General features: G+C 65.1%; 96 protein-coding genes, 1 tRNA gene and 2 pseudogenes (2 of these 99 only partly in view). 46 read left to right on the plus strand and 53 right to left on the minus strand.

Features of this window, described 5'->3' with window-relative positions; translation table 11 throughout:
* The 3 genes in view from ACIBJI_RS07445 to ACIBJI_RS07455 are tightly spaced (at most 2 nt apart) and all read left to right on the plus strand, a layout consistent with a single transcriptional unit that may run on beyond the window.
* Positions 1 to 521, plus strand: partial view of an MBL fold metallo-hydrolase gene (locus ACIBJI_RS07445; RefSeq protein ID WP_364351845.1) — the 3' portion only. It extends 415 nt beyond the left edge of the window; the window shows 521 of its 936 coding nt (coding positions 416–936); the start codon falls outside the window, past its left edge; it ends in the stop codon at positions 519 to 521.
* On the plus strand, positions 509 to 1,768 hold the full coding sequence (locus ACIBJI_RS07450) for an FAD-dependent oxidoreductase (RefSeq protein WP_364351842.1): 1,260 nt from the start codon (positions 509 to 511) through the stop codon (positions 1,766 to 1,768). Before ACIBJI_RS07445 ends, ACIBJI_RS07450 begins: the two co-directional genes overlap by 13 nt.
* A 2-nt stretch (positions 1,769 to 1,770) precedes the next feature.
* The gene (locus ACIBJI_RS07455; RefSeq protein ID WP_364351839.1) at positions 1,771 to 2,529 is read left to right on the plus strand and encodes an alpha/beta fold hydrolase; all 759 of its coding nucleotides are present in this window, start codon (positions 1,771 to 1,773) and stop codon (positions 2,527 to 2,529) included.
* Here the strand turns inward: ACIBJI_RS07455 and ACIBJI_RS07460 are convergent.
* The gene (locus ACIBJI_RS07460) at positions 2,526 to 3,002 is read right to left on the minus strand and encodes a hypothetical protein (RefSeq protein ID WP_364351836.1); all 477 of its coding nucleotides are present in this window, start codon (positions 3,000 to 3,002) and stop codon (positions 2,526 to 2,528) included. The genes ACIBJI_RS07455 and ACIBJI_RS07460 overlap by 4 nt on opposite strands.
* Positions 3,003 to 3,113: 111 nt before the next feature.
* Positions 3,114 to 3,434, minus strand: coding sequence for a helix-turn-helix domain-containing protein (locus ACIBJI_RS07465; RefSeq protein ID WP_327100202.1), 321 nt, complete (start codon positions 3,432 to 3,434; stop codon positions 3,114 to 3,116).
* A gap of 192 nt (positions 3,435 to 3,626) precedes the next feature.
* Between ACIBJI_RS07465 and ACIBJI_RS07470 the strand changes: the two genes are divergently transcribed.
* Positions 3,627 to 4,121 (plus strand): luciferase family protein, encoded by a 495-nt coding sequence (locus tag ACIBJI_RS07470; RefSeq protein WP_364351832.1) that lies wholly within the window; start codon positions 3,627 to 3,629, stop codon positions 4,119 to 4,121.
* Positions 4,122 to 4,150: 29 nt separating this feature from the next.
* Positions 4,151 to 4,540: a lipocalin-like domain-containing protein gene (locus ACIBJI_RS07475; RefSeq protein ID WP_364351829.1), complete on the plus strand. Its 390-nt coding sequence runs from the start codon at positions 4,151 to 4,153 to the stop codon at positions 4,538 to 4,540.
* Positions 4,541 to 4,549: 9 nt separating this feature from the next.
* Here ACIBJI_RS07475 and ACIBJI_RS07480 read toward each other — a convergent pair whose 3' ends face one another.
* Entirely contained in the window at positions 4,550 to 5,053 is a 504-nt protein-coding gene (locus tag ACIBJI_RS07480; RefSeq protein ID WP_364351826.1) for a biotin/lipoyl-containing protein, read from the minus strand.
* Positions 5,054 to 5,065: 12 nt separating this feature from the next.
* On the minus strand, positions 5,066 to 5,848 hold the full coding sequence (locus ACIBJI_RS07485; protein ID WP_364351823.1) for an SDR family NAD(P)-dependent oxidoreductase: 783 nt from the start codon (positions 5,846 to 5,848) through the stop codon (positions 5,066 to 5,068).
* A 160-nt stretch (positions 5,849 to 6,008) separates the two neighbouring features.
* On the opposite strand from ACIBJI_RS07485, the gene ACIBJI_RS07490 reads away from it, so the two are divergent.
* Together ACIBJI_RS07490 and ACIBJI_RS07495 are read left to right on the plus strand one after the other, a co-directional pair.
* Positions 6,009 to 6,428 (plus strand): nuclear transport factor 2 family protein, encoded by a 420-nt coding sequence (locus ACIBJI_RS07490; RefSeq protein WP_040692670.1) that lies wholly within the window; start codon positions 6,009 to 6,011, stop codon positions 6,426 to 6,428.
* A 36-nt stretch (positions 6,429 to 6,464) separates the two neighbouring features.
* Positions 6,465 to 7,076, plus strand: coding sequence for a malonic semialdehyde reductase (locus ACIBJI_RS07495; RefSeq protein WP_397083395.1), 612 nt, complete (start codon positions 6,465 to 6,467; stop codon positions 7,074 to 7,076).
* Between the two features lie 212 nt (positions 7,077 to 7,288).
* Here ACIBJI_RS07495 and ACIBJI_RS07500 read toward each other — a convergent pair whose 3' ends face one another.
* Together ACIBJI_RS07500 and ACIBJI_RS07505 are read right to left on the minus strand one after the other, a co-directional pair.
* Positions 7,289 to 8,512, minus strand: coding sequence for an aminotransferase class III-fold pyridoxal phosphate-dependent enzyme (locus tag ACIBJI_RS07500; RefSeq protein ID WP_364351816.1), 1,224 nt, complete (start codon positions 8,510 to 8,512; stop codon positions 7,289 to 7,291).
* 1 nt (position 8,513) lies between these two features.
* Positions 8,514 to 9,170 carry a Pr6Pr family membrane protein gene (locus ACIBJI_RS07505; protein ID WP_364351813.1) on the minus strand — a complete coding sequence of 219 codons (657 nt, stop codon included), beginning with the start codon at positions 9,168 to 9,170 and terminating at the stop codon, positions 8,514 to 8,516.
* A gap of 87 nt (positions 9,171 to 9,257) precedes the next feature.
* On the opposite strand from ACIBJI_RS07505, the gene ACIBJI_RS07510 reads away from it, so the two are divergent.
* Positions 9,258 to 10,109, plus strand: a complete 852-nt coding sequence (locus tag ACIBJI_RS07510; protein ID WP_364351810.1) for a patatin-like phospholipase family protein — start codon at positions 9,258 to 9,260, stop codon at positions 10,107 to 10,109.
* A 64-nt stretch (positions 10,110 to 10,173) separates the two neighbouring features.
* Here the strand turns inward: ACIBJI_RS07510 and ACIBJI_RS07515 are convergent, their stop codons facing one another.
* The gene (locus tag ACIBJI_RS07515) at positions 10,174 to 10,524 is read right to left on the minus strand and encodes a hypothetical protein (protein WP_364351807.1); all 351 of its coding nucleotides are present in this window, start codon (positions 10,522 to 10,524) and stop codon (positions 10,174 to 10,176) included.
* A 117-nt stretch (positions 10,525 to 10,641) separates the two neighbouring features.
* On the opposite strand from ACIBJI_RS07515, the gene hrpA reads away from it, so the two are divergent.
* The gene (hrpA, locus tag ACIBJI_RS07520; protein WP_364351804.1) at positions 10,642 to 14,910 is read left to right on the plus strand and encodes an ATP-dependent RNA helicase HrpA; all 4,269 of its coding nucleotides are present in this window, start codon (positions 10,642 to 10,644) and stop codon (positions 14,908 to 14,910) included.
* 241 nt (positions 14,911 to 15,151) lie between these two features.
* Complete coding sequence (locus ACIBJI_RS07525; protein WP_364351801.1) at positions 15,152 to 15,373, plus strand: hypothetical protein; 222 nt, start codon at positions 15,152 to 15,154, stop codon at positions 15,371 to 15,373.
* 8 nt (positions 15,374 to 15,381) lie between these two features.
* Here ACIBJI_RS07525 and nrdR read toward each other — a convergent pair whose 3' ends face one another.
* The 3 genes from nrdR to ACIBJI_RS07540 form a co-directional block, all read right to left on the minus strand.
* Positions 15,382 to 15,858, minus strand: coding sequence for a transcriptional regulator NrdR (gene nrdR, locus ACIBJI_RS07530; RefSeq protein ID WP_063038396.1), 477 nt, complete (start codon positions 15,856 to 15,858; stop codon positions 15,382 to 15,384).
* Between the two features lie 175 nt (positions 15,859 to 16,033).
* On the minus strand, positions 16,034 to 17,287 hold the full coding sequence (locus ACIBJI_RS07535) for a hypothetical protein (protein ID WP_364351797.1): 1,254 nt from the start codon (positions 17,285 to 17,287) through the stop codon (positions 16,034 to 16,036).
* 152 nt (positions 17,288 to 17,439) lie between these two features.
* Positions 17,440 to 17,880 carry a hypothetical protein gene (locus ACIBJI_RS07540; protein WP_364351794.1) on the minus strand — a complete coding sequence of 147 codons (441 nt, stop codon included), beginning with the start codon at positions 17,878 to 17,880 and terminating at the stop codon, positions 17,440 to 17,442.
* A gap of 284 nt (positions 17,881 to 18,164) precedes the next feature.
* Between ACIBJI_RS07540 and lexA the strand changes: the two genes are divergently transcribed.
* On the plus strand, positions 18,165 to 18,818 hold the full coding sequence (gene lexA / locus ACIBJI_RS07545) for a transcriptional repressor LexA (protein ID WP_364352059.1): 654 nt from the start codon (positions 18,165 to 18,167) through the stop codon (positions 18,816 to 18,818).
* A gap of 26 nt (positions 18,819 to 18,844) precedes the next feature.
* Here the strand turns inward: lexA and ACIBJI_RS07550 are convergent, their stop codons facing one another.
* Positions 18,845 to 20,428 (minus strand): carboxylesterase family protein, encoded by a 1,584-nt coding sequence (locus tag ACIBJI_RS07550; protein WP_364351791.1) that lies wholly within the window; start codon positions 20,426 to 20,428, stop codon positions 18,845 to 18,847.
* Between the two features lie 125 nt (positions 20,429 to 20,553).
* Between ACIBJI_RS07550 and ACIBJI_RS07555 the strand changes: the two genes are divergently transcribed.
* Genes ACIBJI_RS07555 through ACIBJI_RS07575 form a run of 5 tightly spaced genes read left to right on the plus strand, consistent with a single transcriptional unit; the run spans position 20,554 to position 25,831 of the window.
* On the plus strand, positions 20,554 to 21,897 hold the full coding sequence (locus ACIBJI_RS07555; RefSeq protein WP_364351788.1) for a cytochrome P450: 1,344 nt from the start codon (positions 20,554 to 20,556) through the stop codon (positions 21,895 to 21,897).
* Complete coding sequence (locus ACIBJI_RS07560) at positions 21,894 to 22,793, plus strand: alpha/beta hydrolase (RefSeq protein ID WP_364351785.1); 900 nt, start codon at positions 21,894 to 21,896, stop codon at positions 22,791 to 22,793. The genes ACIBJI_RS07555 and ACIBJI_RS07560 overlap by 4 nt, the downstream gene beginning before the upstream one ends.
* On the plus strand, positions 22,777 to 23,634 hold the full coding sequence (locus tag ACIBJI_RS07565) for an SDR family NAD(P)-dependent oxidoreductase (RefSeq protein WP_364351782.1): 858 nt from the start codon (positions 22,777 to 22,779) through the stop codon (positions 23,632 to 23,634). Before ACIBJI_RS07560 ends, ACIBJI_RS07565 begins: the two co-directional genes overlap by 17 nt.
* A complete protein-coding gene (locus tag ACIBJI_RS07570) occupies positions 23,631 to 25,166 on the plus strand; it encodes an NAD(P)/FAD-dependent oxidoreductase (RefSeq protein ID WP_364351779.1) in 1,536 nt (511 codons plus the stop codon). Before ACIBJI_RS07565 ends, ACIBJI_RS07570 begins: the two co-directional genes overlap by 4 nt.
* 35 nt (positions 25,167 to 25,201) lie before the next feature.
* Positions 25,202 to 25,831 carry a TetR/AcrR family transcriptional regulator gene (locus tag ACIBJI_RS07575; protein WP_364351776.1) on the plus strand — a complete coding sequence of 210 codons (630 nt, stop codon included), beginning with the start codon at positions 25,202 to 25,204 and terminating at the stop codon, positions 25,829 to 25,831.
* Here ACIBJI_RS07575 and ACIBJI_RS07580 read toward each other — a convergent pair.
* Complete coding sequence (locus ACIBJI_RS07580) at positions 25,828 to 26,493, minus strand: class I SAM-dependent methyltransferase (RefSeq protein ID WP_364351773.1); 666 nt, start codon at positions 26,491 to 26,493, stop codon at positions 25,828 to 25,830. The two genes, ACIBJI_RS07575 and ACIBJI_RS07580, sit on opposite strands and share 4 nt — an antisense overlap.
* A 577-nt stretch (positions 26,494 to 27,070) precedes the next feature.
* Here ACIBJI_RS07580 and ACIBJI_RS07585 point away from each other — a divergent pair.
* From ACIBJI_RS07585 to ACIBJI_RS07595, 3 genes are all read left to right on the plus strand, one after another.
* Positions 27,071 to 44,212, plus strand: a complete 17,142-nt coding sequence (locus ACIBJI_RS07585) for an amino acid adenylation domain-containing protein (RefSeq protein WP_397083398.1) — start codon at positions 27,071 to 27,073, stop codon at positions 44,210 to 44,212.
* Positions 44,209 to 44,886, plus strand: a complete 678-nt coding sequence (locus tag ACIBJI_RS07590) for a DUF6875 domain-containing protein (RefSeq protein WP_364351767.1) — start codon at positions 44,209 to 44,211, stop codon at positions 44,884 to 44,886. Before ACIBJI_RS07585 ends, ACIBJI_RS07590 begins: the two co-directional genes overlap by 4 nt.
* Before the next feature lie 222 nt (positions 44,887 to 45,108).
* The gene (locus ACIBJI_RS07595) at positions 45,109 to 45,753 is read left to right on the plus strand and encodes a formylglycine-generating enzyme family protein (protein WP_396958893.1); all 645 of its coding nucleotides are present in this window, start codon (positions 45,109 to 45,111) and stop codon (positions 45,751 to 45,753) included.
* Between the two features lie 9 nt (positions 45,754 to 45,762).
* Here the strand turns inward: ACIBJI_RS07595 and ACIBJI_RS07600 are convergent, their stop codons facing one another.
* On the minus strand, positions 45,763 to 47,298 hold the full coding sequence (locus ACIBJI_RS07600) for an aldehyde dehydrogenase family protein (protein WP_396958850.1): 1,536 nt from the start codon (positions 47,296 to 47,298) through the stop codon (positions 45,763 to 45,765).
* A gap of 152 nt (positions 47,299 to 47,450) precedes the next feature.
* On the opposite strand from ACIBJI_RS07600, the gene ACIBJI_RS07605 reads away from it, so the two are divergent.
* Positions 47,451 to 48,479 carry an AraC family transcriptional regulator gene (locus ACIBJI_RS07605; RefSeq protein WP_364351761.1) on the plus strand — a complete coding sequence of 343 codons (1,029 nt, stop codon included), beginning with the start codon at positions 47,451 to 47,453 and terminating at the stop codon, positions 48,477 to 48,479.
* A 46-nt stretch (positions 48,480 to 48,525) separates the two neighbouring features.
* Here the strand turns inward: ACIBJI_RS07605 and ACIBJI_RS07610 are convergent, their stop codons facing one another.
* Positions 48,526 to 49,332, minus strand: coding sequence for a MerR family transcriptional regulator (locus ACIBJI_RS07610; RefSeq protein WP_364351758.1), 807 nt, complete (start codon positions 49,330 to 49,332; stop codon positions 48,526 to 48,528).
* Complete coding sequence (locus ACIBJI_RS07615; protein WP_397083400.1) at positions 49,329 to 49,835, minus strand: VOC family protein; 507 nt, start codon at positions 49,833 to 49,835, stop codon at positions 49,329 to 49,331. Before ACIBJI_RS07615 ends, ACIBJI_RS07610 begins: the two co-directional genes overlap by 4 nt.
* A gap of 47 nt (positions 49,836 to 49,882) precedes the next feature.
* Here ACIBJI_RS07615 and ACIBJI_RS07620 point away from each other — a divergent pair.
* Positions 49,883 to 49,999: pseudogene (locus tag ACIBJI_RS07620) on the plus strand (LLM class F420-dependent oxidoreductase); the annotation flags it as partial.
* 394 nt (positions 50,000 to 50,393) lie between these two features.
* Here the strand turns inward: ACIBJI_RS07620 and ACIBJI_RS07625 are convergent.
* The 3 genes from ACIBJI_RS07625 to ACIBJI_RS07635 all read right to left on the minus strand — a co-directional run bounded on the left by ACIBJI_RS07625 (position 50,394) and on the right by ACIBJI_RS07635 (position 52,055).
* Complete coding sequence (locus ACIBJI_RS07625) at positions 50,394 to 51,062, minus strand: helix-turn-helix domain-containing protein (RefSeq protein ID WP_364351752.1); 669 nt, start codon at positions 51,060 to 51,062, stop codon at positions 50,394 to 50,396.
* Positions 51,063 to 51,064: 2 nt separating this feature from the next.
* The gene (locus ACIBJI_RS07630; protein WP_364351749.1) at positions 51,065 to 51,670 is read right to left on the minus strand and encodes a helix-turn-helix domain-containing protein; all 606 of its coding nucleotides are present in this window, start codon (positions 51,668 to 51,670) and stop codon (positions 51,065 to 51,067) included.
* Between the two features lie 115 nt (positions 51,671 to 51,785).
* On the minus strand, positions 51,786 to 52,055 hold the full coding sequence (locus ACIBJI_RS07635) for a hypothetical protein (protein WP_397083402.1): 270 nt from the start codon (positions 52,053 to 52,055) through the stop codon (positions 51,786 to 51,788).
* 376 nt (positions 52,056 to 52,431) lie between these two features.
* Between ACIBJI_RS07635 and ACIBJI_RS07640 the strand changes: the two genes are divergently transcribed.
* Complete coding sequence (locus ACIBJI_RS07640) at positions 52,432 to 53,106, plus strand: histone deacetylase (RefSeq protein WP_397083404.1); 675 nt, start codon at positions 52,432 to 52,434, stop codon at positions 53,104 to 53,106.
* Between the two features lie 115 nt (positions 53,107 to 53,221).
* Positions 53,222 to 53,377, plus strand: coding sequence for a hypothetical protein (locus tag ACIBJI_RS07645; RefSeq protein WP_396958851.1), 156 nt, complete (start codon positions 53,222 to 53,224; stop codon positions 53,375 to 53,377).
* Between the two features lie 37 nt (positions 53,378 to 53,414).
* Here the strand turns inward: ACIBJI_RS07645 and ACIBJI_RS07650 are convergent, their stop codons facing one another.
* The 9 genes from ACIBJI_RS07650 to ACIBJI_RS07690 all read right to left on the minus strand — a co-directional run bounded on the left by ACIBJI_RS07650 (position 53,415) and on the right by ACIBJI_RS07690 (position 63,238).
* A complete protein-coding gene (locus ACIBJI_RS07650) occupies positions 53,415 to 54,287 on the minus strand; it encodes an alpha/beta fold hydrolase (RefSeq protein WP_397083406.1) in 873 nt (290 codons plus the stop codon).
* Between the two features lie 143 nt (positions 54,288 to 54,430).
* Complete coding sequence (locus ACIBJI_RS07655; protein WP_364351737.1) at positions 54,431 to 55,576, minus strand: acyl-CoA dehydrogenase family protein; 1,146 nt, start codon at positions 55,574 to 55,576, stop codon at positions 54,431 to 54,433.
* 206 nt (positions 55,577 to 55,782) lie between these two features.
* Complete coding sequence (locus ACIBJI_RS07660; RefSeq protein WP_397083408.1) at positions 55,783 to 56,850, minus strand: alpha/beta hydrolase; 1,068 nt, start codon at positions 56,848 to 56,850, stop codon at positions 55,783 to 55,785.
* Positions 56,851 to 56,895: 45 nt separating this feature from the next.
* Complete coding sequence (locus ACIBJI_RS07665; protein ID WP_364351731.1) at positions 56,896 to 57,795, minus strand: lysophospholipid acyltransferase family protein; 900 nt, start codon at positions 57,793 to 57,795, stop codon at positions 56,896 to 56,898.
* 294 nt (positions 57,796 to 58,089) lie between these two features.
* The gene (gene hflX / locus ACIBJI_RS07670; RefSeq protein ID WP_364352053.1) at positions 58,090 to 59,556 is read right to left on the minus strand and encodes a GTPase HflX; all 1,467 of its coding nucleotides are present in this window, start codon (positions 59,554 to 59,556) and stop codon (positions 58,090 to 58,092) included.
* Positions 59,557 to 59,778: 222 nt separating this feature from the next.
* Positions 59,779 to 60,666 carry a diaminopimelate epimerase gene (dapF, locus tag ACIBJI_RS07675; protein ID WP_397083733.1) on the minus strand — a complete coding sequence of 296 codons (888 nt, stop codon included), beginning with the start codon at positions 60,664 to 60,666 and terminating at the stop codon, positions 59,779 to 59,781.
* 27 nt (positions 60,667 to 60,693) lie between these two features.
* Positions 60,694 to 61,539, minus strand: coding sequence for a TrmH family RNA methyltransferase (locus ACIBJI_RS07680; protein ID WP_364351728.1), 846 nt, complete (start codon positions 61,537 to 61,539; stop codon positions 60,694 to 60,696).
* Complete coding sequence (gene miaA / locus ACIBJI_RS07685) at positions 61,536 to 62,453, minus strand: tRNA (adenosine(37)-N6)-dimethylallyltransferase MiaA (protein ID WP_364351725.1); 918 nt, start codon at positions 62,451 to 62,453, stop codon at positions 61,536 to 61,538. Before miaA ends, ACIBJI_RS07680 begins: the two co-directional genes overlap by 4 nt.
* Entirely contained in the window at positions 62,450 to 63,238 is a 789-nt protein-coding gene (locus ACIBJI_RS07690) for a hypothetical protein (protein WP_364352047.1), read from the minus strand. Before ACIBJI_RS07690 ends, miaA begins: the two co-directional genes overlap by 4 nt.
* A 264-nt stretch (positions 63,239 to 63,502) precedes the next feature.
* Here ACIBJI_RS07690 and ACIBJI_RS07695 point away from each other — a divergent pair, with 264 nt between their 5' ends.
* Complete coding sequence (locus ACIBJI_RS07695; protein WP_364351722.1) at positions 63,503 to 64,933, plus strand: DUF349 domain-containing protein; 1,431 nt, start codon at positions 63,503 to 63,505, stop codon at positions 64,931 to 64,933.
* A gap of 83 nt (positions 64,934 to 65,016) precedes the next feature.
* On the opposite strand, the gene ACIBJI_RS07700 is transcribed toward ACIBJI_RS07695, so the two are convergent.
* Genes ACIBJI_RS07700 through ACIBJI_RS07710 form a run of 3 tightly spaced genes read right to left on the minus strand, consistent with a single transcriptional unit; the run spans position 65,017 to position 66,983 of the window.
* Positions 65,017 to 66,117, minus strand: a complete 1,101-nt coding sequence (locus tag ACIBJI_RS07700; RefSeq protein WP_364351719.1) for an enolase C-terminal domain-like protein — start codon at positions 66,115 to 66,117, stop codon at positions 65,017 to 65,019.
* Positions 66,114 to 66,473, minus strand: a complete 360-nt coding sequence (locus ACIBJI_RS07705; protein WP_364351716.1) for a hypothetical protein — start codon at positions 66,471 to 66,473, stop codon at positions 66,114 to 66,116. The genes ACIBJI_RS07700 and ACIBJI_RS07705 overlap by 4 nt, the downstream gene beginning before the upstream one ends.
* A gap of 24 nt (positions 66,474 to 66,497) precedes the next feature.
* Complete coding sequence (locus tag ACIBJI_RS07710) at positions 66,498 to 66,983, minus strand: SPW repeat protein (RefSeq protein WP_364351713.1); 486 nt, start codon at positions 66,981 to 66,983, stop codon at positions 66,498 to 66,500.
* A 107-nt stretch (positions 66,984 to 67,090) separates the two neighbouring features.
* On the opposite strand from ACIBJI_RS07710, the gene ACIBJI_RS07715 reads away from it, so the two are divergent.
* Positions 67,091 to 67,558 carry a MarR family transcriptional regulator gene (locus tag ACIBJI_RS07715; RefSeq protein WP_364351710.1) on the plus strand — a complete coding sequence of 156 codons (468 nt, stop codon included), beginning with the start codon at positions 67,091 to 67,093 and terminating at the stop codon, positions 67,556 to 67,558.
* 254 nt (positions 67,559 to 67,812) lie between these two features.
* On the opposite strand, the gene ACIBJI_RS07720 is transcribed toward ACIBJI_RS07715, so the two are convergent.
* Both ACIBJI_RS07720 and miaB read right to left on the minus strand, forming a co-directional pair.
* On the minus strand, positions 67,813 to 68,436 hold the full coding sequence (locus tag ACIBJI_RS07720; protein ID WP_364352044.1) for a hypothetical protein: 624 nt from the start codon (positions 68,434 to 68,436) through the stop codon (positions 67,813 to 67,815).
* Positions 68,437 to 68,711: 275 nt separating this feature from the next.
* Positions 68,712 to 70,268: a tRNA (N6-isopentenyl adenosine(37)-C2)-methylthiotransferase MiaB gene (gene miaB, locus ACIBJI_RS07725; RefSeq protein WP_364351707.1), complete on the minus strand. Its 1,557-nt coding sequence runs from the start codon at positions 70,266 to 70,268 to the stop codon at positions 68,712 to 68,714.
* 264 nt (positions 70,269 to 70,532) lie between these two features.
* Between miaB and gluA the strand changes: the two genes are divergently transcribed.
* From gluA to ACIBJI_RS07745, 4 genes are all read left to right on the plus strand, one after another.
* Complete coding sequence (gene gluA, locus ACIBJI_RS07730) at positions 70,533 to 71,261, plus strand: glutamate ABC transporter ATP-binding protein GluA (RefSeq protein ID WP_364352041.1); 729 nt, start codon at positions 70,533 to 70,535, stop codon at positions 71,259 to 71,261.
* A 64-nt stretch (positions 71,262 to 71,325) separates the two neighbouring features.
* Entirely contained in the window at positions 71,326 to 72,159 is an 834-nt protein-coding gene (locus ACIBJI_RS07735) for a glutamate ABC transporter substrate-binding protein (protein WP_364351704.1), read from the plus strand.
* A gap of 121 nt (positions 72,160 to 72,280) precedes the next feature.
* Entirely contained in the window at positions 72,281 to 72,955 is a 675-nt protein-coding gene (locus ACIBJI_RS07740; RefSeq protein ID WP_364351701.1) for an amino acid ABC transporter permease, read from the plus strand.
* Positions 72,952 to 73,848 carry an amino acid ABC transporter permease gene (locus ACIBJI_RS07745; RefSeq protein ID WP_364351698.1) on the plus strand — a complete coding sequence of 299 codons (897 nt, stop codon included), beginning with the start codon at positions 72,952 to 72,954 and terminating at the stop codon, positions 73,846 to 73,848. Before ACIBJI_RS07740 ends, ACIBJI_RS07745 begins: the two co-directional genes overlap by 4 nt.
* A gap of 366 nt (positions 73,849 to 74,214) precedes the next feature.
* Here the strand turns inward: ACIBJI_RS07745 and ACIBJI_RS07750 are convergent, their stop codons facing one another.
* Complete coding sequence (locus ACIBJI_RS07750; RefSeq protein WP_364351695.1) at positions 74,215 to 75,165, minus strand: LysR family transcriptional regulator; 951 nt, start codon at positions 75,163 to 75,165, stop codon at positions 74,215 to 74,217.
* Positions 75,166 to 75,261: 96 nt separating this feature from the next.
* Between ACIBJI_RS07750 and ACIBJI_RS07755 the strand changes: the two genes are divergently transcribed.
* Entirely contained in the window at positions 75,262 to 76,146 is an 885-nt protein-coding gene (locus ACIBJI_RS07755; RefSeq protein WP_364351692.1) for an NAD(P)H-binding protein, read from the plus strand.
* Positions 76,147 to 76,269: 123 nt separating this feature from the next.
* Here the strand turns inward: ACIBJI_RS07755 and recX are convergent, their stop codons facing one another.
* The 3 genes from recX to ACIBJI_RS07770 all read right to left on the minus strand — a co-directional run bounded on the left by recX (position 76,270) and on the right by ACIBJI_RS07770 (position 80,085).
* Positions 76,270 to 76,860, minus strand: coding sequence for a recombination regulator RecX (recX, locus tag ACIBJI_RS07760; RefSeq protein ID WP_364351689.1), 591 nt, complete (start codon positions 76,858 to 76,860; stop codon positions 76,270 to 76,272).
* A 937-nt stretch (positions 76,861 to 77,797) separates the two neighbouring features.
* The gene (gene recA / locus ACIBJI_RS07765) at positions 77,798 to 78,844 is read right to left on the minus strand and encodes a recombinase RecA (RefSeq protein ID WP_364343058.1); all 1,047 of its coding nucleotides are present in this window, start codon (positions 78,842 to 78,844) and stop codon (positions 77,798 to 77,800) included.
* A 218-nt stretch (positions 78,845 to 79,062) separates the two neighbouring features.
* Positions 79,063 to 80,085, minus strand: a complete 1,023-nt coding sequence (locus tag ACIBJI_RS07770) for an Lrp/AsnC family transcriptional regulator (RefSeq protein WP_364342077.1) — start codon at positions 80,083 to 80,085, stop codon at positions 79,063 to 79,065.
* Positions 80,086 to 80,182: 97 nt separating this feature from the next.
* On the opposite strand from ACIBJI_RS07770, the gene ACIBJI_RS07775 reads away from it, so the two are divergent.
* Positions 80,183 to 81,589 (plus strand): MFS transporter, encoded by a 1,407-nt coding sequence (locus ACIBJI_RS07775; RefSeq protein WP_364342080.1) that lies wholly within the window; start codon positions 80,183 to 80,185, stop codon positions 81,587 to 81,589.
* A gap of 86 nt (positions 81,590 to 81,675) precedes the next feature.
* On the opposite strand, the gene ACIBJI_RS07780 is transcribed toward ACIBJI_RS07775, so the two are convergent.
* The 3 genes from ACIBJI_RS07780 to ACIBJI_RS07790 are packed head-to-tail and all read right to left on the minus strand — an operon-like array spanning position 81,676 to position 83,536.
* A complete protein-coding gene (locus ACIBJI_RS07780; RefSeq protein WP_364342083.1) occupies positions 81,676 to 82,125 on the minus strand; it encodes a nuclear transport factor 2 family protein in 450 nt (149 codons plus the stop codon).
* Between the two features lie 26 nt (positions 82,126 to 82,151).
* Positions 82,152 to 83,039: a pyridoxamine 5'-phosphate oxidase family protein gene (locus tag ACIBJI_RS07785; protein WP_364342086.1), complete on the minus strand. Its 888-nt coding sequence runs from the start codon at positions 83,037 to 83,039 to the stop codon at positions 82,152 to 82,154.
* A 35-nt stretch (positions 83,040 to 83,074) separates the two neighbouring features.
* The gene (locus ACIBJI_RS07790; RefSeq protein WP_397083413.1) at positions 83,075 to 83,536 is read right to left on the minus strand and encodes a VOC family protein; all 462 of its coding nucleotides are present in this window, start codon (positions 83,534 to 83,536) and stop codon (positions 83,075 to 83,077) included.
* Between the two features lie 154 nt (positions 83,537 to 83,690).
* Between ACIBJI_RS07790 and ACIBJI_RS07795 the strand changes: the two genes are divergently transcribed.
* Entirely contained in the window at positions 83,691 to 84,206 is a 516-nt protein-coding gene (locus ACIBJI_RS07795; RefSeq protein ID WP_364342092.1) for a CGNR zinc finger domain-containing protein, read from the plus strand.
* A gap of 2 nt (positions 84,207 to 84,208) precedes the next feature.
* Here the strand turns inward: ACIBJI_RS07795 and ACIBJI_RS07800 are convergent, their stop codons facing one another.
* The 3 genes from ACIBJI_RS07800 to ACIBJI_RS07810 all read right to left on the minus strand — a co-directional run bounded on the left by ACIBJI_RS07800 (position 84,209) and on the right by ACIBJI_RS07810 (position 86,858).
* Positions 84,209 to 85,405 carry a phosphotransferase gene (locus ACIBJI_RS07800; RefSeq protein WP_364342095.1) on the minus strand — a complete coding sequence of 399 codons (1,197 nt, stop codon included), beginning with the start codon at positions 85,403 to 85,405 and terminating at the stop codon, positions 84,209 to 84,211.
* A complete protein-coding gene (locus ACIBJI_RS07805; RefSeq protein WP_364342098.1) occupies positions 85,402 to 85,596 on the minus strand; it encodes a DUF3046 domain-containing protein in 195 nt (64 codons plus the stop codon). Before ACIBJI_RS07805 ends, ACIBJI_RS07800 begins: the two co-directional genes overlap by 4 nt.
* Positions 85,597 to 85,697: 101 nt before the next feature.
* Positions 85,698 to 86,858: a glycosyl transferase gene (locus ACIBJI_RS07810; protein WP_364342101.1), complete on the minus strand. Its 1,161-nt coding sequence runs from the start codon at positions 86,856 to 86,858 to the stop codon at positions 85,698 to 85,700.
* Positions 86,859 to 87,058: 200 nt separating this feature from the next.
* On the opposite strand from ACIBJI_RS07810, the gene ACIBJI_RS07815 reads away from it, so the two are divergent.
* Positions 87,059 to 87,143: transfer RNA gene (locus ACIBJI_RS07815), tRNA-Leu, on the plus strand.
* 1,434 nt (positions 87,144 to 88,577) lie between these two features.
* Here ACIBJI_RS07815 and ACIBJI_RS07820 read toward each other — a convergent pair.
* Positions 88,578 to 89,219, minus strand: coding sequence for a TetR/AcrR family transcriptional regulator (locus ACIBJI_RS07820; RefSeq protein ID WP_397083416.1), 642 nt, complete (start codon positions 89,217 to 89,219; stop codon positions 88,578 to 88,580).
* An 86-nt stretch (positions 89,220 to 89,305) separates the two neighbouring features.
* Between ACIBJI_RS07820 and ACIBJI_RS07825 the strand changes: the two genes are divergently transcribed.
* The 5 genes from ACIBJI_RS07825 to ACIBJI_RS07845 all read left to right on the plus strand — a co-directional run bounded on the left by ACIBJI_RS07825 (position 89,306) and on the right by ACIBJI_RS07845 (position 93,272).
* Positions 89,306 to 89,959, plus strand: a complete 654-nt coding sequence (locus tag ACIBJI_RS07825) for a class I SAM-dependent methyltransferase (protein ID WP_397083418.1) — start codon at positions 89,306 to 89,308, stop codon at positions 89,957 to 89,959.
* Positions 89,956 to 90,150, plus strand: a complete 195-nt coding sequence (locus ACIBJI_RS07830) for a hypothetical protein (protein WP_397083420.1) — start codon at positions 89,956 to 89,958, stop codon at positions 90,148 to 90,150. The genes ACIBJI_RS07825 and ACIBJI_RS07830 overlap by 4 nt, the downstream gene beginning before the upstream one ends.
* Positions 90,151 to 91,004: 854 nt before the next feature.
* The gene (locus tag ACIBJI_RS07835) at positions 91,005 to 92,249 is read left to right on the plus strand and encodes an MFS transporter (protein ID WP_397083735.1); all 1,245 of its coding nucleotides are present in this window, start codon (positions 91,005 to 91,007) and stop codon (positions 92,247 to 92,249) included.
* Positions 92,246 to 92,632, plus strand: coding sequence for an ArsR/SmtB family transcription factor (locus ACIBJI_RS07840; protein ID WP_397083422.1), 387 nt, complete (start codon positions 92,246 to 92,248; stop codon positions 92,630 to 92,632). The genes ACIBJI_RS07835 and ACIBJI_RS07840 overlap by 4 nt, the downstream gene beginning before the upstream one ends.
* A 40-nt stretch (positions 92,633 to 92,672) precedes the next feature.
* Complete coding sequence (locus ACIBJI_RS07845) at positions 92,673 to 93,272, plus strand: copper resistance protein CopC (protein ID WP_397083424.1); 600 nt, start codon at positions 92,673 to 92,675, stop codon at positions 93,270 to 93,272.
* Between the two features lie 182 nt (positions 93,273 to 93,454).
* Here the strand turns inward: ACIBJI_RS07845 and chrA are convergent, their stop codons facing one another.
* Both chrA and ACIBJI_RS07855 read right to left on the minus strand, forming a co-directional pair.
* A complete protein-coding gene (gene chrA, locus ACIBJI_RS07850; protein WP_397083738.1) occupies positions 93,455 to 94,798 on the minus strand; it encodes a chromate efflux transporter in 1,344 nt (447 codons plus the stop codon).
* Positions 94,799 to 95,218: 420 nt separating this feature from the next.
* Positions 95,219 to 96,199 carry a DUF1259 domain-containing protein gene (locus tag ACIBJI_RS07855; RefSeq protein WP_397083426.1) on the minus strand — a complete coding sequence of 327 codons (981 nt, stop codon included), beginning with the start codon at positions 96,197 to 96,199 and terminating at the stop codon, positions 95,219 to 95,221.
* A 226-nt stretch (positions 96,200 to 96,425) separates the two neighbouring features.
* On the opposite strand from ACIBJI_RS07855, the gene ACIBJI_RS07860 reads away from it, so the two are divergent.
* Positions 96,426 to 97,640: an IS110 family transposase gene (locus ACIBJI_RS07860; RefSeq protein WP_397083428.1), complete on the plus strand. Its 1,215-nt coding sequence runs from the start codon at positions 96,426 to 96,428 to the stop codon at positions 97,638 to 97,640.
* 103 nt (positions 97,641 to 97,743) lie between these two features.
* On the opposite strand, the gene ACIBJI_RS07865 is transcribed toward ACIBJI_RS07860, so the two are convergent.
* Positions 97,744 to 98,751, minus strand: coding sequence for a YncE family protein (locus ACIBJI_RS07865; RefSeq protein ID WP_397083430.1), 1,008 nt, complete (start codon positions 98,749 to 98,751; stop codon positions 97,744 to 97,746).
* A gap of 99 nt (positions 98,752 to 98,850) precedes the next feature.
* Here ACIBJI_RS07865 and ACIBJI_RS07870 point away from each other — a divergent pair, with 99 nt between their 5' ends.
* Both ACIBJI_RS07870 and ACIBJI_RS07875 read left to right on the plus strand, forming a co-directional pair.
* Positions 98,851 to 99,348 (plus strand): Chromate resistance protein ChrB, encoded by a 498-nt coding sequence (locus ACIBJI_RS07870; RefSeq protein ID WP_397083432.1) that lies wholly within the window; start codon positions 98,851 to 98,853, stop codon positions 99,346 to 99,348.
* Entirely contained in the window at positions 99,345 to 99,776 is a 432-nt protein-coding gene (locus ACIBJI_RS07875; protein WP_397083434.1) for a chromate resistance protein ChrB domain-containing protein, read from the plus strand. Before ACIBJI_RS07870 ends, ACIBJI_RS07875 begins: the two co-directional genes overlap by 4 nt.
* An 886-nt stretch (positions 99,777 to 100,662) precedes the next feature.
* Here ACIBJI_RS07875 and ACIBJI_RS07880 read toward each other — a convergent pair.
* Complete coding sequence (locus ACIBJI_RS07880; RefSeq protein ID WP_397083436.1) at positions 100,663 to 101,421, minus strand: hypothetical protein; 759 nt, start codon at positions 101,419 to 101,421, stop codon at positions 100,663 to 100,665.
* A gap of 556 nt (positions 101,422 to 101,977) precedes the next feature.
* Between ACIBJI_RS07880 and ACIBJI_RS07885 the strand changes: the two genes are divergently transcribed.
* The 3 genes and pseudogenes from ACIBJI_RS07885 (at position 101,978) to ACIBJI_RS07895 (ending at position 103,183) form a co-directional block, all read left to right on the plus strand.
* Positions 101,978 to 102,274 (plus strand): transposase, encoded by a 297-nt coding sequence (locus ACIBJI_RS07885; protein WP_397083438.1) that lies wholly within the window; start codon positions 101,978 to 101,980, stop codon positions 102,272 to 102,274.
* A gap of 41 nt (positions 102,275 to 102,315) precedes the next feature.
* A pseudogene (locus ACIBJI_RS07890) lies at positions 102,316 to 102,885 on the plus strand (IS3 family transposase); the annotation flags it as partial.
* A gap of 13 nt (positions 102,886 to 102,898) precedes the next feature.
* Entirely contained in the window at positions 102,899 to 103,183 is a 285-nt protein-coding gene (locus tag ACIBJI_RS07895; protein WP_397083440.1) for an integrase core domain-containing protein, read from the plus strand.
* A 481-nt stretch (positions 103,184 to 103,664) separates the two neighbouring features.
* Here ACIBJI_RS07895 and ACIBJI_RS07900 read toward each other — a convergent pair whose 3' ends face one another.
* On the minus strand, positions 103,665 to 104,651 hold the full coding sequence (locus ACIBJI_RS07900; protein WP_397083442.1) for an NAD(P)H-dependent flavin oxidoreductase: 987 nt from the start codon (positions 104,649 to 104,651) through the stop codon (positions 103,665 to 103,667).
* Positions 104,652 to 104,883: 232 nt separating this feature from the next.
* A complete protein-coding gene (locus tag ACIBJI_RS07905) occupies positions 104,884 to 106,377 on the minus strand; it encodes a long-chain fatty acid--CoA ligase (protein ID WP_397083444.1) in 1,494 nt (497 codons plus the stop codon).
* Between the two features lie 668 nt (positions 106,378 to 107,045).
* Here ACIBJI_RS07905 and ACIBJI_RS07910 point away from each other — a divergent pair.
* Positions 107,046 to 110,495 carry a protein kinase gene (locus tag ACIBJI_RS07910; protein WP_397083446.1) on the plus strand — a complete coding sequence of 1,150 codons (3,450 nt, stop codon included), beginning with the start codon at positions 107,046 to 107,048 and terminating at the stop codon, positions 110,493 to 110,495.
* Here the strand turns inward: ACIBJI_RS07910 and ACIBJI_RS07915 are convergent.
* The 4 genes from ACIBJI_RS07915 to ACIBJI_RS07930 form a co-directional block, all read right to left on the minus strand.
* Positions 110,483 to 111,994: an aldehyde dehydrogenase family protein gene (locus tag ACIBJI_RS07915; RefSeq protein ID WP_397083448.1), complete on the minus strand. Its 1,512-nt coding sequence runs from the start codon at positions 111,992 to 111,994 to the stop codon at positions 110,483 to 110,485. The two genes, ACIBJI_RS07910 and ACIBJI_RS07915, sit on opposite strands and share 13 nt — an antisense overlap.
* Positions 111,995 to 112,035: 41 nt before the next feature.
* Positions 112,036 to 112,539, minus strand: coding sequence for a flavin reductase family protein (locus ACIBJI_RS07920; protein ID WP_397083450.1), 504 nt, complete (start codon positions 112,537 to 112,539; stop codon positions 112,036 to 112,038).
* A gap of 193 nt (positions 112,540 to 112,732) precedes the next feature.
* Entirely contained in the window at positions 112,733 to 113,017 is a 285-nt protein-coding gene (locus tag ACIBJI_RS07925; RefSeq protein WP_397083452.1) for a hypothetical protein, read from the minus strand.
* 45 nt (positions 113,018 to 113,062) lie between these two features.
* Positions 113,063 to 114,337, minus strand: a complete 1,275-nt coding sequence (locus ACIBJI_RS07930; RefSeq protein ID WP_397083454.1) for a hypothetical protein — start codon at positions 114,335 to 114,337, stop codon at positions 113,063 to 113,065.
* A gap of 406 nt (positions 114,338 to 114,743) precedes the next feature.
* Between ACIBJI_RS07930 and ACIBJI_RS07935 the strand changes: the two genes are divergently transcribed.
* Positions 114,744 to 115,343, plus strand: the 5' portion of a protein-coding gene (locus ACIBJI_RS07935; RefSeq protein WP_397083456.1) for a crotonase/enoyl-CoA hydratase family protein. It continues 240 nt past the right edge of the window; only the first 600 of its 840 coding nucleotides appear in the window; it begins with the start codon at positions 114,744 to 114,746; its stop codon lies beyond the right edge, outside the window.

A 115,343-nucleotide genomic window follows, 5' to 3' on the forward strand; every position in this document is an offset into this window, starting at 1 on the left:
GCGTGACCCTGCATATCGGCGAACGGCGCGTCGAACTATTCCACCTCGGACCGGCCGCGCACACCACCAATGATGTGGTGGCGTGGCTGCCCGAGGAGAAGGTGCTCTTCGCCGGAGATCTGGTGATGTCGGGGGCCGCGCCGTTCTGCCTGATGGGATCGGTCAGCGGGACGATAAACGCGATCAGCAGGCTCGCCGAACTGGGCGCGGAAACTGTGGTGTCCGGGCACGGTCCGGTGACCGGACCCGAGATCTTCGAGCAGACATTGCGATATCTGCGGTGGGTGCAGGAGCTGGCCGCCGAGGGCCGCTCCCTCGGACTCACCCCGCTGGCCATCGCGCTCGAGGCCGATCACGGTGAATTCGCCGATCTGGTCGACGAAGAGCGCATAGTCGGCAATCTGTACCGCGCCGATGCGGAGTGGGCGGGCGGTCCGATCGGCGAGCCGCTGGATGTGCTGTCGATTTTCGGCGAGATGATCGTGTACAACCACGGGCAGGTGCCGACATGTCTGGCGTGACAACCGAATCGGTGCGGGTCTGCGTGGTCGGTGGCGGACCGGCCGGGCTGATGACCGGTCTACTGCTCGCCCGATCGGGCGTGGAAGTGCTTGTGTTGGAAAAGCATCCGGACTTCCTGCGCGACTTCCGCGGTGACACCGTGCACCCATCCACTCTCCGGGCGATCGACGAACTCGGGCTGGCCACCGAATTCCTCGCGCTACCGCACGTCGAACTGCCACAGCTGCCGATGGCCACCGCGAGTGGGCCGGTGATCTTCGCCGACTTCCGCTCGCTCCCAGGCGGTTTCCCGTTCGTGGCATTCATGCCGCAGTGGGATGTGCTGAACTTCCTGGCCGAGGCCGGTGGGCGGTATCCGGGCTTCCGCTTGATCCGGCGGGCCGAGGTCACCGAACTCATCCACGAGCACGACACCGTGGTCGGCGCTCGGGTACGCACACCCGAGGGACCTCTCGAGGTCCGGTCCCAGTTGGTGATCGCCGCGGATGGACGCAATTCGATTGTGCGCGGCGGCCTGCTGGAGGTCGCGGCCAGTGCGGCGCCGATGGACGTGCTGTGGTTCCGGGTCAGCAAACCCGACGGCGAGCGGCTGCCGACCGTGCGCAGCGGCAATGGCTTCTTTATCGTCTGCATCGACCGCGGCGACTACCTGCAGGTCGCCTACATGATCCCGAAGGGCGGATTCGCGACCGTCAAGGCCGCCGGACTCGCCGACTTCCGTGCCGACCTCGCCGCGATCTATCCGAGCCTCACCGAGCATCTGGCGGCCGAGATCCGCACCTGGGATGACGTGAAACCCCTTGATGTGCGGGTGGATCGGCTACGGCGCTGGTACCGGCCGGGCCTGCTCGCGATCGGCGATGCGGCCCATGCCATGTCGCCCGCGGGCGGAGTCGGCATCAATCTCGCGGTACAGGACGCGATCGCGACCGCCCGGCTGCTCGCGCCCATCCTCGGCACGGGTGCTCGACCGAGCGTCGCACAATTGCGCGCCGTGCAGAGCAGGCGTGAATTCCCCATGCGCGTAGTCCAATTCGCGCAACTGCGGCTGCTATCGGATCTCTATCCGAATGCCGGACGACCAGGCACCGACAGGCCACTGCTGGTACGTCTGCTGCGGCGCTTTCCCTGTCTACCCCGTTTGGTGGCCCGGGTGATCGGGCTCGGCATCCAGCCCGAACACGTGCCACCGGTGGCCGATATCGCCGGAACCGTCACTGCCCTAACGAAATTCAGGGAGAACTGATCGTGTCGACATATCTGCTCGTCCATGGCGCATTTCACGGCGGCTGGGCCTGGCAGCGGGTGCTGCCGCTGCTCGAGGACGCCGGACATCGTGTGCTGGCCCCGTCGCTTGTCGGCCTCGGCGACCGCGCCGATCTCTTGACCCCGGATGTCGGCCTGGATACCCACGTCGAGGATCTGGTCGGCCTGCTCACCTCCGCGGATCTCACCGACGTCGTCCTGGTCGGGCACAGCTACGCGAGCATCGTGGTGACCGCGGTCGCCGACGCCGTCTCCGACCGCATCGCTGAACTCGTCTATATCGACACCTTCGTCCCGCGCGACGGTGAGGCGGTCGCCGACATCATGCCCGGTATGGTCGATGCCTTCGCCGCCGCGGCCACCGAATACGGCGATGGCTGGCGCGTACCGCCGCAGACCGAGCCGATGGGCGACGGCGGCCTGTACGGCATCACCGAGGAACCCGATGTGGGCTGGGCCGCCTCGATGATGACCGCCCAGTCGCTGGAGACTTTCCAACAGCGCATGGTCCTCACGAATCCCGTTGCGCTGGCGGATATTCCGGTGACACACGTGTATTGCAGCGAGGGCGGCGAAGCCTACAAGGCCATGCGCGCCGCCATGCCGCGCACCCTGCCGCCCGCCGACCTGCCGCCCGGCCGTCTGCACGTGCTGCCGACCGGGCACGACTGCATGATCACCATGCCGCGCGAATTGGCCGGGCACCTCCTGGCATTGGCACCGCGGACAACGCTTGCCTAATGCAGGACACCGTAGGTCGCCGCAATGGTGAACCCGTGCGCTCCGGTCTCGCAGGTCACCGTGCCCTGGTAGCCGATGCCGCAGGTGGTGCCACCGACGGCGACCTTCTGCCCCTCCGGCAGCACCTGCGCGCCACCCGGGTAGGTGAAGGTGGGTTGGTCGGCCGTCAGGAAGTGGGCCGCTTCCACAGTCGACGAACGCACCTGGTTCGTGCCCGGCGGTGCATCGATCGGCACCGCATCGCATCCGGCCGGGCCGTCCAGGAAGAATCCGCAGTTGCGGCCGTCGGGCGACCGGAAGAAGACGGCGCCCCTGTAGTGCGGGTCGTCGACCAGATATCCGGTCTCGTCCACCGGTGTCAGCTGATCGAGCCCATTGGGGTCGGCGGCTGCCGGGCCGGCGGCGGTCGCCACGGCGGCAATGGCGAGTGGTACGAGGGTCGACAGAGCGAACAGCTGCGAGCGATCGAACACGATGCGCCTCCTTGGTCGTCATCCGACGGAACCCCATGACGTTAGCGGTGAATCCGCGCGATAGCCATTGCATCTCGATGACGAATCAGTTTGCCGCCCAGCCGGATCGGGTCAGGATTCGGCCGCGTCGTACGCGGCGCGGGCGGCGAGTACTTCGCTGAGATGTGCGCTCGACCAGTCGACGATGCTCGCGAAGACCGGGGTCAGGGTGACCGCGAGCGGGGTTGCTTCGTACTCGACGCGGGGTGGCACCTCGGCGTGGTAGGTACGGGACACCAGTCCGTCGCGTTCCAGCTGGCGCAGGCGCTGGGTCAGCACCTTGGGGGTGAGGCCAGGGATGCGCTGCTCGAGTTCGGTGAAGCGCAGGCGGCCGTCATGGGTCAGCACCCAGAGCACCTGGGTGGACCAACGGCCGAAAACCAGGTCGATCACCGGGGTGATCGGACACGGATCGACGGTGGCCGGCCCACCCCCCGCCCGACCACCCCTCATCGAATCGCTACGCGTTGCCTGCCTCATTGGCCCTCACTTTCCACTTGGTAAGTACTATACTTTGGAAAGTACTGTGAAGCCAGGGGTCGTGAGCGAGTACCACCGCGAACGAAAACCGAAGGGAACACAGTCATGACAACGACATCCGTGGACGGACGCATCGATCTGCCGCGCCGCTCCGGCGACCGGCCGCGCACCCGGGCACACAATCCACATCAGCAGCTCAACCAGCTGGCGCCACCGGATCTGCAGGAAACCCTGTGGTCGCGGATGACCACACTGAACGGCGTGCTGCTCGGCCGCAGCGGCGTCTCGCTGCCCGACACCCGGGCGCTGCATCTGCGCCCGACGATCGCCAAGGGACCGGGCGAGGCGTATCTGGTCGGCACCGAATTCGCCCATCTGCACGGATACGACGACGGCAGCCTGCACATGTGCCTGCCGAAAGATATTGCGGCCGAGGCGATCACGCAGGGGTGGGCGGAATTGCATCCCATGGCGCGGCAGCATTTTCTGCCGCAGACGCTGGTAATGGTCTACGGGCCACGCGATCTCGACGAACTCGAGGTGGTCTGGCGGCTGGTGCGGATCAGCCACGGTTTCGCGCGTGGGGCGGCTACAGCGTGATTAGAGCGGCAGCCGCCATCGTGGGAGTCATGAACGCCACCGATCTCGTCGGAACCTGGGAATTGCTGTCCTACTTCGATATCGACGAACACGATGCGACCAGCACCGGGCCACTGGGTGAGGCACCGCGCGGCCTGCTGATCTACGGCGCGCACGGCTATATGTCGGTGAGCATGATGCGCACCGACGCAGCGACGGACACACCGCCCTTCATGGGTTATGCGGGAACCTGGCGCAGGCGCGACACGGAGATAGTGCACGCGATCACCGTGTGCTCAAACCCCGCCTGGGCCGACACCGAACAGGTGCGCCAGATGTCGCTGAACGGCGACATCCTCACGCTCATCGGAGCCGCACGGGTCGACGGGCGGATGCAGCGCCGGGTGCTGACCTGGCGCCGCTCCTGCCCGCCGTCCTGAAATCGCCTGTTATTCAGTCGAATACGAGAATAAGGGCTCATCGAATTGGACCGGTTCGTTGTCTTCCTTGAGTATCTCGGTGATCACACCGCCGGCCTGAGCGGTGACCGGGATCATCAACTTCATCGCCTCCACGATGGCGATCTGCTGTCCGGCCGTCACCCGGTCGCCCACCTCCACGAAGGGGTCCGCGCCCGGTTCCTGGCTGCGATAGAACACCCCGACACTCGGTGCGCGGAAGACCGCACCGAGTGCCGGCTTATCGGGTGCGGCCGGAGTTTCCACCGCTCCCCCTGCCACTTCGGGGGCCACGACGAGCTGCGCCGCCGAGACCTGCCATTCGGCCTCGATCGTCACCTCACCCACCTGGACACGCAGCGCGCTCGGCTGCTGCGGGAAACCCGCGAGCAGTTGCAGCGCACCCGTCTGGATCGCCTCGAGGATCCGCAGATACTCGTCGTGCCCGGTTGCGCCGTCGAGCGCACCCGATGTGTTCTCCTCCACTGCGGTCATTGCTCAGGCCTCTCAGTAATTGCCAAGTCCACCACAGACATTCAGCGCCTGCGCGGTGACCGCGCCCGCGCCGGGGCCGATCAGATAGTCGACCATCGCCGCCACCTCGAACGGCTGCACGTAGCGTCCGATCGGCACACGTGCGCTCACCCGGGCGTGCACCTCGTCGGTATCCACACCCCACAGACCGGAGTAGACCTCCCGAACCCGTTCGGCCATCGGGGTCTCCACGAAACCCGGGCAGACCGCATTCACCGTGATCCCGGTCTTGGCCAGTTCCAGTCCGAGCGCCTTGGTGAAGCCGACCACGCCGTGTTTGGAGGCCGAATACGGCGCACCGTGTACGACACCCTGTTTGCCGCCGGTGGAGGCGATATTCACGATGCGGCCGCTGCCGCGCTCGAGCATGCCGCCCGCGGTCAGCGCTGCCTTGGTCATCAGGAAGACGCTGTTGAGGTTGGTATTGATCACGTCGAACCACAGCTCGTCGGTGACTTCCGCGGTGACGCCGCCGCCGCTACGGCCCGCATTGTTGACCAGGATGTCGATCGGGCCGTAGCGCCGCACCCCCGCGTCGACGTATTCACGGATCTGCACGGCATCGACGACATCGCAGACCGTGCCGTCGACCTCGTGACCGTCGTCCTGCAGGCTCTTGACCGCATCGGTCAACTTCTGCTGATCGCGAGCGCAGATGAACACCGCGATTCCCTGGGCCGCCAGGCTTTTGGTGATCTCCAGGCCCATACCGCTGGTCGCTCCGGTGACCAGCGCGACGCGCTGACTTTCCGCCATGACTCCTCCATCGGTCTTTCCGTACTCGCCGGGCTTTTCGACCTCCAGACTCGTCGCGGGTCCTATAGCCCCGGTCAACCCGCGCGCGGCTCGAGCCAGTCTCTAGCGGCATCGGCGACCGTTGCGTGCAGCCGCGCCCCGCCGCAACCAAGGAGCCACCATGACCACCGTCGCCAGCCGCACCGAGTTGTACGCCGAGGTCCAGCAGTTCTATGCCGACCAGATGCAGCGGCTGGACAACCGCGACATCCCGGGTTACGCCGAAACCTTCACCGAGGACGCGGAATTCGAACACACACCGGGTCGGCCACCGGCCCGGACCAGGGCGGGCATCGTCTCGGACCTGGTCGAATTCCACAAGCGTTTCGAGGCCGATCCGATGCAGCGCAGGCACTGGTTCAACATGATCAACCTGCAGCCACAGGACGACGGAACCATCGTCTCCACCGCCTACTGCCTCGTGGTCAAGATCCGGCCGAACAGCAAACCCGAAATCGCGCCGAGCTGCGTCGTACACGACGTGCTCGTCCGGGTGGAGGGCAATCTGCTGACCCGGTCCCGGCGCGTCGCCCATGACTGATTCCGCTGTCCCCGACCATATTTCGAGGAGTACCACGTGAACACCGTGCAGCCAGAAACCCTATTGACCCTTGCCGCCGAAGCCCAGGACCTGTTGTTCCGGGAGGCGCGCACCGCGAACACCTTCACCGACGCACCGGTCACCGACGACCAGATCCGCGATATCTACGAACTGATCAAATACGCCCCGACATCGATGAATCAGCAGCCGCTGCGCATCGTCCTGGTTCGCAGCCCGGAGGCACGGGCCCGCCTGGTCACCCACATGATCGACAACAACAAGCCCAAGACCGCGGCCGCACCCCTGACCGCAATCCTGGCCGCCGACTTGAACTTCCACGAAAACCTGCCGAAGGTCTTCCCGCACGCCCCCGAAGCCAAGGACTACTTCGCCGACCCCGGCTACCGCGCCGAATCGGCCCGCTTCAACGCCCTCATCCAAACCGGTTACTTCATCCTCGGCATCCGCGCGGCCGGTCTCGCCGCAGGTCCCATGAACGGTTTCGATGCCGAGGGTCTCGACAACGACTTCTTCCCCGACGGCACCCACAGCGCGCTGGTCGTCGTCAACGTCGGCATCCCGGGCACCGACGCCTGGTTCCCCCGCTCCCCCCGCCTCACCTACGACGAGGTCGTGACCACCGTCTAGACGATCCCCGCCGACGAGTGGCCGGTGTGCCACTCGTCGGCGACACCAGGTCGGGAACGTACCCCACCAGTGCGATCGCCTAGCTGGTCAGGCGATCGCCATGCGTTGTTCGCGGCATAGGCCGAGAGACTGATAACACCAGTATGGTGACGACCTGTCCGAATTGGTACAGGTATGCGCTCGGCAGATCGGCAGCCCGGGCGCGTGCCGGCTCATCCCAGGGCACGGGTGAAGCCCTCGACGAGTTCGTCGACTTGGGCGTCGGTCATGACGAAGGACGGGGAGATCTGCATCGCGCCCTGACCTGCTGCACGTCCCGAAATACCGTGGGCTCGTAGCGTTTTGACCAGCGGGAGACCTTCGGCGGGATCGGCCAGTTGGATCGCGGCCACAGCGCCGAGGCCGCTGCGGACCTCGGCGACGCGGGGGTGATCCGCGAGGGGCGCGAGCTTTTCGTGGAGGGTGGATTCCAGGCGCTTCGCTTCGGTGAGGAGGTTTTCACGTTCGATGATGGCGAGGTTGGCGAGCGCTGCGGCGGCGGCGCCGGCGTGGCCGCCGTAGGTGTAGCCGTGGCGCCACCAGACGCCGCCGCGGAAGAAGGGGTCGGCGATATGCGGGGCGATGAAGACCGCACCCATGGGGATATAGCCGGAGGTGAGTCCCTTGGCGGTGGTCATGAGGTCGGGTTCGAGCTCGAAACGGCTTGCGGCGAACCAGGATCCGCCGATGCGCCCGAAACCGGTGACGACCTCGTCGACGACGAAGAGGATGTCGTGGTCGCGGCAGATGCGGCGCACCTCGGTGAGGTAACCGTCCGGCGGCAAGTAGATTCCGCCCGCGCCGATTATGGGTTCGCAGAAGAAGGCGGCGACACGCTCCGCGCCGATCTCCTCGATGAGCGCGAGCAGCGCCTTCGCATCGTCCCATCCGACGGTGCGGGCATCGGCCATCAGCTCGCCATAGCCCTCGCGGTTGACCGGAATCCCCGCCAAAGCCGTTCCCGCGACATGCATTCCGTGATACGCGCGCTGCCTTCCGACCACGATGGTCTTATCCGGCTGCCCGAGCTCGTGCCAGTAGCGGCGGGCGAGCTTGGCCGCGGTATCCACCGAATCCGAGCCGCCGGAGGTGAAGAAGATCTTGCTGCCCGGCACCGGTGCGATGCTCGCCAACTTCTCCGCCAACTCCTGGGTGGCGGGCTCGGCGAAATCACCGAAGTTCGAATAGTGCGCGACTGTGCGCAGCTGTGCCGCGACCGCATCGGCGATCTCGGCGCGTCCGTGCCCGACATTGGTGAACCACAGCCCGGCCGTCGCGTCCAGATACCTGGTACCCGCCTGGTCGTAGATGTAGGCACCCTCACCGCGCGCCACGACGAACGCGCCGTCGCGTTCCACGGCACCCATATCGGCGAACCCGTGCCATAGCGCACCCATATCAACCACCTCTACTCGACAACCACGTCACTTCGCTCCCCGGCTGGTCCGCACCGCGCCGACGGCCGCAAGGCGCACCGAGCGCGGCCACCGCGACGGCGAGCAGCGCGAATCCGATGACCAGGACCACCAGGTCCATCGTCATCGACACATAGCCCTGATGCCGTGGATCGAGAAACGGGTACGGATACCAGTCGACGATCGGCCCACGGATGAGGGTGTACGCGCCGTAGCCGAGCGGGTAGACCAGCCAGCCCGCGATCAGCCGCCCGGAAATCCCCAGCGCGACCGGCGCCAGCACCCAGTCCACAATCATCACGATAGGCATGATGCGCTGCAGCACGTCATCCGCCCACCCCGGTTCATCTCGCACGGAGATGTGCGCCAGCAGCACCGCGTACACGATGCCGGTGACGAGCAGATACAGCGTCACCGCACCGCGTACCAACTGCCAGCGTCTATCACGCGGATCGAACAGCGCCCCGACCAGCAGCACGAGTACACCGAGGACATTCGCCTGGTGGGTGAACAAGATCAGATCACCGGCCTCGATCGAGGCTGATCGCAACTGTCCGACGATCAGTGCCACCAGACCGAGCACCGCGAACGCGAGCCGAAGCCACCGTATCCACCAAGGAGAAACCGCGACGGCGCGCACGCTGCGATTGTCGCACACGCTTACGTTGCGGGACCGGTCTCTGCCGCAGACCATCCGCACCATCGCTGTGGCAGTAATGTCGATGCGGTGGAACAGTTTCCGAGCCGCGCGTTGGTACTGGGGGCGGGAGGCGTGGTCGGCACCGCATGGATGGCCGGTCTGGCCGCCGGATTGCGTGAGTACGGTATCGATCTCGCTGCCGCCGACCTGATCATCGGAACATCCGCGGGCGCGATTGTCGGCGCGGTGCTCGCCTCCGGCCGGAATCCGGCCGGACTCGCCGAACCCACCCGCCCCACCGCTACCGACATCCAACTGCCGCAACCCGACCCACGCCTGATCGGCGAAGTCTTCGCCGTACTCGGCGATGAAAACCTCGAGCCGAGCGAGCGCCGTCGACGCGTCGGGCAGATTGCCCTCGCAATGCGCGCCGAGCACGAATCGGTGCACGTCGATCGGATGCGGAGGCTGATCGGCACATCGGACTGGCCCGACCGGCTGCTGGTGGTCACTGTCGATGCGGCCTCCGGCGAGCGCACGATCTTCGACAAGCACGGCCGCGCGCCGCTGCCCGATGCCGTCGTCGCGAGCCGCGCCATGCCCGGCGTCTACTCGCCGATGACCATCGGCGACCGGCGCTTCATGGACGGTGGCATGTACTCCGCGGTGAACGCGGATCTAGCGCGCGGAGCGGAGGTTGTCCTCACCATTCATCCACTGGCACACCTGTTTCCGACAGCCGACCTCGACGCTGAACTGCGACCGGCGACGTCGTTGCTGATCAGCCCTGACAAGCGAACGATCAACGCCTTCGGGGCCGACCTACACGACCGCGAACACTGGATACCGTCCTTCCGAGCCGGATTCGCGCAAGCGGACGTGGAAGCCGCACGACTGCAGGGGATCTGGTCTACTCCAGCCGGTCGCGCAGTCCACTGATCTGATTGCAGCCGACTTCGGAGGTCAACGGCCGATCTACTCGACTCCACAACTCCGCTGGCGTTCAGGCGGCGGGGTTGGCTCGCATCGCCGGTCGACCAGTGCGCCGAGAGCGGCGCGGGCCGCGGTTAACAGGGCGAAGACGCCGGATGAGCCATCCGACGATCAATGTGCGGGTGATGCCGAGGGGCACCGGAATCAGGCTCCGATCCAGGACCATGACAATCGGCAGGATGCGGAGCGCGACGGCGTTGATCAAGCGGTCTGTGAGCACGACGTCGGCCTCGGCGAGCAGGACGGCGTAGACGACGCCGGTGATCAGCAGGTAGCGCGCGGCGGCGCCGCGGATCACCCGCCAGCACCGGTCACGCGGGTCGCGGACCGTCCCGATCAGTAGCACTATGACGCTGAGCACATCGCTTCGATGGCCGCACGTCAGCACACTGTCGGCGGCCGCACCACCGGTGTGCTCACCGGATGTCCACGCCCGAGTCGGATTCGACGCGCCGGTTTCGCTACCCTGGTGAACGCAATGACCAGGACAGCCGACGTGAATCTCCGCGAGCTTCGGACCCGCCTGGCCGCCGTAACCCTCCGCGATGAACACCGGTTGCGCCGCAACCTGGACCGGGCTCGCGGCGGCGATCTCACCGGCATCACGGCCGAGATCGCGGCGGCCGAGCAGCGCGTCGAGGCCCGCCGCGCCGCGGTACCCGAAATCCGCTATCCGGAGCAGCTACCCGTCTCCGCCCGCCGCGACGATATCGCCAAGGCGATCCTGGACAACCAGGTCGTCATCGTCGCCGGTGAGACCGGTTCGGGTAAGACCACCCAGATTCCGAAGATCTGCCTGGAACTCGGCCGTGGCATCCGCGGCACCATCGGGCACACCCAGCCGCGCCGGCTGGCCGCGCGCACCGTCGCCGAGCGCATCGCCGAGGAGTTGGGCACCGAACTGGGCGATGTAGTCGGCTACACCGTGCGTTTCACCGATCAGGCCTCGGATCGCACCCTGGTCAAGTTGATGACCGACGGCATTCTGCTCGCCGAAATCCAGCGCGACCGGCTGCTGCGCCGCTACGACACCATCATCATCGACGAGGCGCACGAACGCAGCCTCAATATCGACTTCCTGCTCGGCTACCTGAAGCAATTGCTGCCGCGTCGACCGGATCTCAAGGTGATCATCACCTCCGCGACCATCGATCCGGAATTGTTCGCCAGCCACTTCGCCGACGAATCAGGCACTCCCGCACCGATTGTCGAAGTGTCCGGCCGTTCCTATCCGGTCGAAATCCGGTACCGGCCGCTATCGCTGGAGCTACCCGTCGCCACCGATGACGACGACGAGGACACCCGGATCGTGGACCGCGACCCGGTGGACGCCATCGGTGAGGCGGTGCGCGAGCTCTTCGCCGAGGGCGACGGTGACGTGCTGGTCTTCCTATCCGGCGAACGCGAGATCCGCGATGCCGCGGATGCGCTGCGCGACTTACAGATTCCGCGCACCGAGATCCTGCCGCTCTACGCGCGCCTGTCCACGGCCGAACAGCATCGCGTCTTCGCCCCGCATCCGGGGCGACGAGTCGTGCTGGCCACCAATGTCGCCGAGACCTCGCTGACCGTCCCCGGCATCCGTTACGTCATTGATCCCGGCACCGCCCGTATCTCCCGCTATTCGATGCGCACCAAGGTGCAGCGCCTGCCCATCGAAGAGGTCTCGCAGGCCTCGGCCCGTCAGCGCGCGGGACGCTGCGGCCGCGTCGCCGATGGCATCTGCATCCGCCTGTACTCCGAGCAAGACTTCGAATCCCGGCCCGCCTTCACCGAACCGGAGATCCTGCGGACCAATCTGGCCGCCGTCATCCTGCAGATGACCGCGCTCGGACTCGGCGAAATCGAGAAGTTCCCCTTCGTGGAGGCGCCCGACCGCAGGGCCATTCGCGACGGTATCGCGCTGCTGGAGGAATTGGGGGCGCTCGCACCGCGCGTGACCGCGAAACCCGCTCGGCGGGCGGCTGATTCGACTACATCCTCGGACCAGGCCACCGAAGGCACCGCGGCCGAACCGATCCAAGCGGAAACGGTGTCCGATGCGACGCTGACGCTCACCCCCACGGGGCGCGAAATGGCGCAGATACCGGTGGATCCGCGGATGGCGCGCATGCTGGTGCAGGCGCACCGCAACGGCGTGCTCGCGGATGTGCTGATCATCGTCGCGGCACTGTCCATCCAGGATGTGCGCGAGCGTCCCGCGGATCATCAGCAGGCCGCGGACACCAAACATGCCCGATTCGTGGTCGAGGGCTCGGATTTCCTGGCCTACCTGCGGTTGTGGGAGTATCTGACCGAACAGCGCAAGTCGCTGTCGTCCAATCAGTTCCGGCGCATGTGCCGTGACGAGTTCCTGCACTATCTGCGGATCCGGGAGTGGCAGGATCTGCACGGGCAGTTGCGGACAATCACGCGCGGGCTCGGCTGGTCAGCACACGGCGATGGCTCGGATCGGGACGAAACCAGCTCGCGCCGTGGACCTTCCGGCGGACGAGATAGTTCGGCCCCGGCTCGGTCGAACGGCGCAGATTCGAGCGGTGGACAGCGCGCGACACGCGACATGGACTCATCAGGCACTGAATCAGCTGGAGGGAGGCGTCGCGGTGGCGGCCGCGCGGGCGATAACGCGCGCGCGACGCGACGCGGACATGCTGCCGCATCACCGGCAACCACGCCCGAAACCGATGGCACCCCATGGGATTCGACCGCCATCCACCAGGCACTTCTTGCGGGGATGCTCTCCCACATCGGCGTCCGCGAAGCCGAGAGCCGCGAATTCCTCGGTGCGCGCAATGCCAAATTCATGATCTTCCCCGGATCATCGCTGGCGAAGAAGCCGCCCCGCTGGGTGATGGCGGCCGAACTGGTCGAAACCTCCCGACTCTGGGGCCGGATGGCTGCCCGGGTGGAGCCGGAATGGGCCGAGCGCCTGGCCGGAGATCTGGTGAAACGCACCTACTCCGAACCGCATTGGTCCTCCAAGCGCGGCGCGGCGCGCGCGTACGAGCGGGTCACGCTGTACGGCGTACCGCTGGTGGTCAGCCGCGCGGTCGATTACGGCCGAATCGATCCGGAACTGTCGCGTGAGCTGTTCATCCGGCATGCCCTCGTACAGGGTGAGTGGCAGACCCGCCACGAGTTCTTCCACCGCAATCGCGAACTGCTCGACGATGTCGCCGATTTGGAGCATCGCGCCCGTCGCCGCGACATTCTCGTCGACGATGAGGTGCTGTTCGAGTTCTACGACAAGCGCATCCCCGCCGATATCGTTTCGGTGCGCCACTTCGACAGTTGGTGGCGCACCGCGAAGCGCAAAGATCCCGCGCTGCTGGACTTCTCGACCGATACCGTGGTCAATGAAGCTGCGGCGACGCTCGACCCGACCGATTTCCCGGACGCCTGGCGTCAGGGCGAGTTGAGCTTCCCACTCACCTACCAATTCGAGCCGGGCAATGACGATGACGGCGTCACCGTGCGGATCCCGGTCGAGCAGTTGGCGCATGTGCGCGCCGTCGGTTTCGACTGGCTGGTGCCCGGTATGCGCGTAGAGTTGGTCACCACGCTGATCAAGACGCTGCCGAAGGCCCTGCGCCGCACCGTCGTTCCCGCACCGGACTTCGCCGCCGCCGCACTCACCGCGCTCACTGCGCGCGCCGAACCCCTGCGCATCGGCCTGGCCAGGGAACTGTCGCGGCTCGGGTCAGTCGCCATCGCACCGAGCGACCTCGACCCCGCCGCGCTACCGGACCATCTGCGCATGACCTTCGCCGCAATCGATGCCCGCGGCCAGGTGCTGGCGCGCGGGAAGAACCTCGCGCAGTTGAAAACGCGACTGTCCGAGCAGGTTTCGGCCTCGGTGGCCCGTGCGACCGCAGGTGCGGAACGTGCGCCCGCCACCGTGTGGACCTCGGAATCGCTGGGAACGGTCGAGCCGACTGTGCGCAGCGAGGTGGCCGGACAGACGGTCACCGGTTACCCGGCGCTGGTCCCCGAGGGCGAGGGTGTCGCGGTGCGCGTGCTGAGCTCCCCCGCCGAGCAGGCCGCCGCCATGCGGGCGGGCACGCGCGCACTGGTGCTGAGCGCAATTCCCACCTCGGTCCGCACCGTCACCGCGAGCCTGCCACCGCGGGATCGGCTTGCGCTGAGCCAGAATCCGTACGGTTCGCTCGACGCGCTCATCGAGGACTGCCGTGCCGCCGCCGCGGACGAACTGATCGCCGCCGCCGGTGGGCCGGTGCGCAGTCCGAAGCAGTTCGACGCCTTGGTCGCGAAGATCCGTCCCGAGTTCGTCTCCGCCGTGGCCCGCATCGTGCGCCTGGTGGTGCCGGTATTGGCTGGGGCGCACCAGGTTTCGTCCGCACTCGCCGATACTTCCGAACGCGATATCGCCGATGATGTCCGCCACCAACTCGACGACCTGATCTTCGCCGGTTTCATCTCGGAGTGGGGCAGCGCTCGCCTGCTCGAACTCCCCCGCTACCTGGAAGCCGCGTGCATCCGCCTGGAGTCGCTACCCGGCTCCGCGGTCCGCGACCGACAGGGCATGGTCGAAATCGACCGCGCCCTCGCCGCCTACGACCGCCTTGTCAATGCCCTGCCCGAAGCCCGCAAGCACGGCCACGATGTCACCGAAATCTGGTGGATGATCGAGGAATTCCGTGTCAGCCTCTTCGCCCAGAAACTGGGTACCCCCTACCCGGTCTCCACCAAGCGCATCGAAAAGGCCATCGCCGCCATCCGCCGCTGACACTGCCACCGCGGCGGCTGCCACCGTGCCCGATCCGAGCCCCCTCGCGCCCGAGTAAGGGGCGGGCAGTTGGAGGTGCTGGCCGAGCTCGCAACGGTAGTTCTGGGGGCGCGACCGGCCTCAGGTGCGGCGATACAGTCGCCAGACATGGTGGCACGCGAGCGTATTGCGGCCGCTGGCAGTCCCGTACCGCGCGTCGGTTCGGCAGTCCGACGCGAATTCTCGAAAGAGGTGTTCACCCATGCGGAAATTCCTCGCGCCGATCCTCACCGCTTGTGCCGTCGCACTCGCCCCGATGGCGACCGCTTCGGCAGACACACCGATACAGCCCGCGCCGGTGCGCGCCGATACCGATGTGTTGCGACAGCTGGTTCGGCTGCTCGATACCGGTTCGGTCAGCATCTGTCCCGGGCAGGCGATGGGCAGCTTCGGCTGCTCATGCCCGCCGGGGATTTGCCTCTGACCGCCGGATCAGTCGGCGGAGGCGGCGACGGTCGCTTCCTCGCGGTGCTTGCGCAGGTCGGCGATTTCGCGTTCGAAATCGTCGGCGGAGGTGAAAGAGCGGTAGACCGAGGCGAAACGTAGGTAGGCCACCTCGTCCAGATCGCGCAGCGGGCCGAGGATGGCCAGACCGACCTCATGGCTGGGCACCTCGGGGGAACCCTTGGCACGCACCGCGTCCTCCACCTGCTGAGCCAGCAGGTTCAGCGCGTCCTCGGCCACCTCGCGGCCCTGGCAGGCGCGGCGCACACCGCGGATCACCTTTTCCCGACTGAATGGTTCGGTGACGCCGCTGCGCTTGACCACGGATAGGATCGCGGTCTCTACGGTGGTGAATCGTCTCCCACACTGCGGGCAGGAACGCCGGCGGCGGATGGCCGCGCCTTCCTCGGCCTCACGCGAGTCGACGACCCGTGAGTCGGGGTGTCGGCAGTAGGGGCAATGCATCCGAGAGATCCTTCGTCGATGCGCGCGCCCGCGTCCGAATCGGCTCCGGTTCGCCAGTCCCGATCCGGCGAGCACGTGTACAGGGGTCTAGACCGATACGTCCATATCGGGTCCAGGATACCCGGGAGGGGTCACCAACCGTCTCATACGTCCCAACTACCCCGTCGACCGACGCTCAGTCGAGTTGCCATTGCGTCGCCAGATCGGCGATCAGATCCGGAATGCGCGCGATCATCCGGCCGTGCGCGAGCTTGTTCCAGAAGGATTCACCGAGCACCACCTCGGCGAACGGCCGATTGCTCTCCATATCGATATGCCGCGGCACCAGATCGCCGGTGATGTAGGTCCAGCGGGTATCGCGGTCGGCCCAGTTGAAGTCCGGCAGTGGGGTGCGCAGCGAGACGGTGCGGCCCGCAATATCCGCACTGACTGTGGCGGGTGCGAAAACACCGGGTGCGCGAACGCCGGGGACGGCGGGCTTACCGGCCACCGTACTCACGTAGGTCATTACCCGCCCCATCGAGCCGCGGCCCGCCGAGGTGAGGTCCCACTGGTCGGCGATGACGCGGTTCTGCTCACGATCGGTCATGCGGATGAGTGCGTCCACATATCCGTCGCGGGTATGCGAATCGATCGATCGCCAGGCGGTGCGGATATCGGCATCGATCACCCCGGCCGCGTACATTTCGTCGATTCCGGCCATCCCCTGCGCGGCGTAGGCCTCGTGCATCGGGACCAGATCGGTGAAGATGTGCTTCTGCATGATCATCAGCCGGGTCTGGTACCAGGCGACATCCTCGGCGCTCAGCCGCGAACCCTCGGTGGCGAGCAGCCGGATATCGGCGGGCACCTTGGCTACCAATTCCGGTGGGGTGTTCCGCAACAGGTCGGCGACCGCACTGCCGAGCTGATGGACACCGGGCACGTCGAGCACCAGGCCGACATCGCTGAGATCGAAGAAGCCCGAGGCGAAGGAGCCGCCCGCGATTCCGGCCAGACCCGCCCACCAGTACTCCTGATGCTGACTCGCCAGTCGGAAGTAGTTGACGTACACCTGGCTGAAGGTGCGCTGGTTGGCACGCACACCGAGCGCCGGATCCCAGGCCGCGAGGTCGATATCGGCATTGTGGGTAGAGACCACCAGCCAATACTGCTGCAGCAGTGTGGCATAGCGGCTCGGAGCGACCCCGTCGGTCCTGGCCTCGTCGAGCGCCGCACGCAAGGTCGATTCGTCCAGAGGCAGTGCGGGATTCAGTCCACCTCCACCGGCACCGTCCCCGTTGAGCGCGGGTAGGTCCAGGTACGCCTCGTATGCGGATGCCGCCTGTGCGGCCGGAATCATGGTGAGCCCGAAGATAAGACAGGCCAGCAGCCCGGCGATCCGGGCGAGTAGACGGACGGCGTGGGCAGCGGTGGAGCGATGCGTCATTGCGTGGTGTCCCGAAATCGTTCGTCGGCAAGAGTTGCCTAGGTCACGTTTTCAGGCACAGTAGCAACATGTTCTACTTTGTAATCGACAATTTCGGCCACGCTTCGCGGCGGCTCGGCCGGTCGCGATCCGCCACACCGGCTTTTGACGAGCTACCGCGGCAAACCCACTCCTACACCATCCGGAACCGACTGCTGCTCGACCACGGCGGGCACCGTTGTCGGGGTCTCGCCGCCGAAAGTTCCTGCGCGCCAATGCGCCATGCCGATCAAAGCCGTCACCACCAACGCGCTCAACAGCGCGGCCACAGCGAGCACCGCGAAGCCGACCTGCGCCTGTTCGACCAGCGCCATCGGATGCGGCGCCTGCGCCTGACGTAGCGCGGGCGTTCGAATGGGACCGCGGCCGTAGCGCACCACAGCACCGCCGGGCCGACTGTCGCGCGGCCGCCGATCCGTCGCGGCGCGCGCGGCCTCGAGGGCGCGAACGCCACCGCGATGCGGGCGCTGTACGCGCGGAACGGATTCGAAGCCGAGATCGACGTCGGCCTCGTCCTCGAGGTCGGTGCTCAGGGCGCTGATCGCTGTGCTCATCGGACAAACCTCCGTGAAGGGGTGTTAGTGGAGTGCTCAGGTATGTCGCGAGACGATGGGAGTAGCTGTTCGATCAAATGTTCGAAGAACTTGTGTTCGATTTCTACCACGCTGCGCCGACAAAGTCAGCAGAAAACGCCGACATGCCTCGAACAGATGTTTGATACATCGGCGCGACCGGACTAGATTCGTTAAACGAAATCAATGGACACAGAAGGGCGGTTGCGGTGAGCCACACAGACGACACGGGCGACGAGAGCGGGGTCGGCAACGACCCGTCCGGTATCGGGGCGGATCTCACCGTGCGTCAGCGCAGAGTCCTGGAGGTCATCCGCACCTCGGTGAGCGAGCGCGGCTACCCGCCGAGCATCCGCGAGATCGGCGATGCGGTCGGACTCACCTCCACCTCGTCGGTCGCCCATCAGCTGCGGACCCTCGAACGCAAGGGCTATCTGCGCCGCGACCCGAATCGCCCACGCGCCGTTGACGTTCGCGGTCTCGACGAGGCGGTGCGCGCGGTGACCAGCCTGTCGACCAACGAGGATGTCGAGACCGGGCGGCCCGTCCCGACCTTCGTGCCCGTGCTGGGTCGAATCGCCGCCGGTGGCCCGATCCTGGCCGAGCAGGCGGTGGAGGATGTCTTCCCGCTGCCGCGGGAACTGGTCGGTGACGGCTCGCTGTTCCTGCTCAAGGTCGTCGGTGAATCGATGGTCGACGCCGCGATCTGCGATGGCGACTGGGTGGTCGTGCGCCAGCAGAATGTCGCCGACAACGGCGATATCGTGGCCGCGATGATCGAGGGCGAGGCGACGGTGAAGACGTTCAAGCGCACCGGTAAGGATGTCTGGCTCATGCCCCACAATCCGCTGTTCGAACCGATTCCGGGTAATGACGCGCAGATCCTCGGCAAGGTCGTCACGGTCATCCGCAAGATCTGACCCGGTTCAGCACGATCCGACCCAGTTCAGTGCGGCAGCATGGGCGTCCAGAAATCGGCCCGATGGTCGGCGGCGTAGGAGTCGATGAGCCGATTTCCGCTGGGCCGGAAGGACATGACGAGCGGCGCAGCCGGGTCGTAGGCCGGCATCGGTTCGAGACCGGCCGGATCCGGGCGGGCATCAATGGCGAATCGGGTCCAGTACCTTCGCATTTCGGCGGCGAGGCGCTGCTGGTCCGGTGTCTGGACGGCGCCGTATAGCCAGCCGAGGTCGCGCAGGCTCCACAGCGATGCCAGTTCGCTGGCATGGTACGCGCCCAGCGGGAAGATATTCGGTGGGCCGAGCGGCGCCGGGTCGTCGAAGGAATAGGTATAGGTGGGGGTTCGCGGGCCGAGCCCTTCGTATTCGACAACCAGCATGGTGAGGATGCGATCAGTCCAGGCACGTGACAGTGCGAGTGCGGGCTCCGGGTAGTCGGCGGCCGGATAGGTCTGTTCGACGCGGTCGAGTTGCTCCTGCGTGAGGTCGGGCATGGCGGCGGCCAGTGCGTCGCGGTATCCGGCGGCGGTCAGCGGCCTGCCAAGGGGCACACCGTATTTCATGTAAACCCACAGCGACATCTCGTCGTTGTTCGCACCGACCAGCGTGGGCACATCGGCGAAGCCGCCGTTGCGCACGGCCACCTGTGGCGCGGACGGTAGGAACTGGCCCCCGTACACAGTTGGGGTGATGGAATCAGCCACCAACGTATCGACCGGCAGCGCGCGCAGGCACGCCGCGGTACCGGGCCCGGTGCATCCGAGACGTGCCGCGTATGCGTCACCATCTGCCAGTGCCGTCGCGGCCGGCACACCGGGGCTGCACGGCCCGCTCTCCATGATCGCTGCCCGGAACAGCCCACGCGAGCTCGGCGCGACCATCTGAGTGCATACCGATGTCGCGCCGGCCGACTCGCCGGCCAGCGTCACGCGTTCCGGATCACCACCGAATGCCGCGATATTGCGCCGCACCCAGCGCAATGCGGCCTGCTGATCCAGGTAGCCGTAATTGCCGGGCCCGGAACCGTCGTCCAGCGCCGAGGCGGCGAGGTAGCCGAGGGTGCCGAGCCGGTAGTTGATCGTGACCACGATCAGGTCACCGTCACCGTGCGCGATCAGCGGCTCGGCGCCGTAAACGTCGCCGGAGCCGGTAACGAAACTGCCGCCGTGGATCCAGACCAGCACCGGGAGCCCCCCACCGTCGGCGGGCAGGTTGCGCGGGGTCGAAACATTCAGATAAAGACAGTCTTCCGATTTCGTCGGGTTCGCACCGACTATCCCGTAAAAGTCGTTGTCCTGCGGGCAGCTCGGCCCGGTCACCGCGGCATCTCGAATACCGGGCCACGGTGCGGCTGGAGCCGGTGGCCGCCAGCGCAATTCGCCGACCGGCGGGGCGGCGTAGGGAACGCCCTCGAACAGTCGATGCTGCGCGGCCACGATGCCGCGCAACTGACCGGTCTCGACGGTGACGAGATCGGCGGCGGCCGGCTGGGCGGGAGCGGGTCCGGCGACGCCGATCAGCACGATGACCGACGCCAGGATGGCGAACCAGCCCCAACGATGCTTGCGCACGCGCTCACGCTAGCCACACGCACCGCGGAAGCGGGCGGCAATCCCGAAAGTGACCCTTGCCACACCCCGGTACGTGAGCGTACCGTGCAGATGGTACGTAGATGTACCGCGCTGGGAGGTGCCGCATGACCACGGTGAAATTGCCCGACGGGCCGACGACTCCGGCCTTCGTACAGGCCATCGAAGTGCTGGCGGGCCGCACCCGCGCGTGGCGCAGATTGCATCAGCGGTACGGCTCGGCGTTCACGGCCTACCTACCCCGCTTCGGGCGGATCGTGGTGCTATCCGAACCGGCCGAGGTGAAGGCGCTGTTCACCGCGAGCTCCGACGTGGTCGATAATGTCGATCTCAATCTCGGGCAGTTCCTCGGCCCCGGCTCACTTTTTTCGCTGCGCGGCGCCGAACACCGTAAGCAGCGCAAATTGCTCACTCCGCCGTTCCACGGTCGTCGCCTCGCGGTGTACGAGACGCTGATCGAGGAAGAGGCGGTGCGCGAGCTGGCCACCTGGCCGCAGGGCCGGGAGTTCGCGACGATGGATTCGATGATGCGGATCACCATGAACGTGATCCTGCGCGCCGTATTCGGCGCCGAAGGTAAGGAATTCGACGAACTGCGCGAGCTGCTGCCCAGACTGGTGCTGGTCGGTTCGGCGCTCGCGGCACTGCCGGTGCCGCGAAAGTTCTTGGGGCAGTATGGTCCGTGGGCCCGCTTCGCCGCATACCGCCGCGACTACGACGAGATCGTCGGCAGGCTTATCGACCGCGCCGCCGCCGACGAGCGGCTTGCCGACCGCGACGATGTGCTGGCAATGATGCTGCAAGCTCGCTATGACGACGGCACCGCGATGACCCGCGGCGAGATCGCCGACGAACTGCTAACTCTGCTCACCGCTGGCCACGAGACCACGGCGACCACACTGTCATGGACCATTGAGCGGTTGCGCAGGCATCCGGAAGTGTTGCGGCGCTTGGTCGACGAGGTCGACGAAGGCGGTTCGGCACTGCGCGAGGCCACCCTGCTGGAGGTGCAACGGGTACGTCCGGTCATCGACTCGACGTTCCGCAAGGTCCGCGCGGAGTCGATGCAATTGGGTCGGTGGACCCTGCCCGAGGGGCAGAACGTGCTGGTCAGCATTCGGCTCATGCACGACAACGAGGAGCTGTTCCCGAATGCCCGCGCCTTCGATCCGGATCGTTTCGTCGATGTCCGGCCCGGCACCTTCAGCTGGATTCCGTTCGGCGGCGGCGCCCGGCGCTGCATCGGTGCGGCCTTCGCCACCATGGAGATGAATGTCGTATTGCGCACGCTGCTAAGGGATTTCACGCTCGAGCCGACCGACGCGGCCGATGAGCGAACGCACTTCCGCGGTGTCGCGCTGGTGCCCGCCAAGAAGGGCCGCGCCGTGGTGTATCGCCGCGCGCCCCGGCCCAGCACGACCGTGGCCAAAGCCGAACAGGTGACGGCATGACCCAGCAATTCGCCGACGTGGGCCACGGCGTCACCCTCGCCTACGAACGCCTCGGTGATGGCGGGACTCCGGTGCTACTCGTCGCCGGACTGGGTCAGCAACTGCACGACTGGCCCGATGGTCTCTGTGAACTCCTCGTCGCCCGCGGCTACGATGTCATCCGCTTCGACAATCGCGATGTCGGCGCGTCGACACACTTCGGCTTCCCACCTCCGAGTCCGCTCAATTTCTTGCGAAAGCGTTGGCACACAGCGCAATACGATCTTTCGGATATGGCCGCCGACACCGTGGGGCTACTCGACGCGCTGGAACTGAGCTGCGCGCATGTGGTCGGAATGTCGCTCGGCGGGATGATCGCGCAGACCGTGGCCGCCCGCTATCCGGCCCGAGTCGCCTCGCTGACCTCGATCATGTCGACCACCGGTGCGGCACGGGTCGGGCGACCGGCCCTGTCGACATGGCGGTTGATGTTCGGCCGACCTGCTCGCACACGCACCGAACACATCGAACGCTCGGTGCGCATGTTCCGCCACATCGGCTCGCACGGCTATCCGTTCGACGAACAGGCGGTGCGCGCCGCCGCGGCGACGACCTGGGACCGCGATCCCCATCCGGCACCGGGCGTCGGCCGTCAGCTCGCCGGCATCCTCAAATCCGGTGACCGCACCACGGAACTCAGCACCGTCGTCGCCCCGACGCTGATCCTGCACGGTGACCGCGACCTCATGGTGCATCCCACCGGCGGCACCGTCACGGCAAGCGCCATCGCAGGTGCGCGCCTGCACACCCTGCCGGGCATGGGCCACGACCTGCCCGTCGGCGTCCGGCCGACGCTCACCGATCTCATCGACACCCACATCCGCACCGCCAGGAGCACCGATGCCCCGCACCGCTAGGCCGCTGTCCGGCCGTCCCGCCATGATCACCGGCGCCGCCTCCGGCATCGGCCGCAGTCTCGCCCAATTGCTTTCGCGCCGCGGGTCACCCGTGGCCATTGCCGATATCGACGAGGTCGGCTTGAAGCAGACGGCCGCCACGCTGACCGGTCCGATGCTCGTCCGCGTTCTCGATGTGCGCGATGCCGCCGACCAACTCGCCTTCGCCGCCGAGGTCGAGGATTGGCTGACCGAGCCATTGGCGGCGGTATTCAACAATGCCGGCGTGGCGGTGGGCTCGTCGGTGCTCGACGCGGTTCCCGAAGACGATGAATGGCTGCGGCAGATCAACTTCGACGGCGTGGTCAATGGCACTCGCGCGTTCCTGCCCATTCTGGTCGAACAGAACCAGGGTGTCATCGTGAATACCTCTAGCGTATTCGGGCTGCTCGGAATGCCCAATCAAAGTGCTTACTGCGCGGCGAAATTCGCCGTGCGCGGCTTCACCGATTCACTGCGCCAGGAACTTCGCGGCACGGGAGTGTCGGCGGTGAATGTGCATCCGGGTGGTATCACCACCAACATCGCGCGCAATGCCCGGGTGCGCAAGGATCCCGAGGGACGCGGCCGTTCGCGCGAGCAGATAGCGGCTGAGTTCGAGGCGATGACCTTGACCTCACCGGACAAGGCGGCCGAAATCATCTGTCGCGGAGTCGAACGCGGGAAGTCGCGGATTCTGGTCGGGCCGGATGCCTACGTTTTCGACGCACTCGCACGCGTTGCACCAACGCACTACTACGACATATTCGCGGTGCTGGAGCGGCGTCTGCGGGCACGCGCGAAGGCGGAGGTGACAGCATGAGAGCATCGCGCAGCGATTCGATGATGGGTGGTGGCCGGGAGACAGGTGGACCCGAGCATTTCGATGTGCTGATCGTCGGCGCCGGCCTGTCCGGCATCGGCGCGGCGCACCACCTCCAGACGGCCTTCCCGAAGCGTACCTACGCAATTCTGGAGGCGCGCACGACAATCGGCGGCACCTGGGATCTGTTCCGCTATCCGGGGGTGCGTTCGGATTCCGATATGCACACCCTCGGCTACCGTTTCCGCCCGTGGACACAGGCCGCGGCCATCGCCGACGGGACGTCCATCCTCGACTACATCCGTGACACCGCGGCCGAAGCCGGTATCGATCGTCGAATCCGGTTCGGGCACGAGGTTATCGGCGCATCCTGGTCGACCGAAGCAGCACAGTGGACGGTGACCGCCGAACACGAGGGCACCACCTCGACATTCACCTGCGGCTTCCTTTATGTGTGCAGCGGCTACTACCGCTACGACCACGGCTATACCCCCGAATTCGCCGGAATCGAGGATTTCCGTGGCCAACTCGTGCATCCGCAGCAGTGGCCCACCGACCTGGACTATGCGGGTAAGCGGGTCGTGGTGATCGGCAGCGGGGCCACCGCGGTGACCCTGGTTCCGGCCATGGCCGAGACGGCGGCGCAGGTGACCATGCTGCAGCGCTCCCCTACCTACATCATGTCCGTGCCCACTGAAGACGCGGTGGCGATCCGCCTGCGCGAACGGCTCGGACCCCGCCGGGCCTATACGATCACCCGCTGGAAGAACGTGCTGATCGGCACGCTCATCTACCAACTCAGCCAGCGCCGTCCCCGCATGATGCGCAACTTCATCCGCAAGCAGACGGCCGCGCAATTGCCGACCGGATACGAGGTGGACGTCCACTTCAAACCGACCTACAACCCGTGGGACCAACGGCTCTGCCTGGTGCCGGACGGAGATCTGTTCCAGGCGATCCGGGCCGGGCGAGCCGCCGTGGTCACCGACCGCGTCGAGAAGTTCACCGCCGACGGCCTGCGTCTGGCCTCGGGCGCCGACCTCCCCGCCGATATCGTGGTGACGGCCACCGGTCTGCAATTGCTCGCCTTCGGCGGGATCGAATTCAGCGTCGACGGCCGGGCCATCCCACTGCCGGACACCATGGCCTATAAGGGAATGATGCTGAGCGGCGTCCCCAACTTCGCCTTCACCGTCGGCTACACCAATGCGTCCTGGACGTTGAAGGCCGATCTGGTGGGCGAATTCGTGTGCCGATTGCTGCGGCATATGGACGACAACGGCTATGACCAGTGCACGCCGTGGCCGGATCCGAGTATCGCCACGGAGCCCCTGCTGAATTTCCAATCCGGCTACGTCCAGCGTTCCATCGACCACTTTCCGCGAGCCGGATCGCGACGGCCCTGGCGATTGGGGATGAACTACGCGCATGATGTGCTCGCACTGCGCCACGGGCGGATCGAGGACGGCACCATTCGGTTCGCGAGCCGGGCCACCGCACCCGGCCATATTCCGATACATGTGAGGTCATGATCGCCGTGGCGGCGGGGCGCACTAACCTGATTCTCGTGACCCGTGCCGAGCCCGCCGCCAGCATCGCCGCGGAGAGCACGCCGGAATCCGCATTCCGGCGTCGCCTCCTCGACGCGATGGCCGAGGCCGTGCGCGATCGAGGTTATCGCGAAACAACCGTGGCCGATGTGGTCCGCCATGCGCGCACCTCCCGCCGTACCTTCTACGAACATTTCGACAGCAAGCAGGACTGCTTCATCGCGCTGCTGGCCGAGCGCAACAATGAGACCATCCAGCAAATCTACGATGCCGTCGATCCGGCCACACCCTGGCGCACCCAGGTCCGGCAGGCCATCGAGGCCTGGATCGACGTATCCAATCAGGATCCGACGATCACTCTGGCCTGGATTCGGGACATCCCCGCGCTCGGCGAGGCGGCTCAGCAGCTCCACCACGACGTCGGCGAGGCCTTTATCAATCTGATTCAAAGCCTCACCGCCACACCGGGGTTCGAAGCTCCCGGACTACATCCACCGACCCGTCAGATGGCGACCATCCTCTACGGCGGTTTCCGCGAGCTCATCGCCTCCACGGTCGAAGAGGGCAAGGATATCCGTGACATCGTCGACGTCGCGGTTGATACGGCCATCGCCCTGGTCGGCCCGCGCTACGAGCCGCGAGGCTAGTCCTTCACGGCCGTGAACTGTGCGAGCGCGCCATTGCACACCAGCTCGACCTCGCGCAGACCCGCCGCGGCGATCCAGCCCGACAGCTCGGCCGCGGTACCGGACGGACCGAATACGCCCATTGCCCGCATCACGCGCATGTGCAAGTCGAAACGCGGCCGGACCCCGCGCACCACACAACTGCCGACCAGCCGTCCACCCGGCGCGAGCACCCGGGCGAGCGAGGCGACCGCGGCGGCTGGATCCGGCATACAGTGCAGGCCCGCGAAACTCACTACCAGATCGAATTCGCCGGTGCCGAAGGACAGGTCGACCACATCCGCGCGCACATAGTCGATATCGGACAGCCCGGCGCGCTCGGCCGCGCGGCGCGCCGCCGCCAATTGATCATCGGAAATGTCCGCGGCCACATAGCGGAGCTTGCGACCGGACTCGAGTCGACGCAGCGTCACGCCGCCGCCGACCGGCAGATCCAGCACCGCCGAACCCTCCGCCAGCTGATTCACGACATCCATCGCCGCATACATTCGGCGGGTATCACAGCCCCACATCACCTGTCCCGCAGGCCGGGCCACCTGCGGATGGTCGAGCACGAAGTCGTATACCGGAGCCCCGAGATTCCCCCAGACTCGGCTCTGCCACACTTCCCGGACGTCGGGCACGGTCGTCTCCTCTTCGCGCGGTGGGAGTACAGGCTAGGCCGATACTCATCGACGCGCCAAGAGCTTCCAGGACTCGATCACCGTCGACGGACATGCTCCGCGGTGCTGGTCGAACTGCCGAGCCACCTCGCCATAGAGATCCGGACGCGAACCGGGCGGTGGCACATGAGCTACTACCGCCGCGCCGGTGAGACATCAGGGCGGCGATTCCACGGACCGGATCACCAATTTCGGACGAAATGGCCATCGCAACGCCGCTGCCTTATGTTAACAACCCCGGCAGAATATATATCGTTTTGTGCATCTCGAATCACGTTTCGCCCGTTTATATATACGCCATACACCATCGCTGGCTAGGGCATTCGGTCATCGGATCGAGCACCGAAGGCCCTGCGTCACACAGCGATACATTCGGTCGGCCGACCTCCAGGTTAACGCTCTCGATGAAAATCTAGATCATCCCCTGTCACCCTTATGAATACGGTGAGCATTTCGCGATGCGGATTTCGAAAACCGGGTTTGCATAGCAAACTAATCAGCTTAGACTGGGCCGTGGTCGGGAATAGAGGAAAGTTCAATGACTGTTCTGCGACCACCGCTACATCCCGACGAGGGATCGAGCGGCGTTACCGAGCCGGACGTGTCAGCAATAGCGCATGTGCCGCTGTCCGCTGGGCAGCGCGGGTTATGGCTGGCGCAGAAGTTGAGTCCGGATGTGCCGATATCCGAGGCACAGTACATCGACTTGCGTGGAGACCTCGATGTCGATCTCCTGCGCGAGGTGTCGATTCGAGCAGGCCACGAGTTCCAGTCCGGATACCTGCGGCTGGTAGAGGTCGACGGCGAGCCGTATCAGTTCTTCGACCCGTCGCTCGAGTACGCGGGGCCTGTGATCGATGTACGCGGTGCACCAGATCCCGTTGCTGCGGGCTTGGAGTGGATGCGTCGCGAGTACACCACACCCCTCGACATGACGCGGGACCGGTTGGTGGGAACCGCGATTGTGCAGGTAGGGGACCGGCATTACCTGCTGTACACCAGAATCCACCACGTCGCGTTGGACGGCTATGCCGGAATGATGATCGTGAACCGCATCGCGGCGCTGTACACGGCGGCGGGGCGGGGACGGACGGCGGAACCGAACCGGGCGGCGGACGTACGCACCCTGTACCAGGCCGACCGCGACTATCGGGAGTCCAAGCGGTTCGCCGACGATCAGGAATACTGGCTGAACAGACTCGCCGACGCCGGGGACGAGTCCAGTCTGGTCGACGGGCACGCACCTGCCCGCGCGGACAGCACGGTTACAACCGCCGAACTTTCGCCGGAGACGGTGGAGCGGATCGATCATTCCGCGAAAGCCTTGAACGCGAGCCCGGCCGCGGTGGTAATCGCCGCGTTCGGCTGCTACCTGGCCCGGATGACCGGCCGCGACGAGGTCATGGTCAATATTCCCGTTTCGGGTCGCACCAACGCCGTACTGCGGCGCTCCGGCGGGATGTTCGTCAATGTCGCACCCCTTCCGCTCCTGCTGGATTCGGGCGACACCGTGGCGACAGTTACGCGGCGGGTGCAGTCCGATCTGGTGGGGGCGTTGCGGCACCAGCGGTTCGGCCTAACCGATATCCGTGCCGCCGCCGGATACCACGGCGGGCAGCGGCGTTTCGCGGGCCCGGTAGTGAATGTCATGTTCTTCTATCAGGAGATCCGGTTCGGATCAATGACCGGGGAAGTCCATATCCTCAGCTCGGGGCCGGTCGACGACTTGCTGATCGACCTGTATCAAACCGGGGATCCGCCACGGACGATCCTGCACTTCCTTGCTAATCCCAACCTCTATACCGACGCCGAACTCTCGGCGCACTGCACCAGATTCGGGGAGTTCCTCGACGCATTCGCCGCCGCGCCGAACACTGCTCTCGAGCAGGTTCACCCCGACAGCGCCCGTGCGGGTGCCCGGATCAAGCGTCGCCGTGAGAATCTGGCGTTCTGGCGAGCCGCGCTCGCGGACCTTCCCGAAGAGCTTCGCCTGCCGTTCGACCGGCCACGGCGGGCGGCGCTGTCGAAGCGAGGCACCACCGCGCGGTACCCGTTGCGTGCCGATCTGGTTTCGGCGTTGCAACGGTACGCGCGGCAGCATAATTCGTCACTGTTCACGACGATCCACGCCACATTGGCGGTGCTGCTCGCCCGGTTGAGCGGCACCACCGACATTCCGATCGGCACACCGATCGCCACGCGCGACGATGCCGCCGACGGATTCGTCGATACTCTGGTGCTACGGACCGAGATTGATCTCGATGAATCGTTCACCGACCTGCTCGGTCGTGTCGAACAAACCGATCTGGACGCCTTCGAACACGCCGATGTTCCGTTCGAGCAGGTGCTGGACGAACTCGTTCCGCAGCGGTCTCGGTCCCGGCAGTCGCTGCTTCAGGTGATGCTGGCGTTGCGGAATCCGGAATCCGCTCTCGAGACGTCGGGGATCGATCTTCTCGAAGAGGCGTCTCGCTTCGAGCTGCAGTTCCTGGTGTCGGAAAACCATGACAGCGGCGATATGACCGTCACGGTCACCTACGCCACGGCTCTGTTCGACGCCGCGACCATCGATTCTCTTGCGCATCGGTGGATTCGGATTCTGGAATCGATAACGACCGATCCATCCATTCCCGTCGGAGTCATCGACGTACTCGAACCCGTCGAGCGAGCCGACCTGCTGACCCGCTCCGGCGCGCCTTCCACAACCCCTACCACGCTGCCCGATCTGCTGGCGGCAGCAGCCACACTCCATCCCGACGCCACCGCGATCGTCTACGACGGACAACAACTGAGCTATCGAGAGCTCGACGAACACTCCAACCAGTTGGCACGACAGCTCATCGAGCGCGGCATCGGACCCGAAGACATCGTCGCCATCGGCATTCCACGCTCGGTGGACTCGGTACTCGCGGTATGGGCCATCGCCAAATCGGGGGCCGCTTTCCTGCCGATCGACCCGACCTACCCGACCGAACGCATCACCCACATGATGACCGATTCAAAAGCGGCCATCGGCATTACAACCGCATCCGTACACGCGCAACTACCCGACAATATGGACTGGCTGATATCGGACAATCTCGATACTTCCGGCGACCGGCCCAACACCGATGACAACCGGCCCGTCACTGACAGCGATCGTGTTCGTCCCTTGCGGATCGACGATATCGCCTACGTCATCTACACCTCCGGCTCAACCGGACTCCCCAAAGGCGTAGCGGTCACCCACCGCGGACTCGGCAACTGCGCCGCGGCTCACCGGGCTGCCATGGGCATCGAACCCAGCTCCCGCGCGCTACATCTGGCATCACCCAGCTTCGACGTATCAGTACTCGAGTTGCTGATGCCGCTGGCTGCCGGCGCGGCCATGGTCGTCGCACCCACCGACGTCTACGGCGGGGATGAACTCGCCGCACTGCTCGAACGCGAACACATCAGCCACCTCCTCATTTCACCGTCGGTACTGTCCACCATCGACCACACCCGCTGGCCACTACCGGATCTGAAGTATCTGATGGTCGGCGGCGAGGATTACGGCAGTGAGGTGGTCGAACGCTGGGGCGGTGACCGTGTCGTGCTCAACGAATACGGACCAAGCGAAACCACCATTTCCACGACGCTGAGCGCCTCGCTGACAGTGGGCGAGCTGGTCACGATCGGTAGGCCGATCCGTGGTGTCTCGGCATGGGTGTTGGATCAACGGCTGCAACCGGTACCCGTTGGTGTAGCCGGCGAATTGTATGTCGCCGGCGATTTGCTGGCCCGTGGATACCACCATCGAACAAATGTGACGGCCGAACGATTCGTAGCCTGCCCCTGGATACCCAGCCGACGCATGTACCGCACCGGCGACATCGTCCGCTGGACCACCAACCGCACAATCCAACACCTCGGCCGATCCGACTTCCAAGTGAAAATCCGCGGCCTACGCATCGAACTCGGCGAAATCGACACCACACTCACCACCCACGAAACCGTCGCCTACGCCACCACCATCGGCCACCACAACAACACCGGAACCCAAACACTCATCTCATACGTCCTCGCCACACCCGACCACACCATCGACACCACAACCCTCACCCAATACCTCACCGACCACCTACCGTCCTACATGGTCCCAACCTCGATCACGGTCCTGGACCACATCCCATTGACACCAACCGGCAAACTCGACCGAAAAGCACTACCCAAACCAATCTTCACCGACCACAAACCCTTCCGAGCACCCCGAACACCAACCGAACACACCATCACCCAAGCATTCACCGACGTACTCGGCATCGACACAATCGGTCTCGACGACTCCTTCTTCGCCCTCGGCGGCGACAGCTTGGTCGCGACCCGCGTCGCGGCTCGACTCGGGGCCGCATTGGATGCCGAGATTCCGGTGCGACTGTTGTTCGAGGCTTCCACAGTCGCGGAACTCACCACTCGCATAGAGCAGCATGCCGGTACAGGGCGCAGACGCCCACCGCTGATCGCCGGGCCGCGCCCCGATCTCGTGCCGTTGGCGCCAGCCCAACAACGGATGTGGTTCTTCAATCAGTACGACACCGCGTCGGGTGCATACAACATGCCGATCGCCATTCGGCTGCGTGGCGACTTGAACGTCGACGCCCTGCACTCGGCGGTTATCGACGTGCTGGGTAGGCACGAGTCGTTGCGAACGCGGTACCCGGATCTCAACGGAACGCTGATCCAACTGATCGAGCCCGTCGAGAACGTGGACCGCGAACTGATCGTGGTGCCGGTCGCGCCGAGCCAGTTGGTCGAGACGGTAACCGAATTCGTCGCCGAAGGCTTCGATGTGACCACCCAGGCGCCCGCGCGTGCCCGGTTGTTCCGCATTGTCGGGGGCACGCAACCGGAATACGTACTGGCCGTCGTGGTGCACCACATCGCCGCGGATGGCTTCTCCATGACGCCGCTGGCGCGCGACGTGACGACCGCTTATGCCGCCCGGATCCGCGGGGCGGCCCCAGCGTGGGCACCACTACCGGTCCAGTACGCGGACTACGCACTGTGGCAACGAGCCATCCTCGGCGCGCCCGGCGATCCGGAATCGCTGGGCGCCGAACAGATCCGATACTGGACCGAGGCTCTGGACGGCGTTGCCGAGGAACTCCGTCTGCCGTTCGACCGGCCGCGGCCGGTGGTGCTGTCGAATCGAGGCGCCACGGTCGATTACTCGGTGCCCGCCGGTTTGGTGCGGGCATTGGAACGGTTTGCGCGGCAGCATAATTCGTCACTGTTCATGGCGATCCACGGCACATTGGCGGTGCTGCTCGCCCGGTTGAGCGGCACCACCGACATTCCGATCGGCACACCGATCGCCGGGCGCGGAATAGCCGCACTCGACGACATGATCGGCATGTTCGTCAACACCCTGGTACTGCGGACCGAGATCGATCTCGACGAATCCTTCACCGATCTGCTCGGCCGGATCAAACAAACCGATCTGGACGCCTTCGAACACGCCGATGTTCCGTTCGAGCAGCTGGTGGACAAACTCGTCGTACAGCGGTCCCAAGCACGACACCCGCTGTTCCAGGTGATGCTGGCGTTCCAGAACCTGGAACCGGTAGCGCTGCGGCTCCCCGATCTCGAGCTCTCGATGGTCGATCTGCCCAACGAGGTCTCCCGGTTCGACCTGCAATTCATCCTGTCGGAAAACCATGACAGCGGCGATATGACTGTCGCGGTCACTTATGCGACGGATTTGTTCGATCCCGCGACGATCGATTCTGTTGTGCGTCGGTGGATTCGGATTCTGGAATCGGTAACCGCCGATGCGACCGTTGCTGTCGGGGTGATCGATGTCCTCGAACCTGCCGAGCGGGCTGATCTGTTGACTCGCTCCGGCGCGTCTTCGGCATCGCCTGCCACGTTGCCTGATTTGTTGACGGCGGCGGTCGCACTGGATCCGGATGCTACTGCGATCGTTTGTGGTGGTCAGGGTTTGAGTTATCGGGAGCTCGACGAACGCTCCAATTGGTTGGCGCGGCGGCTTATCGGGTGTGGTATCGGGCCGGAAGATGTTGTTGCGATTGGTATTCCACGTTCGGTGGACTCGGTGCTCTCGGTTTGGGCGGTCGCGAAGTCGGGGGCTGCTTTTCTGCCGATCGACCCGACCTATCCGGCTGAGCGCATCACCCACATGATGACCGATTCCAATGCGGCCATCGGCATTACGACCGCGTCCGTACGGGCGCAGTTACCCGACGACACCGATTGGTTGATACTGGACGACCTCGACGAGACCGACCGCAGTCCGATCATTGACAGCGATCGGGTTCGTCCCGTGCGGATCGACGATATCGCCTACGTCATCTACACCTCCGGCTCAACCGGACTCCCCAAAGGCGTAGCGGTCACCCACCGCGGACTCCGCAACTGCGCCACCGCGAACAAAGACCTGATGGGGATCGAACGCAGCTCTCGCACACTGCATCTGGCATCACCCAGCTTCGATGTATCGGTACTGGAAATGCTGCTGCCCCTGCCCGTCGGCGCGGCCATGGTCGTCGCACCCACCGACGTCTACGGCGGGGATGAACTCGCCGCACTGCTCGAACGCGAACACATCAGCCACGCCCTCATTTCACCGTCGGTACTGTCCACCATCGACCACACCCGCTGGCCACTACCGGATCTGGGACACCTGATCGTCGGCGGTGAGAATTACGGCAGTGAGGTGGTCGAACGCTGGGGCAGCGACCGGAAGCTGTGCAACGACTACGGTCCAACCGAAACCACCGTCACCGCGACGCGGGCCGTCTTGGCGGCCGGAAAGCTGGTCACGATCGGCCACCCGATCCGTGGTGTCTCGGCATGGGTGTTGGATCAACGGCTGCAACCGGTACCCGTTGGTGTAGCCGGCGAATTGTATGTCGCCGGCGATTTGCTGGCCCGTGGATACCACCATCGAACAAATGTGACGGCCGAACGATTCGTAGCCTGCCCCTGGATACCCAGCCGACGCATGTACCGCACCGGCGACATCGTCCGCTGGACCACCAACCGCACAATCCAACACCTCGGCCGATCCGACTTCCAAGTGAAAATCCGCGGCCTACGCATCGAACTCGGCGAAATCGACACCACACTCACCACCCACGAAACCGTCGCCTACGCCACCACCATCGGCCACCACAACAACACCGGAACCCAAACACTCATCTCATACGTCCTCGCCACACCCGACCACACCATCGACACCACAACCCTCACCCAATACCTCACCGACCACCTACCGTCCTACATGGTCCCAACCTCGATCACGGTCCTGGACCACATCCCATTGACACCAACCGGCAAACTCGACCGAAAAGCACTACCCAAACCAATCTTCACCGACCACAAACCCTTCCGAGCACCCCGAACACCAACCGAACACACCATCACCCAAGCATTCACCGACGTACTCGGCATCGACACAATCGGTCTCGACGACTCCTTCTTCGCCCTCGGCGGCGACAGCATCATGTCGATCCAGTTGGTTGCCCGAGCCAGGGCAGCCGGTGTGGCGTTCTCCGCACGCGATGTGTTCGAGCGAAAGACGGTCGCCGAACTGGCCGAGGTCGCGGTCCGCGACGGCACCGCGACGTCCCTTGTGACGGAACTGCCCGGCGCAGGTGTGGGACCGGTACCGCTGACACCGAGCATGCGACGGCTACTCGAACGGACCGAGTCGAAGTTCGGCCGCTACTCGCAGGCGATGATGCTGAATCTGCCGAGGGGAATCGACCGGCAGCGGCTGGCGAACACCGTGCAGGCGGTAATCGATCGGCACGACATGCTGCGTGCACGGCTCTCGTACGACGACGGGCGCAGAGCGTGGGATGTGCTGCCGATAGGAACGATTCGCGCCGACGACGTCATCCACCGGGTGCCGATACAAGCCAGCACCGAGTTCCCGACATCGGCGGCGGCGGAATCGACTTCCGCTGCCGACCGGCTCGATCCGTACGCCGGGATCGTGCTGCAGGTGGTCTGGTTCGATCCGGTGCACACGGCGGAACCGGGCCGAGTCCTGGTGCTGGTGCATCATTCGGTGATCGATACGGCTTCCTGGCGAGTGCTGGTGGCCGACCTCGCGGTCGCGTGGGCGCGGATCGCATCCGGCGAGCCACCCGATCTGGCCCCGGTCGGGACGTCGATGCGCAGGTGGTCCTATGGGCTGGTCGAGGCGGCACAACAGCCGGAACGCACCGCTGAGCTCGAACTGTGGCGAGCAACCGCCGACGGGCCCGATCCGATGATCGGGTCGCGAACCCTCGACCCCGCGATCGACGTTGCGGCCACCGCTCGGACGGTCGAGATCGAGCTGTCCCCCGAGATGACCGAGACGCTGTTGACCGAGGTGCCCGCGACGTTCCACGGCGGGGTGGGCGATGGACTGCTGGCCGCGCTGGCGGTGGCGGTGACGAAGTGGCGGCGCGAACGGGAACCGGAGACCGCGGCGCTGACGGATATGGTGATCGGTCTCCAAGGGCACGGTCGCCAGGAAGACGTCGTCGCGGGCTCGGACCTGACCCGGACGGTCGGCTGGTTCACCACGAGTTATCCGGTGCGTTTGGATCTGGCGGGGATCGATATCGACGACGCGTGCGCGGGCGGTCCGGCCATGGGCGCAGCGGTCAAGTCCGTCAAGGAACAACTGCTCGCCATCCCCGACCACGGGATCGGCTACGGCTTGCTCCGGTACCTCAACGACGACACCCGCTCGACACTCGCTGCGCAGCCGACGCCGCAGATCGGATTCAACTACCTCGGCGGCGTCTCCACCGGGATTCCCGAAGGGGTTCCGGCGGTCGGATGGCTGCCGGTGGACGGCGGCGAAATCGTCGGTGCGCGGAATCCGGATATGCCGGTGTCGGCGGTGCTCGACATCGAAGCCTGCACCCGCGACGACGGAGAAGGGCCGCGGTTGCGGGCCATCTGGTCCTATCCCGCCGAAGTGCTCACCGCGGACGAGGTGTCCGCGGTGGCGCAGTCGTGGTGCCGGGCATTGACCGCATTGGCGAACCATGCCCGCACTGCCGGTGACGGGGGACGGACACCATCGGATCTCGATCTGGTCAGGCTCGGGCAGGCCGAAATCGAGCGACTCGAGAACAGGTACCCGGCGTTGAGCGACATCTGGCCACTGACGCCGTTGCAGGAGGGGTTGCTGTTCCACGCGTTGGTGTCGGTGGAGTCGGTGGACGCCTACTTGACCCAGCTGGTCCTCGAACTGCGCGGACAAGTCGATTCGGAGCGGCTGCGCCGAGCCGGACAAGTGCTGCTGGACCGGCATGCGAATCTGCGCACCGCCTTCGACGCCGATGTCGGGCCGGTGCAGGTGATCCAGCACGATGTCGAAGCCGCCTGGTCGGAGCTCGACCTGTCCGGGCTCGATGACAGTGCACGCGATCGCGAGTGGGAGCTGCTCTTGGCGGCGGACCGGGCAACCAGGTTCGATCCCGCTCGCGCCCCCCTGCTGCGCTGGATGCTCGTCACCACCGGGCCGCAGCGCTACCGACTGGTCCTGACCAATCATCACCTGCTGCTCGACGGCTGGTCGACGCCGCTGCTCCTGAAGGAGTTGCTGGTGCTCTACGCCACCAACGGCGATGCCGCGATGCTGCCCGACGTCCGCCCCTACCGGGACTTCCTGGCCTGGATCGCCGGGCAGGACCCGGCCGCGGCGCTCGATGCCTGGGCCCGCGCGTTCGAGGGTGCCGAGGAGCCGACCCTGGTGGCGCAAGCCGATCCCACCCGCCGCTACACCGAATCCCGCGATGTGCTCGGCGAGCTGACCGAGGAGCAGACCACGGCGCTGACGAGCCTCGCAAGGGCCCGTGGCGTCACCCTCAACACCGTGATCCAGCTGGCATGGGCAATCGTGTTGGGCACGTTGACCTCTCGGGACAACGTGACGTTCGGTGCCGTGGTCTCCGGACGGTCCCCGCGGATCACGGGCATCGAATCGATGATCGGACTGTTCATCAACACGGTGCCGGTGCACGTCCGTCTGAACCCCGACGAAACCCTCGGACAGCTGCTAGACCGAATCCAGACCGAACAGACGGCCCTGCTCGACCACCAGTTCGTCGGCCTCACCGAAATCGAGCGGGTGGCCGGGCCTGGGGCGGTGTTCGACACGATGACAGTGTTCGAGTCGTTCCCGATCGACCGTTTCGGGCTGACGGCGGACACCGATATCGCGGGCATGCGAGTAGTCGACGTCTCGGGCATGGACGGCGCGCACTATCCGCTGGGATTGGTCGCACAGGTCGATACCCGACTGCACCTGAAGATCAAGTACCTGCCCGAACTGTTCGACCACGAAACTATGAACGCAACCCTGCGGCGAGTCCAGCGCGTGCTCGGCGTCGTCGCAACCGACCCGGATCTACCGCTGGCCCGCCTGAACCTGCTCTCCGCCGCGGAATACCGGGAGTTGACACCGGTGTCGGGCTCCCCCGCGGTGCCGGGGCGAGTGTTGCCGGAGCTGTTGACGGCGACGGCCGAGCGAGATCCCGGAGCGGTCGCGGTGGTGTACGAGGATCGGCGGTGGACCTACGGCGAGCTCGATGCCCAGTCGAATCGGTTGGCACGGTTGCTGATCGCTCGGGGTGTGGGGCCGGAGGCCACTGTCGCGGTGGGCCTGCCGCGATCGGTCGAGTCGGTGCTCGCGGTATGGGCGGTGGCGAAGTCAGGGGCGGCATTCGTGCCGGTAGACCCGCAGTATCCGACCGGCCGGATCGAACACATGCTCATCGATTCGGGCGTGGCGGTGGGAATCACCTTGTCCCAGTGGCGGTATCAATTGCCGGGATCGGTGCCGTGGTTGCTCCTCGACGAGGCTGCGGCCGAAGGCGAGGCGTCCGCGGCACCGGTGACCGATGCGGAGCGAACAAGGCCGATCCGGCTCGACCATGCGGCGTACCTGATCTACACCTCCGGTTCGACGGGTGTGCCCAAAGGGGTGGTGGTTTCGCACCAAGGGTTGGCTGATCTGGTGGCCGAGCAATGTTCGCGGTTCGATATCGAGCCCGGCGCGCGGGTACTGCATGTCGCGTCGCCGAGTTTCGATGCGGCGGTCCTGGAAATGCTCTGGGCGTTCACCTCGGGTGGCCGGCTGGTGATCGCACCGCCGAGTGTCTACGGCGGGAACGAGCTGGCGCGGATCCTGTCGAGTGAGCGGGTGACCCACGCCGCGATGACGCCGACGGCCTTGGCGACGGTCGACCCCGTCGGTCTGGAGAACCTCGAGACCGTCGTGGTCGGTGGTGAAGCGCCACCACCGGACCTGGTGTCACGGTGGGCGCCGGGCCGGAGATTGTTCAACACCTACGGTCCGGCAGAGGCCACCATCCTGACCGACGCCAGTGCGCCGCTGGTGGCAGGCGAGCCGGTAACGGTCGGCGAACCTATCCGCGGGGTCGGGCAGGTCGTGCTGGACGCCTGGTTGCGGCCGGTGCCCGTCGGAGTCGTCGGCGAGCTGTATCTCACGGGTCCCGCGCTGGCTCGTGGTTACCGCAACCGAATGGGGCTGACGGCGGCGCGGTTCGTCGCCGATCCGTTCGCGGAGCCGGGACAGCGCATGTATCGGACCGGTGACCTGGCGCGGTGGCTGCGGCTACCGCAGGGGAATCTGGCGCTCGACTACGTGGGTAGGGCCGACTTCCAGGTCAAGCTCCGTGGTTTCCGCATCGAGCTCGGCGAGGTCGAATCGGGTTTGCTGGCCTCCGGTGTGGCGCGCGCGGCCGCGACCATCCACCGGAGCCCCGCCGGTGACCGGTTGGTGGGGTACGTGGTACCCGAGCCCGGCGTCGACCTCGCCCCGGCCGCGGTCCTCGCTTTCGCCGGCCAGCGGCTGGCCTCGTACATGGTGCCCGCGGCCATCGTGGTGCTCGACACGCTGCCGGTGACCCAGAATGGCAAGCTCGACCGCGCCGCGCTACCCGAGCCGGACTTCACTACGGGTCGAGCCGAATTCCGAGCGCCGATCACCGACGTGGAGACAACCCTGGCCGGACTGTTCGCCGAGGTATTGGGCGTCGACACGGTCGGTCTCGATGACTCGTTCTTCGCCCTGGGCGGCGACAGCATCATGTCGATCCAGTTGGTAACCCGAGCCCGGGCAGCAGGTCTGGTGTGCTCCACGCGGGAGGTGTTCGAGCGGAAGACGGTCGCCGGACTGGCTCAGGTCGCGGGCCGGGACAGCACGAAGGCGGTCCCCCTCCCGACGGAACTCCCAGGAGCAGGCGTGGGACCGGTACCACTGACACCGATCATGTGTTGGATGTTCGAGCGTGGCGGGTTCGACCGTTTCTGCCAGTGGGTGATGCTCACGCTGCCGAGCGGCATAGACATGACCGGGATCGGGGCCACTGTTCAAGCGGTGATCGATCACCACGACATGCTGCGGGCCCGAGTGCGTCCGGAACCCACGCACCCGTCCGGGTGGATATTGCAGGTGCGGCCGGCCGCGATGACCGCCGCCGGGCTGATCCGGCGCGTGTCGGTGCAGGCGGCACCGGAGAGCGCCGCCTTCGCCGCGATCGCCGCCGCCGAGGCGAACGCGGCCGCCGAACGCCTCGACCCCGGCAGCGGAATCGTGCTGCAGCTGGTCTGGTTCGACTGGGCCGAACGGCCGGGACGCCTGCTCGTCGTCGCACACCACCTGGTCGTCGATGGTGTGTCGTGGAGAATTCTGATTCCCGACCTCGCCTCGGCATGGGCCCAGGTCAGTGCCGGGCAACGGCCGCGGCTCGCGCCCGTCGGCACCTCGATGCGACGCTGGGCGTACGGCCTCAGCACCGCGGCCGAGCGCCTCGATGAACTCGACTGGTGGCGATCCGCCCTCGGTACCGCTGATCCGGCGATCGGTGCCCGCCCGCTCGACCCGGAGGTGGACGTGCAAGCGACGGTCGCCACTGTCGAGGTGACGCTGCCGACCTCGGTGACCCGCGCCGTGCTCACCACACTGCCCCGGATATTCCGCGGCAGTGTGGACGACGCCCTCATAGCCGGACTCGCTCTGGCACTGACGCGATGGCGGCGCCGGCACGGCGACAACGTGACCGAAACGCTGCTCACCCTCGAAAGCCACGGTCGGCACGACACGGTGCTGCCCGGCGCCGACCTCACCCGCACGGTCGGATGGTTCACCACCACCTACCCGGTGCGGCTCGACCTGTCCGGTATCGACGTCGACGACGCGTTCGCAGCGGGCGCTGCCGCGGCGGCGGTCGTCAAATCGGTCAAGGAACAACTCCGCGCGATCCCCGATCGCGGGATCGGCTACGGGCTGCTGCGCTACCTCAACGCGGATACCGCCCCCATCCTGCGTGCGCTGCCGACCCCGCAGGTGAGCTTCAACTATCTCGGTCGTTTCGACACCATTCCCGCGCAGTTGCGCGACAGCGGATGGATGCCCGCCGGTGCCGCAACCGACGGCGGCGGAAGCCAGAATCCCGACGCGTCCGCGGCAGCCGTGCTCGGCGTCAACGCGGCCACCGCGGATACATCGGACGGCCCCGCCCTGACCGCCGCCTGGGATTACCCGACCGGCGTGCTCACCTCCGCCGAAGTCACCGACCTCGCCGAACTGTGGCGCGACGCCGTGACGGCTCTCGCCGCGCACGCGTCCCGGCCCGGTGTCGGCGGGCTGACGCCCTCCGATATCGGCCTCGTCGACCTCGACCAGGCCGCGATCGACCGGCTGGAGACCCGACATCATGCATTGGACGACGTCTGGCCGCTCACGCCGCTGCAGGCGGGGCTGCTGTTCCACGCCCAGCTCGCCGACGGCGCACCCGACGCCTACATCGTGCAACTCTGTGTGGAACTCGGCGGACACGTCGACGCGGACCGGCTGCGCCGCGCCGCGCAAACTCTCCTCGGACGGCACCCGAACCTACGGACCGCATTCGTGCGCGACGGCGCCCACGAGCCGGTCCAGGTGGTGTACCGGCATGTCGAGGTGCCGTTCGCCGAAGTCGACTTGGCCGAGCGCGACGACATCGCTGCCGCACTCGAACAGGTCATGGAAAGCGACCGCCATTTCGACGTGGCCTCGGCGCCACTGCTACGCCTGACGCTGATCAGCATCGCCCCCAAGCAGTACCGCCTGGTGTTGAGCATCCATCACATCCTGATAGACGGCTGGTCCACACCACTGCTGATTCGGGAACTGCTGATCCTCTACGCCGGCGACAGCGTCCCCTCGGCACTGCCCCCGATGCGTCCCTATCGCGATTACCTGGTGTGGCTGAACAACCAGGACCGGGCCGGTGCCGAAACCGCGTGGGCACAAGCACTCGACGGTGTGGCCGAGCCGACTCTGCTGGCCCCTGCGGACCGTGGCCGCCGGCCCACCGCCGACGGACACGAAGTGCGGGTGCAGCTCGACCAGAACCGCACCGCGGCCCTGGTCGCCGCGGCCAACCAACAAGAGGCCACCCTCAACACCGTCATCCAGGCGGCCTGGGCGCTCGTGCTCGCCAACGCGACCACCCGCGAAGACGTGGTCTTCGGCACGACCGTTTCCGGGCGTCCGCCACAGCTTCCCGGCATCGAATCGATGATCGGCCTGTTCGTCAACACCGTGCCCGTGCGGGTCCGGCTCGACCACCGCGAAAGCCTCGCCCGACTACTGCGGCGAATCCAAACCGAACAAGCGGCGCTACTCGACCATCACCATCTCGGACTCGCCCGGATCCAGCAGGTGGCCGGCCCCGGCGCGATGTTCGACACCGTGACCGTCTTCGAGTCCTACCCGGTCGACCGGACCGGGCTGTCCGAAGACATCGACATCGCCGGAATGCACGTCCTCGACATCCAAGGACGTGACGCCGCGCACTATCCGCTCGGCCTGATCGTTCACCACGACACTCGGCTGCACCTGAGCTTCGAATACCTGCCTGAACTGTTCACTCGACAGCAGATCGACGCCCTCGCCGACCGAGTGCTGCGGGTGCTCGACGCCATCGCCACGCATATCGACCTCCCGCTGACCGAACTGCAGCTGCTGTCGCCCGTCGAGCAGGCCACGCTGGTGCCCGTCCGCGGTCGGCCCGGCACGGTGATGTCGGTGTTGCCGCAGGTGTTGTCGGACGCGGTCACGACGACGCCGGGTACAGAAGCGCTGGTCGGCAACGGTGTAAGGCTGTCATACCGCGAACTCGATGAAACCTCCAACCGGTGGGCGCGGGCATTGATCGATATGGGGATTGGACCGGAAGCGATAGTCGCGGTAGCGCTACCGCGCTCGATCGACGCCATCATCGCCGTGTGGGCGGTCGCCAAGACCGGCGGCGCGTTCGTTCAGATCGACCCCGCCCATCCTCGCGACCGGGTCACGCGCATCCTCACCGACTCCGGTGCCGCCGTGGGCCTGACCCTCGAGACCTACCGGGATCGGTTATCGGATGCGCTCGGATGGTTCGCCCTCGACGATCCCACCTTCGACGCGACCACGGCGGCGGCGGACCCCACAGCGATTGATGACGCCGAGCGCGCGACCCCGTTACGGCCTGAGCATCCGGCATACCTGATATACACCTCAGGCTCCACCGGGACCCCCAAAGGGGTCGTGGTCACCCATACCGGGATAGCGAACCTGGCCACCGAAATACGGGAGCGGTTCGGCCTGACCCCTGCCTCTCGGATGCTGGCCGCCGCCTCCCCGACCTTCGACGTCTCGATCCTCGAATGGCTCACCGCGACCACGGCCGGTGCCACCCTCGTGCTCGCCCCCGCGTCGGTAGCCGCCGGCGCCGAACTGACCGAGTTGATCAATGCCGAACACGTGACCCATGCCGCCGTCACTCCCACCGTGCTCGCATCACTGCACCCGGACGAACTCGACACCCTCGACACCCTGATCCTCGGCGGCGAGACCTGTCCGCCCGATCTGGCAGCACAGTGGACGCCGGGCCGCACCGTGCTCAACGCATACGGGGCTACCGAAACCACAATCGTCAGTTGCGGCCATGCTCCTTTGACCACAACCACGGGCGGCGGCCCGGCGACATTCGGCGGGCCCGTGCTCGGATTCACCGCCGTCGTACTCGACCGCAGATTGCGTCCGGTCCCGGCCGGAGTGGTCGGCGAACTGTACGTGTCCGGACCGGGCCTCGCCCGCGGCTACCACCGGCAGCCCGCAACCACGGCAGCCCGATTCGTCCCCGACCCATACGGTCCTGCCGGGACACGCATGTATCGGACCGGCGACCTGGTCAGCTGGACGACCGACCGAACTCTGCGATTCTCGGGTCGCAGTGACCTGCAGCTCGAGATCAACGGCCACCGCATCGAACCCGGTGATATCGAAGCCGCGCTCCGCGGTCACCCCGATGTCGACCAGGCCGCCGTCACGATCCACACCCGGCCCAACGGCAGCAATCAGCTCGTCGGCTATGTCGTGCCGACTCCCGGCACCACGACCGACACCGCCACACTGACCGCACACCTCGCAACGCGACTGGCCACACACATGATCCCCACCGCCATTCTCATCGTCGACCGAATCGCCCTGACCTCTACCGGCAAAGTCGATTACAAAGCCCTGCCCACACCCCGCTGGCGACCTGCTCGGTTCCGGCCGCCGTCCACCGCACTCGAGGCCACCGTGTGCGACGCCTTCACCCGAACCCTCGGCCTCGAGCGAGTCGGCCTCGACGACGGCTTCTTCACCCTCGGTGGCAACTCGCTTGCCGCGGCCGAGCTGGTGGCGCGGCTGGCGGAGTCGACCGGTGTCAACGTGCCGGTTCAGTGGATCTTCACCGACCCGACGCCCGAGTCGCTGGCCCGCCGCATCGACCTCGGCCGCTACGGCTTCGACGAGCAGGACCCCGGCGACGCGCTGTCCGTCGTTCTCCCCCTGCGCGCCACCGGGGACGCGCCGCCACTGTTCTGCGTCCACCCCGCCATCGGATTGGCTTGGGGTTTCAGCGGACTCGTGCAGCACCTCGACCTCGACCACCCCGTGTACGGTCTGCAATCCCCGGCATTCAGTGACGCCACCGCGCAGTTCGAGACGCTCGACCAGCTGGCCGCCCGCTACGTCCGAGAGATCCGGGCTGTCCAACCGCACGGCCCGTACCACCTGCTCGGCTACTCGCTCGGCGGCACCATCGCGCATGCGATCGCCGTCCGACTCCGTGGCATCGGTGAGACCGTCGCCACCCTGGCCATGATGGATACCCGCGTCGTCACCGCGAGCACCGTCCGCTTGCCCACTCCTACGATCGCGGAGCTGCTCGCCGAGTTCGCCGGCCTCGACGTGCCACCGGGCCCGGCTGATATCACCGCCGCGGCCGCAGCCGAACTGCTACACCGGCAAGGCGGGCTGTTCACCGCGGTGACCCCCGAGCATCTGGTGATCCTGCACGACGACTACGCCCGGCTCGTCGACCTCACGTGGAATCACCGGCCGACTCCCTTCGACGGTGACCTGATCTACTTCAGCGCTGCCGCCGACACAGCGGACGGCCCCTCCCCGGTCCTGGCTTGGAACAACCTCATCACCGGCCGGATCACCGAACATCGCATTCCGGTCCGACACGAACGGATGATCGAGCCCGACTCGCTGCGCGCGATCGGATTCGTGCTCACCGAGCACTTCCGCTCATCCCGAACCCCGCCAGAGCCCCCCACCTCTGCAAGGACAAGCCGCTCATGAGAACCGACCGAATCGTCGGGACACGTTCCGGCGTCGAGCCAGTCAACCTGTTCGCTCCCGATCCACCGACGTCGCGAATCGGCTCGCACCCCAGTGCTGCCGAATTGCGTAGGTGGACTCTCGAATATCTGTGTCGGCCGCACCCCGACCTCGGTCGATCCGGCCCGGTCTGTCCATACACCAGCCGCGCCATCTCGAACAATTTCCTGTGGGCCGCATTCATCGAAGGTCGTTCCATCGATGTCGAGCAGCTGACGGCAGTCATCGACGATCTGTTCAGCCTGTTCCCCACCTTGGAGCCCCGGGACGAACCCGAGTCCAGGCTCAAGGCTCTGCTCGCGGTCTTCCCGGACCTCACCGAATACACCGATATCGACGCGATTCAACATGAACAGAAGTCTCGGTTCGTTGAAAAGGGTCTGATGCTGGGTCAGTTCTATCCGGGGTGCACCGTCCCGGGGCTGCACAACCCGGCCTTCCCCGCACTCGACGCGCCACTGCCCATGCTCGCCGTTCGTCATATGGCCCCCACTGACTTCCCATTCCTGAGTTCCCGCCATGAATGGATAGACTCCTACCTCAAACTATTCGCCCCAGCGATCCCCAAGTTCATCACCAGCACCATGTCCGACCGACTCATACAGCCAACCGAAGACTCGGACGAGACTCACTGAGGTCGGGTTCGACGGACCAGTGCTTCGTCAACTCGGCAGGTGCGGCAACGCGGCGGCCGCAACGGTCCGGGTGACCACCGGATTCGTGCTCTGCACCGTGACGACCGGCACGAGACGTACGCTGCGGCGATCCTGTACCTCCACGCCCCGCCCTGGTCGTCGCGGTGCCGCAAGCCGATACACATGCATTACGATCGGCTAGCTGTGCGTGCGGAAATCGAGATGGTCGCGCTGCCCGCGGGGCAGGTGACGCTGTCGGATCGGCGAACCCAGCGGAGTTGGGCGGTCGAAGTGGCGGGTTTCGGGCTGGCGGCGTTTTCGATTACCCAGTCGCAGTATGAACAGGTCACCGGTGGGGCGCCGAGTGCGTCTCGGGGTGATCGGCTGCCGGTCGAGGGTGTTTCGTGGCTCGATGCGATCCGGTTCTGCAATGGCCTGTCGCTGGGTACGGGTTTGCCGCCCGCATATCGCGTGCACGACGACGAGGTCGAGTGGGATGCCGATAGCGACGGGTACCGGCTGCCGACCGAGGCCGAATGGGAGTATGCGTGCCGGGCGGGCACTTCGGGCCCACGATATGGCGAGCTCGACGAAATCGCCTGGTATCGAGGCAATTCCGCGGAGCACGTGCACGAGGTCGGCGGCAAGCTACCCAACGCCTGGGGCCTGTACGACATGCTCGGCAACGTATGGGATTGGTGCTGGGACATTTACGACGCCGAGGTGTACGACTCATATCGGGTGCTGCGCGGGGGTGGGTGGTCCGATGAGAAGTGGAGCTGCCGGGCCTCGGTGCGACGGCGCAGCCATCCGACCTACCGGATCGATGATGTCGGCTTCCGGATAGCGCGTTCGATTCTCGTCTGAGCCCGCGCCTTATCGCTTGCCGCTCCAGAACTTCGGCAGCTTGCGCTTGCCACGCCCATCCAGTGCGCGCATCAGTCCGGTCACCACTCGCAACCGCGCCCGCGAGGCCGGGTACCACGCCAGCTCACGCCTCATCGCCGGCCCGCGTGGCACCGTAATCGCTTGCTGGCGACAGTATTTCCGGATTCCGGCGGGGCCGCCCCATCGCGCGCCCACCCCGGAATCTTTCCACCCACCCATCGGCAGCGCGAAGCTGAACAGATTCGCGAAGGCATCGTTGATATTGACCGCACCCGCTTCCAGCCGCCGCGCCACCCGCTCGCCGCGCTTGCGGTCACCGGTCCACACCGTGGCCGAGAGCCCATAGACCGAATCGTTGGCCAAGCGCACCGCCTCATCCTCGTCGGCGACCTTCAGCACCGGAATGGTCGGGCCGAATGTCTCCTCGCTGATGCAAGCCATCGAATGATCCACATCCACCAGCACGGTCGGTTCGAAGAAGGTCCCGACCCCGCTCGCCTTGCCGCCGGTGGTGATCCGCGCGCCCGCGGCTACGGCCTGTTCGACATGGCGGGCCACGATATCGCGCTGCGCCTCGGTTGCCATCGCGCCGATATCGAAGGCGAACCCGCGCCCATCGTGTCCCTGCCGCAGCTTGCGCACCTGTTCGGTCAGGCTGGTCACGAACTCGTCGTAGACCGGCGCCTCGACATACACCCGCTCGATCGACACACAGACCTGACCGGAATTGAACAGTCCGCCATAGGCGATGCCCGCCGCGGCCCGCTCGATGTCGGCGTCCGCGAGCACGATCGCTGGATCCTTGCCGCCGAGTTCCAGACTGTACGGGGTCAGCGTCGCTGCGCAGGCGGCCGCGATCGCCTTACCGGTCTTGGTGGACCCGGTGAACTGGACGTAGTCGACCGCCTCGACGACTGCGCGTCCGGTATCTCCACGCCCGGTCGACACCGCGAATACCGGTGGCGCACCGATCTCGGCCCACCCTCGCGCCAGCGCGACCGCACTCAACGGCGTTACTTCCGACGGCTTGACCAGCACCGCGGCACCAGCCATCAGCGCAGGCAGCGCATCGAAGCACACATTGAGCAGCGGAAAGTTCCACGGCGTAATGATCCCGACGACCGGATGCGGCCGATAGGTCTTGACCAGGCGCTTGGTCCGGCCGAGCGGACTGTGCGGAGCCGGATGCTCATCGAGCAGGAATTTCGCGGCATTGCGCGCCCAGTACTTGATCAGATTGACCGCGGCGGGTACCTCGATCTCCGCATCGTAGCGGGTCTTACCGGTTTCGGACTGGACCACATCGGTGAGCTCGTCGGAATTATCGATCAGCCAATCCTGCAGCCGAAACAGCCATTCGGCGCGCTTGTTCGAGCCGATCGCCTCCCATTCCGGCTGGAGAAGGCGCAATTGGCGGACCGCCGCGGCGACCGCAGCACTCGATTCCTCGGGCACCCGGCCGGTGACGCTGCCGTCGGCCGGATTGTGTACCTCGATCTCGACCTGCTGTTGCGCCGTACTCATCCGGCTCACCTCCTGCGCTGTGCCCCCGCCCTCCAGCGTGGCATTTCCGTCGGTCTGGCACCGGGTGTTCCGATTTTCCTGCGATGGAGAAGAAAGGATTGATACGTTCCGCCAATAGCAAGACGGGACCGGCTTCGACGAGGATGCAGTTAGTGTTCGATTGGGATCTACTGCGTAGCACCTCCAGCGTGCATGTGCTGATGGAATTGGCGCAGGAACGTGGCATGTCGCCGCAGGACTGTCTCGAGGGCACGAAACTGAGGCCCGAGGCGGTGAGCGATCCCGATGCCGAGGTCACGGCACGTCAAGAGGTACGCGTCGTGCGGAATCTGCTTGCGCGATTCGGCGGTGAACCAGGATTGGGTGTCGAGGCCGGGAACCGCTACCACTTATCGCTGTACGGGCCGTGGGGGCTGGCGCTGCTGAGCAGTCGCACGGTGCGCGAGGTGATCGAGGTTTCGTTGCGCTATGTCGATCTGGCCTTCGTGTTCGGCCGGCTGATCTTCGAGGAGGGACCGGCCGAGTCGCGGGTCATCTTCGACGATTCGCAGATTCCGGAGGATGTGCGCGCCTTCCTGACCGAGCGCGTCATCACCGGTATCCAGTCCATCGGCCGCGAGCGGTTCTCCGCCGGTGTGCCCGCCACCCGGATCAGCTTCCGTCATCGGGCTCCGGCGGATACGACGCGCTACCGCACCGTCTTCGGTATCGAGCCGGAATTCGACGCGCCGGTCAACGAATTAGCCTTCGACAGTGCGTATCTCGATGTCGCACTGCCCCAGGCCAACGAATGGGCGCGCGGGACATGCGAACAACTGTGCCGCGATCTGCTCACCGCGCGCCGGGCCCGCACCGGCGTTGCCGCTGCGGTGCGTGATCTGCTGGTCCGCAATCCGGGCGAGATTCCGGACCAAATCGCCGTCGCCGCAGCGCTTTTCATGAGCCCGCGCACACTATCTCGTCGCCTGCGCGAAGAGCGCACGTCCTTCCGCGACCTCTTGGACGAAGTCCGTCAAATGATGTCGGAGGAACTGCTCAGCCACACCGATATGACCACCGAACAGGTCGCCGCCCGCCTCGGCTATGCCGAGGCCGCATCCTTCATCCGCGCATTCCGCCGCTGGCAAGGCTGCCCACCCCAGGAATTCCGAGCCCGCGGCACTCTCGTCGGCACCAGCTGAACCCTCGACCATGCGCTGGTCGCCGCAAATGCCGAGAGGAATTGCGTCAGTGCGTTCTCGGCTGACCAGCATTGGTTTGGATGATGGCGGATAGCCAGGGGGTCAGGCCGGGGGCGAGGGTGTCGTAGAAGGCGGTGTAGCCCGGGTCGGTGAGGTAGGTATGGGCGATGCAGATCTGCATGGCGGGGGTGCAGTCGAAGTAGGTGTCGATGGAGGCGCGGTGGCGTTCGGCGAGGTCGTTGGCTTCGTCGCTGCCGGGCAGCACTCCGGCGCGGTAGGCCGCGACCAGGTCGGCGTTGAGTGCGTCGACGGATTCGGCGATCTGCTGCCAGTCCTCGGCGGTTCGGTTCGCGGCGCGTTCGGCGTACTGGGCCCACTGCACGGTGTCACCCCAGCGGTCGTGGGCCTGCGCGGTCCAGGTGGGTTGCCAGTGCTCGCCGAAGATCGCCACCTGTTCCTCGGCGGAGAGCAGGATTCCGGACTCTCTGGCCTCGATCATGCGGTCCATCCCATCCGCCATCTTTTGCAGGCGGACGGCGCGCTCGCGGAGTTCGTCGCGCTGCCGACGCAGCGACACCGTCGCATCGGTGGCAGGCGCATCCAGGACCGTTTTGATCTCATCGAGAGGTACGCCCAGCTCACGGTAGATGAGTACGCGATGGATGCGGGCGAGGTCCGCACTCGTGTAGAGCCGGTACCCGGCGTCGGTGCGCTCGGTCGGGCACACGAGCCCGATCGCATCCCAATGGTGGAGTGTGCGGATCGTGACGCCCATGCGCGCGGCGGCCGCACCGACGGTGAGACCGGCATCGCCCTGATCAGTCACACCGCCCAGTTTGACAGGAACGCTCATGCCGGCGGACCTCCGATCCCCATGGACCGCAAATTCTCGGCCTCGGCACTGTCCGGATCGTACGGTCGCGCCGCCGTCATGATCACCCGTGTGTTGTCCGGCGTGCGGATCTCGAGGTCGACGGTATTCCACGGCATCGGACGCGGCCCCGACGTGCAATCGGGCAGCAACTGCTCGCATGCGGCCGCGATCTCGGCCAGCTGGCTCAGCACGCAGGAGAAGCTCACGCTCAGCTCGGTTGCCGCCGCGGACTGGTCAGCGGATAAGAGCAGGACATCCTGGAATGCCCAGCGCCGCAGATGGGTGAGTCGGCCGGGGACAGAGAACAGGTCGAAGAAGCCGAGTCCGCGCGTCCAGAAGTCCACCGACACAGCCAGATCGGCCGTCGGCACCGTGACGAACATCGGCATCCCGTAGATGCCGCGGAAAAGTTCCGGCGCCACGGCATCGTGGGCGGGTACGGGAACCGGACTGATATCGAATGCTGGGTAGGTTTCGCTCACCGCCACATCGTCGAGCCTGACGTAACGTCAGGGTCAAATCACAGCCCGTCGTCTTCCCGCGCAACCCGATTCACCTCGCGCACCAGACGAACGATCTCCAACTGCTGCCCGAGGGCCGATTCACCTTGGGGCTGGGCACCCAGATTCGTCCGCAGATCGAGAAGGCGCTGGACCGAGATGGTGAACTGATCGACGACGACATCCTCGGAACCATTGCGGCGCGCGGCAAACCGACGACGGTCGCCGCCGATATCCGCGACCGTGCCGGGACAATCTCCGATCGGGTGTGCTTCTATCAGCCCTATGCGCCCAGCAGTGAAACCATGGCCGAACTGGTCCATGAACTGAAAAACTCAGGCGCGGAAGCTATTCAGCCTGGCTGTTTCCACCTCGGGCAGAGCCGGTGCACGCCGACTTTCACCTCCTTGCCACCACTGGGTGATATCGGCAATCGCCTGTCGCCGGCAGTCGCGGTGTCAGCCTGTGCACCCTGATTCCGTCGCACGCGGCACTGGCGACAACTCTGACGGAACCGAGCCCTTTCACAGGCGAAAGCCGCTATGCCGCACGGAAGAACAGATAGTCGAACAGGGCCAGAATCCGGTCGATGCCGAATTCATCGGGTTGGTCGAGCACCAGGCGCGCCGCGGTTTGGATGGTGCCCTGTACGACCTCGGCCAAGACATCCGGATCCACGCCATCGGCATCGGGCTGCTCCACCAGCCACAGCCCCAGCGCCTGCCGCAGCGGTGCACGCAATTCGTCACGAGCCGCGGCGACCCGTTCCCGCAGTACCGGCGGCACACCGTCGATCGGGAAGTACACCAGCCGCCAGGTGTCGGGCATCGCGCAGACCTCGGCGAGGAAGCGCCCGAGCATCGCGGGCAGCTGTTCCGGTGCGGCGGAAGCGAAGTCGGGTGCCGTGGTGGTCTCGGCGACCGAGCGGGCCACCGCCGCCGCCATGCGGGCGGTCTCGCGTTCTATGAGCGCCTCGAGCAGTTCGTCACGGCTGCCGAAGGAGTCGTAGACGACCGGCCTGGTCACCCCGCCGCGCTCGGCGACGGCAGCGATGTTCACACTGGTGAACCCCTCTTGCGCCACAAGGCGCAATGCCGCGTCGAGTAATTGCTCACGTCGGTCCGCAGGCTGAAGCCGCTTGGCGTACTTGCGTTTAGGCGGTCGAGGTGCCGATTGCTTCTGGGGCGCTGCTTGTTTCGCGGCGGCCATCGCTACTGCTCCCCGACTCCGGCGGCGACGACCGCCCGGCGTGCCAGCCAGCGCAACGTCTTGGATACCGCCTCGCGCCGTTGCGCGCCGTCCGCGGCGAGGACCAATCGGGCACCGGTCTCGCTCGCACTGATTACCGCGTGGCTCAACAACTCCTCGTCCATCTCTCGCTCGGTGAGCGCGGCGACCAGCGCGAGCACCGCTCGACTGCGCGCCCGCAAGGCCGCACGGCCACGGTCCACTCGTTCGTGCGCGGTATCGGGCAGCCCGTCGCCGGGCATCAGCACGAAACGCCAGCTCTGCGGTGCGGCCGAGACGAGGTCTAGAAAGATGTCGACGGCATCGGCCGAGACGTCCGCGGCGATCGCGGCCAGGTCCGCGCCCTCCTGGAAGACCGGAGTGGCCTCGGCCGCCATGGCCAGTACCCGTTCTTCCTCGCGATCGAGCAGTGCCTCGAATAGTTCGTCCCGATCACCGAATTCGGCGTACAAGCCGGGTCGGGTGATGCCCGCCGCGCGCGCGATCGCATGCATACTGGCGCCGGCGTAACCCTCGCGGACGATCAGATCCCGTGCTGCGTCGAGAATGTCGTCGCGTCGTGTTGACAATTACCCTCCAACGTCGTGTGACGGACACCCGTTTCAGATTTGCTTCCGGCTGGGCCAGTGTACGCATTTCACGCACGCCCGCCACGGATTCGACTTCCCAGCTCACGCGAATCTCTTAGCGCCGCAACGGTGTGCGTTGAATTTGATTGCGTTGTATTCGATGCGCCGCAATGTTGGCGTCAAACAGGCATTCAGGATTCGGCAGCGGCGCGTCGGAAGCACCGATATCGCCTGCGGCACCGGCATTCTCGCCGCCCGCATCGAAGGCTAGCTGCGCCCGGATATGGTCCACGGCTGCGATGTGTCGGTGGGGATGTCGACGCAGGCACGGTCGCGGTCGGATCGGGTGCGCCGGCGCAATCGGCAGGCCGAGGATTTTCGGCATTGCCAGACGGAGCGGTTGACGCCGTGGTATCCACACACGCCTTCCATTTCTCGAACATGCTGCGCCGGTCGCGGAGTTCCATCGGGTGCTGGTGCCGGGCGAGTTGCTCGCGATCGTGATCAATAACCCGCGTAGCCGATGGGCGAGGCACCTACAGCCGCCTGCCGTGGGGACTCGCCTACTTTCGGTCGCCGGAGCAGATGCGTTCACTGGTCGAGAATCACCGTCATTGAACAGCGGCGGTACATCGGCCACTGCCGAATGCGCTGGTACCGGACGTGCTGACGGTCGCAAGTGCTGATGCCGCCACCCGTGGCATGCTCGTCGTATAGGCGATTTCCGACCGGAAGGCGGGTGCGATGCCCGGATCAGTGCCATGACCGAGATCGTGTGGTACGCGTCATACGGCTCGAATATGCATCTGAGCCGCCTACGCTGCTATCTGGCAGGCGGCACACCCGACGGCGGCGCGATCACGCTGCCCGGCTGCCGTCGCGGGGCCGAACCGCTGCGTTCGGTTCCGCTCACGCTCCCCGGCCTGCAATATTTCGCCACCGAATCCCTGACCTGGACCGGCGGCCGAGCCTTCTACGATCCCGACGCCGCCGGTGAAACCGCCGCCCGCGGCCACCTGGTGACCATCGATCAGTTCTGCGATATCGCCGCCCAGGAGATGTACCGAACACCCAGCACCGACCACGACCTGTGCGAGGCAATCACCCACGGCCGCATGACGCTCGGTCCCGGTCGATACGAGACCCTGGTCTGTACCGGTACTTTCGAAGGACATCCGGTCCTCACCATCACCGCGCCTTGGCGCTATACCGACCTGCCCGGCAACCCGCCGTCGGCCGCCTACATACGCCACCTCGCCGCAGGCCTCACCGAATCCCACACCTGGACAGTCGAAGAGATCGCCACCTATATCGCCACCCGCCCCGGAGCGGACCTCGGCTGGACCGCCGACACCATCGCCATGCTGCTGGATCCTCAGGCCACGTGCATGGATGCGGACACGATCGCGCCGTCCCGAACGACGCGGTCGCCATGAGAACCGCCGGGTACCGTCGCGCGGCTCAGCCGCCGAGGATCGGGGCGGCAGCGGCCTCCAGGGCCGTCACCACCCCGGCCGGCGAAACGCTGCCGACCACCGACCTGGCGACGGCATGCAAGAGTCGACCGCGCGCCTGGATCTGCGCGTTGACGATCTCATTGTCGATGCGGCGGGCGCGGTGAAACTCGGTGCGTGCCTGGCCGATGAGCAGCCGGGCCGGATCGCTGGCGTGTGTTACTGGATCCGGCCGGTCATCCGTTCTGCCTGAACGCGAATATTCCGTTGCTGCCCTAGGTACCCCGGCCCTAGCGAACGTTGTCCGCGATGCGGAGAATTTCGTCGACGATCAGGTCGGGTTCGGTGAACATGATGAGGTGACCGGAGCGCTCGGCCTCGACCAGTCGGCCGTTGGGAAAGGCGGCGGCGGTACGGCGGTGGGCGGCGGTCAGTGCGGTTCGGGTGGTCTTGTCGAGTCGGGGAAGTTTGGTGCCGGTGATGACACTGACATCCAAGGCGCCCAGTTCCTGCGGCTGGTCGCGCAGGCTTCGCAGGCCTGCGCTGAATTGGTCCTGTTCGGCGATCATGGTGCGCGCGGCGCGCGGGGTGAAATCCTCGGCCCGGTGATCGGCGGCGATATCGGCGGGCTGCTTACCGCCGATCCGACTGCCGAGCAGACGGTAGAGGCCGCAGCGGGCGAGTTCGGGCAACAGGACGCGGGTCATCGCGTACCGCTTTTCCGCGGAGGGCAGGAAATACAATTCGCAGTTCTCGTCGCTCTGATCGACCAGCACGATGCCCTGGATGCGGGTCGGATCCGCAGTCGCGGCGACACGTACGATGGGCCCGCCCCAGCTGTGGCCGACGAGAATGAAGGGACCATCCCCCAATTCCGCCAGCACGGCGGCGAGGTCGTCGGCCATCCGGGTGATGGTGCGTGGGTTCGGATCGTCATCGCTGCGGCCGGTCCCGGCGCGGTCGTAGACAACGGCGCGCATACGCTCGGCGACCACCGGCTGCACCAAGCCCCAGATCGAGCGGGAGAAACCCATACCCGATTCGAAAACAACGGTCGGCCTACCAGTTCCGCGCACCATGTAGTGCAGTCGACGGCCATCGGATGTGGTCGCGAATGCGCTCGCACCGAAGGTGTGCTCCTGCCCGAGGGCCTGCTCCGTCACTGTGCCCAACCTACCGTCTCCCTCGCCCTTCGAGCCGCGGTGGCCCGATAACAGGACTAGACAACTTCGGGCGGCGGCGCAACAGGCTCGATTTCCCCGCCGCGGACCGGAGCCTGCGGCGGGCGGCGCGAAACCGGTTGGTATCAGCTCAGTTTCAGCGAACGACCGATGATCTCCTTCATGATCTCGGTGGTGCCGCCGTAGATGGTCTGGACGCGGGCGTCCATGTAGGCCTTGGCGATCGGATATTCCTTCATGTAGCCGTAGCCGCCGTGCAGCTGCAGGCAGCGGTCGATGAGATCGATCTGCTCCTCGGTGCTCCACCACTTGGCCATTGCGGCGTCCTCGACCGATAGCTTGCCCGCGTTGAGGTCCTCGATGAAGCGGTCGACCAGGACACGGACGGCAGTGGTCTTGGTGGCCAATTCGGCCAGCACGAACCGGGTGTTCTGCAGGGCTCCGATCGGCTTGCCGAAGGCCTTGCGATCGCGCACGTACTGGATGGTCATCTCCAGGCAGGCTTCCATGGCGGCAGCCGCCATGACGGCGATCGACATGCGTTCCTGCGGCAGGTTGTTCATCAGGTGGATGAAGCCCATGCCCTCGGTACCCAACAGATTCTTACCCGGAACACGGACATCGGTGAAGCTCAACTCCGCGGTGTCCTGCGCCTTGAGACCGAGCTTGTCGAGGTTGCGACCGCGTTCGAAGCCGGGCATGCCGCGCTCCACGACGAGCAGGCTGAAGCCCATCGCGCCCTTGGCGGGATCGGTCTGGGCGACCACGATGACGATATCGGAGTTGATGCCATTGGTGATAAAGGTCTTGGCGCCGTTGAGGATCCAGTCGTCGCCGTCGCGGACCGCGCGGGTCTTGATGCCCTGGAGGTCGGAGCCGGTGCCCGGTTCGGTCATCGCGATGGCGGTGATGATCTCGCCGGAACAGAAACCGGGCAGCCAGCGCTGCTTCTGCTCATCGTTGGCGAGTTCGAGCAGATAAGGCGCGATCACATCGTTGTGCAGGGCGAAGCCGAGGCCGGAGTACTGGCCGCGCACCGACTCCTCGGCGACTATCGCGTTATAGCGGAAGTCCTTGACCCCGCCGCCGCCGTATTCCTCCGGCATGGCCATGCCGAGGAATCCCTGTTTACCGGCCTCGAGCCAGACCTCGCGGTCGACAATGCCCTGCTCTTCCCACTTCGCGTGATTCGGCGCGACATGCTGATCGAGAAACTTGCGGAACGACTCCCGGAACAGCTCGTGTTCGGGCTCGAACAGTGTGCGCTCCACGCCAACCTCCTAGTAACCCCACGGCCGGTCCACACCGACCCGTCGTCCCCCACACGTTACCCGCAACAAGAACCCCCGTTCACTTCCAACCCCAGAATCCCGCCCTCACCTGCCACCCAGGAAGCGCGCAGCGGGCGAGAACGCGCTCATGGAGGTTCGCTCTCGGTCGACGTGTGCCCGCACCACCGCATGATGAGCCCGTCCGGTCAGGCGGGCAGGCCGAGTCCCTGGGCGAGGACGGGCCAGGAGGCCTTCAGGGCGTCTTCCCAGTAGCCCCACGAATGGGTGCCGGTGGGTTGGAAGTCGTAGGTGGCGGGGATGCCGAGTTGGTTCAGGCGGGTCTGCAGGTTGTGTGTGCAGTAGTTGGTCGCGGCTTCGAGTGCGCCGCCGACGGCGACCTGATCGGCGAGGCCACCGACGCCGGGCAGGGCGTGCGACCCGTTCAGGGTGTCCCATTGGCCGGGAATGCCGGTGCCGTCGGAGATGAACAGGTCCAGGCCGCGTAGTTGGTCGGCGTGCACGTACGGGTCATTACCGGCCCACATCGGATCACCTTGCGGCCCATACATATTCGTCGAATCACCACCGCCCGCAGCGACCACGGCGTTGACGAAGTCGTAGCCGATGGGGTCGGAAATCTGCGCGCAACCGCTGTAGGCGGCCACCGATTTGTACAGGCCCGGCGCGGCGATGGGCAGTTGCAGTACCGAGGTGCCCGACATCGATAGGCCCGCAATGGCATTGGTACCGTTCGTGCCGAGTCCGCTATTGATGAGCGCAGGCAATTCCTCGGTGAGGAAGGTCTTCCACATGTTCACGCCGAGCTCCGGATCGGGGGCGCGCCAGTCGGTGTAGTAGCTCCATTTTCCGCCGACCGGTGTGACCACATTCACATCCTTGTCGTCGAAGAATTGCGCGGCATCGGTCTGCGCCTGCCAGGTCGCCGAATCCTCGCCACCGCCCGCGCCATTGAGTAGATACAGGGTCGGACGCGGGGCAGAGGTGTCGGCGGGGCGCTGCACATGAATCTCGATGTTCTTGCCCATGGCAGCCGAGTACACCTGCAAGGTCAGATTGCGGTTGTCCACGACCGCGACATCGGCGACATACGAGCCGTCGGACGAGCGCGACGAGGTGAGCAGTTCGCCGGACGCGATGACCGGATCGGCGACAGCGGCCGCCGACGCCAGAAAACCACCCGAAGCGGCCGGAAACGCCACCAGAGCTGCCGCTACACCCGCTACCGCCACCATTCGCACTCTCGTTCCAGCCATTCGGCCAAGGTATGGAGAGTTACTGGCAAATAACTGAGAGCAGACTCAGAACAGACTGCGCAGTCGACCGAACAGGGTGCGACCAGGATCACGATCGCGCTCGCTGAACAGGAACTTCAGTTCTTCCTCCAGCTCCTTACGCACTATGTCACGCAATTCCACCGCGGCGGCGTGCTTATCGGTCGCATCGCGCCACGGCGTTGGGTCGATGGGCGCACCGGCGGAGAAGTAGAAGCGCTCGGGACGCGGGATGCCGGTGGGGCCGACGCCGCGGATCAGCGGCGGGGTGAGGTCCCGGTTCAAGCCCAGCGCCTCGACGGCCCAGCGCAGCGGTCGCATGACGGGGTGGTCGCCGTCGAAAACGATGTCGTAGGCGTCGTCGACGCCGATCATCGCCACCGGCACGATCGGCGCACCCGCCTCGATCGCCATATGCGCGAAGCCGGAACGCCCCTCCCACTTGAGGACGTACTTCTCGTTCTTGCGGCGCACCGCTTCTCGACCACCGCCCGGAAATACGATGACGGCCTCGCCGCGGGCCAGCAGTGCCAAGCAGTTGCGACGGTTACCGCGCACCGTTCCGAAGTGGTGCAGCAGCTGACGGATGCCGGGCACATTGATGAGCACATTTTCGGCCAGCCCGCGGATCAGCCGACCACGCCTGCGCAGCACCTCGGGCAGCAACAGCGGGGCGTCGATGCCGCCCATCAGATTATGGTTGCCGACCAGCAGCACCGGCCCATGCGCCGGAATGTTCTCCAGACCGTAGAACCGCGGACTCGTCCACGCACGCAACGGCGCGAGCAGGGTGTCGAGCACCCGAATATCGGTGTCGGTGAGCGAAACCGACAGTGGCGCACCGTCACTCAGCGCCGGGCCGGTGAGCGACGAATCACCGGAGTGCCGATCACCCGAATCGGCCGCACCGGAGTGGTCATGCGACATTTAACCCTCCTGATGTCGATTCGATGACGATAGCGCAACGAATTCGCCTGCGTCGCACCGGATGTGCCCAGCATGCGCTACCGACCGGCCGGTCCGCGATCGAATCGTGCTGACTCCGGTGCGCCAGGTAGTCCACAACCGCGATCGGCGACCGCTCGCCAATCCTCGCGGCCCACGATTCAACGGACCGTCGGCACACCATTGCTGTGCGCCCTGTGTCAACGGCATTGCGTCCGACCTGGCCCACTCGATGCAACGCCCGATAACGACGCGACGGTCGATCGAGACCACAGCTCAGTGCGCGACACCATCGGCCTCGGGCGAATCTGCCCCCTCCGGCTCGGACGACCCACCGGCATGCGCAAACGGCGACAGCGCCGCCGCCAGTGCGTGCGGGACGCGGGCGCGCACCCGAGTGCCGCCCTCCTCGTGCTCGGAGGTGGTGATGCGACCGTCCGCATGAATGCGGGCCAGCAGATCGCCACGGGTGTAGGGCAGCAGCACACTGATTTCGACATCGAGACCGCCGAGCACCTCGGCGAGGCGCTCGCGCAGTTCGGTGATGCCGGTGCCCTTCTGCGCCGAGACGTAGGAGGCGTCGGGCAACATCGCGCGCAGCCGAGTGAGCTCGACCGGGTCGACCGCATCGATCTTGTTGACCACCAACAGCTCCGGCGGCGCGGGTGACCCCGATTGCTTGATCACATCGGTGATCACCTCGCGGACCGCCTTGATCTGTTCGGCGGGCAGCGGGTCGGAACCGTCCACGACGTGCAGCAGCAGATCCGCGCCGGTGACCTCCTCCAGAGTGGACCGGAAGGCCTCGACCAACTGGGTCGGCAGATGCCGCACGAATCCGACGGTATCGGTGAAGACGACCTCGCGGCCGTCGTCCAGTTCGGCGCGACGGGTGGTCGGATCCAGGGTCGCGAACAATGCGTCCTGGACAAGCAGGCCCGCCCCGGTCAGTGCGTTCATCAGGCTGGATTTGCCCGCATTGGTGTAGCCGACAATGGCGACCGACGGGATACCGCTGGAGGTGCGACGGGACCGTTTGGTATCGCGTGCGGTCTTCATTTCGCGAATCTCGCGGCGCAGCTTGGCCATTCGCTCGCGAATGCGGCGACGATCGGTTTCGATCTTGGTCTCACCGGGACCACGCAGACCCACACCGCCGCCGTTGCCGCCCGCGCGACCGCCGGCCTGCCGGGACATGGACTCACCCCAACCACGCAATCGCGGCAGCATGTATTCCATCTGGGCCAGCGACACCTGCGCCTTGCCCTCGCTGGAAGTGGCGTGCTGGGCGAAGATGTCCAGAATCAGTGCGGTCCGGTCGATCACCTTGACCTTGACGACCTTCTCCAGCGCGGTCAGCTGCGCCGGAGTCAGTTCACCGTCGCAGATCACGGTATCGGCACCGGTTTCCAGTACCACGGCGCGCAGTTCGTCGGCCTTGCCCGAACCGATGTAGGTGGCCGGATCCGGCTTGTCGCGACGCTGGATCAGTCCTTCGAGCACCTCAGAACCCGCGGTCTCGGCGAGCGCGGCCAGTTCGGCCATGCTCGCCTCGGCCTGCGTGGCGGTGCCCGTGGTCCAGACCCCGACCAGCACGACCCGCTCCAGTCGCAGCTGCCGGTACTCGACCTCGGTGATATCGGTGAGCTCGGTGGACAGACCCGCGACACGCCGCAGCGAGGAGCGCTCGTCGAGCTGCATCTCGCCGACCGTGGGATCGGCGGTCCAACCGGACCGGCGCATCCGCGCGGCGTGCTCGGCGACTACATCGCCGGTGTCTTCCGTCGTGTCCTCGACGGCCTCGACATGGTCATTGTCGTCGTCGGCCGGAGTGAATTCAAAAGTCTTCGATTTCGTCATACATCATCCATGCTGCCACGAGTACTAACCGATGCGCATTCGGTTATCCCTGGATACGGCCGAGGACGGTCATCCTGGCTTTATACAGGCGCGCGGTATCGGCACTCAGCTCCGCGAAAGCGACGACCACCAGTTTTCGGCGATCCGCCCCGTCGCGACCAGCACCGACGGTCCACGCAACCAGGCCACGCCCTCGACGAGGCGGACGGTTACCTCGCCACCGAGCACTCGTACGCGCACCTCGCCGCTATCGGTGGTGATACGGAAACCATTTGCGGCCAAGGCCGCCGCCGCGGCGGCGACGGTTCCGGTTCCGCAGGAACGGGTTTCGCCGACTCCGCGTTCGTAGACGCGCATATCGACCGCACCGTGCTCCAGTCCGGTCAGGATCTCGACATTCACGCCCTGCGGGAACAGGTCCGGGTCGAAGCCGGGTGCGACGGTGAGATCGAGTTTCGCGAGCGCGTCCGCCGACATATTCGCATCGACGCAGGCCAGGTGCGGATTGCCGACGTCGATGCCGATGCCGGGCAGCGCCCAACCACCGATGGTCGCGGTGGAGGAACCGAGCTCACGAACAATGCCCATCCCCACGGTGACCTCGCCATTGGCAGGGCCGCCGGAATGCACCGTGACCGGACGCGCCCCTGCCCGACTGCCGACGACGTATTCTGCACTCGATTCGAGCCCCTTCGCCGCCAGGTAGTGCGCGAAAACCCGCACCCCGTTGCCGCACATCTCGGCGATCGAGCCGTCGGCATTGCGGTAGTCCATGAACCAGTCGGTATCGGTGATGCCCTCGGGAATCTCGGCGAGCACACCCGCGTCCCGCAGTGCCCCCGCGCGCGCCACCCGCAGCACACCGTCCGCACCGAGTCCGCGGCGACGATCGCACAGCGCGGCGACCCGGTCCGGCGTCAGGTCCAGCCGAACTTCCGGATCGGGCAGCACCACGAAGTCGTTCTCGGTGCCGTGGCCCTTGGTGAACTCGATATCCGACACGTCGCGCATTCTCCCTGCTTATCGTCCTCGAACCAACGTACGGCGCTGCCGCGAAATTTCGTACAGCGCGACCGCGGCGGCCGAGGGCGCACCGAGCGAGCTGGCGGTTCCGCCCATCGGGATATAGACCATATCGTCACAGGCCTCCTGCCAGGCCGCGCTCATGCCGCTGCTCTCATTGCCGACGACCAAAATCGTCGCCTCGGCGAAGTCGTAGTCGAAGACGGCATCCGCGCCGTTCTCATCGGTGCCGACAATGCGGGTCGGGATGCCGCGCTGGATCTGCCGGTCCCGGAATTCGAGTACCTGCGCGACTCCGGCCGCCCGGAAGACGGGCACGGCGAACAGCGAACCCGTCGATGCGCGGACCGCCTGCGGATCGTATTGGTCGGCACCGTGACCGGTCACGATGATTGCGCTGGCACCGAACGCGTCGGCGGAGCGGATGAGCGTGCCGAGATTGCCCGGTGAGTTGGGCCGGTCGAAAACCACCACAACAGGTGGCGCGCCGTCGCCGGGTTCGCCGGGTTCGAAGGTGTCGAGCTCGGGTTGCCTGGATATCGCGACGGCCACCAATTCCGGTATACCACTGGACTTTTCGCCGAGTTCGGCCATCAACTCCGGCACCAGGCCGACCTGCTGCACGCCGCTGGTCTCCAGTAATTCGCGTGCCCAACTCGACAGCTCCGGCGCGCCGATGCGGTAGAGCATCGTCTCCAGCGGCCAGTCGTTGGCGATCGCCTGGGTGATCGGGCGCACGCCCTGCACCAGGAAGCGGCCGTCGCGGTGGCGCTTGGTCCGGTTGTTCAGGTACGCCTGCCACACCTGGACCGAGGCATTGCGGGTACTCACACGACGTGTCACTGCGGGATCCGTTCCTTCTCGAGCAGGGACAACGCGGTCGCGACCAGTTCGGGATCGGCGCCGTCCACCCACCGCACCCTGGGATCGCGGCGGAACCACGAGCGCTGCCGCCGGACATAGCGCCGGGTGCCGATCAGGGTACGTTCCTGCGCGTGGTTCAGGTCGTATTCGTTGTCCAGGTACGACAGGACTTGTGCGTAGCCGATCGCCCGGCGCGCCGTAACACCCTCGCGCAGACCCATATCGATCAGTCCGCGCACTTCGTCGACCAGACCGGCCTCGAACATCAGCGCGGTGCGCCGTTCGATGCGCGCGTCGAGTTCGGCGGTATCGCGGTCCACACCGATGATCACGGTGTCCCAGCGCGGTTTTCCGATGACCGGCGCCGAGGCCGCGAACGGGCGGCCGGTGAGTTCGACGACCTCGAGCGCTCGCACCATGCGACGGCCATCGGTCGGCAGGATGGTCGCCGCGGCAGCCGGATCGGCCGCTTTCAATGCCTGGTGTACCGCACCGACGCCGCGCTCGGCGAGCAATGCCTCCCAGCGCGCGCGGACCGTCGGATCGGTGGCCGGAAATTCCCAATCGTCGAGCAGCGCTTGGACATACATCATCGAACCGCCGACGATGATCGGCGTGCGGCCACGCGCCATGGTCTCGCGCACATCCACACTGGCCGCGGCCTGGTAAGCGGCGACGGTAGCGGTTTCGGTCACCTCGAGGACATCGAGTTGGTGGTGCGGGATATCCCGGCGTTCGGTGGGCAGGAGTTTCGCGGTGCCGACATCCATACCGCGATAGAGCTGCATCGCGTCGATATTCACGATTTCGCCGCCGAGTCGTTCGGCGAGGTCGAGACCGAGATCGGATTTGCCGGTGGCGGTGGGGCCGACCACGGCGATCGGCTTTATCACCGATCGCCTCCCGATGCGCTCGGCCGCCAGACGCTCACCTGATATCCGACGCCGAAAGGGGCATCGCTGTACAGGGTTTCGACAGATGGTGCGACCGGATCGGCGACGAACAGTCCGGCGAGCACCTGATAGGCCGCGCGGCCGGACAGCACGAGTTCGGCGCACAAGTCCGGATCCAGGGCGAGCAATCCGGCGGTATCGCCTCCGGCCAGTGCACGGTCCAGTTCGCGCTGCACGTCGGCCGCGCGCTCGTCGAGGTATCCCGGTGCTTTGAGGGTCAGTGTGGCCGCGCCGTCCGCGACGACGAGCACGCCCGCCTGCTCAGGCGAATCGTCCAGGGCGGTACGCAACTGCGCGCCGACCCGGGCGCACCCGTCGGCGGGCGTGTCGGCAGCGACGAGGGTCGTCGCGGCAACCGCATCCGGTGCGACCTGGCCGCGCAACCACCCGGCGATCAGGGCGGGCAGCGGCTGCTGCGGGTCCGCTGCGCCGGGCGTGTGCCGCGATCGCGACAGAGCGTCCGCCGACATCCCGACCTGCACGTCCGCACCGAAACCGCGGAAGGTGCCGACCGTATCCGGTCCGAGGACCTGCGCTGACGCGCCCACACCGACGACGGTCCAGTGCCGAGTCGTCGCGGCCAACGCGCCGACCGCGGTGAGCGCGGCCGCGCGCAACTCCACAGTCGCGTCATCGGAATCCGACCCGGCCGCGTACGCGACAGCGCCGCAGAGCTCGGGCACCAGGATCGGCGGCGACGGGACCAGGGCCGCAATGGAGAACACGCCGTAACCGTAGTCGTTCGCCGAATGCGCGATCCACAGCACCGCCGCGGCGTCCGCAACGTCGGGGTTCGAGTGTCTCTGCCGCAAACTCGGCCGAGATTGATAGTGTTCGAGGTGCTACAACCCAGGTCATCACGGGTTGATTTCCCTGGGAATCATCAGTCGGAGGGCATTGATCGATGGTTTACAGGGCTCGGACCGGGTTCAATGGAGTGAGCTAGGGCGTAACCAGGCAGCCGTGACGCGCGGCAGGGACGAGGAGCAATGAGCGAGAGCAACGGAACGGCGAAAGCGACCCCCGGCAGCACGCCGCGCCCCTCGGACTCTCCGAAGGCCGCCGTGCCTAAACCTTCCGCCGCCCCGAAACCAGCCGCGACCCCCAAGCCGGGCGGGTCGACGGCCCATCCCAAGCCACATGCGGTCAAACCGGCTCCGGGGCAGGCCGCGCAGCAGCATCCGCATCCCCTCGTCGTCCCGACCGCCAGCGATCCTAGTGTGTGGGGTCGCGTCGATGACGACGGCACCGCGTGGGTGAAGACCGCCGAGGGCGAGCGCGTCGTCGGATCCTGGCAGGCCGGTGACGCCACCGAGGGCCTAGCGCATTTCGGCCGTCGGTTCGACGATCTGGCCACCGAGGTGGCGCTGCTCGAGGCGCGACTGGCCGCCGGGGCGGATGCCCGCAAGACCAAGGCAGCCGCGGTCGCCATCGCCGAATCGCTGCCCACCGCGGCGGTCATCGGCGATGTCGACGGGCTGGCGCGACGACTGCAGGCCATTACCGAACACTCCGAAGAGGCGGCCGCGCACGCCAAGGAGGAGAAGGAAAAGGCCAGGCACGAGCACACCGAGCGCAAGGAAGCGCTGTGCGCCGAGGCCGAGAAGATCGCCACCGAATCCACGCAGTGGAAGGCCGCGGGCGATCGACTGCGCGAAATCCTGGACGAATGGAAGTCCATCCGCGGCGTGGACCGCAAGGTCGACGACGCACTGTGGAAGCGCTACTCCAAGGCACGCGAGGCGTTCAACCGCCGCCGCGGTGCACACTTCGCCGAACTCGATCGCGAACGCGCGGCCGCGAAGTCGCGCAAGGAAGAGCTCTGCGTGCGCGCCGAGGAACTGTCCGGCTCCACCGACTGGGTCGGCACGGCCGGTGTGTTCCGCGATCTGCTCGCTGAATGGAAGGCGGCGGGCCGGGCACCACGCGAGGCCGACGAGGCCCTCTGGCGGCGTTTCAAGAGCGCCCAGGACGTCTTCTTCGCCGCACGCAATGCCGCGGTCTCCGAGCGCGACGCCGAATTCGAGCACAACGCCGCAGCCAAGGAAGAATTGCTGCACGCCTACGAACACATCGATCCGGCCACCGGTCTGGACACCGCCCGCGCCGCGCTGCGCGAACTTCAGGACAAATGGGACGCGATCGGCAAGGTCCCGCGCGAACGCATCCAGGAACTAGAAGGCAAACTCCGCACCATCGAAAAGCGCGTCCGCGATGCGGTCGACGCCCAATGGCGCCGCACCGATCCGGAGGCCATGGCCCGCGCCGCCCAATTCCGTGAGCGCGTCGCTCAATTCGAGGAGCAAGCCGCCAAGGCAACCGCCGCAGGCAATAAGCGCGATGCGGAGAAGGCGCTCGAGCAGGCCAAGCAGTGGCGCGAGTGGGCCGAGGCCGCAGAGGGCGCGGTCAGCAACCGCTGATCCGATAGCGCCGGGCGCTGGTGCGAAACGGATCGGTCGGGGTTTCACTTGTGCTGCGAGACCGCATTACCGCGCTGTAGTCGTCATGAAATCTGGTAGGGGACAGCCGTTTCGGCGAGAGACATGCCGTGTCCGGTCGGACGGATGGGCGGTGGCAGGACACCGTCGGCGACCACAGGGACGCCCTCGACCAGGATCGGTTCCAGGCGGGCGTGGTCGACGAACCATTCGAGGTGTCGCAGGTTGGGCACCGCTGCGGTGATCGGTGCGTGCAACGCCGGTGCGCAGTGTGCCGAGACATCCAAGCCGTGGGCGGCGGCGAGGGCGGCGCATTCGAGGAATCCGCTGTAGCCGCCGCATCGGGTGACGTCGAGCTGCAGGCAATCCACGGCGCCGACGAGTTGCGCGGCGTCGTAGCGGCTGTAGACGTATTCACCGGCGGCCACATCGCAGCGCACCGCGTCGCGCACTCGCCGCAGCCCGGCTGGGTCGTCGCTGGTGACCGGTTCCTCGAACCAGATCACACCGAGCCGGTCGAGTTCGGCGCCGACACGCCGCGCCTGTCCGACCCTGTACCCGCCGTTGGCGTCGACCATCAGGCGACCGGTCCCGCCGAGTAGGTCGGTGGCCTTCTCTACACGTGCGAGATCGCGGTCGGTCGCGCCGCCCCGGTCCTGACCGATCTTGATCTTCACGACAGAGCAGCCCGCCGCGAGCCAATCCGCTATCTGCTCGGCGAGTTCGCCGTCGGTGAGATTGGTGAAGCCGCCCGACCCGTACACCGGGGTCGCCGGCCGCGCTGAACCGAAGAGCTTCGACAGCGGTACTCGCAACAGCCTGGCCTTTAGATCCCACAGCGCGATGTCGACCGCGCTCAACGCATGAGCCACTACGGCTGTGGTGCCGATATTGCGGCAAGCGCGTTGCAGGGCCGCGCGGCAGCCGGGAATGTCGAGCGGTGAGCATCCCCGCAGAACGGGCGCCAGATCGTGCGTGATGACCGTGGCAGCCGCGGGGCTGCTATAGGTCCAGCCGAGCCCGTGTTCGCCCCCCGCTGTCAGGTCGACCGCGACTGCCGTGGTGGCGTCCCAGGTCAGAGTGCCGTCCGCCTCGGGCTCGGGTGTCGGGAACTTGTAGGCGGCGACCGTCACCGGGTCCTCGATCCGCACATCCGCGGCGATCATGTGAGGCCGCCGGTGGTGGCGCCTGAGAGCAGTTCGGCGGCGGGGCGTGGTCGGGCGGCGGGGACGAGGTGGCGAATCTGGATGCGGCGGCTCGCGTAATTCGCCATGGCCACGTGCAGCGGTGCCGTGGCAGGCCGCGCGGTAGTTCCGCGGAGTGGAGCGGGTACGCCGTCACGGGCCGACAGCCACAGCCTCACCAACCGTCCAGCGGCGACGAGGCCGGACTGGGTTGCGTAGCGGGCGGCGTTGAGCGCGCCGACGAGGTCGGGCAGGTTCCGATGCTCGGTCGGCGCGTGCAACATCCTCGCCCTGGTGGCACCCAGAATATCCGTATCCCACACGACGAATGCTGTCATTGCCTCGGGAGTACCCGGGCGGTCCTAGCTCTGAACCGCGCCCGTACCAGGCGCCCGGCCTGCCATTCGGCCGGTTCGGCTCATTCGGCTCATTCCGAGGAACATCGAGCCCAGGCCGAGCAGTACCGCGACCGCGCCGGCGACTACGTTGCTCCAGATCGTTGATGCGGTATCGACGTTCCCGCTCACCACCCAGGGAGCGACGATCGTCCATACACCGATCAGTGGAGCGGCCCAGACGATCCCGTGGGTTCGGCCGTACACCGAAGCGAATCCGACGGCCAGCATAGCCAGGGCGATCCCGACGATGAGGTTGTTCCCTGTCAAGGTCGTGAACCCGTTGAATCCGACAACCCAGGGCGAGATAGCGATATAGAGCCCGGTCAGGAACATCAGGCCGGCGACCGCTTGGGCGGCTGGCGCCTCCGAGGCGAGCTCATATTTCTCATGCTTGGCCCGCAACTCCAGGATGTCGGGATGCCGGCTCATGCTCATGGCCTCACTGGTCATGTCCTCCACCACCTTCAGACACAGTGTGTGAATAGAGACTGTCGAGCGGAGACGGCCCACAGCCCTGACCGCCCGGCCCACGCAGCGTTATGTGATAATATCACGACATGATATATGAGTCCATGTCGGTGGCTGATCACCTCAGCGACGAGGAGTATTCGAGGCTGCTGACGTTCCGGGCCGGGCTCCGCCGCTTCCTGCATTGGAGCGAACGACGGGCAGCCGACGTGGGACTCACTGCCACCCAGCATCAACTGCTGCTGGCAATTCGAGGACATTCCGATCCAGCGGGCCCCAGCATCGGAGAAATCGCTGAGTATTTGTGCACCCGGCACCACAGTGTGGTGCAACTCATCGATCGCACGGAGCAACTCGGCCTCGTCGCGCGCAATCGGGAGGAGGGCAAGGACCGCCGCGTCGTCCGTCTCGCACTGACCGAAGCGGGTCGAGAAATCCTCGCACGACTCAGCGCGACCCATCTGGAAGAACTTCGGCGACTGACCCCGCTCGTCGACGCGCTGGTCGACCCCACCGCCATGCCAGCCTCGGAGGTAGCCTGTCCGGTTCGGTCGTAGTCTCGGCGCCCTGTTGAGGTCGAACGAACAGGGGCCTATCCGCCCATGATCGACCGTCACTGCCCGCCACCCAGCGGGTGTCTTCCCAATTCCAGCAGCATGGATCCGGCTCACGCTGTCGCGCAGCCGCGGTGCCGATCAGAGACCCGCGGAATATGGTCGATCGCCAAATGCCCCTTCGCACTTCGGTTTCGGCGACGTCGTCGCGAAAAGTGCGGGCTCAGGGGTAGGTCCGGAATCGGGTGCGCCGGGGGTCAGGAGTCGCCGGTGAGGCGGCGGCGGTCGCGTTCCTCGGCGGCGGCTGCGGCGGTGCGGCGCTGCTCCTCCGCGGCGAGTTGCAGCGCGGTGCGGCTCCAGACGACGCGGATCCAGTGGAAGGTCAGCACGATGATGGCGATGACGCCGAGGATGAGGCCGACACCGGGGCCTGCGCCGTGGTAGTTACCGAGGCCTGGTGTCTGGCGGTGCCAGATCGAGAAGACGCCGAACACGCTGCCGATCGCGGAACCGGCGACCGCGACCCAGGCGAGCACCCAGCGACGGGTCATCAGAGCGAGCAGCGAGAAGCCGATGCCGAAGACGACGGCGAACCAGACGAAGATCCGCGACGGCAGACCGATGTGCTCGGCACGTGCGGCATCGGTACCGAGCAACACATCGAACCCGCGCGCGCCGCCCGCATGCGACAGCACGAGTGAAAACAGCAGCAGGAAAACGGCACCGGCGACCACCATCGCGCGCACCCCCGGATCTATCTCCCCCGCAATGCGCCGCTCGACGGCATCGAGATCGTCCTTGAACTGCTCGAAGCCATTACTGCTCTCGACCGAGTTCACTGCGCCCTCGTCTCCTTCGGCTGATCCCTGCTCGGCTGCCATACCCGCATCCACTGTGCCATCACCGCCCTCTTCCCCCGCAACCACCCCACTACGTTCGGTAGTACTTGCCTCTCCTGCCCCCGAATCCGGTTCAGGCGCACTGCCGACAGACGCATCGGATGCACGACCGGACTCGAGATCCGCCCCCTCGGCAGCACGCACCGGACGATCCCCTTCGGCACCAGTCGAATACGACTCGGACGACGCTCCAGACGCACCGGGTGTGAGACCCGCTCCCCCAGCACGCGTCAGGTCATCGTCACCCGGCCGAGTGTTCATGCGCCGCAGCCGGTTGAGCAGCCAGAGGCGACCGGCTCGGTGCTGGGGGTGCCGATGCGTGGAAGGCCGAGGCCGACCCCGATGGGGTCGGTTTTGGGTGTGATGCCACGTTCGTGGGCGTCCCCGGCACGGGTGCGGCGGTGGGTTTTGATGGTCGCGTCAGCGATCAGATGGTGCGGGGCCGCATCGGTGATGTCGACGGTGATGATGTCGCCGGGGCGGATCTTTTCCGCAGCGCCTTCGGGACGGAAGTGCACGAGTCGGCCGTCGCGGGCGCGGCCGCTCATTCGGGCGGTCGCCGCGTTTTTCTTGCCAGCACCCTCGGCGACCAGCAATTCGACCTCGGTGCCGATGAGCGCCTTGTTCGCGTCGAGGGAGATCTCCTCCTGCAGCGCGATCAGCCGTTCGTAGCGCTCCTGCACTACCGCCTTCGGCAACTGATCGGGCATATCCGCGGCAGGTGTGCCGGGACGCTTGGAGTATTGGAAGGTGTAGGCGCTGGTGAACCGAGCCTGTCGGACCACATCCAAAGTCTCCTGGAAATCCTCCTCGGTCTCGCCGGGGAAGCCGACGATGATGTCGGTAGTGATCGCGGCATGCGGCATCGCGGCCCGCACCTTCTCGATGATGCCGAGGTAGCGCGCCTTGCGGTAGGACCGGCGCATCGCCTTCAGCACCCGATCCGAACCGGACTGCAGCGGCATATGCAGCTGCGGGCAGACATTCGACGTCTCGGCCATCGCCTCGATCACGTCATCGGTGAATTCGGCCGGATGCGGCGAGGTGAAGCGCACCCGCTCCAGCCCATCGATGCGCCCGGCAGCGCGCAGCAGTTTCGCGAAGGCACCGCGATCGCGCGCCTCATCGGGATCGGCGAAGGACGCACCGTAGGAGTTGACGTTCTGCCCGAGTAGCGTGACTTCCAGCACGCCCTGATCGACCAGCGCCTGCACCTCGGCGAGCACATCTCCCGGACGGCGGTCGACCTCCTTGCCGCGCAGCGACGGCACGATGCAGAACGTGCAGGTGTTATTGCAACCGACCGAGATCGAAACCCAACCGGCATAAGCGGATTCACGCTTGGCGGGCAGGCTCGACGGAAACGCCTCCAGCGATTCCAGAATCTCCACCTGCGCCTCGGCATTGTGCCGCGCACGTTCCAGCAACACCGGCAACGAGCCGATGTTGTGCGTGCCGAACACCACGTCCACCCAGGGCGCCTTGCGCACGACGGTGTCGCGGTCCTTCTGCGCCAGGCAGCCGCCGACGGCGATCTGCATGCCCGGCCGGTCGGCCTTGATCGGGGCCAGGTGGCCGAGGGTGCCGTAGAGCTTGTTGTCGGCGTTCTCGCGCACCGCGCAGGTATTGAAGACGACGAGATCGGCCGTCGCACCCGGCGCGGCCTTCACATAACCCGCACCCTCGAGCAGGCCCGACAAGCGTTCGGAATCGTGCACGTTCATCTGGCAGCCGAAGGTGCGGACCTCGTAACTGCGTGCGCCGTCCGCGGCCGCAGGGGCGGGAGACAGCACTGCCTGTCCGATCGAATCCACTCGTCCAGGGTACGGGGGTGCGCAACGCGGGTTTTCAGCGCATCGGCGCTGGCTCCAGGCCCAGGCCGAGGCGCATCAGTAGGGTTACGGCGCTGTGTCGTATCGGCGCGGCGTCACGGTGTGTCGCCGAAACCCGGGCAAATCGCCGTTTTCCGCTTAAGGTCTTGGACCATGACCGACGACGCCACCACGCCCGACACAATCGGGTTGGCCAAAACCGGGGCAGCTAGTTCTGATGAGGGCAGTACCGCCACAAGCGCGCCGATGATTTCGATGCGCGATGTGCAAAAGCACTTCGGTGACCTGCATGTACTGCGCGATATCAACCTCGAAGTCCCCAAGGGGCAGGTTGTTATCGTTCTGGGCCCCTCGGGGTCCGGGAAGTCGACGCTGTGCCGCACCATCAACCGACTCGAGCCGATCGACTCCGGCGATATCGCCATCGACGGGGTGCCACTGCCCGCCGAGGGCCGCGCGCTTGCCGCACTGCGCGCCGATGTCGGCATGGTGTTCCAATCATTCAACCTCTTCGCGCACAAGACGATCGTCGAGAACGTGATGCTCGCGCCGCTGAAGGTTCGCAAGGTGAAAAAGGAGAACGCCCGCAAGCGCGCGATGGAGTTGCTCGAGCGCGTCGGGATCGCCAATCAGGCCGATAAGTATCCGGCGCAACTGTCCGGCGGCCAGCAGCAGCGCGTCGCGATCGCCCGTGCGCTGGCGATGAGCCCGAAGGTGATGCTGTTCGACGAGCCGACTTCGGCGCTGGATCCGGAGATGGTCAACGAGGTGCTCGACGTCATGGTGTCGTTGGCCAAGGAGGGGATGACGATGCTGGTCGTCACCCACGAGATGGGCTTCGCGCGCAAGGCGGGTAATCGGGTGCTGTTCATGGCGGACGGGTCGATCGTCGAGGACGACACACCCGAGGTGTTCTTCACCGCGCCGAAGTCCGACCGTGCCAAGGATTTCCTCGGCAAGATTCTGAGCCACTGAACCGAGTAATCACCGCAACCGTAAGACCTCGGCCACCGAAATCACCAGAGGGAGAAGGAACACGATGAGGATCAACCGTTCGCTTCGACTCGGCATCGGGGCGATCGCCCTGACGCTGGCCGCAACAACCGCCGCCTGTGGCGGTGGTAGCGACAAATCCGCACTCGACAACGCCAAGGACGGAAAGCTCACCGTCGGAATCAAATTCGACCAGCCGGGCCTCGGCCTGCGCAATAAGGACGGCTCCTACAGCGGCTTCGACGTCGAGGTCGCCAAATACGTCGCGGGCAAGCTCGGTGTGAAACCGGAGAACATTACGTTCAAGGAGTCCCCGTCCGGTCAGCGCGAGACGCTGATCGAGAACGGTCAGGTCGACTACATCGTCGCCACCTACTCGATCAACGACGCACGTAAGCAGAAGGTCGACTTCGCCGGGCCGTATTACGTTGCGGGCCAGTCGCTTTTGGTGAAGGCCGACAACAACAGCATCAATGGTCCCGATGATCTGAAGGGTAAGAAGGTCTGCTCGGTGAAGGGCTCCACCCCGGCCCAGAACATCGAGAAGAACTACCCGGCCACGCAGCTGCAGACCAACGACACCTACTCGCTGTGCCTCGAGGGCCTGCAGGCCGGTTCGTACGACGCGGTGACCACCGACGACATCATCCTGGCCGGTTACGCCGCACAGAGCACGGGCACGTTCAAGGTCGTCGGCAAGCCGTTCACCACGGAGAACTACGGCATCGGCCTGAAGAAGGGCGATAAAGAGCTGCGCGACAAGGTCAATGACGCGATCGAGGCGATGATCGCCGACGGGTCGTGGAAGAAGGCGTTCGATTCCACGGTCGGCGCCTCCGGCTACCAGGCGCCCACGCCCCCGACGGTGAACCGGTACTGAGATTCGTGATCGGGTGGCCCGCGCGGGCCACCCGGTCACTTCGCTACGAGCAACCTGTACATCGCGCGCGGAAGGACGATCTCCGGCCGCCGCACAATCCGATCGGAGGGACGCGACCACTGTGTTCGACCTGATCTCGAGGTATGACGTCCTCGGCGCCTTCTGGGTGACCATCAAACTGACCGCGTCGTCGGCGGTTCTGGCCCTGATCCTGGGCACATTCGTCGCCGCGATGCGCGTGTCCCCCGTGCCGGTCGCCCGTTTTCTCGGCGCCGCCTACGTCACCATCTTCCGCAATACCCCGCTGACGCTGATCATCGTGTTCAGCTCACTCGGCCTCTACTCCACCATGGGCTGGAAGCTCGCGCCTGAGGGTCCGAACTCGCTGGCGCAGAACAACTTCCGTTACGCGGTACTCGGACTCAGCATCTACACAGCGGCATTCGTGTGCGAGTCGTTGCGCTCGGGTATCAACACCGTGCCGATGGGTCAGTCCGAGGCGGGCCGCTCTTTGGGCTTCACCTTTACGCAGAATCTGCGAATCGTGGTGCTGCCGCAGGCATTCCGCTCGGTTATCGCCCCGCTGGGCAGCGTGCTGATCGCGCTCACCAAGAACTCCACGATCGCCTCGGCGATCGGCGTCGCCGAGGCCGCGACCCTGATGGCCAAGATGAACGAGAACGAGGCCGCGCTGATCACCATCGGTTTCATCTTCGCACTCGGCTTCGTGATCCTGACCCTGCCGACCGGTCTGCTGTTCGGCTGGCTGGCCAAACGATTCGAGGTGGCCCGGTGAGTGGAGCTTCGGTTCTTTTCGATGCGCCGGGGCCCCGCGCGCGCATTCGAAACCAAATCTATTCCGTCATCGCGATTGTCGCGGTGCTGGCACTCGGGTGGGTGTTCTATCGCGGCTTCGCCGATAAGGGACAATTCACCGCCGAGAAGTGGAAGCCGTTCATCGAGGCGGACGTCTGGAAGACCTATCTGCTGCCCGGTCTGCGCGGCACCCTGGTCGCGGCGCTGCTTTCGATCGTGTTCGCGCTGGTGATCGGCATGGTCTTCGGCATCCTGCGCCTGTCGGAGCACCGGGTGGTGCGCTGGGTGGCCGGCACGATCGTCGAGGTGGCCCGGGCCATTCCGGTGCTGATCCTGATGATCTTCCTGTTCTACGTCTTCTCCGACTACAAGGTGTTCAAGGTCGATCAGCTCGCCCTGTGGGCCGTGGTGATCGCGTTGACTGTCTACAACGGTTCGGTCATCGCCGAAATCGTGCGGGCGGGCATCAAATCGCTGCCGAAGGGACAGACCGAGGCCGCGGTGGCGCTGGGTCTGCGCAAGGGACAGCTGATGCGGTTGATCCTGTTGCCGCAGGCGATTACCGCCATGCTGCCCGCCTTGATCTCGCAGATGGTTGTGGCGCTGAAGGATTCGGCGCTCGGTTACCAGATCACCTACCTCGAGATCGTGCGTCAGGGCTCGCAGCTCGGTGCTGCCGAACGCAATACGGTGCCCGCACTGATGGTCGTCGCAGTAGTGATGATTCTGCTCAACAGCACGTTGACGATCGTGGCCAACAAACTGGAGCAGCGTTTGCGCTCGCGCAAGCGGACCAAGGGCGCGGCCGTCGTGGCGGCCGACTCGATTCTCGCCGATGCGACTCCGGGGATGGATATCACGCAGAAGCCGTGAGTCCGTGGCCTGACGGGTCTGAGCGCGCACTTTCGCCCGAATCCAGCAGAGATCGCCAGATTTCGCGGGAACGTGCACGCTCAGACTCATTCGGGCTGACTCGGCTTTCGCAGACGCAGTATCGGGGGCGTGCGGCTGATACCAAGCGCCTGCAGATTCCAGTGTGCAGCGGTTGGGTTATCGTCGCGTCGATCGGGTGAGTGGCGCGCAATCGGTCGCGGTAATCAGAACGAGAGCACTGGTGGCGCGGAGGCTTTCACCCCCTTTGGGACCGCCGCACACCCGGTATGCGGGGCTGTGCGGCGTCACAGGGGGTTGCGGGAGCCCAGCGTATGCGCGGGGGGCCGTCGATCAGGTGGTCGGTGATCAGGATGAGGGCACGGTGCTGCGGAATTCTTCGGTTTCGGAGCGCGGGGCAGCGGTGAAAGTTTCGGCGGGCATTGCGGATTCGGGAGGGTAGGTGGCCGCGGCTACGGCGGTGGCTGCACGGACGAAGGCCGCTACCGCGGGTGAGTGGCAATTTTGCGGCCAGGCTATCGCGAGGGCCGTTGGTCGGAGGTCGGTGACAGGGCGGTAGGCGATCCCGGGGCGTGGGTGACGGCGAGCGACCGAGGAGGGCGGGAACCAGATGATGTTGCCGAGTTCGACCAGGTTGAACAGCTGCGCCAGATCCAGGACCGGGCGCGGGGGTTCTGGAGGCGGGGCGAGGCCGTCGCGGTCGGCGGGAGTTCCGTCGGGGAGCGTTCGACCGGCCAGGTCGGCAAGGCACAGAGTTGTCCGGGCGGCGAGCGGATCGGATGCGGCCAGCGCGACCAAGCGGGGTTCGGTGAGCAGCGGTTCGACGTCCAGACCCCGGTCGTGGAACGGGGTGGCCAGGAGGGCGACATCTGCGCGGCCCTGACGAAGGGCCGGGACCTGCTCGCCCCGACCGCCCAACATCAACTCCACCGGAACTGCCGCGTCCTCGAGGTGATATGTCTCGAAGATCCGCGGCAGGAGTCCGGCATCGTAGTCAGCTTTGAGCGCGAGCCGTAGCCCCGGCGCGGGCTTGCCGACGTGGCGGGCGCGCTGAGCAGCCGCCGCAACGGCATCGAGTGCGGTCCGCGCGTCGCGGAGCAGGGTCTCGCCGGGCGCGGTGAGCACGACGTGTCGGGTGGTGCGCTCGAAAAGTTGAACGCCCAGTTGACGTTCCAGTTCCCGGATCGCCCTGGACAGGGGTGGTTGCGCCATCCCCAGTCGCTCGGCCGCCCGTCCGAAGTGCAGTTCCTCCGCGACGGCCACGAAGTATCGGAGTTGCCGAACCTCCAGATCACTCATATCCCCACGGTATCAACGCTTATCGAATCGGTCCTTCAGGTTCGGTGCCGCGCCGACTTGACTGGCCAGTGCCAAATCACTCGAGCAGAGGTCGTCATGATCGTTGTTACTACCCCTACCGGCGCCATCGGCCGTCAGGTCCTCCCCCATCTCCTCGACCGCGGCGCACCGGTCCGCGTTATCGCGCGTGATCCAGCACGCCTGCCCGCGCACATCCGCGAGCACGTCGAAGTCGTAACGGGATCGCATAGCGATATCGATGTCGTCACCCCGGCGTTCGCCGACGCCGACGCCGTGTTCTGGTTGCTGCCCCCGGTCCATCGCGGCGCGAGCGTCGAAGCCGCGGTTCTGGACTTCACACGGCCCGCGTGCGAGGCATTCAAGAGTCAGGGTGTCGAGCGAGTGGTCGGAGTCTCATCCATCGGTCGCGGGTCAGCGGTGGTCGGGAACGCCGGACTGGTCACGGCGTCGCTGGCCATGGACGATCTGATTGCGCGTACCGGCGTGAGCTACCGAGCGCTGGCGATGCCCTCGTTCATGGATAATCTGCTTCGCCAAGTCGAAGTAATCAAGGCTGAGGGTATATTCTTCGCACCGCTTTCCCCCGATTTGAAACGCCCCACCTGCGCGACCCGCGATATCGCCGCCGTCGCCGCCGAACTGCTGCTCGACGACTCGTGGAGCGGATACGACAGCGTCCCTGTACTCGGCCCAGAAGACCTGTCCAACAGCGACATGGCGCGAATCATGTCCGAAGTGCTGGGCCGCCCGATCCGGTTCCAACAAGTCTCCGGCGAAGCCTACAAAGCCACAATGCTCGAATCCGGCATGTCCGAGGCCATGGCCCAGGGCATGTACGACATGCTGGAGGCAAAGGAAAACGGCCTCGACAACGCCGAACCCCGCACCCCTCAATCCACAACCCCCACCACCTTCCGCCAATGGTGCGAGGAAGTTCTCGCCCCCGCCCTTCAGCTCTAACCATTGGAGCCAGTCCGCAGCCCAACCCCTGTTCACCACGCACACGCCCGGTCGCACGTGTGCCTAGAGCAAGAGCCATGTGGGCGACCAAGGCCTCACGCAGGCGGGGCGGGCTGCCAGAGCTCAGTCGGGGTCCGGCGTGTCGAACTGGGCCTGTGCGAGTTCAGCTTTCACGACGGTGAAGGCGGTGGATTGGTTGTAGCCGCGACGGGCGAGCATGGAGACGAGGCGGCGGATTGTTTTGTCGCGGTCCAGGTTTGTGGGCATGGTGCGTAGTTTGCGTCGGACCAGTTCGGTGGCGCGTTGTTCCTCGTCGTCGGGGGTGATGGCGTCAAGGGCGGAGGCGGCGTCGGACTGGGATACGCCCTTGCGGCGAAGTTCTTGGGCGAGAGCTTGTTTGCCCTTGCCGGAGAAGGTGTGACGCGAGTGGACCCACTGTTCGGCGAAGGCTGCGTCGTCGATCAGGCCGACCTCGGTGAAGCGGTCCAGGGCGCGTTCGGTGATCTCGGACGTAAAGCCCTTGGCCGCGAGACGCTGCGCTAGTTCGGCACGGCTGCGGGCGCGGACGGCGAGCAGGCGAAGACACGCCTCCTTTGCCTGCTCGACCGTCCCGCCTTGGGGGCTGCGCTCCGAACGAGACCGCGGATCATCCTCGCTTACACGGGGAACAACGGCACCTGTTCGTCGCGCATCCTCCTCGGATCCGGCCGCCACCGGATCCGCCCATCGGCCTTCAGATTTCTGGAAGTCAGCCGAGTGGGAGTCGTTGCGCCGGAACTCGTTCCGGCGCCCGCGACCGCGCCGGGACCCAGTCGAGCGCGCCCGCTGCGGATCGGGCGCGCTCGACCGAGTTCCCATGATGTCCGAATCGGCCAAACCACCTTCGGCCAACCGGACCCGCCTATCCCCCTGCCCCCTCCCCCGAAAACCCGAGCCCCCTTCGTCCCACCGCGCTGAATCGCCTCCGGCCACCCGAGATCCGGCCTCCGCCGAATCACCCTCGGACCCCTGTCGCCCCGATCCGGACTCGCCCTCCCCAGATTCCTCCGCCCCGGCACGACCGAGCCGTGCAGCGTTCCACCGCTCCTGATCTCGACCCGACTCGATTTCACCCGACGAGAATCCGTCGCTCCCTCGATCGTCCTCGGACCACTGCCCGCGGCCCGACTCGGACTCGCCCGACCGGAAATCAGCAGCCTCCGGACCGAACTCGGACAACCAAGGACCGCCCGACCAGGAAGACCAAGAACCGGCATCCACCGAGTCACCCTCGGACCACTGCACCCGGCCTACTTCGGATTCATCCGAACGAAACCCGTCGGCGTCCGAGCCACCCTCGGACCACCGGCCACGCCCTAGCTCCGGCTCCCCCGAACGGAAACCGGCGGCCGCCAAGTCGATCTCGGACCGCCGACTGCGGTTCCGCTCGAAACCACCCGGCCGGAGACCGGCGGCCTCCGAATCGCTCTGAGACCACCGCACCCGATCCGGCTCGGGCTCACCCGAGCCAGTAGAGGGCGGGATGGGTGGGCGGCCTGAGGCGGAGAGTAGTTCGTTCAGGCGGCGGCGAGCCTCGGTTACGGGGTCGGGCCGCGTTGGATCTGGTGCGGGCCGGGTGGGATTCGAGGCTGGGTGCCGAGGGGGCATCGGATCAGAAGTCGGCGGGGACCTCGGTGGCCGCGCCGTCGGCGGTCACGTCGGCGCCGATGCCGAGCTTCTCCTTGATCTTCTTCTCGACCTCGTCGCGGATGTCGGTGTTCTCCAGCAGGAACTTGCGGGCGTTCTCTTTGCCCTGGCCGAGCTGGTCGCCCTCGTAGGTGTACCAGGAGCCGGACTTGCGGATGAAGCCCTGCTCGACACCCATATCGATGAGCGAGCCCTCCTTGGAGATGCCCTGGCCGTAGAGGATGTCGAATTCGGCCTGCTTGAACGGCGGCGAGACCTTGTTCTTCACGACCTTCACGCGGGTACGGTTACCGACCGCATCGCTGCCGTCCTTGAGCGTCTCGATGCGGCGCACATCCAGGCGCACCGAGGCGTAGAACTTCAGCGCCTTACCACCGGTCGTGGTCTCGGGCGAACCGAACATCACGCCGATCTTCTCGCGCAGCTGGTTGATGAAGATGGCGGTGGTGCCGGAGTTGTTCAGCGCACCGGTCATCTTGCGCAGCGCCTGGCTCATCAGACGCGCCTGCAGACCGACGTGGCTGTCACCCATCTCGCCCTCGATTTCCGCGCGCGGGACCAGCGCGGCCACCGAGTCGATGACGATGATGTCGATCGCACCCGAACGCACCAGCATGTCGGCGATTTCCAGCGCCTGCTCACCGGTATCGGGCTGGGAGACGAGCAGCGCGTCGGTGTCGACGCCCAGCTTGCGGGCGTAATCGGGATCGAGCGCGTGCTCGGCGTCGATGAAGGCAGCGACGCCGCCCGCGGCCTGGGCATTGGCCACCGCGTGCAGTGCGACGGTCGTCTTACCCGAGGACTCCGGACCGTAGACCTCGACGATGCGGCCGCGCGGCAGACCGCCGATGCCGAGCGCCACGTCCAGGGCGATGGATCCGGTCGGGATCACCGAAATGGGCTGGCGCGCCTCCTCACCGAGACGCATGACCGCGCCCTTGCCGAAGCTCTTCTCGACCTGAGCCAGCGCCAGCTCGAGCGCCTTATCACGGTCGTACGCCTGTGGTGCCATATCCTGATCCCCTTTTCCGCCGGGTAAGTCTCGTTCGTGGTTGGCGCCCACATTAGAGGGCGGCACCGACAAGTTCTGACGACCAGCCTAGACGAACAGGTGTTCGAGTCAAGCGACGCGCCCGACAACACGCGCCCCGAATTCTCCGACACGGCAACCGCCGCGCTACGGCCGATCGCGGCCGATCGCAGCCCTTTTTCCGAGCGCTGAACCGATCTTCACCGCACCAGTGAAATCCGATCACTGTCCAGCAACGTCTGCGCCTGCTTGTACACCCGCAACGCGGGCGTCACCTCCACATCCGTGATCCCATCGAGTGCACCCAGCCGCTGCGTGACATACCGGTAGAGGTGCGCGGTATCGCGACACATCAGCGACGCCATCAGATTGGTCGGCCCGGTGGTCGCGGCAATGAAGACGATCTCCGGGTGGGTCGCCATCGCGGTGCCCACCGCCTCGAGATCCGCCGGTCGCGCGCGCAGCCACAGCGCCGCCCGCACGGCGTACCCCATCCGTTCGATCGCGAAATCGAGATCGAAGTACAGCACACGAGATTCGACGAGCTCGGCCATGCGACGCGCCACTCGCGTTGCGGTCCAACCGATTTCGGCGGCGATCTGGGCGTACGGCGCGCGACCGTCGCGACCGAGCAGCACCAGCATCGCCTCGTCCTGCGCCGAAAGTTCCACCGGCGCTTCCGGTCCCGTATCGGCCCGCCACAGTGGCCGCGTGCCGAGTTCGCGCAGTTGCGCCGCGGTGAACAGGTGCCCGAAATGCGGCCATTCCTCGTCGAGCGGGAAGCGGTGGATCACCTCGTGGGCCGTCAGTCCGATCACCTGACTGGCCTGGGGCAACGTCTGCATCAACAGCTTGTCGCGCCGCTCGACCGAGCGCGGCCTGCTCACGCAAGTCACCTCGGATCCGGTGGACAGCAGGGTCACCCAGCTCAGATCCGGAAAGCGGGCCAGCGATTCGGCCAGCCGCGCCGCCTTGTCCGGAGTCGACCGCAGCCGGATCACCCAGCGCGCATGCCCGAGCGGCACCGCGTTGACCTGCCCCGACACATGCAAAATGCCGCGCTGCCGCAGCGATCGGTAGCGCCGCGCCACCGTCTGTTCCGAAACCTCGAGGATGGCGCCGAGCTTGGCGAACGGGATGCGCGCATCGGTCACCAGCGCGTGCAGGATCTGCTTGTCGAGGACATCGAGTATGGAGGAATCCACGCCATCTTCGAATTGCACAGGAGGAATCTAACGCACATTGCCGTGTGACTATGTGGATATCAACGCCTGCCGCACTCTGAGTGTCGATATCATTCGAATCGCCTCGGAGGCTCCCGTGAGGAAATGGCTGCCCTTATTCGCCGCGTGCCTGGGCACGCTGATGCTGCTCATCGACGTCACCATCGTCAATGTCGCGCTTCCCGACATCGCCGCCGATCTCGGCACCGGCCTGTCCGGACTGCAGTGGGTGATGGACGGGTATGCGCTCGCGCTGGCCGCGCTGCTGCTGGTGCTCGGTTCACTGGCCGATCGGGTCGGTGCGAAGCGCGCTTACCTCGCCGGACTGGTGGTTTTCGCGCTCGCCTCGCTGATCTGCGGGATCGCCGATACCTCGGCGAGTCTCATTGCGGCGCGGGCACTTCAGGGCATCGGCGGGGCCGCGATGTTCGCGACCACCCTGTCGCTGCTGCACTCCACCTACACCGGCCGTGATCGCGGTGTCGCCTTCGGCGTCTGGGGTGCGGTATCGGGTGCGGCGGCTGGAATCGGCGTGGTGCTCGGCGGTGTGCTCACCGAGGCACTGTCGTGGCGTTGGATCTTCTTCGTCAATCTGCCGATAGCGGTATTGGCGATCGTTTTGACCGCGATCGTTTTCCAGCCGTCGCCGCGGCATGCGGATCGGGCCATCGACGTGCCGGGCATGCTGGCGTTCGCGACGGCCGCGACGGCGGTCACCTACGGTGTCATCCGCGGCGGCGAACACGGCTGGTCCGATGGTCCTACGCTGTTCGCACTGGCGCTCGGCGCGGTCGCACTGCTGGCCTTCGTATTCGTCGAATCCCGCAGTACTGCAGCGATGTTCCCGCTGGCCCTGCTCGGCAATCGCAACTTCGGGGCCACCCTTGTCTCCGCGTTCGGGCAGACGTTCGCGGCCTTCGCCGCCACTCCCCTGATTTCGCTCTGGCTGCAGCAGCAGTTGCATTTATCGCCCATGCGCGCCGGACTGGCCATGCTGCCGATGGCGGCGATGGCATTCGTGGTCGCCGGTGCATTCGGCAAACTGCTGCACGACGTTTCGCCGAAATGGACGATCGGCGCCGGCCTGGTGCTGGTCGGCGTCGGCACCGGGTTGATGACCATCATCGATATCGGATCATCTTGGGCCGCATTGGTTCCCGGATTCGTGGTGATCGGCGCGGGTATCGGCATCAACGCGCCCGCCCTTGTCGCGGTGGGGATGGCGGCGGTGCCGCCGCAGCAGGGCGGGATCGCCGCAGGTGCGGTGAATACCGCACGGCAGCTCGGCCTCGCACTCGGCGTGGCGGTGCTGGGCACCGTATTCCGTGAAGTCGCCGATGACAGTCGGCCGATGACATTGTCGCGGTTCGTGGATGGGTTGGATGCGGCGTTCGCAGTCGCGGCCGGAGTCGGAATCGTATTCGGCGTGATCGCATTCGGGCTGTTCCATCGTCAACGTCAGGTTGCCGACGTCCCGGCTCAGGCGCAGACCGTGGTCGTCTGAGCACCGAACCGGCGTCGCCCTCATCAGACCCGGCAGGCCGGGCACCCCACACGGGGTGCCCGGTACGAGCGCGCCGCACTCATCGATTACTGCTGCGGCAGAACGGATTCGTCACCTTCCGGGCGCGGGCCGAAGATGCGGCGATCGGAGTCGTCGATGCGGACATCGTTGATGCTGGCCTCGCGCCGCGACATCAGACCTTCCGGGGTGAACTCCCACTGCTCATTGCCGTAACTGCGCCACCACTGGCCGGATTCGTCATACCACTCGTACTGGAAGCGGACCGCGATGCGGTTGCCTTCGAACGCCCAGAGATCCTTGCGCAGTGCGTACCCGTTTTCGATGGACCACTTTCGGGTGAGGAAATCGACGATGGCGGCGCGTCCGGTGAAGAACTCGTCGCGGTTGCGCCACACCGATTCCTCGGTGTACGCGGCGGCGACGCGCTCGGGATCCCTGGTGTTCCAGGCATTCTCGGCGGCACGCACCTTGGCCTTGGCAGATTCCAGGTCGAACGGCGGCAGCGGAGGTCGCATTTGCGATTCCCTTCTCGGGTATGAGGTCAGGGGTTGACCGGGGAGAGTTCGGCCGGACCCCAGCGGAGCTGGCCCGCGCCGTGGACTTCGACCACTTCCGTAATGGTGAAGTCGATCGAGCACTGTGCTCCGGCAGTGAAGGTTTCGGGTGCCCAGGACAATTCGGCGGTTCCGCTGAGTTGAAGGGTTGCGCCGGTGGTCCAGTCCGGGACCAGAATGCCGCAGCGTGGGTTCACCGCGATGTTCCCGAGTGTCATGAACATCGAATTGCCCTGATAGTCCGGCCATCTCAGCCGCGTAGGTGAAAGCACCTGCAGGAAATTGGGATTCCCGCCGCGATGGGAGGCATCGGCATTGCCACCGGCATCCGCGGTGGCGATGAAGAAGGCATCCGCCGCGGCGATCAGCGCGCGCTGTCGCGCATCGAGTTCCGTGCTATGTAGGGGCGCTGGTAGGTCGATATCGGGGCGATACGACTCGATCTGCCTGCGCGAGATGTACTTCGGACAGTTCGAATACACCTGATCGACGGTAATCAGCAACCCCGCCTCGGTTGGCACCGCCGATCCGTTGACGCGCATTCGCCTTCGCCGCTGCGGCTGCAGCGCAATCATGCCGATCCGGGCAGGACGAGTCAGCGCTTCATGTAATGGATCTCCAGCGGCCGGAAAGGCATCGATCGCGATCGTCCCGGCATCGATGACATGCACGAACCCCGGCGGCCCGACCACCGCGCCTGCCCACACCCGTCCCTCGAGGTCTGTGGCGCCGATCACAACCATTGGTTGCTCAGCCAGGAAACCCGCTGCGATATCGGGGATATCGGCACGAATCATCCGTCCCACCCGATCGGCGATATGCGCCTGGCCCATTCGCTGCTGCACGGCGACCTCGCCCGGATGAAAGTGGCTCATCAGGATCCTCCTGGCATGTTCAACAGCGTTCGGGCTCAGAAGAATCCACAGGTTGGAGCGGCACCGCTGGGCGCGGGAGCGGACTCGGCGCCCGTGGGTGCGTAGACCTCGAGGCGGATACCGTCGGGATCGGTGAAGAAGATGCCGCCCGAGGCGACGCCCTCGCCGTGCGCGACCACGCCATTGTGGGCAAAACTCACCGAGAGTTCCCGCAGCAGCGCCTCGATCGAACGCACCTGTTCGATGGTGTCGACCTGGAATGAAAGATGATGCAGGCCAGGGGTTTCGGCGGAGAACGTGCCGTTGGACTGCTGCCAGAGGGTCAGCACGAGCTTGCCGTTGGCGCCGAGGAAAGCCCAGCGCTTGTCGTCGTCGGCACTGGCAGCGAGCTGCTCGAGACCGAATGCGCGGCGATAGAAGTCCACCGATCGGTTCAGGTCGGAGACATTCAGGCCGATGTGCCCGGTAGCCAACTCGGGCGCGATAGCTGTCGTCATCGTGATTCTCCTCGGAATTTATAACTTCTCAAGATAGTTTTAACAGTTAGAACATAACCGGCGGCGATACGCGCGTCAACCTCTAAACTCATGTTAGCTAGTTAGAACGGTGGTGTTTGCCCTGGAGACGAAAAGGAGATCGTTACCCTCAGGTATGCCCGATCCACGCCCCCACCTCGGTGAACCGCTGGCACTCGACCTGCTGAACACCCGATGGAACCAGGACGGACCACAAGATCTGCTCACCGATGTCACGGGCCTCGGCACCTGGCTCACCACGGCCGGGCTCGACGATCGCGCGAAGGCGGACGAACGGACCCTGCAGGCGGTACTCGCCGCCCGCACCGCCATCTACGATGTGGTGAAACATGCCTCGCACACCGCGCTCAACGAAGTGCTCGACCACGGCCGGATCCGACGCACCCTGACCGATACCGGGCCCACCGATATCGTCGACGTACCCGAAACCGCCTGGCTCCCCGGCTGGCTCGCCGCGGACAACCTGCTGGGGCTACTGGCCGAGGCACCCGACCGGATCCGCCAGTGCGCCCATCCGGACTGTGTGCTGTTCTTCTACGACACCTCGAAAAACGGCACCCGCCGATGGCATTCGATGGCGACTTGCGGCAACCGCACCAAGGCCGCACGCCACTACGCGAAAAAGAGCTGAACTCAGAAGAGTTCGTCGAGCAGTCGGTAGTAGTCCAGTCGCCACCGGTCCGGCTCGGCGAGCCCATAGGCAGCGTAGAACGCGCGCAATTCGTCGGAACCGAAATCCTCGAGCAGATCGCGTTGAGCCAGGGCCAGGTCGCGGTATCGATCCGCAACGCCCAAGCCACCGAGGTCGATCAACAGACCACCGGCCAGCACATTGGACGGAGTGAAATCACCATGCGCGATAACGAGATCCTCCTCCGGTGGACGATCGGCGAGCAGTCGTTGGTAGATCTGTTCCGGCGTCAGCCCTCGATTGTCGTCGTCGAAGTCGTCGACATCGACCAAACCCTCGAGCACACGGCGCCGCGCCTGCGCCAGCATGACATCCAACCTGCCATCGAACGGGCAATCGGCGACGGGAATGTCGTGCAGACGCCGCAGCAGTTCGCCCATGACCGCGCCCACCGATTCTGTCGGCTCGGCGGCCAGACTCGGCCGACCCGCGTCGGTGAGAACCAGGACATCTGCTTCGAACACAGCAATGTCCGGTAGTTGAATCCCCTTGCCCCGCAACCAATTCAGCCGCGCATATTCGGCCGCGGCCCGCGGCCCCCGCTTGACCCAATACGCACCATTGACGTGCGCAACACCGCCGCTCATACCCTCGTGTTCATCCGACCAGGCGGGATTGTCACCCAGCACTGCGGCGACCTGCGGCGGCAAGGTCGTGGGCAGGTCGTCGAGGAAGTCGAGAGTGGTGCGCGTGGATTCGATCAGCTCGGCATCCCCCTCGACGACGCGCAGTTTCAACGCCTCGGTGAGCCGCGCCCTCGCCTCGGACATTCTGCCCTGTTCGGCGAGAGCCTTACCCAGGTGCTGCAGCGCGAAGGAAAGGACCTCGGAATCGCTGGCTCGGTCCACAGCTCGGCGATACAGCGTTTCGGCGGTGACGGTGTCACCCCAGTAGCGGTAGACATCGCCGAGGTTGATCCAAACCGACATCCGACGATAGTCACTATCGGCGAGTTCGAGGGCGCGATCGAGGTGATCGAGGGCCTCGGCATAGCGGCCGAGCAGCATCAGCTCGATGCCGATCTTGCGGAATTCGGCGAAGTCGACCGGCCGCGACGCCGCGACGCGAGCGGCCAACTCCCCATGATCGGTGGGGATCATGCGCAGCCGCTCGTCGAAGCCGTAACCGTGGTCAGTCACCAGCGTGATCTCGGTATGTCGAAGTCGGTGCAGAGCGCACGCCACACGTCACGCGGGTCGATGCCCGCCTCGATGGCGGCGGCACCCGTCCGCCCACCCAATGCCGGGATGGTGTGGTCCCTGAGCAGCGCATCGCCACGGGCCACACCGAACTCGGTGTGCAACAGCTCCTGGAACTCGGTCAACCGCACCGTATTCAAGATACTCGCGCCGATGCGGCCGCTCACTCGGGCCGCTCACTCGGGCCGTTCGATCGGCGGGCGGGATCGGCTCGGAAATGGCCGAACAGGCGCTAGTGGGTCCGCACACTGAGCACGTCGTGACAGATGCGGATGGGGTCGACGACATCCGCGATACCCGCGGCTGCTCGTTGCGCGGCCGCCCGATAGCCGGGTGTATTGAGCAGGTCGAGGACCGCAGAGCGCACCGCATCAGCGGTCAGCGGTCGGACCAGGATCGAACTGCCTTGGCGGGCAGCGCGATTGGCCAGTTCCCACTGGTCGCCACCGCCGGGGACCGTCACGATCGCAACACCCGCGAGCAGAGATTTCGCGAGCAAACCGTGGCCACCGCCACCAACCACCACCGAGGCGTGCGTGAGCAGTTCGTCTTGGCGGCCGAGTCCAGCGGTTGCCCATGGCGGCAGATCGGCAGGCGGAGTGTCGAGCATGGAAATGGCCACCCGGACACCCGCTCCGTCCAGCGCGTCCAGCACGGTTTCGACCATGCCCGCGACACCGGTATGCGCGGTCGACGGCGCCACCATGACCAGCGGCTCGTCGCCGGGCGGTGGTTCGAGGATTTTCGGAGTGGGCTCCCACAGCAGCGGGCCGACGACGTGGGTGTGCTCGGGCCAATCGGGGCGCGGCACCTCGAGGGCGGGCAGGGTGGCGATCAGGCGGGCCGCCGGACCCGGATCGGTGGCGGGCAGTCCGACACTTTCACGGGCCTGCTCGCGCTGCCGCACACCATTGCGAATGGCGCGGGCGGTCATGGTGCGCAACATGCCGTCACGCAGGCGGCCGCGCACCCCCTCCCCAGGCGCGAGGCCACTTCCGATGGGCGGCAATGCTTTCGACGGTAGATACAGCGGATGCGGCGATAGCTCGACCCACGGCACCCCGAGTCGCTCGGCAGCCATCCCGCCACCCGCGGTCAGCACATCCGACACCACGAGCTCGGGAAGCATCGCGCTCAAATCGGGCAGGATTTCGGTCGAAATATGCGCCGCGCGCTCATGAATGCGCTGACCGGCATCGCTGTCGTCGTCGACCGTGCGCGGCGCGAGCCCCTTGAGTCTGCGCACCGCGACGCCCGCCCGCTTGGCGGCGTCGAACCAACGCGGTCCGGTGAACAGCACCGGATCGTCACCGGCGGCCAGGAACCGTTCGCACAGCGCCAGCGCCGGAAAAGCATGGCCGGGATCCGGCCCGGCAACAACGGCAACACGCATGCGGCCAGCCTGCCACATCGATCTCGGAACTCGGTGCGACGCCGATCGGGTTCGGGCGAGCAACCGATGCGCCCCGCGCCAGCGTTCGTCGAAATGCCATTCGGACGCAACCGGAATGCCTGCTGGTCCGCACCACTCCCCCTGGATAGACCGATTTCAACACTTCCCCACCCATCCGTTACCCTTGCTCAACAACACCGGTCCGGGTGGCGGAATGGCAGACGCGCTAGCTTGAGGTGCTAGTGCCCTTTATCGGGCGTGGGGGTTCAAGTCCCCCTCCGGACACAACAACTACGACAGCTCACCCGTTCTACCTGCGGATATGCAGGAGGGTGGGTGATAGTGCTGAGCAGAATCAACGTGGAACCGCAGGTAGTGGCCTGTAGGGGTTCAAGACGGGTTCAGCTGAGCGAATCCTGAGAACCGACAGTCAGCCCGATGGATCGTAGACCGCCAGATCACGAATGTCGCGCCAGCCTATCGATATCGTCAAGGCCCTTCCTTGGATGCTGCCCCGCTCACCACACCCATCGGAAGATGGCTTCATGCACAACGCTGACCCGCTCGGCTCCTCGGTCGAGACCGCCCAGTCGACCTACTCACACCTATCGCACGACAACGCGAACTCAACGGAACTCGAAGTCAGCGTCCCGAAGGATCCCCCGACCTCACGCCGGCCGCTGCTCGAGCCCTGCTGCACCTCATCCAAGAAGCTGCGGCACGGCCGCAATAACCGCGGACGTCGGAGTATCGAGCGCAAACACACAGCCGGACAATGTATTCCATGCAGCGACATGGATTCACTGCGCCGGCGTCGCCATCACAGGCTGCGCCCGCCGTCGAACCTGGCGAAGTCGTAGACGAAGTTCGTCGGTGGGGTCGGCGGCTTTCAGTATTTCCATCGGGCCGCCGAGTGAGCTCACGAGTGGGTGTACTTCCTCACGGTTCATGTGGTGATCAACGCGTATTTGGATCGTGTGACCGCCCGACTCCGGGGTGATCGTCGTGCCCGAGTTCGTCGACGAGGGTGATGAGTGGCCCTCCAAGATGGCCCCGGCGCGTCCGCGTGACCAGGGGGCGGTATCGACGTTGAGTGCTTTCGGCGCGGGGGCCTACGAACCGACTGACCGTGTAGTCACCCGGTCGAACCGTCGGCGTCGATGCGGGACCAGCGACCGAGCCACCTCGCACCGGCGATCGGCGCGAGTGCTGAGCAGTTGCCATTCCCTGATGCGAGCCTCGATGCCGCGGTGACGATCTTTAGTGGGATCAATCGATAGATCTGAAGGCCAGTCCGAGTGAGATACGCCGCGCCATGTGAGGACCGGTCGCGATCCTGACGTGCGATCCGACGCTCCTGCAACGCTTTTAGCTCAACGACTACGCACTGGAAGTGAATTGATACCCAAGCCCGGCGCTATCCTGCGATCGAGGCCATGCGAGCCGGTCTGGGTGGAACGGATGACAGTGATGTCGGTTCCGATACCACTCGACTGCATCGACGGATTCAACGAGTGTCTACGCCTGAGTCCGACTGCCCCCGGCCTGGACCCTCGCGGCACGTCTCACGGGTCAGAAGCGAGGGGACGCATGAGTGCACCTTCCCTCGACAGCCGCGTGAACCGGGTAGCAAGATTCGAATGCTATTCGGTGGATATGAGTTTCCGTTGTTTTAGGCCGCAGGGGTAGTGGCCGGTTCCCGCCTCCGGCGTTGCCTGGTCACGGCTGCGTCGGTGAGCCCGGTTCCACTAATGTGCGCAGTGTCATGGTGGCGATGTGGTCTTCGAGGCGTTGCCGGTCGGGCATGACGGTGCTGCGGAAGCGATGGGCGGCCAGGAAGGACAGGATCAGCCAGGCGGCCGCGTCCGGGTCGAGGTCGGAACGGAGTTCGCCTGCCCGCTGCCCTTGGATCACGATTTCGGCGAGGGCGTCGGCGAGTTCGCTCATGTGCTGGCGGACGGCTTGTTCGACGGCGGGTTCGGCGGTCAGGGTCATCGCGTCGGCGAAGATCACCCCGAGCGAACCGGGGGCGTGCAGTTCGTCGATGTGGCCGGGACTGAGCAGGTGCGCCAAAAGACCTGCGATCGAATCCGTTTCAGCGGCAAAGGCGCGCATCATTGCCGACATCTGTCCGGAGGCGTGTGCCACGACGGCGGCGTAGAGCCCTGTTTTGGAGCCGAAGTTCTGAAACAGCACAGGCTCGGTGACGCCGAGCCGCGCCGCGATCTGAGCCATGGTGCTGCGCTGGAACCCCGATTCGGCGAACACCACAGTGGCGGCGTCGATGATCGACGCACGCCGGTCGGCGGCACTGAGGCGGGTGCGCCGCGGATCTGCCGGAGTCGAGGATGCGCGAGCCATGACCTCATCGTATCGACTCTTGCGCTTTAACTTAGTGACAACTAAGTTAGAACCATCTTAGTCGTCACTAAGTTAAGGAGTTGGCCATGGGCCTCGGACATCTGATGCATCACAATCCCAACCCCGGCACCGCCGGACTCACCATCGATCACGGACGCAGCTATGACGTTTTCGGTGCGGTGTTCTTCGGCGGACGTCGTGGCCGCGTGTACCGCCGCCTCGCCGAACTGAGCGGTGCCGGTCCCGGTGATCGGGCCCTCGATATCGGTTGCGGCACCGGCTATTTGACCCGTCGGCTAGCTTCGGTCGCCGCAACAGTGGTCGGCCTGGATCCATCCGCGGCGGTCCTCGAGCGGGCCCGCCGGATCACCGCTGAACCGAACTGCACCTACACCGTCGGCGTCGCCGAATCGCTGACCGCCGAGGACGATTCGTTCGACGTGGTAGCGAACTGCCTGATGCTGCACCACCTGCCCGAGGATCTGCGGGCGACGGCGTTGACAGAGATGCGACGGGTGCTGCGCCCGGGCGGACGGCTACTGATCGGCGAATTCCGGCCACCGGCGAATCCGATCGGCAGGCATCTCGTCGGCGCGCTGACCGGCCCGGCCATGGAACACAACCCGATCCACCTGCTCGAACCGCTGATCGCCGACGCGGGCTTCGAGCAGATCACCTCGGGAGATCTGCACCCATGGATCCGCTATGTCACCGCCATCAAGCCGGACACGGTCGGATGAGGCACCCAACAGGCCGGGCCGTCGGTGCGGTGCGGGTTATCGCGCTACCGCTGATCATCCTCGGCATCGCCGCGCACCTGTGGTTGGGCAGCATGGTCGGACTCGCCGCCGCAGGCATCGGCCTGGCCGCCCACCTGGTCATCGCGGCACCCGGCGGCCGATGGCTGCTGCACCGCACCAGATCCAGATAGTCCAGGCACGACCGGTATCGGTGCGGCCCGGGCCCATCGGAACCGTTGCCGTGGAATCGACAGTCACCGGCCAGGACCGCCATCGATCCATCCAACCCTGCGCCAATTGATTCGCACCCATGAATACCGACTCGGCTACCGCATGAGCAAGGTCCGGAACTAAGCGCTTGGCGGGTGGTTGGCGGCAGTGGACAGTCGGCTCCGGACAAGGAGCCATATGGAACCCATTGCTTCCATTGCCAGTGGCAAGGTCCGCAGGCTCAGCAGGGACGGCTTGACCGAGTTCCTCGGAATCCCTTATGCGGCCGCACCTGTCGGATCTGCACGCTTCCAACTACCCAGCCGGTTCCGCGGTGGCCGGGAATACCCGATGCGCTCACACGCGGGCCCGCATGCGTGCAGGCGCCGTACCCGCCACCGGTCCACGCATCGATCGGCAGCGACCGAATCCCCGGAGATAGTGTCTGAACCTCTGGGACGCCGGACCAGGCGAGGCTGCTCTGCCCGTCCTGGTGTGGATTCACGGCGAAGTGATACGGCGGTCGATTGCGGCGTGGGCGACCAGCATTCGACCGTCCACAAAACCGAGGCTCGATACGGCAGAAGCTATCGGGACGCGGCGATAGCACACTCGGCTGCGGCGAAATGTTCTTGCGCGGCAATCTTTTCTGTTGAACAGCGCCATCCGATAGCGCGGCGATGCTATCGACATCGAAGCGCGGGCGGTCGCCGTAGCGGGCCGAATCCGACAGACCACTTCTCAACAGGAAGCATACGGCTATATGTGCGCAAGTGCGCACTCATAGGATATGGTTGCCGGCAGAAGAGCGTCGGATGAGCCAGGAGGACCCGTGTTGTTGAGCGTGCTGCGGCATAGGCAGTACCGACGGCTATTCACTGCGCAGGTGGTCGCGCTGGTCGGTACCGGACTACTCACGGTGGCGCTGGGACTGCTGGCCTATGACATCGCGGGCAGCGACGCGGGCGCGGTGCTCGGGACGGCGCTGGCGATCAAGATGGTGGCCTATGTCGCGGTGGCGCCGGTGATCACGGCGGTGACCGACCGCGTTCCACGCAAGGTGCTGCTGGTCTCGGCGGACGCGGTGCGGGCGGTGATCGCGCTGCTGCTGCCGTTCATCGATCAGACCTGGCAGATCTATGTGCTGATCTTCCTGCTGCAGGCGGCATCGGCCACCTTCACCCCCAGCTTCCAGTCGGTCATCCCTTCGGTGCTCGTCGAGGAGGAGGAATACACCAGGGGCCTGTCACTGTCGCGACTGGCCTATGACCTCGAGTCGCTGTTCAGCCCGGTTCTCGCGGCCGCACTGCTGACGCTGATGAGCTACAACCTGCTTTTCCTCGGCACCGTCGCCGGGTTCGTCGCCTCCGCCGCATTGGTGGTCTCGACGACGCTGCCTCGGCTAGTGGCCGCGGACCGGTCGATACCGCTGGTAGAGCGCATCACCCGCGGCGCGCGCATCATGCTGTCGCGCCCAGTGCTGCGCGGCCTATTGGCGATGAACCTCGTGGTAGCGGCGGCCACCGGCCTCGTCGTGGTGAACACGGTCGTGTACGTGCGAGATCTGCTCGACGGATCGAATACCGGTGTGGCGCTGGCCCTCGGCTGCTACGGCTGCGGATCGATGCTGGTGGCCCTGCTGGTACCGCGGTTGCTGGCCAGTGTCGCCGACCGCAGTCTGATGTTGACCGGCTGTGTTGTCATCGTGGTCGGGCTGGGGGCGGTGCTCGCCCTGCTCACGGTCGAGCCCTCCGCCGGCCTGGGTTGGGCAATGCTCGCGGTGATCTGGGTGGCGCTCGGTGCGGGTACCTCCATGGTCAACACGCCCGCGGCCCGGCTGCTGCGAGCCGAGTCGGACCTGGACACCCGGCCGTCGGTATTCACCGCCCAGTTTTCCCTCTCACATGCCTGCTTCATGCTCACCTATCCGATCGCCGGATGGGTGGGCGCCGCACTCGGCCAGCTCGCCGCCGCGCTCGCGCTGGCCGCGCTGGCTACACTCGGAGCAGCAACAGCCGCGCGGGTATGGCCCGCAAACATCCGCGCGGCTTCGGAATTGGTGGTGACCGGAGGGCGGTGACAACGGTGGCGGACACGGCGATACCGGATGCCGCGCGGGCACTGCCCGCAGCGAGCTTGAGTCATCCGGTCACCCCGGATCAGCCCCATTTGGACGCCGCCACCAATACCTTCCGCATGCTTGCCGATCCGACCCGGCTGCACATCCTGTGGATCCTCACCGAGGGCGAAGCCGATGTCACTGCGCTCACCGAAGCCTGCGACACCTCCCGCACCGCAGTCAGCCAGCATCTGGCCAAACTCCGCTTCACCGGCCTGGTCGACAGCCGCAAGGAGGGACGTCGCGTGATCTATCGCATCCGTGACGGTCACCTCGCTCGACTGGTCCGCGAAGGGCTCAATCACGCGGATCACGTCATCACTGGCGAGCCGCCGCACGCCTGACGAGTTCGGCCGGACAACCTCGGCTGGGTACGCTGCCGCAATGCGTGCTCGCCTCAGATCAAGTTCGTTCCGGTTGCTGACCGCTTCCCTCCTGCGCACCGTCACGGTGCTCGCCGCCGTCATGACCACACTGCTGCTCACTGCGGGCCCGGCCGCCGCGCACGCCGCCTTGGCCGGGAGCGATCCCGCCGACGGCGCCCGCATCGACACCGCACCGCCACAGGTCACCCTGACCTTCAATGAGGCCATCCAGGAATCCTTCACCGCCCTCACCGTCACCGGCCCCGATGGAAAGCCCTACGCGCGCAGCGAACCACGCGCCGAAGGCCGGAACCTGTCCGTCAACTTGGACGGCCTCGGCCCCGCCGGCCAGTACACGGTCGCATTCCGCGTCGTCTCCGACGACGGCCATCCCATCCAGGGCAGCTACCCCTTCGAACTCACTCGCGCGGCACCGAGCACACCCCAGACCTCCGCGGCCACACCCGGCGCAACCCAGCCGCCGACTACCGAAAATGCCAGCAGCAGTAATGATTCGCGCGGTTTCCCGGTATGGATTCTCGCCGTCGCCGCCGCCGTGATCATTGCGGGCGGCCTCGCATTCGTCTTGCGCTCGACGAAAAGCCGCACTCGCCGCTGAGCACCGCGTCCGGCGCCGGACGACTACTTTCCGGTGGAGCATTGGTCCGATGGTTCGCTGGAGAGAGTGAGTGTGAGTTCGAGTCGCCGTCGGGATGGTTGGCCGCGATGATGGTGGCGGAACCACACCAGCCAGGACGCGACCGCAGCGCGGCGGTCGCGTCCTGGCTGGGCAGGGCGCTGTCACAAGATCGGTAGCGCCACCGCCGCGGCCAGGCCGCCGAGCACAGCACACACTCCCAAGGTGCGCAGCACCGACCATTTGAGGCCGAAGATCAGCAGCGCGGCGACGACCGCGATCACGGATGACACGGGCCGCCAACTCGCCGGTTCGGGCAGTTGCACGCTGATCGGCCCCCAGTGGGCGATGAAGGTGGCCGCGAACAACGTGTGGATGGCGAAATAGACGGCCAGGTTCGCGATCACGCCGACCACGGCGGCTGTGATCCCGGTCAGCGCTGCCGACAAGCCCCGATTGTGGCGCAGCCGTTCGACATAGGGTGCGCCCAGAAAGACGAAAACGAAGCACGGTACGAACGTCACCCAGGTGGTCAGTAACGCTCCGAAGAGACCGGCGACCCATGGATCCAGGCCGCCGGGATTGCGGTAGGCACCGACGAACGCGACGAACTGGACCACCATGATCAGCGGACCCGGTGTGGTCTCGGCCAGTGCGAGCCCTCGCACCATCTCGCCGGGGGCCAGCCAGTGAAACACCTCGACCGCACGCTGTGCGACGTAGGCGAGAACCGCGTACGCGCCTCCGAAGGTGACCAGCGCGGTGCCGGTGAAGAACACGCCCTGGGTGGTGAACACGCTGTCGCGGCCGGTGAACACGATCGCCGCCACCAGCGGCAGGCTCCAGAGGATCGCCCCCACCACCAACACTTTTGCCGCGCGACGGCGTGAGGGCCGCTCGGCGTGCAGCGCATCGTCAGGAATCAGAGGCGCCGGTCCGGCATCCTCGACGTCGCGATCAGCCTTCTGCCGCAACGCATCCGGGGCGAAGCGGTGCAGCAACCAGCTGACCATCCCGGCAACCGCGACGACCAAGGGAAAGGGCACCCCGAATACCGCCAGCGCCAGGAAGGACGCCGCCGCGAGTGCTATCAGCGCCCGACTCACCAGCGCCTTCTTGCCAACACGAATGACAGCGTGCGTGACGATGGCCAGCACTGCCGGAGCCAACCCGGCGAACACCGCGAGAACCACTGTGGTGGCACCGAATCCGACATAGATGGCCGATAGCCCGAGCATTGCCAGCATCCCGGGGATCACGAACAGGACACCGGCGGCGATACCACCTCGAGTGCCGTTGAGCAGCCAGCCGGTGTAGATCGCCAATTGCTGGGCCTCCGGACCGGGCAGCAGCATGCAGTAGTTCAACGCGTGCAGGAACCGCTGCTGCCCGATCCAGCGCTTCTCATCGACCAGTGTCCGTTGCATCACCGCGATCTGCCCGGCAGGCCCACCGAAGGTCTGCAGCGAGATCGCGAACCAGGCACGCAGTGCCTGACCGAACGGAATGAGGTCACTGCCTTGATCGTGGGCCGGCCCGACGTGCTCGACGTCAACGGTCGGTTGGGGACTCGCCGGATCGTCTCCGGCAAAGCCGGTGTTCAACCCCAGCGCTTTCTCGGTCTCTGCTCCGCTCACACCGAAGATGTAACCACGGTTGCATCGACATGGTGGGTGATGATGTCGCTTACAGGTCCCCTCGGGGCGTGCTCCAGCCGCGGTTTCCCCGGCGCCAACCTTTGCCCGGCAAGGTCATTGCAGGATGCGACCAACACCGGGCAAGCGAGGGCATTGAAAAGGAATCATCTCGAGCAGAACGTGCCGACCCGGTTCGCCATTATCACGCAAAGCCATGGGCCATCTCTTGGGGCGGAGGCGCGGAGCGGCTGTCAGGCGAACCGGCCCACGGCGTTTGCGTCGGACCCGAAATCACTTCACGGGTGCGAGGTTGGTCGCCTCCAGTGCCGGGCGCAGCGCCTTGGCGAGGGTGACGGCATTGTCGACGGCCCAGTAGTGCAGGTAGAACAGGCGCGGGTCGTCGGCGAGCATGTGGTTGTGCACCTCGACTACGGAGATGCCGCCCTTGCGCAGCGCCTCGATCACCTTGTTCACCTCCGGTCCGGTGAGCGCGAAGTCGCCGTTGATGGCGGCTTTGCCGCCGCCGACGGGCTGGAAGTTGACGACGGTGGTGACACCGAAGCTCGGCGGCAGCACATGGCCGTCGTCGCTGATGGTTTCGGCGCGGGCGAGGTTGAACTTGAGCAGCCCGCCGTCGGCGGTGCCCGTACGGCCCAGGGCCGCATTCACTCCGGCGGTGTCGATGTCGACCAGTGGCTGCTGGGCGGGCGGTGCGGCGGGCGCTGCGATGGTGGTGGCGGCGAGTGCGGCGGCCAGGCCCTTGGCCAGTTGCGCCGGGTCGCCCATGGCCTCGATGTGGGTCCACCAGATCGGCGGGGACTGCTCGAGCAGGTGCTTGTGCAGGGCGGTCTGCTGGAAACCGTTGGCGTGCAGGGCATCGGTGACCTTCGGCAACTCGTCCTCGGTGACGACGAGATCGCCCATCACCATGCTGGTGTCGTCGTATTTCGCGAAAGCCGCGTAACCGCCGAGGGACAACCCCGGTTTGATCGCCACACCCTGGGACTGCACCTGCAGATCCGAGCGGACCAGCGGGATGCGGTAGACGGTGTTGTCGTCACCGAATTTGCCGGTGCACCTGAGCAACTCGGTGACCGGCTTCCAGTCCGCGTCGGTGGTCGCGACCGGCTTGTGACTGCCCGGCATGGGCATATTCATGGTTGAGGTAGCGGAGTTGCCGCTGTTGCCCGAGCACCCGGTCGCCACGGTGAGGGCCAGCAGGGCGGCCAGCACAACCGTGCGCGGGACGGATCGGCGAGGAGAAGCGAACATGGTGAATTCCCTAAGTTTGTAGGTGTCTGGGGTTGGTGCCCTGGATGCCTAGGGCGGTGGGGTGTAGCTGATGGTGTTTTGCCTCTGGCGAGGCTCGAGAGGACTGGCTGCCCCGCCGTGCTGGACGCTCCGGCTGCTGATTGAGAGCTTGTTGCGGTCGTCGCTGGTTAGGGATCTGACGGCGGGGTTGTCCACGGGCTGGAACTGCGAGGTCAGGAGCACGTGGGTGACAACTCGCCCGGAAATCTGGGTCGGGATCGACGTCGGGAAAACCGCGCATCACGCATGCGCGGTCGACGACACCGGTAAAACGGTGTTCAGCCAGAAGTTCGGCAACGACCAGGCCGCGATCGAGGCGTTGATCGCCCGTGCCGGCCAGGCCGCCGATCAAGTGCACTGGGCGATCGATCTGACCAGCCCGATGGCGTTGCTGCTGATCACCGTGCTGCTCGCCGTCGATCAGCCGGTGACGTATGTGCCCGGCCGGGTGGTGAATTCTATGACTGGCAGCTTCCGTGGCGAAGGAAAAACCGACGCCAAGGACGCGCGAGTGATCGCCCAGAGCGCCCGCCTGCGCGAGGACCTCAACCAGCTCGTAATGCCCGACGAACTCGTCGTCGGGTTGACCCAGCTGACCAGCTATCGCACCGACCTGATGGCGGATTGGGTCGCCGGGATCAACCGGCTGCGTTCCCTGCTCGGGTCGATCTTTCCCGCGTTGGAGGCCGCGTTCGACTACTCGAATCGGACCCCGCTGATCCTGGTCGCCGCGATGTGCACCCCCGCCGAGATCCGATCCGCCGGAATCGACGGTGTCACAGAGCATCTCACCGAAAACGGTGCCTGGAAGCCGGGCATCGCCAAAGCCGCGGCCACCGCGGTCGACGCTGCCGCCCGGCAGAGCCTGGCACTGCCGGGCGAGGCGGACACCGCGATGCTGGTCAAACGCATCGCCACCAAACTGCTCGACCTGGACCGGGAGATCAAGGACACCGACAAACTCATCACCATCCGGTTCCGGGAACACCCGTGGGCCCGCATCATCGAGTCCCTGCCCGGCATGGGGCCCGGGCTCGGGGCGGAGTTCCTCGTCGGCACCGGAGGTGACCTGGCCAACTTCGCCAGCGCGGGGCGTTTGGCCTCCTACGCCGGCCTCGTCCCGGTTCCCCGGGACTCGGGCCGCGTCAGCGGCAACCTCCACCGGCCGAAACGCTACAACCGGCGCATGCGCAGGGTGTTCTACATGGCCGCCATGTCGAGCCTGCGCTACGAGGCCGGGCCCTCGCGACGCTTCTACGACCGCAAACGCAGCGAACGGCTGATCCATACCCAAGCCCTTCTAGCCTTGGCCCGGCGCCTAGTCGACGTGCTGTGGGCCCTGCTGCGCGACCAACGCGAATTCACCGTCGACACACCGGCATCGGTCGCTACAGCGGCTTGACACGGTCATTGAGAGTCCTGTCGTCGGAGGGGCTCTGGTCGGGATGGACTGCACGCCGAGGTGTGTCGACAGTTCATGAAGCTCGGATGAGAATGCCCCGCGGCTAGGTCGTGGGTTCGAATTCCCACAGGACCGGCGAGTTGGCGCCGCCATCGGGGATCGGGAAGTAGCTGTGGTGGGTCGCCGGATCCAGCGCCAACGTGTGCGCACCGTCGGCCAGATGCTTCGCACCGGCCGCCGTGGTGCGCCGGTCGCGCAGGTCGAACACACTGACCCAACCGCTTTCGCACGCCACGTAGACCCGTTGCGCGCCCGCGTCGTACACCAGCACGTCGGGCGTCTCGCCGACGCTGTGGCGATCGATGACCGAGCGTGCCGCGAGGTCGACGGTGACCATGGTGGCATTGCCCTCACAGCCGACGAACATCAGCTGAGCGGCATTGTCGAGTGCCTGCCCGTGCGGGGCGTCGCACCCCGGGGTGGAGATTCGGTCGGTGACCGCGAAGGTTTCCGGGTCGATCAAGGCGAGGTCACCGCGGCCCTGCACCGCCACCACCATCCGGTCGATCGCGCTGTCGTACACGACATTTCCCACCTCACCCCCCAACGGCACGGTGGCACGGACGCTGCCGGCGTCGGCGTCCACGACCGTCTCGGTGCCCGCGTGCTCGTTGGTCGTCCACACCGCATTGCGCACCGGGTCGTAAGCCAGTCCGTCGGGGTAGGTGCCGGTCGGTGCGGTGAACAGCACCGCGCCGTTGTCCTCGTCGAACGCGACGAGCTGGTCGCGGCCGGTAGCCGTCGCATACACACGACGCTTGTCCGCGACGACGATGACGCCGTGCACGTCCGGGGTATCGGGCCGGGTGCGCACCACCGTGCGCGCATGCACATCGACCTCGACCACCTCGCCCGCACCCATATGCGCCAGGAACAACAGCCCCCGCCCGGCGTCGAAACCGGTGTAGTCGAACCGCACGGGGCCACCGGTCAGTGCCATCTCACCGACTTTCCGCAACGGCAGATCACCCCCGGTCTGCGACGGAGCTTGCGATGAGGAGCACCCGGCTACCACCACCGCGATACCGACCAGCGCCGCAACCACCCGCATAGACCGCACCCTGCCCACCTCTCCAGAGAGATGTAACCGTGGTTACGAGCCTACGATAGGAGTTCCACCGCGTCCGAGTCCACACCCCCGGGAGGTTCGATGCTCGACCGAGGGCCCAGCGCGCCGGGCGAGTGGGTTTTGCTGTCCTATCGAGTGCCGCGTGAGCCCTCGACCCGACGAATCGCGATATGGCGCAAACTCAAAACGCTCGGCGTCGGGCAGATCTCCGACGGACTGGTGACCCTGCCCGCCGACGCGCGCACCCGCGAACACTTGGAATGGATCGCCGAGGAAGCGACCGAAGCAGGCGGGACGGCCTCGATCTGGATCGCCCGCCCCGCCACCCTCGCCACCGAACGCGAACTCGCCGCGAGCATGGCCCGCGCCCGGGCCGCCGAGTACACCGCCATCACCGCCGAAGCCGCCGCCGCACCGACCGCCACCGCAGCGCGCCAGTCCCTCGCGCGCCGACTACGCGCCGAGCTACGGCGCATCCAACGCCGCGACTACTTCCCACCCGTCGAACGAGAGCACGCTGTGGCCGCCGTCGAAGCCCTCGCCACCACCGACATCGGCTCGCGGCAGGTCTCCTCATGAAGTGGGCCACCCGCGCCGGCATCCACATCGACCGCGCCGCCTGCGCCTGGCTGATCCGCCGTCACCTCGACCCCGACGCGGAATTCGTGTTCCACACCGATCCCGCCGAATTACCCTCGGACGCTACAGGTTTCGACATGCGCGGGGTCGATCTGTCCCACCACGGCGGGGACTGCAGCTTCGAAACCATCCTGCGCCGCTACGACCTGCACGACCCGGTGCTGTGGAAACTCGCCGCCATCGTCCACGAAGCCGACCTCGACGACGAACGCTACGACGCCCCCGAGGCCCCCGGCCTCGACACCATATTGCGCGGACTGTCGATGATCTGCGACGACAAACAGATCCTCGAACTCACCGGGCCGATGTTCGACGGACTCTACGAATTCCACCGCCGCGCAACGCTGCTGGGCCGAGAACCCGCCTGACCCGTGGCGCCATTCGACAGCTCCCGGGCGGCGTAGACGGTGCGGCGCAGCGCCTGGTACCCCTTGAGCGCCCGCAGTGAGGGCGTTTTGCCGCCCGGACGTCGACAGCTTGCCGACCAGCAGGGTTGCGGTGGCGTGCCCGTACAAGATGATCCGGCCCTGGTCCCAGATCCGCGGCGCGAGCTGTAGCGGATGCCGACCGGGTTGATGCGGCACATTTTTGAGCAAGTTGATGCCTCGCTCGACGGACTTGGGGTCGCGCAAGTGGTGGCGTCGAACACGGGCTGTCTGCCGCCCGGCACCGGGCCACCGGCATCGGGGGCGCGAAGCAATTGATCCGGCAGCGCGCAGCCCCAGCGAACAACCCGACCAATAAACCTCGGCATGGTGACACGAATGAGTTCACTGCCCCGGAACCACGGCCCACGGTATTCAAGGAAGTTGCAGGTCGGCGGCGTGTACCAGATTGGGGATACGGGTCAGTTCCCCCTCCGGACACAGACAGTACGCTACGTCACCCGTTCTACCTGCGGTTATACAGAAAGGGCGAGTGACGGCGTAGAGCCGAATCAGTGCAGAACCGCAGGTGGGGAACTCTGTGGGGGTTCAATTCGGGTTCAGCTGAGAGAATCCTAAGAAACCGGCACGTCAGCCCGGTGAATCATGGACAGTCATATCACGGAAGTCTTTCCGGCTCTGTAGAAGTCGGTTGCGGCCTTCACAATCTGGGATACGGCGGCCCCGCTCGCTACGCCGATCAGAAGGGCTTTATGCGGAACGCTCGCCCGGTCGACTCCTCGGTCGGGACCGTCCCTGGTCGATGCTCACACGCCGGTCGCATGACAGCGCGAGATCAACGGAACTCGGAGTCGTCGTCCCGCACCGATCAGGTCAGCGCGTCCGTCGAGGCATCTGCAATCATATCGACGGACGCATTGCGTGGTATCTGCTCAAACGCCTCAACCGCCGCCTCGAGGAACTCGGCGTATCGGCGTGCCCAATCCCGAGCGCCGACGTTGTACGAGTGTGCTGCGGCAACGCTCGCGCCACCCATGGCGGCTCTGTTCCGAAGCCGAAGGAGTTCGGTCCACGTACTCTCGAAAGAGTAGGGAGTGCCTGGCCACAACTCTCCCCCACCGATGCTTCCCACTAGCCGTTTCAGGTCGTGCGCGATGCGAATCATGGTCTCCGCCGGCTCGGACTCGATCGTCCGCAGGACCGAGGAACCGCTATACGAGAAGTCTTTCAACGCACTCAAACTCGCTTGGAATTCCAGGAACTCAGCCGCCGGAATCCTGCCTACCGCCGCCACCTGGGGCGCAACCTGGATGATGCGCGAGCGTTCCGGGCCGGTTGTTCGGGCGTCAGGGGGCTCCGAATTGGGGATGTTGGAGGTTTGCGAGTCGAGTTCAAGGGACTCCACCAGGAGTGGTGGTGTGTCCGCAGGAACTGCGGAGACGTCGCGGGCGAAGTCCTGGGCTTGGCGCTCCATCTCGGCCTCGGCGCCAAAGGCTGCGACCCTCAGTCTCTGCACCTGCGCCAGCATGGCGCGTGCTGGTTTTCGGAAAAGTGTAATCGCGAGCACCACGACCACCGGCCACTTCAGTGCGTTGATGTACTGCAGAACCATCTCTGGCGCGCTCACCAGGCGATCGTAAGGGGCCCCGCCGCAGAAGGATACATACGAGATCCGGCAGGGCTGCGACGAGCCCGGCCCGGCGGTGATGCCCCAGCTGCGAGGTTGGCGAGCGAGAGCGACTGCGGCGCAACACGTCCAATGATGCCACAAGCGCTGCAGGGCGTGGCGAAATGTCCTGTGGGTCAGGACATACGCACACGCACATGGCCGGGATCAGGCCCTGGCGCCAGTGTTAAGTAGCCGATTGCTGGGTGCTTCTACATCCGCGACGCCCTCTTGCCCCAATGACGGCTCCGTGCACGAGGAAGGATTTGAGTTCTTCTGGGTACGCTGGGATTTCGATCAGAGTGAAGTCACCTTCGACATTGATGATCACCTCGATTCGAAGGCCGTCCGGGGGCGGGTAGAAACGATTCTGGAGCTCCTGGATATACCGGCGTCGGATGGCCCGGCCAGGTGGTGCCGGCGTGACTGCGTTGATGAGGTCCGTGCCTCCGTGTTTCTTGGTGACTCATGCGATTCCCCTCATATCGTGGAGGCCGGACCATAGAGGAAAGGCCAGATGGCGGAGAAGAGACGCAAGTTCGATGCGGATTTCCGTGAGGGAGCGGTCCGGATCGTGCGGGAGACGGGCCGCCCGGTCGCGCAGGTCGCCCGCGAGCTGGGGATCAACGAGGGCACGCTGACGACCTGGATGGCGCGGGACCGGCAGCAGCGTGACGGTGCGGCCGGTGACCGGTTGAGTGAGTCCGAGCGTGAGGAGCTGCTGCGGTTGCGGCGTGAGACCGCCGAGCTGGCGATGGAGCGCGATGTGCTCAAGCGATCGGTGGTCCTGTGGGTGAAGGACGCGACCAAGTGAGCGTGGCCCGGTTCATCGCTTCCCAGAGGACCGAACACGGTGTGCCACAAGCCGTTTGCTGCCGCGCCCTGGATGTGTCCGGGTCGTGGTTCTACAAGTGGCACGACCGGCCACCGACGCCGCGGCAGCAGCGGCGCGAGCAGCTGAGCGAGGCGATCCGGGTGATCTTCGAAGCCTCCGGTAACACCTACGGCAGCCCGCGCATCGGCGACGAGCTGCGCGAGAACGGTTGGCAGGTGTCCGACAACACCGTCGCGGCGATCATGGCCGAAAACAACTGGGCTGCACGAAAAGTCAAACACAGACGCGGGTCCACCAGGCCCGGGAAGCGGCCCGTGGCGCCGGATCTGGTGCGCCGCCAGTTCACCGCGGTCGCCCCGGACGTGTGGTGCGGCGATGTAACCGAAATACCGACCGAGGAGGGAAAACTGTATCTGGCGTCAGTGGAAGAACGGTTCTCCGGCCGGCTGCTCGGGTATGCCACCAGCACCCATCATGATGCTGAATTGACCTGTGCCGCACTGCGAATGGCGGCAACAACCCGCGGCGGAGACGTCGATGGAGTGATCTTCCACTCCGACAGGGGCAGCGAATACACCGCTGCGGCGTTCAACCGGCTCGCTCGTGCGCTGGGCGTCGTGCAATCGATGGGCCGGGTCGGATCGTGCCCTGGACAACAGCCCTGCCGAGGCGTTGAACTCCACCCTGAAGGTCGAGTTCGTCCACCGGCACCGGTTTCGCACCCGCGCCGAGGCCCGGCTGAAGATCGTCACCTGGGTCACCGGGTTCTACAACGCGGCCCGCCGCCACTCGCTATGCGGCGGGAGATCGCCGATCGACTATGAGACCCACATGGCTACCGTCCGAGCGGAGGCCGCAGCAGCCCTGTCACGCGACGAGGCCGCATAAAGACCCTCCACACTTCGAGGGGATTGACATGACGCCACGAAAATTGCGTCCTTTGGGTCTGACCACCGAGATTTCTCACCTCGGACCGATCCGCGCTGTTGCAGCACTTCACTTTTGTAACGCGCGGCGTGTGCCCAACACAGTGACACGAACAGCCTTCCTGGGCACGTCGTCATCCGTCGCCGCCACCTTTCATAGACGGTCCCGAATGCGGTCGTTTGTCGGCCCTTACGTGCCAGATCACGCAGCGGGCGGGAAACTTTACTCTGTTTGACATGATCACACAGCCGACGAACCAGAAGCAGCACCGCCCAGGGAGGCTTCCATACAAGCGCCGCAGACTGACGCTTCTTCCAATCCGATAGGCACCGGTTACGCCGACAAACTGAGTAACATCGCAAATTCGTCGAGCGATTGTTCATTCTTTCCGGAACCCACACGATTGCACTCTTTGCCATACCAGGCCTGGCGTCTTATGATGCTAGACAAGGGTTCCAACCAGTGACTTTCTTTTCAGTGAGTCAAGAGCCTCGTCGTATTGTGACTTAAAATTCGCAACCAATTCAGCAACTGTCAGATTCTCGCCAATGGCGCCAATTCCCTGACCAGCACCCCAGATATCCTTCCATGCTTTGATCTTCATATTCCCGCCGGACCCGAAGTCCATCGCCGAGGGGTCCGACTCGGGCAGGTTATCCGGATCCAAACCCGCCGCCACGATGCTAGAGCGCAGATAATTGCCGTGGACACCCGTAAACAGATTGCTGTAGACGATGTCCTTGGCAGCCGATTCGACGATCATTTTCTTGTAGTCAGGATTCGCATTCGCCTCAGCTGTGGAAATGAACGCGGAACCGATATACGCCAGATCCGCGCCGGCGGCAAGGGCGGCCAAGATTGACCTGCCGTGCGCGATCGCACCCGACAACAGGACCGGGCCGTCGAACCACGCTCGAATCTCCTGCACCAGCGCAAATGGAGATTGGGTGCCAGCGTGGCCGCCGGCACCCGCAGCGACAGCGATGATGCCGTCGGCACCCTTGTCTATCGCCTTGTGGGCGAACTCGTTGCTGATCACATCGTGCAACACAATTCCGCCGTACGAGTGCACAGCATCATTGATCTCCGGTCGAGCGCCCAACGAAGTGATGACAATTGGAACCTTGTGGTCAACGATCACCTGCATGTCTTGGTCGAGTCGATCATTGGAGCGGTGCACGATCTGGTTGACGGCGTAGGGGGCAACAATCGCGTCTGGGTGGCCGCTCTGGTAGGCCGAGTTCCCGTCTACGATACGGTCGAGCCAATCGGACAACATTGACGCAGGCCGGGCATTCAGGGCAGGGAAGGAGCCGATGACCCCCGCCTGACATTGCGCCATTACCAATTCGGGACCGGAACAAATGAATAATGGCGAGCCCAGAACAGGCAGAGCTAAGCGGTTGGAAATGGATGGTGGCAGAGCCATGATATTCCTTCGGTTGGGGTCGGCACTCCTTGAAAGGAAGGAGCGCTTCAGATTCGGGCATTTGCACGGAAATTACTTCCGGTGCCCGGTGGCGTCAGTTATGTCGGAGGGCGCGGGTTGTTGGGTGTTCCCGGTCGAGACCACCTCCTGATGACATTGCCACAGCGCTCACTCGGTGAAGGTCTGCAACAATCGTCGGCCGGAATATATGCGACTTTCTCGCGCTAGCGCGTTACTCTCCGCCCACTTTCGGTACAACTAGCTGACGTTTGAGGATCTTTCCGGAAGGCCCCTTCGGCAGAGAATCGACAAGCCAAACTGTCCTCGGGTATTTATAAGCGGCCACCCGATCCTTGACAAAGTCGCGCAGGGATTCAACAGATACCGACGCCCCCGGCCTCAAGGCCACGGCCGCAGCGATTTCCTCTCCGTGGACCGAGTGCGGATAACCGATGACTGCCGCTTCGAGAACGTCTGGATGCTCGTAGAACACTTCTTCAATCTCACGGGGATATATATTGTATCCACCACGAATAATCATGTCCTTTTTCCGGTCAACGATGTAAAAGTATCCATCCTCGTCTTGTCTGGCGAGATCTCCGCTATGGAACCACCCACCGCGCATTACTTGAGCGGTTTCCTTCGGGCGCTCCCAATAACCCAACATGACGTTGTGCCCACGGATTACGAGTTCTCCGACAGAGCCATGAGGTACCGGGTTGTCGTTGACGTCAAGTATCGCAATATCGACGCCATCGATTCCGTATCCGATCGATCCCGGCTTCTGCCTTTCCAAGCGGTTGAATGTTGCTACGGGGGACGTCTCCGACAACCCGTACCCCTCCACAACCTGCACTCCGAAGGTCTCGGTAAACCCCCGCAAGACGCCCACCGGCATAGCAGCACCGCCGGACACGCAGATTCGCAGCGATGAAGTATCGGCAACCCCCGCCCCAGCGCTCAGCATCCCCACGTACATAGTGGGAACTCCCTCGAACACTGTGACACTGTCACGCTCTATGGCCTTGAGAACAATATTCGGATCAAATCGCGGCACGAGGGTTAAACATGCCCCTACGCTGATTGCGGCGTTTAGACCACATGTCTGCCCGAATGAATGAAACAACGGAAGGCATCCCATGATCACATCCTCGGATGTGAGGCCGAGAATCGCCGCGGCCGTGACTTCAGCGTTCTTCCGCAAGTTCGCATGGGTGAGTTGCGCGCCCTTCGGCGTGCCCGTTGTACCCGATGTGTAGAGGATGACCGCAGGGTCGTCATCGTGGCTTGCCTCGATCTCGGGCGAGCTCGACCAGGTCGCTATCTCAGCGAGCGTGCTCTCATCGATGGCCACTGCCGCGATGCCGACTTCTGCTGCCGCGGCAGCAACTTCCGGAAGAGCGCTGCGCCAGGCGAACACCACCTTTGCCCCAGAGTCGGCGAGGTGATATGCCACTTCTCGCGACTTGAGGAGAGGATTCATCGGCACTACTACAGCGCCGGTACGGAGAATCCCGTAGTACAGAATCGGGAAGGCCAGAACATTCGGCACGAGCAGTGCAACTCGGTCACCGGTAGCGATGCCGCTTTCACGAAGCCAGCCAGCTACCCGCGAAGACTGCTCTTCCAGTTCGAGATAACTAAGTTCGGCCTCGTCCAGCCTAACCGCCGTACCGCGTGGATTTGCGCTACATGAACGCCCGAGAAAGCGGGCCAGGTTACTCATATTCTCCTCTACTCACGTTCCAGCACCGACTTCCTTATCGTAGCCACGACAGTATCGAATATCGCCGCATCCAATGTCACCTTTTACTCTTAAAGCAGGCTCGCCTATCTATACCTGCTCTGCCAAATATTCCAAGCGTTTCACGACTCGCGCATAGGAAATTATGCTGATTCACTGAGTTCGACAGGTGTTGTCCAAAATCTGATGATTCTCGGGCCGCGGCGCGCCTCCGGGGTTATCAGAAAATTTGCCGTGTGCGCGCAGCCTCGCGCTGCGCACCAGGTCCTCAGCCAACCTCCGACTTCCTTTCGGTTCAACGGCTTACTTTGGCAGTGTGCGGGAATGCCATAGGGACCGCATCTCGATCCAGCGGAGATCACTCCTTTCACCGATGAATGTCCCTCGATATAGGTATCCGCTTCGCCGTCAGGGCAGATCGATGAAGCGCGAGCTCTTTCTGACCATCGCCGGAAGGTGCAGACAGACAGGCAGGGAATGCCGCGCCCTCGGCAGCTACCGGATACACCGCTGATCGGACGGCTCACGGTTTGGTCCCGACTCCGCTCTTGGCTAGCACCAGAGACGTCCCGCAGCGTCCCTGTCAGTGACCTCTCTGTAAATCCGTCCTATCATGGAAGAGGCGTGCTGGACGCCCGGATCGAGATGAGATGAGCGTTCCCGATGTAACTACAGACCTTCTCGGCGCTGGTCTGCACGAGGCGGTGCAGATCGGAGCAGGCGGGTTCGGTTCGGTGTATCGATGCATCGAGCACTCTCTTGGTCGGGTGGTAGCCGTGAAAGTGCTTCTCGATCCGAGCGCGTCCGAAGGCGGCCTCAAAAGGTTTGCGCACGAGCAGGAGACCATGGGGCGCCTGTCGGGCCATCCGAATATAATCGCGATCCATCGTGTCGGCGTAACGGCCGCAGGTCGGCCATTTCTCGTGATGCCACACTACGAGCAAGGATCGCTCGACCAATTGATCCGTAGTTGCGGGCCGTGTTCGCTCTCACAGATCTTGCGGTTCGGTGTCAAGTTGTCCGCAGCGCTTGAATTCGCCCACAGTAATGGGGTCCTCCACCGTGATGTCAAACCTTCCAATATCTTGTTAAGCCAATTCGGAGAGCCCATTCTCGCCGATTTCGGTATCGCTAGGCGCGAAGGTGAACTGCTGACACGCACTGGAATCGTGCTGGGCTCGCCTGCCTTCAATGCTCCTGAAGTACTCGGTGGCCAGGCCGCGACGCCCGCAGCAGACGTGTACAGTCTTGGCGCCGTATTGTTCTGCATGCTGACTGGACATGCCGTCGCCGAGCGGCGTGCCGGCGAGGAACTCTTCGCTCAATTCATTCGGGTCACCGACCAGCCGATCTCCGGCCGTAGTCTCCTTGGTGCGAGCGAGCGAGTAGCAGCCACCATTGAGCTGGCGATGCAATTGGATCCCTCGAATCGTCCAGCGTCGGCGTCAGCGTTGGGTCGGCTATTACAGCAGCTTGAGCTAGAGACGGGCATGGAAGTCGACCCGTTGTTAGTTCCTGGATCTGCACCGTTCGCTGACAGGACGGCAACTATCACCACGAATGGGCGGGCGGAACGCGATCACCTCGCTACAGCGCCTCCAACGATTCCGGCCAAGTATCAACCCATACCGATCTCCGGCGCGACGGTTATTCGGCGCCGCTTGCTCGATCGTCTTTATGCTGGCGGACGTCGTCGACTGATCTTGATACACGGCCCTGCAGGGTTCGGAAAAAGCACACTCGCGGCGCAATGGCAAGCGTGCCTCGCGCGGGACGGTGTGCCGGCAGCCTGGCTCAGCCTGGACAGTGACGACGACAATCCAGTCTGGTTTCTCGACCACTTGCTCCAGTCGCTGCGCCGCGTTCGTCCGGACTTGCCGCGAATCTTCAGCGAGGAACTCGCCAGCCAGGGGCGCCGCGGAATCCGCACGGTACTGACGCAGTTGCTCGCTGCGGTCCATGAGCATGCGAAGCGAACTGTGCTGATCGTTGACGACTGGCACTGGATATCCAGTGCCGAAACGACGGAGGCCATGGTTTTCCTGCTCAGCAAGGGTTGCGACCACCTGCAGGTAGTCATCACAAGCCGCAGCCGGAAGGGTCTGCCGCTGGCGAGCATGCGAGTCCGCGACGAACTTGTTGAGATCGATTCGTCCGCACTGCGGTTCGATGCGTCAGAATCCGGGTTGTTTTTGTTGAGGTCTCCACAGATCGACCTGTCTGCGGCGGAAGTCGAAACGTTGCACAATTCGACCGATGGGTGGCCTGCGGCGCTGCAGCTCGCCCTGCTCGCGATACAATCGTGTGGCCAACCGGATACGGTCATTCACCAGATCGACAATCATCAAGAAGTTGCCGAATATCTTACCGAGAACGTACTGAACACCCTTGAGCCCTCGGTATTAGATTTCATGCTCGTCACGTCATTGACGACGCGGACCTGCGGTGAGCTCGCGTCGGAGCTGTCCGGTGTAACCACTGGTGCCCAGTTGCTCGAGGAGATCCGTACTCGAGATCTTTTCTTGCGCCGCACCGAGGAAGATCCCGAGTGGTACCGATACCACCACCTGTTCAGCGAGTTTCTTCGGCAGCGGCTGCGCCGAATCGCGCCCGAGCGCTACAAGATGTTGCACAGATCCGCTGCCGACTGGTTCAGCCGCAACGGCTTCCTCAACGATGCCGTCGAGCACGCGCTTGCGGCCGACGAGCCGGTGTTTGCGGCCGAACTGATCGAGAGCCGCGGCCGTGAGCTGATCGAGCAGTCGCGGATGGCCACTCTGTTAGCGCTCGTCGGCAGACTGCCCACCGACCTCGCGGCGACCCTGCCCGAGCTGCAAGTCCATATCGCGTGGGCGCACACGCTGCTCCACCATCGACCACAACAAGTGTCACGCGCGCTGACTCTCGCCTGTGCCCAGCTACGGGCCGGTCCCGCCAGCATGCAAGATGAGACGAGTCCCTTACAGGTCGAGATTTCGGTCGTGCAAGCTGTCGCGGACTGCTTCTCGGATCGGGTCGAGCGTGTTGGTGCGCTGGTCGCTCAATGCTTGAAACACCCCGAACAGCAATCCCCCCTTGTCACGTCGGCGGCATCCAACGTTGCGACGTTTGCCGCCATAGCCGAGTTCGACTTCGACCAGGCTCGCCGTTGGCAGGAATGGGCTGCGCCCTATCACGAGCAAACATCTGCACCGTTCAGCGTCGTGTACGGAACATGCCTGGCAGGCATCGCAGCCTGGGAGCAGCTCGACCTCGATGCGGCCGAAGAATACTTCCGTAACGCCGTGTTGCTCGCCCAGCAAGGCATCGACGGCGCCGACTCATACGCCGTCCGATTGGCAGGTGCTCTGTTGGGAGATTTGCTCTACCAAGTTGGCGACATCGATCGGGCCGAGGAGCTTCTCGCTCGAAGCCGCGAGCTAGGCGCCGAGGGGGGTTTGGTGGACTTCAAGTGTGCGACCTATGGCACGGGCGCGCTACTGCTCGTAGGTCGCGGCGATGCCGACGGAGCCCGCCGACTGCTGGATGAAGGAGCCGAGATCGCACTTGCCCTTCGCCTACCGCGCCTCGGAGCAAGACTTGCTCGCGACCGATTCAAATGCGGTTTCGGCACCGATCAAAAACTGTCCGGATTATTCAACGGCACATCATCAGCACCGTCGGATGCATCGACGATAGTCGACGAATTGAGACGAGAGGTGAGGATCCGTGAACTCCTCGCCAGGGGCGAAACGGGCCCGGCATCCGCTGAAGCTGCGATTCTGCGAACCGCGATCGATCGGAGTTCGCGTCCACGAGCAGCGCTGGAAGCAGATCTATTGCGAACTTTATGTTTCGAGCACGAGGGGCAAGAGCGAGAAGCAGAGTCGCTGCTGGAAGGCGCTCTGCAGACCTGTGTCCCACGGGGGCTTTCGCAGTTTGTCGCCGACATCGATGAGTCGATCGTCAGAGTTGCAATCCGTGTTCGAAACGGCTCGTCCGGGGGAAGTCGGAGTCTGGCATCCTCGACCCACTACCGAGATTTTCTAGACCTCGTCACCGGTGTGTCCGGAAAGGCGGATGTTGCTTCCCGGACACACCCGCAGCATCACCAGCGGTAAAGCAGCTTTGTCAGTGCCACCAGTGCTCGAACGGTCCACTTCGGACGGCTGAACGAAGTCGGCCTCAACGTTGCTGGGAGAACTCTACGCGCAATAGACTTCGCCCGCGTGAACTCACGCAGCCCGTCGGCACCGTGGATTCGTCCGAACCCTGCACTGCCGACTCCGCCGAAGGGCAAACTCGGCATCGCCACGTAGGGAAGGATCGAGTTGACCCCGACCATGCCGACGTTGAGCGCTCGAGCCACTTTCGCCCCGCTTCGCCGCGAGAACACAGTGGCACCGAGCCGGTAATCATTTGCATTCGCCCTGATGACAGCATCCTCCATGGACTTGACGCGATTGATGATGATCAGTGGGCCGAAAGTTTCTTCGGTGACGGCAATCGAGTCCTCTGGTACGTCGACCAGGACCACCGGCTCGACGTACGGTGCGCGCACAGATTCCCTGCCGCCGACGATTACGCGGCCGCCGTGAGTGATTGCATCGTCGATGTGGCTTCGAATGACCTCGACTTGTGAGGGCATCGTGATCGGCCCCAGATCGGAAACCGGCTCGCCACCGACGCGTAGGACAGACGCCTGTTTCGATACGAGATCGATGAAACGCTCAGCTACCTGCTCGACCACGTAGACGCGCTCCACCCCGACACACGTCTGTCCTGCGTTGGCAAGGGAGCCCCAGACCGCCGCATCCGCTGCTGCCGCCAATTTGGCGTCGCGATCCACCAGCATCGCATCCTTGCCGCCGCACTCCATCAGCACAGGGGTCAGCGAATCCGCACAAGCCCTCATTACCTCCTTGCCCGTGCGATTCGACCCTGTGAAGGCGATTTTGTCGACGCCCGCTCGGCACAACGCCGCGCCAGTTTCACCGGTCCCTGTGATGATGTGGAGTGGCGAGAAAAGCTGCGCCTCGGGACCGAGGGCTTCGTTGAACGTGGTCACCAGCCAGTGCCCAACTGCTGTGGTGTATTCGCTTGGCTTGAATACCACCGCGTTGCCCGCGGCCAGGGCGTATGCGATGGAACCCATGGGTGTGAAGACCGGATAGTTCCAGGGCCCGATCACACCTACGACACCGAGCGGCTGATACTCCACGCTGGCGACGTGATTGGACATCAGCATTCCAGGAGCTACATGACGGCGCCCCAGGACACGCTTGGCGTTCTTGGCCGCCCAGTGGAGATGGTCGATGCCGAGGACGACCTCGATCCGGGCATCAGCCATAGGCTTGCCCGTCTCCTGCGAGACGACGCTAGCGAGTTCGTCGAATCGCTCGAGGATAAGCCGCCGCCACTTCTTCAGGCGCTTCTCGCGGCCTCGGAACCCCAAGCCGCTCCACCAGCCGAATGCCTCGCGCGCGCTGCATACCGTGCCATGGACAGCAGAAACGTTGTGCACGGGAAATTCTTCAATAAGCTCGCCTGTACGCGGGTCAAGAGACTGGAAACCACTCGAAGAAACGGTGTGGCTATTTGTGAATGGCTTGACAGTCACAGGTCGGCTCCATGGCACATTGTTTGTGGATCATTCATCGCTCATACTCCCGACAGAGGAGCAAGGGTGGAGAATTCCGCATCGCAATAGAGAAGCGGGCTTCCCGGAAACCCCAGGCGCACCTCGTCAATGAGTCCGATGACGACACAGTGGGTCCCGTGCTCGGTGACGCGATCTAGCCTGCAGTTGAAAGACACGAGGCTGTCCCCCAACGCGGGCACACCTCCGGACAACTCGACCCAGCTTCCCTGGGAGAATTTGTCCATTCCACGAGCACCATCCATTCCAGCGAATCGACGGGCAAGGGAGTGTTGCTCCTGCCGCAGCATATTCAGACAGAAGCTTCCACTGTCCTGAATCGCACCGGCCAGAAGCAGGTTTTTGTTAACGCAGCACAGCAGACTTGGTGGCGCGGCAGTCAGCGACGTGACTGCCGTTGCGGTGATGCCTACAGGCCCCGTGGCGCTGCGGGCGGAGATAATACTGACTCCTGCGGCAAGTCGCCGCATACCTGCCTTGAACAGATCTTCATCGATTGCGGTCATGGACCTTTCCTTGCACTTCGCTATAAAGCGTAATCAATCTCTGCCGGCAACCACGCCGCTGACTGCCGATGTAACGTGCGCCAGCCGATAAGCTCTTGGCCGCAGAAGCTTCGGGGCGACACTCTCGGCGTCTGTAGTTGGACATAAATTCGAGCAAACCTCATGAAAACAGTCGGTCGTGGAATCCACAGATTCACGGTCCGAAGTACAACCGTTCGTTCGGTAGACGCGGCAGCGTATACATGTCCTCGTTTTCTAGAGGTAGTTCGATTGCAAACCAACGTTTCCGACTGCAATCGCCGACCAGATGGTGCACCGCCACGGCGCTGGCAACATAGTCAAACACGAAGCCGCCCAGCCAAATCCGCACATGCAGGTCGCCCAACCTCAGTTTTGTCGAGTCCGACGTAGAGTCGAACTCTGCCAACGAATCTAAGAGGCGATTGCCACCCCGTCGTTCAGCGGCGTTCTCCGCCACGGCGCCGCCACGGTCACATTGGACTACCATCCCGGTCACACACGACTACGCTGCTGAACGCCAAAGTCGCAGGCCGGCTGAATGCGGGTAAGCCATCGCGGTTCGAACACTCACGCGCATTAGCATGTCGGCCAGAAGCGGGATTTTGGTGGTCTCGATCCACCACAGGAAGTTGTGCCAACGGTACGGCCGCAGCGCATTCCTGATCGCAGTATCGGGATCGTTTCCGGTAACAATTGCCTGAGCCCCAACGACACCGCCGATAGCCGAGGAAACCATGCCGTCGGCGTAATAGCATGGTGCACCGCCCGAATACATCCGCTTAAGGTCCAGTGTGCCCGGCTGCGAGGGCGGAATCTTGCCCCACGGTGACGCAGGCACGAGGGCCTTGGCGAGGGTCTCCTCAGGATCGTCCATGGTGAGCCCCATCCCGGCAGCCACACCTTCAAGCTCCTCGACCATGATCCGGTGTTCACGTTCCTTGTCGAACCCGGAATCCGCATCGACGACGCGGGCGATGATGCCGTACCACGTGGAGCGAGGTGACTCCGGGTCGCTGAACGGCGTGATGTAGCCGACGTCGATTATGCCTTCACGGCGGATCAGTGGTGCAAAAGCGGTGGCCGCCTCCGCCGGCTCCTTCAGCGAGGACGGCATCAAAGGTGCCTGAACAGCCAGCACCAACTGTTTCGGTTTGCCCACCGTGGTACCGAGAAGGCTCGGGATGGTCGTTGCGTTGACCAGCAACGGCTTGTCACCAGCTGCGAAGCCGCGCAAATGGTCGCGGGAACTGACCTTCTCGTCGATGAACCTGACGGAACTGTCGGTCAGGAGCTCGCGAATGCCGCCAACGAGGCGACTGTTTCGCACCCCGTAGATGACCGGCTCTGAACGACCGTTACCACGGCTTCCGTGCCATGTGGCGCGATGAGTGAACCTGACCCCATCTCTCCCCCTCACCGCCATCGAAGCAGTCTGGCGATAGGCCACTGGAGTATTCCCTCGGCCGGCAATCACTTCGAGAAGGGTCGAGTGATCAATCCCAAGGGCATAGGAGATGAAGTCGGCGGCAAGTCCGCGAAGACTCACGCCATTGATCAGCCGCCTACTTTCAACCAATGGAGGAGCGACAATCGTCACCTTTCCCGCGAACTGCGGATGCTTGGCCAGTTGTGCAGCGAAAACCTGCGCTCCGATGCCATTCCCGGCAATAACCGCGGAGTCATACTCGCTGGGCGAGACCTTCGGCAGATGACGTCCTACGAACTGGTCGACGCAGTGGTCGCGGTATTGAGTCCTGTCGTCCAAGTTGAGCGTCACTGGTCGAACTCCTTCAGAATTTGAACTCTTGCGGCTGCCCGCAGAACCGGATGCGATGCTTCGTATCAGAACTATCAGCTGATGTGTCATGCGCCACTCGAACCGATAGGCCCATGCTCAAATGAATAGTGGCCCGCAGTCAAGAGCCTATTCGGCTCTTCACCCATTTGGAGCACTGGATTACCCCGATGTAGGTACTCGAATTCAGTGCATTATCACCCACGGCAATCGCCTACGGGGCCGCGTCCGAACCCCGAGAGAGGCGACTTTCGATGGAAGGCATCTACCCACTCCGAGCGAATCAAGTCATCATAAGAGGTAACACGGAAAAGATACCCATTCAAGTCGAAGACGTCGGTGTCATATTGCTTTCGGCTAGTACAGGAAGACTACATAGGAGCGTCGAGTGACTGGGGTAGATATCCGCAGCGACTGGAAGTCGTTCATCGTCGAGGTCAGTGACCACGTCGCCACGGTTATCATGAGCACCGAAAGGCGAGGAAACCTTCTAGGACCAACTTTCTGGCACGAATTGCCCCTTCTTTTCGAACAGCTCACCAACGACGACCGGGTACGTGCAATCATCCTCACTGCAGCCGGTCCACACTTCTCATACGGGATAGACCTCAATATGATGACGTCGATGTTTGGGCGTGCATTTCAGGATGGCGGACTAGCCGCAGACCGTCTGGCTTTTCATCGCAACATCACAATCGCCCAGCGAGCGGCCTCCACACTGGCAGAATGCCCCAAACCCGTCATCGCCGCCGTCCACGGATGGTGCATTGGAGCGGCGGTCGATCTCGTAGCCGGCGCCGATATGCGGTTCGCGTCAGCTGACGCAAACTTCAGCGTCAGGGAGGTGAAGGTCGGCATCGTCGCCGATCTGGGCTCTCTTCAACGCCTGCCGCAATTGATTGGGCAGGGACACACACGCGAGCTCGCAATGACAGGTGACGATGTGACTGCGGATCGCGCTAGCAGGTTAGGTCTCGTCAACCTCGTA

Origin of the sequence: Nocardia sp. NPDC050408 (assembly GCF_044458905.1) — a bacterium.
In the GTDB taxonomy this organism is placed as follows: Bacteria; Actinomycetota; Actinomycetes; order Mycobacteriales; family Mycobacteriaceae; genus Nocardia.

Coding starts and splice junctions, on each gene's coding strand:
- ACIBJI_RS07450 (WP_364351842.1), top strand. CDS start 509: ATGTCTGGCGTGACAACCGAATCGGTGCGGGTCTGCGTGGTCGGTGGC.
- ACIBJI_RS07470 (WP_364351832.1), top strand. CDS start 3,627: ATGACAACGACATCCGTGGACGGACGCATCGATCTGCCGCGCCGCTCC.
- ACIBJI_RS07475 (WP_364351829.1), top strand. CDS start 4,151: ATGAACGCCACCGATCTCGTCGGAACCTGGGAATTGCTGTCCTACTTC.
- ACIBJI_RS07480 (WP_364351826.1), bottom strand. CDS start 5,053: ATGACCGCAGTGGAGGAGAACACATCGGGTGCGCTCGACGGCGCAACC.
- ACIBJI_RS07485 (WP_364351823.1), bottom strand. CDS start 5,848: ATGGCGGAAAGTCAGCGCGTCGCGCTGGTCACCGGAGCGACCAGCGGT.
- ACIBJI_RS07490 (WP_040692670.1), top strand. CDS start 6,009: ATGACCACCGTCGCCAGCCGCACCGAGTTGTACGCCGAGGTCCAGCAG.
- ACIBJI_RS07500 (WP_364351816.1), bottom strand. CDS start 8,512: ATGGGTGCGCTATGGCACGGGTTCGCCGATATGGGTGCCGTGGAACGC.
- hrpA (WP_364351804.1), top strand. CDS start 10,642: ATGACCAGGACAGCCGACGTGAATCTCCGCGAGCTTCGGACCCGCCTG.
- ACIBJI_RS07525 (WP_364351801.1), top strand. CDS start 15,152: ATGCGGAAATTCCTCGCGCCGATCCTCACCGCTTGTGCCGTCGCACTC.
- nrdR (WP_063038396.1), bottom strand. CDS start 15,858: ATGCATTGCCCCTACTGCCGACACCCCGACTCACGGGTCGTCGACTCG.
- ACIBJI_RS07535 (WP_364351797.1), bottom strand. CDS start 17,287: ATGACGCATCGCTCCACCGCTGCCCACGCCGTCCGTCTACTCGCCCGG.
- ACIBJI_RS07540 (WP_364351794.1), bottom strand. CDS start 17,880: ATGAGCACAGCGATCAGCGCCCTGAGCACCGACCTCGAGGACGAGGCC.
- ACIBJI_RS07555 (WP_364351788.1), top strand. CDS start 20,554: ATGACCACGGTGAAATTGCCCGACGGGCCGACGACTCCGGCCTTCGTA.
- ACIBJI_RS07560 (WP_364351785.1), top strand. CDS start 21,894: ATGACCCAGCAATTCGCCGACGTGGGCCACGGCGTCACCCTCGCCTAC.
- ACIBJI_RS07565 (WP_364351782.1), top strand. CDS start 22,777: ATGCCCCGCACCGCTAGGCCGCTGTCCGGCCGTCCCGCCATGATCACC.
- ACIBJI_RS07570 (WP_364351779.1), top strand. CDS start 23,631: ATGAGAGCATCGCGCAGCGATTCGATGATGGGTGGTGGCCGGGAGACA.
- ACIBJI_RS07585 (WP_397083398.1), top strand. CDS start 27,071: ATGACTGTTCTGCGACCACCGCTACATCCCGACGAGGGATCGAGCGGC.
- ACIBJI_RS07590 (WP_364351767.1), top strand. CDS start 44,209: ATGAGAACCGACCGAATCGTCGGGACACGTTCCGGCGTCGAGCCAGTC.
- ACIBJI_RS07595 (WP_396958893.1), top strand. CDS start 45,109: ATGGTCGCGCTGCCCGCGGGGCAGGTGACGCTGTCGGATCGGCGAACC.
- ACIBJI_RS07600 (WP_396958850.1), bottom strand. CDS start 47,298: ATGAGTACGGCGCAACAGCAGGTCGAGATCGAGGTACACAATCCGGCC.
- ACIBJI_RS07610 (WP_364351758.1), bottom strand. CDS start 49,332: ATGAGCGTTCCTGTCAAACTGGGCGGTGTGACTGATCAGGGCGATGCC.
- ACIBJI_RS07625 (WP_364351752.1), bottom strand. CDS start 51,062: ATGGCCGCCGCGAAACAAGCAGCGCCCCAGAAGCAATCGGCACCTCGA.
- ACIBJI_RS07635 (WP_397083402.1), bottom strand. CDS start 52,055: ATGCCGAAAATCCTCGGCCTGCCGATTGCGCCGGCGCACCCGATCCGA.
- ACIBJI_RS07640 (WP_397083404.1), top strand. CDS start 52,432: ATGACCGAGATCGTGTGGTACGCGTCATACGGCTCGAATATGCATCTG.
- ACIBJI_RS07645 (WP_396958851.1), top strand. CDS start 53,222: ATGCAAGAGTCGACCGCGCGCCTGGATCTGCGCGTTGACGATCTCATT.
- ACIBJI_RS07660 (WP_397083408.1), bottom strand. CDS start 56,850: ATGGCTGGAACGAGAGTGCGAATGGTGGCGGTAGCGGGTGTAGCGGCA.
- ACIBJI_RS07665 (WP_364351731.1), bottom strand. CDS start 57,795: ATGTCGCATGACCACTCCGGTGCGGCCGATTCGGGTGATCGGCACTCC.
- hflX (WP_364352053.1), bottom strand. CDS start 59,556: ATGCGCCGGTCCGGTTGGACCGCCGATCCCACGGTCGGCGAGATGCAG.
- ACIBJI_RS07695 (WP_364351722.1), top strand. CDS start 63,503: ATGAGCGAGAGCAACGGAACGGCGAAAGCGACCCCCGGCAGCACGCCG.
- ACIBJI_RS07700 (WP_364351719.1), bottom strand. CDS start 66,117: ATGATCGCCGCGGATGTGCGGATCGAGGACCCGGTGACGGTCGCCGCC.
- ACIBJI_RS07705 (WP_364351716.1), bottom strand. CDS start 66,473: ATGACAGCATTCGTCGTGTGGGATACGGATATTCTGGGTGCCACCAGG.
- ACIBJI_RS07710 (WP_364351713.1), bottom strand. CDS start 66,983: ATGACCAGTGAGGCCATGAGCATGAGCCGGCATCCCGACATCCTGGAG.
- ACIBJI_RS07715 (WP_364351710.1), top strand. CDS start 67,091: ATGATATATGAGTCCATGTCGGTGGCTGATCACCTCAGCGACGAGGAG.
- ACIBJI_RS07720 (WP_364352044.1), bottom strand. CDS start 68,436: ATGGCAGCCGAGCAGGGATCAGCCGAAGGAGACGAGGGCGCAGTGAAC.
- gluA (WP_364352041.1), top strand. CDS start 70,533: ATGATTTCGATGCGCGATGTGCAAAAGCACTTCGGTGACCTGCATGTA.
- ACIBJI_RS07735 (WP_364351704.1), top strand. CDS start 71,326: ATGAGGATCAACCGTTCGCTTCGACTCGGCATCGGGGCGATCGCCCTG.
- ACIBJI_RS07750 (WP_364351695.1), bottom strand. CDS start 75,165: ATGAGTGATCTGGAGGTTCGGCAACTCCGATACTTCGTGGCCGTCGCG.
- ACIBJI_RS07755 (WP_364351692.1), top strand. CDS start 75,262: ATGATCGTTGTTACTACCCCTACCGGCGCCATCGGCCGTCAGGTCCTC.
- recA (WP_364343058.1), bottom strand. CDS start 78,844: ATGGCACCACAGGCGTACGACCGTGATAAGGCGCTCGAGCTGGCGCTG.
- ACIBJI_RS07780 (WP_364342083.1), bottom strand. CDS start 82,125: ATGCGACCTCCGCTGCCGCCGTTCGACCTGGAATCTGCCAAGGCCAAG.
- ACIBJI_RS07785 (WP_364342086.1), bottom strand. CDS start 83,039: ATGAGCCACTTTCATCCGGGCGAGGTCGCCGTGCAGCAGCGAATGGGC.
- ACIBJI_RS07790 (WP_397083413.1), bottom strand. CDS start 83,536: ATGACGACAGCTATCGCGCCCGAGTTGGCTACCGGGCACATCGGCCTG.
- ACIBJI_RS07795 (WP_364342092.1), top strand. CDS start 83,691: ATGCCCGATCCACGCCCCCACCTCGGTGAACCGCTGGCACTCGACCTG.
- ACIBJI_RS07810 (WP_364342101.1), bottom strand. CDS start 86,858: ATGCGTGTTGCCGTTGTTGCCGGGCCGGATCCCGGCCATGCTTTTCCG.
- ACIBJI_RS07820 (WP_397083416.1), bottom strand. CDS start 89,219: ATGGCTCGCGCATCCTCGACTCCGGCAGATCCGCGGCGCACCCGCCTC.
- ACIBJI_RS07825 (WP_397083418.1), top strand. CDS start 89,306: ATGGGCCTCGGACATCTGATGCATCACAATCCCAACCCCGGCACCGCC.
- ACIBJI_RS07830 (WP_397083420.1), top strand. CDS start 89,956: ATGAGGCACCCAACAGGCCGGGCCGTCGGTGCGGTGCGGGTTATCGCG.
- ACIBJI_RS07845 (WP_397083424.1), top strand. CDS start 92,673: ATGCGTGCTCGCCTCAGATCAAGTTCGTTCCGGTTGCTGACCGCTTCC.
- ACIBJI_RS07855 (WP_397083426.1), bottom strand. CDS start 96,199: ATGTTCGCTTCTCCTCGCCGATCCGTCCCGCGCACGGTTGTGCTGGCC.
- ACIBJI_RS07865 (WP_397083430.1), bottom strand. CDS start 98,751: ATGCGGGTGGTTGCGGCGCTGGTCGGTATCGCGGTGGTGGTAGCCGGG.
- ACIBJI_RS07870 (WP_397083432.1), top strand. CDS start 98,851: ATGCTCGACCGAGGGCCCAGCGCGCCGGGCGAGTGGGTTTTGCTGTCC.
- ACIBJI_RS07875 (WP_397083434.1), top strand. CDS start 99,345: ATGAAGTGGGCCACCCGCGCCGGCATCCACATCGACCGCGCCGCCTGC.
- ACIBJI_RS07885 (WP_397083438.1), top strand. CDS start 101,978: ATGGCGGAGAAGAGACGCAAGTTCGATGCGGATTTCCGTGAGGGAGCG.
- ACIBJI_RS07900 (WP_397083442.1), bottom strand. CDS start 104,651: ATGGCTCTGCCACCATCCATTTCCAACCGCTTAGCTCTGCCTGTTCTG.
- ACIBJI_RS07905 (WP_397083444.1), bottom strand. CDS start 106,377: ATGAGTAACCTGGCCCGCTTTCTCGGGCGTTCATGTAGCGCAAATCCA.
- ACIBJI_RS07910 (WP_397083446.1), top strand. CDS start 107,046: ATGAGCGTTCCCGATGTAACTACAGACCTTCTCGGCGCTGGTCTGCAC.
- ACIBJI_RS07920 (WP_397083450.1), bottom strand. CDS start 112,539: ATGACCGCAATCGATGAAGATCTGTTCAAGGCAGGTATGCGGCGACTT.